The sequence below is a fragment of the Pseudomonas sp. K2I15 genome (assembly GCF_002204795.1).
Classification (GTDB): Bacteria; Pseudomonadota; Gammaproteobacteria; order Pseudomonadales; family Pseudomonadaceae; genus Aquipseudomonas.
This window is the reverse complement of sequence record NZ_NIXO01000001.1, coordinates 286,758-399,662: the sequence shown is the minus strand read 5'-3', so window position 1 is coordinate 399,662 and position 112,905 is coordinate 286,758. Positions and strand designations below refer to the sequence as shown.

The window sequence follows — 112,905 nt, the reverse complement described above, 5'->3', positions numbered from 1 at the left end:
GTGGACGGCGCCAACGCAGCAGCGGACTTCCTCAAGCCTTACGGGTTGAGTGACGACGATATCGAGCAGGTGTGGCTGTCCATCGCCCTGCACACCACGCCGGGCGTGCCCAAGCATCTGCGTCCGACCGTGGCGCTGGTGACTGCGGGTGTCGAGATGGACGTATTGGGCATGGAGTACGCAGCCTTTAGCAGCGTGCAGCGCGAAGCAGTGGTGCACGCGCATCCACGGGGTGAAGGGTTCAAGGAATGCATCATCTGCGCGTTTGCCGACGGCCTGCGCCATCGTCCGCAGACCACGTTTGGCAACGTGAAGACGGATGTGCTGGTGGATCAGGAGCCGGGGTTCAAGCCGATGAACTTTGTCGAGGTGATTCGCAAGTCGCCTTGGGTGGCTTAACCGGCCTGGAATGCAATCAAATGTGGGAGCGGGCTTGCTCGCGAAGGCGCAGTGTCAGTCACTGGATATGTCGACTGATCCAGCGCTTTCGCGAGCAAGCCCGCTCCCACATTTTGATTCGGTTTCTTCAGGTAGACCTGATTAGACCGGCGCTGGAGCCCGACGCGCGTCCGGCTTCTCCCAGCCATCCGCCGCAGCTTCTTCAATCGCCTGCTGGATCGCTTTCTTGCGGAGCTCTTCGGCACGACGGCTGAAGAACCACACCAGGAACGTCACGATCGACACCGCCAACAGAATCAAGCTGGCCACGGCGTTGATCTCAGGCTTAACCCCCAGGCGCACCGCCGAGAACACTTCCATCGGCAACGTGGTAGACCCCGGCCCCGACACAAAGCTCGCCAACACCAGGTCATCCAGCGACAGCGCGAACGACATCATGCCGCCCGCCGCCAGCGAAGGCGCGATCATCGGGATGGTGATCAGGAAGAACACCTTCCATGGCCGCGCACCCAAATCCATCGCAGCCTCTTCAATCGACAGGTCCAGCTCACGCAAGCGCGCCGACACCACCACCGCCACATACGCCGAACAGAACGTGGTGTGAGCGATCCAGATGGTGACCAGGCCACGTTCCTGCGGCCAACCGATCATCTGCGCCATGGCCACGAACAGCAGCAACAGCGACAGACCGGTGATCACTTCCGGCATGACCAGCGGCGCCGTCACCAGGCCGCCGAACAGCGTGCGGCCCTTGAACTGGCTGATACGCGTCAGCACAAACGCCGCCAACGTACCCAGCGCCACCGCCGCAATCGCCGTGTAGCAGGCGATTTCCAGGGAGCGACCGACCGAGCCCATCAACTGGGTGTTGTCCAAAAGGCCGACGTACCACTTGATCGACCAACCGCCCCACACCGTCACCAGTTTGGATTCGTTAAACGAGTAGATCACCAGGATCAGCATCGGCAGGTAGATGAACAACAACCCCGCCACCAGCATGAAGCTTGAGAAACTGACGCGCTTCATATCTTGCCCTCCATCTCTTTGGCTTGGCTGCGGTTGAACAGGATGATTGGCACAATCAGGATCGCCAGCATCACCACCGCCAGGGCAGACGCCACCGGCCAGTCACGGTTGTTGAAGAACTCTTGCCACAACACTTTACCGATCATCAGGGTTTCCGGGCCGCCCAGCAGTTCCGGGATCACGAACTCGCCCACCACCGGGATAAACACCAGCATGCAGCCGGCGATGATGCCGTTCTTGGACAGCGGCACGGTGATTTTCCAGAAGCTGTTGAAGGTGCTCGAACCGAGGTCCGATGCGGCTTCCAGCAGGCTCTGATCGTGTTTCACCAGGTTGGCGTACAGCGGCAGGATCATGAACGGCAGGTAGGAATACACCACGCCGATATACACCGCGATGTTGGTGTTGAGGATCTGCAGCGGCTCGTTGATCAGCCCCATGGACATCAAAAAGCCGTTGAGCAAACCGTTGTTGCTGAGGATGCCCATCCACGCATACACGCGGATCAGGATCGCGGTCCAGGTCGGCATCATGATCAGCAGCACCAGCACGGTCTGCATTTCCTTGCGCGCACTGGCAATGGCATAGGCCATCGGGTAGCCGATCAGCAGGCACAACAGCGTGCTGAAAAACGCCATCTTCAGCGAGCCCAGGTACGCCGCAATGTACAAATCATCGCCTGCCAGCAGGCTGTAGTTGGCCAGGTTCAGCACCAGTTGCAGCTTCTGTTCAACGAAGGTGTAGATCTCGGTATACGGCGGGATCGCCACGTCGGCTTCGGCAAAGCTGATCTTCAAGACGATGAAGAACGGCAGCATGAAGAACAGGAACAACCAGAGGAAAGGGATCCCGATGACCACATGCCGGCCACCGGGGGTTATTCGTTGCAGCTGGCGTTTGAACTTCTTCATGTTCATGAGCGAAGTACCACGCCGCTGTCGTCTTCCCACCACACGTACACCTGGTCACCCCAAGTTGGGCGCTGGCCACGGCGCTCGGCGTTGGCGACAAACGACTGCACCAGCTTGCCGCTCGGCAATTCAACGTAGAACACCGAGTGGCCGCCGAGGTAGGCGATGTCGTGCACCTTGCCGCTGGACCAGTTGTGCTCGCAGGTCGGCATTTCGGTGGTCACCAGCAGCTTTTCAGGGCGGATGGCGTAGGTCACCGACTTGTCTTCCACCGACGTGGCGATGCCGTAACCAACGTAGATGTCACGGTCCAGGTCCGGGCACTTGAGTACCGCGTGACCTTCGGCGTCGTCCACCACCTGGGTATCGAAGATGTTGACGTTGCCGATGAACTCGCACACCAGGCGGCTGGTAGGCGTTTCATAGATGTCGATCGGGCTGCCGATCTGGGCAATCCAGCCCAGGTGCATGATCGCGATGCGCTCGGCCATGGTCATGGCCTCTTCCTGGTCGTGGGTCACCATCACGCAGGTCACGCCTACGCGCTCGATGATCTCCACCAGCTCCAGTTGCATTTGCGAACGCAGCTTCTTGTCCAGTGCGCCCATCGGCTCATCGAGCAACAGCAGTTTCGGACGCTTGGCCAGGGAACGCGCCAGTGCCACCCGCTGACGTTGACCGCCAGACAGTTGGTGCGGCTTGCGCTTGGCGTACTGGCTCATCTGTACCAGCTTGAGCATCTCGGCCACGCGGGCGTCGACTTCAGACTTGGGGATCTTGTCCTGTTGCAGGCCAAACGCGATGTTCTGGGCCACGGTCATGTGGGGGAACAAGGCGTAGGACTGGAACATCATGTTGATCGGCCGCTCGTACGGCGGCATGTCGGTGATGTCCACACCGTCGAGGTAAATGCGTCCTTCCGTTGGGCGCTCGAAGCCTGCGAGCATGCGCAGCAAGGTGGATTTACCCGAACCCGATCCGCCGAGCAAGGCGAAGATCTCGCCTTTCTTGATTTCCAGGGACACATCGTCCACGGCGATCGTCTCGTCGAATTTCTTCGTGACCCGGTCGATTTTGACCAGCACCTTTTTCGGTGTCTGGTCGCCCTCGAGGGCTTTCTTATAGGCGCCGGAGGCAACTGCCATTTACGAAACTCCCAGAATAAAAAGAGTGCAGTTCACCCAATACGGGCAAACCCAGGATAGTTTGAGCTTTATTTGCCCGTTTTGACCTTGGTCCAGCTACGGGTCATCAAACGTTGCACTTTCGGGGGTAGCTCGAAGTTGACAAAAGTCCGGTCGAGAACCGCCTGCGGTGGGTAAACCGCTTCGTCGGTGCGTATCGATTGCTCCATCAGTTTGTCCGCCCCTGGGTTAGGGTTGGCGTAACCGACGTAATCACTGACCTGAGCGATCACCTCAGGTTTCAGTAAATAGTTGATGAAGGCGAGGGCCTCTTTGACGTTGGTGGCATCCGCCGGGATGGCCAGCACGTCGAACCACAGGTTGCCGCCTTCTTTGGGAATCACGTAGGCGATGTTCACGCCCTTGCCTGCCTCGGCCGCGCGGGCCTTGGCCTGGAACACATCACCGGAGAACCCGGCCGCCACGCAGATGTTGCCGTTGGCCAGGTCGGAGATGTATTTGGAAGAGTGGAAGTAGGTCACGTAAGGACGCACTTTCAGGAGTTTCTCTTCGGCCTTCTTGTAGTCGTCCGGGTTAGTACTGTTGGGATTGAGGCCCATGTAGTTGAGCACCGCCGGCAACATTTCATCCGCCGAGTCCATGAATGACACGCCGCACGTGGCGAGCTTTTTCATGTTTTCCGGCTCGAACAGCACGGCCCAGGAGTCGATATGGTCGACGCCCAGTACTTCTTTGACTTTATCAACGTTGTAACCAATGCCGTTGGTGCCCCACAGGTACGGCACCGCGTACTGGTTCCCCGGGTCGTTCTTTTCCAGACGCTTGAGCAGCGCCGGGTCGAGGTTGGCGTAGTTGGTCAGTTGCGACTTGTCGAGCTTCTGGAACGCCCCGGCTTTGATCTGCTTGCCGAGGAAGTGGTTGGACGGCACCACCACGTCATACCCGGTACGCCCGGCGAGCAACTTGCCTTCCAGGGTTTCGTTGGAGTCGAACACGTCGTAGACCGGCTTGATGCCGGTGGCCTTTTCGAAGTTGGCCAGGGTGTCCGGGCCGATGTAGTCAGACCAGTTATAAATATGCACAGTTGGCGCGGCCTGCACGCTGACAGCCAGCGTGATACCTGCACCCACCAGCAAGGCTTTGCGAAATAAAGAAATTGGCAAGTGGAGGTCCTCTTAAATAGTTGGGCCCAAAGTTGTTGCCCGGCAACAAAACCGGCGCGCAACTTACCCTCGATAAACCGATCCGGCAAAACTTTGTGTCATTTAATTGGTGGGAGCGGGCTTGCTCGCGAAGGCGGCGTGTCAGCCAGCATATGTATCAACTGATACACCGCTTTCGCGAGCAATCCCGCTCCCACAGGTTTTAAGGCTTACTTACCCGATTTGATTTTGGTCCAGCTGCGAGTCATTTCCCGCTGAGTAGCGGCAGGCAAGTCAGCAATTGCATAAAGCTTGGCTTGCACGTCCGCTGGCGGGTAGATGCCCGGGTCGCTGGTGATGTCTTTGTCGACCAACGCGGTAGCTTTCTCGTTACCGTTCGGGAAACGGACGCTGTTGGTAATGCTGGCCATGACTTCCGGCTTGAGCAGGTAGTTCATGAACTTGTAGGAGGCGTCGACGTTTTCGGCATCTTTAGGGATGGCGACCATGTCATAGAAGCTGCCGGCACCTTCTTTCGGAATGTCGTAAGCCACTTTGACCTTGCCACCGGCTTCAGCCGCGCGGGACTTGGCCTGTTGCACGTCACCCGAGTAACCCACGGCTACGCAGATGTTGCCGTTGGCCAGGTCCGAGATGTACTTGGACGAATGGAAATAGCCGATCGAAGGGCGCAGCTTGAGGAACAGGGCCTCGGCTTGCTTGAGGTCTTCTTTCTTCTGGGTGTCGGTCGGCAGGCCAAGGTAATGCAGTGCCACCGGCAGCATTTCGGTTGGCGAGTCGAGGAAGCTCACACCGCAGCCTTTCAGCTTGGCGAGGTTTTCCGGCTTGAGGATGACATCCCACGAGTCGATCTTGTCGATACCCAGTGCAGCCTTGACCTTCTCGGGGTTGTAGCCGATGCCGATGGAGCCCCACATGTACGGGAAGGCGTGCTTGTTGTCCGGGTCGCTGACAGACACGGCTTTAAGCAGCGACTTGTTCAGGTTGCCGTAGTTGGTCAGCTTGGACTTGTCCAGCTCCTGGTAAACACCGGCCTTGATCTGCTTGGCGAGGAAGTTGTTCGACGGCACGACGATGTCGTAGCCGGACTTGCCTGCCAGCAACTTGGCTTCCAGGGTTTCGTTGGAGTCAAACACGTCATAGACCACCTTGATCCCGGACTCTTTTTCAAAGTTCGCGATGGTGTCCGGTGCGATGTAGTCGGACCAGTTATAAACGTGCAGCACTTTATCGTCGGCGTGCGCCGCGCCTGCCATGGCCCCCATCAGGGACAAGGCCAGGAGGGTCTTGCCAGCGTTCTTCAAACCTAATGCCTTCATTCGGTCATGCTCCAATTTTTTCTTTTTTGGGCCACGTTCGTTCTTTAAGTACAACGTGTTTCGCAGCCCGTCTAAGGGGCAACAAAACAGGGCGACAGTCTGGCAAGTTCAAGGGCCGGCTTTCAACCAAAGCGCTCTTTTTATAAATGCCTTTTTAAAACATCCCAGACGCAGCACCCAAAAGGCACTGCGCACTGAGCCTAGCACTTAGCCCTGCAAAGCCGCCAAAGTCAGGTCCAGGCAATGCCGCGCCTTGGTCACCAACTCGTCAATCTCGGCCTTGCTGATCACCAGCGGTGGCGAAATGATCATGGTGTCGCCCACGGCGCGCATGATCAGGCCATTCTCGAAGCAGAACGTGCGGCAGATCATGCCAACGCCACGACCTTCGTAACGCTTGCGCGTTGCCTTGTCTTTCACCAGCTCGATTGCACCGAGCATGCCCACACCGCGAACTTCACCCACCAACGGGTGATCAGCCAGCTCCCTCAGACGCTTTTGCAAATAGGGTGCCGTTTCGTCATGAACGCGCTTAACAATTTGTTCATCGCGCATGATGCGGATGTTTTCCAGGGCTACCGCCGCCGCAACCGGGTGACCGGAATAGGTGAAGCCGTGGTTGAAATCGCCGCCTTCATTCAGCACGGCGACCACTTCGTCGCGCACGATCAGGCCGCCCATCGGGATGTAGCCCGAGGTCAGGCCCTTGGCGATGGTCATCATGTCGGGCTTGAGGTCGTAGAAATCGCTACCGAACCACTCACCGGTACGGCCAAAGCCGCAGATCACTTCATCGGCCACGAACAGGATGTCGTACTTGGCGAGGATTTCCTTGATGCGCGGCCAGTAGCTGGCGGGCGGAACGATCACGCCACCGGCACCCTGGATCGGCTCGGCAATAAAGGCACCGACGTTGTCCACGCCCAGCTCCAGAATCTTCTCTTCCAGCTGGTTGGCCGCCCACACGCCGAATTCTTCCGGGCTCATGTCGCCGCCTTCGCCGAACCAGTACGGCTGGGCGATGTGGACGATACCCGGGATCGGCAAGTCGCCCTGTTCATGCATATAGGTCATGCCGCCCAGGCTCGCGCCGGCTACGGTGGAACCGTGGTAGCCATTCTTGCGGCTGATGATGGTTTTCTTGTTCGGCTGGCCTTTGATCGCCCAATAGTGGCGGACCATACGCAGCATGGTGTCGTTGCCTTCGGAGCCGGAACCGGTGAAGAACACGTGGTTCATGCCTTGTGGGGCGATATCGGAGATGGCTTTGGCCAGTTCCAGCACCGGCGGGTGGGCGGTCTGGAAGAACAGGTTGTAGTAAGGCAGCTCTTTCATCTGCTTGGCGGCGGCGTCAGCCAGTTCATCACGACCGTAACCGATCGCTACGCACCACAGGCCGGCCATGCCGTCGAGAATCTTGTTGCCTTCGCTGTCCCACAGGTAAACGCCGTGGGCTTTGGTGATGATCCGTGGGCCTTTCTCTTTCAATTGCTTGAAGTCGCTGAACGGCGCCAGGTGGTGATCGCTGCTCAAAGCTTGCCATTCACGGGTTTGCGGGTTGTTGCTGGACATACCAATCTCCTAGATGTTTCAGGTGAGGACGCGCCGTTTGAAGGGCGCGCCCGGCGCATCAGACGGCGAAGAGCAGGAATTCCCGCTCCCACGAACTGATCACGCGCTTGAAGTTTTCATGCTCGGCCCGCTTGACCGCGACGTAGCCTGTGATGAATTTCTTACCCAGGTATTTCTCGATGGTCTTGCTGTTTTCCATGCGTTCCAGGGCGTCTTCGATGGTCAGCGGCAGGCGCAGGTTGCGTCGCTCGTAACCACGGCCAACCACCGGCGCGCTTGGGCTGATGCCTTCGACCATGCCGATGTAGCCACACAATAAGCTGGCGGCAATCGCCAGGTACGGGTTGGCGTCGGCGCCCGGCAGACGGTTTTCCACCCGGCGGTTTTGTGGGCCGGCATCCGGAACCCGCAGGCCAACCGTGCGGTTTTCTTCGCCCCACTCCACGTTTACCGGCGCCGACGTATCAGGCAGGAAGCGGCGGAACGAATTGACGTTAGGCGCGAACAGCGGCAACAGTTCGGGGATGAATTTCTGCAGGCCGCCGATGTGGTGCAGGAACAGCTCGCTCTTGCTCCCGTCTTCATTGGAGAAAACGTTCTTGCCGGTGGCGATGTCGATGATGCTCTGGTGCAGGTGCATCGCGCTGCCGGGCTCGCCGGTCATGGGCTTGGCCATAAAGGTGGCCGCCACGTTGTGCTTGAGCGCCGCTTCGCGCATGGTGCGTTTGAACACCAGGATCTGGTCGGCCAGGGACAACGCGTCGCCGTGACGGAAGTTGATTTCCATCTGCGCCGTGCCGTCTTCATGGATCAGCGTGTCGAGGTCCAGTTCCTGCAGCTCGCACCAGTCGTAGACGTCTTCGAACAACGGGTCGAATTCGTTGGCCGCTTCTATAGAGAAGGACTGGCGACCGGTTTCCGGGCGACCAGAACGGCCAATCGGCGGTTGCAGCGGGAAGTCCGGGTCTTCGCAGCGTTTGGTCAGGTAGAACTCCATCTCCGGCGCCACGATAGGCTGCCAGCCTTTATCGGCGTAGAGCTTGAGGACTTTCTTGAGCACGTTACGCGGCGACAGCTCGATCGGGTTGCCTTGCTTGTCGTAGGTGTCGTGGATCACCTGGGCGGTAGGCTCTATGGCCCAGGGCACCAGGAATACCGCGTTCTCGTCCGGGCGGCAGATCATGTCGATGTCGGCCGGGTCGAGCAATTCGTAATAGATGTCGTCTTCGACATAGTCGCCGGTCACGGTCTGTAATAGAACGCTCTCGGGCAGGCGCATGCCTTTTTCGGCGATGAACTTGTTGGTCGGCGAGATCTTGCCCCGGGTGATGCCGGTGAGGTCGCCAATCATGCATTCGACTTCTGTGATCTTGTGGTCTTTCAACCAATCGGTGAGCTGGTCGAGGTTGTTACTCATAAATGCCTCTGGGCTGTGTTTCCTGACATCCATTAAAGGTCAGGCGTAAGTTGACGCAGCATCCGCGTCGCGTTGCATCACCCGCTTTCGACAGGCATTGCCAAATGCCTGGAAGATCGCGAGGTAGTGCGGGTTAGAGCTTACCTGCCATTCGGGGTGCCATTGCACTCCTAAAGCAAAAGCCTTGCCCGCGGGCACTGAAAAGCCTTCGATCAGGCCATCCGGCGCGGTTGCCTCGACCTGAAAACCGGCCGCCAGGCGATCAATGCCCTGTGAATGAATCGAGTTGACCTGGATCGTGTGCGGCAAGCCCAGGCTTGCCAATACCCCATTCGGGGAGATGGTTACCGGATGTGCCGGCCCGTACTGGATTTCCAGCGGCTGGGTGTCATCTTCGCGGTGATCCATCATGCCCGGCACTTCGTGAACCTTCTGGTGCAGGCTGCCGCCAAATGCCACGTTCATTTCCTGGAAGCCACGGCAAATCCCCAGCACCGGAACGCCTGCCAAAAGGGCGGCACGCAGCAGCGGCAGGGTGGTTTGGTCCCGTGCAGAATCATGAGCGGTCCCGGGCGCGCTGGCCGGACCGTCATAGTGAAAGGGTTCGATGTTGGAAGGTGAGCCGGTAAAAAGAATGCCGTCCAGGCCGTCAAGAATATTGGCCGGGTCGAGCAAATCCGCCAGGGACGGAATAATCAATGGCAAGCCCTTGGCAGCGGTGGCCACTGCACGGACGTATTTGTCGCCACTGATGTGATAAGCATGCAGACCGACCTGTTTGGAGCAGGCGGTGACGCCGATTAACGGCAGGCGAGACATGAAGCACCCCGGTATTATTGCTGTTATGGGTTTGAATCGAGCTTAGCCTTGTTCATTTTTTTACACAACACCCCCGTAAAAAATACAACACGGCCCGCTCAAACGTGCTGGTTCCAAGCGCCCCAAACCCAAAAAATTGCCCCAAAAAGCCCCAAAAAAGCCCTCAGGGCGCTTTTTTAGGGCAAAAAAGGCCTCGCTTGACTTCGGCATGCCGTTCGGGTTGACTGAAACCCGAAGAGATCAATGATTGATATTTTTAACAACAAAGGTGTTGCATCATGTCGGTACCCCCGCGTGCCGTTCAGCTTAACGAAGCGAACGCGTTCCTTAAGGATCATCCTGAGGTTCTGTACGTAGACCTTCTAATTGCGGATATGAATGGTGTGGTGCGCGGCAAGCGCATCGAACGCACCAGCCTCCACAAGGTTTACGAGAAGGGCATTAACCTGCCTGCCTCTCTATTTGCCCTGGATATCAATGGCTCAACGGTGGAAAGCACCGGCCTGGGCCTGGACATCGGTGATGCTGACCGAATCTGTTATCCAATCCCCGACACCCTGTGCAACGAGCCGTGGCAAAAGCGCCCAACCGCGCAATTGTTGATGACCATGCACGAACTCGAAGGTGAACCTTTCTTCGCCGATCCTCGCGAAGTACTCCGCCAAGTTGTAAGCAAATTTGACGACCTCGGTCTGACCATCTGCGCCGCATTTGAGCTTGAGTTCTACCTGATTGACCAGGAGAACGTGAATGGCCGGCCACAACCGCCCCGCTCGCCGATCTCCGGCAAACGCCCGCACTCGACACAGGTCTACCTGATCGACGACCTCGACGAATACGTCGACTGCCTCCAGGACATTCTGGAAGGTGCAAAAGAGCAAGGCATCCCTGCCGACGCCATCGTCAAGGAAAGTGCCCCGGCGCAGTTCGAAGTGAACCTGCACCACGTTGCCGACCCTATAAAGGCCTGCGACTACGCGGTACTGCTCAAGCGTCTGATCAAGAACATTGCCTACGACCATGAGATGGACACCACCTTCATGGCCAAGCCTTACCCAGGCCAGGCAGGCAACGGCTTACACGTGCACATTTCGATCCTGGACAAGGACGGCAAGAACATCTTTGCCAGCGAGGATCCCGAGCAGAACGCCGCATTGCGTCACGCGATCGGCGGTGTGCTGGAGACCCTACCCGCCCAAATGGCGTTCCTGTGCCCTAACGTCAACTCCTACCGCCGTTTCGGCGCACAGTTCTACGTGCCGAACTCGCCGTGCTGGGGCCTGGACAACCGCACCGTGGCGATTCGCGTACCGACCGGCTCGTCCGACGCCGTACGTATCGAACACCGTGTGGCCGGCGCCGACGCCAACCCTTACCTGCTGATGGCTTCGGTTCTGGCAGGCGTGCATCACGGCCTGACCAACAAGATCGAGCCTGGCGCACCGGTGGAAGGCAACAGCTACGAGCAGAACGAACAGAGCCTGCCGAACAACCTGCGTGATGCCCTGCGCGAGTTGGACGACAGCGAGGTGATGGCCAAGTACATCGATCCTAAATACATCGATATCTTCGTCGCCTGTAAGGAAAGTGAGCTGGAAGAGTTTGAACACTCCATCTCCGACCTTGAGTACAACTGGTACCTGCATACCGTGTAAGCGGTTGCTTGATTAAAGGAACGCCGCTGGCTTTTGGCCTGCGGCGTTTTTTTATGGGCTCTTCCGGGAGACCGATCTGGCCTCTTCGCGAGCAAGCCCGCTCCCACATTTGACCGGGTTCCAACAGGGGGAATGCAGTTGAATGTGGGAGCGGGCTTGCTCGCGAAGGCGGCTTGGCAGACAACACACCTTCCTGCTCATACAATGCCCGCTGCCCTGTAGGAGACTTCAATGAATCGCCCCGCCGCCCCTCGCAAACCCCGCGCCCGCAGCCGGGCCCGGATCGACGCGATCCTCGATGCCGCCCGCACCTTGCTGGCCGCCGAAGGCGTGGCCAGCCTGTCGATCTACAGCGTGGCCGAACGGGCGCAGATTCCGCCGTCATCGGTGTACCACTTCTTCGCCAGCGTGCCGGCTTTGCTCGAAGCATTGACCGCCGATGTGCATGCAGCCTTTCGCGCGGCCATTCAAGCACCCATCGACCACGAGTCACTCAAGCACTGGCGCGACCTGTCGGGCGTGGTGGAGCAGCGCATGCTCACTATCTACAGCAACGACGCCGCCGCCCGGCAATTGATTCTCGCCCAGCACGGGTTGACCGAAGTGACACAGGCCGACCGCCAGCATGACCTGGAGCTGGGAAACCTGATGTATGAAGTGTTCAACCGGCACTTCGAAGTGCCGAGCCTGCCTGCCGATGTCGACGTGTTTGCCCTGGCCCTGGAGCTGAGCGACCGCGTCTATGCGCGCTCGGTGCATCAGTACGGACAGATCACCCCGCGTATGGCCGAGGAAGGCATGCGGGTGTTTGATGCGTATGTGGGGCTTTATTTGCCGGCGTTTTTACCCAAGCGGGTGGCTTCGCTCTAATTTTTTGTTGCCTGTGTCGGCCTCTTCGCGAGCAAGCCCGCTCCCACATTCGACTGCATTCCAACGGTAGAACTCGGTCGAATGTGGGAGCAGGCTTGCTCGCGAAAGCGATCTCAAGAACGACGAAAACCCCGACAGGCTTTCACCTTCGGGGTTTTGTGGGAAACATCGATCACAACTTGGCGATCGACACCTCGGTGGATTTAACGAAGGCAATCACTTCACTGCCAATCACCAGCTCCAGCTCTTTGACCGAGCGAGTGGTAATCACCGAGGTCACGATGCCGGACGCGGTCTGCACGTCGATTTCCGACAGTACGTCGCCTTCGACGATTTCCTTGATGGTGCCTTTGAACTGGTTACGCACGTTGATGGCTTTAATAGTCATGGTCGTTCTTCCTGTGTAAGACAAGTGAGTTATTGAGCCCAACGCAATTGCGTAGGCAGCGGTGAAACAGGTTCGGGTTCCGGCGGCGTGCCGGGCAGCGACAACACACGGTTAAGCACTTCGGTTTCCAGCGCCGCCAGGCGGTGGGAGCCACGCACCCGCGGGCGTGGGAGTTCCACGTGCAGGTCGAGGCCGATTTCGCCTTCTTCGATCAGGATCACCCGGTCGGCAATGGCCACGGCTTCGCTGACGTCGTGGGTCACCAGCAACACGGTAAAGCCGTGTTTGCGCCAGAGGTTCTCGATCAGTTGCTGCATCTCGATCCGGGTCAGGGCATCCAGGGCCCCCAGCGGCTCGTCCAGTAGCAACAGGCGTGGTTGGTGGATCAGGGCGCGGGCCAGGGCCACGCGTTGCTTCTGGCCACCGGACAACGCCGCAGGCCACTCATTGGCGCGCTCGGCCAGGCCGACCGCTTCCAACGCTTCCAATGCCTTGGGGCGCCAGTTGCCCTTGAGACCCAGGCCCACGTTGTCGATGATCTTTTTCCACGGCAGCAGGCGCGCTTCCTGGAACATCAACCGTGTGTCTTCAATCGCATCACTCAGCGGCGCTGAACCGGCGAGCAACTCGCCGCCACTGGCTTTGTCCAGCCCGGCCAGCAGACGCAGCAAGGTGCTTTTGCCGCAGCCACTACGGCCCACGACCGCAACAAACTGACCGGCCGGAATATGCAGGTCGATTTCCTTCAGCACTTCCCGCGAGCCAAAAGACTTGCGCAACTTGCGCACTGCCAGGGGAATGCCCTGCAGCAGGCGTGGAGGTTGTTGAGCGGTCATGCCGCACCTCCTTTATTCACTTGATAAGCCGGGTGCCAGCGCAGCCAGACGCGTTCCAGGCCACGCGCCGCCAGGTCTGCCAGCTTGCCGAGCACGGCGTACAGCACGATCGCCAATACCACCACGTCGGTTTGCAGGAACTCCCGGGCGTTCATCGCCAGGTAGCCAATGCCGGAACTGGCAGAGATGGTTTCTGCAACGATCAGCGTCAGCCACATAAAGCCCAACGCAAAGCGCACGCCGACAAGAATCGAAGGCAAGGCGCCCGGCAAGATCACCTGGCGAAACAGGCTGAAACCGGACAGGCCATAACTGCGGGCCATCTCCACCAGCGCCGGGTCGACGTTGCGGATGCCGTGGTAAGTATTGAGGTAGATCGGGAACAGCGTGCCGAGGGCGACCAGGAATATCTTCGCCGTCTCATCAATGCCGAACCACAGGATCACCAGTGGGATCAGCGCCAGGTGCGGCACGTTGCGGATCATCTGCACCGAGCTGTCCAGCAGGCGTTCACCCCAGGTCGACAGGCCGGTGATAAAGCCCAGGGCCAGGCCGATGCTGCCGCCGATCACAAAGCCCAGGCCCGCACGCCAGCCACTAATGGCCAGATGGGTCCAGATTTCGCCGCTGCGGACCAGGCTGACACCCGCCTCGATCACAGCGCTGGGCGCCGGCAGAATGCGCGTCGACAACCAACCGGCCGACACAGACAACTGCCATACCGCCAGCAACAGAATCGGCAGCGCCCAAGGCGCCAATCGATGACTTAATTTTTCAAGGTTCATGGCGACGCCTCAGCTCTGGGACGCAGCTTTGGGAAGAATGTCGTTGGCGACCATTTCGCCGAACGGGCTGACGTAACCGGCGCCTTTGGGCAGCTCGGGACGTTCGATATCCAGGTGCGGGAACAGCAACTCAGCCACGCGATACGACTCTTCCAGGTGTGGATAACCGGAGAAGATAAAGGTATCGATGCCAAGGTCGGCGTATTCCTTCACTCGCGCCGCCACGGTTGGGCCATCGCCTACCAAGGCGGTGCCGGCGCCGCCACGTACCAGGCCTACACCTGCCCACAGGTTGGGGCTGACTTCCAGGTTGTCGCGGCTGCCGCCGTGCAAGGCGGCCATGCGTTGCTGGCCTACGGAATCAAAACGCGACAACGAGGCCTGGGCGCGGGCGATGGTTTCATCGTCCACGTGGGAGATCAGTTTGTCGGCGGCCTGCCAGGCTTCGGCGTTGGTTTCACGCACGATCACATGCAGGCGAATGCCGAAGCGCAAGGTACGCCCGAGCTTGGCGGCCTTGGCGCGAACCTGTGCGATCTTTTCCGCCACTGCGGCCGGCGGCTCGCCCCAGGTCAGGACCATTTCCACTTGTTCGGCTGCCAGGTCCTGGGCCGCTTCGGAGGAGCCACCGAAATACAGCGGCGGACGCGGTTGCTGGATCGGTGGGTAGAGCAATTTGGCGCCTTTGACACTGATGTGCTGGCCATCGTAATCGACGGTTTCGCCTTCCAGCACGCGGCGCCAGATGCGGGTGAATTCCACAGACGCCTGATAACGCTCTTCATGGGTCAGGAACAAACCGTCGCCGGCCAATTCTTCCGGGTCGCCACCGGTTACCAGGTTGAACAACGCCCGGCCACCGGACAAACGATCCAGGGTTGCCGCCTGACGCGCAGCCACCGTCGGGGAAATGATCCCGGGGCGCAGCGCGACAAGGAATTTCAAGCGTTGGGTCACCGGGATCAGCGACGCCGCTACCAGCCACGAATCTTCGCAGGAGCGACCGGTGGGGATCAGCACCCCGCCGAAACCAAGGCGGTCTGCCGCCTGGGCCACTTGCTGCAAGTAACCGTGATCAACGGCGCGAGCGCCTTCGGCGGTGCCAAGGTAATGGCCGTCGCCGTGGGTAGGCAGGAACCAGAAAATATTGAGGCTCATGGAGTTGTCTCCTGAAGAAATCGGATTACGGCGCTTTGGCAACGGCGGCGGGCGGCGTCCAGATCACGTCCTTGATGTTCAAGGGTTTGGGGATCAATTTGAGTTGGTAGAAGCTGTCGGCAATCTTCTGCTGCGCGGCGACCACTTCAGGCGTCAGGAACAGCGCGCCGTAGCCCTGGCGTTTCACCGAGGTCAGGGTGATGTCGGCGGGCAGGCCCAGCAGCGGTGCGACTTGTTCGGTGACCTGCTCCGGGTTGGCCTTGGACCATTCGCCCACGGCGCGTACTTCTTCCACCAATGCCTTGATCACTTCAGGGTGCTTTTCGGCGTAGGGCTTGGTGGCCAGGTAGAACTGATGGTTGTCGGCGATGCCAGTGCCGTCACGCAGGGTGCGGGCTTGCAGCTGTTTCTCGGCGGCGGCCTGGTACGGGTCCCAGATCACCCAGGCATCGACGCTGCCACGCTCGAACGCGGCGCGGGCGTCGGCGGGCGGCAGGAACACGGTCTGCACGTCGGTGTATTTCAGGCCGGCATCTTCCAGGGCACGTACCAGCAGGTAGTGCACATTGGAGCCTTTATTGAGGACGACTTTCTTGCCCTTGAGGTCTTGCACCGATTTGATCGGCGAATCTTTCGGCACCAGGATCGCTTCACTGGTCGGTGCCGGTGGCTCGTAGGCGACGTAAAGCAGATCGGCACCGGCGGCCTGGGCGAACACGGGCGGGGTTTCGCCGGTGACGCCGAAGTCGATGGAGCCGACGTTCAATCCTTCCAGCAACTGCGGGCCGCCGGGAAACTCAGTCCATTGCACCTGCACGCCCTGCTCCGCCAGGCGCTTTTCCAGCGAGCCCTTGGCCTTGAGCAGCACCAGCGTGCCGTACTTTTGATAGCCGATCCGCAGGGTCTCGGCGGCTTGAGCTTGAACAATGGCGCCGAAGGACACAGCCGCAGCAAACAGTGCGACCAGACCACGACGCAAGATGACAGTGCGCATGGCGCTCTCTCCACATATACGATTAGGGGGTTGGCTGCACCTGCTTGGCCGTTGGCGGCTGAGTAAGGTGAGTACTACTTGTTGAATTCAGGTAAAGCTGGGTGAGGCTTAAATGCTCCAGCGAGCACTCAACAAACGTTCATTCAACACATGGGGATCAAGGGGTTTCGGGCGGCGGGCCATGGCGCTGTAGAACGTCTCCAGGGCCTCGCTCAAACGTTGTTCCAGCACCGGCACCAGTTGCGCCTGAGCACTGCCTTCGCCGTAAGCGATCTGGCTGTCTTCGGCGAAAATCCCGTGGAGCAATTCCTGGGCTTTCAGGGCCGACAGCACCGGCTTCAGCGCGTAGTCCACCGCCAGCATGTGAGCGATGCTGCCGCCGGTGGCCATCGGCAATACGATTTTGTGGGCCAGGGCGCGTTCGGGCAGCAGGTCGAGGACGGTTTTCAGGGCGCCGGAAAACGAGGCCTTGTACACCGGCGTGGCGATCACCAGGCCATCGGCATTCGCCACTTGCTCCAGCAGGTCGATGATCTTCGGGCTGTCGAACCGTGCGTGCAGCAAGTCTTCGGCCGGGAAGTCCCGTATCTGATAACTCACCACTTCCACGCCTTGTTGCTGCAACCAGTTGCGGCTGTGATCCAGCAAGACCCCGGACCGGGAACGTTGGCTGGGGCTACCACCAAGTGTTACGACCAGCATGTAGGAAATTCCTTTGGAAAGTGTCGGCGGTTCGCTATGTGGCGATGGCGCCAAGATGGGACAGACCATATCAGCCAATTTATATATCTATAAATCTTATTTTTTCATTTGTTTATTCTTTAAATGCATATGTCATTCACTAAACACCAGTCATAAAAAAAGGCCGTCGAAACGGCCTTAAAACCCCTGCTTTGTGAGACGGTTTGCAGCTTGAAACTCGGTCAAAATGTGTGTGCGGGCTTGCTCGCGAATGCGGACTGTCAGCTGACGCATCTTTGAATGACACACCGCTTTCGCGAGCAAGCCCGCTCCCACATTTGGTTCAGTGTCAGCGATTCGGTTGGGGAGTGAGTCGCAGGTACGGCTTCACCGCCCGGTAACCCTTCGGAAAGCGTTTCTTGATCTCTTCCTCGTCCTTGAGCGACGGCACGATCACCACTTCGTCACCGTCCTGCCAGTTGGCCGGGGTGGCGACTTTGTGGCTGTCGGTCAGCTGCAGCGAGTCGATCACCCGCAGGATTTCGTGGAAGTTGCGGCCGGTGCTGGCCGGGTAGGTAATAGTCAGGCGAATCTTTTTGTTCGGATCAATCACGAACAACGAACGCACGGTGAGGGTGTCGCTGGCGTTCGGGTGAATCAGGTCGTACAGGTCGGAGACTTTGCGGTCAGCGTCGGCCAGGATCGGGAAGTTGACGAGGGTGTTCTGGGTTTCGTTGATGTCTTCGATCCACTTGTGGTGCGAGTCCACCGGGTCGACCGACAGGGCAATGGCCTTGACGCCACGCTTGGCAAATTCGTCTTTCAGCTTGGCGGTAAAACCCAGCTCTGTGGTGCACACCGGGGTGAAGTCCGCCGGGTGAGAAAACAGCACGCCCCAGCTATCGCCCAGCCACTCGTGGAAACGAATCTTGCCGGCGCTGGAATCCTGTTCAAAGTCGGGGGCGATGTCGCCCAGTCTGAGGCTCATGGTGTGGCTCCTGATGAGTGCTTATGGAACCACTGTGCCTGTGTTGGGGATTATTTAAAAAGAATAAATATCGACTTATCTAGACGATAAAGGAATATTAAAAATCTATTCATTGGAAAGTCGAACGGGCGAAGCGCACCATCTCTTCAAGGCTCGAGAAGGCCTTGAGACGCTGTACAAAGAGGGGATTCAGGAAGGGCTTGCGGGGGTTGAGCCCGACTTGAACAGTAAAGCACCCTGCCCGGCATTGCGCCGGGCAAGGTTTTACGCTCTTACAACAGCGGGATCGAGTAGCTGACGATCAGACGGTTTTCGTCCTGGTCGCGGGTAGCCACGTCGGTACGCCACATAGCGTTTTTCCAGGCAACACCGAGGTTTTTCAGCGGGCCTTGTGGAACGACGTATGCCAGAGTGATATCACGTTCCCACTCGGTTTTGTCGCCGGTGGTGGTCTGGATGTTGCTACCTTTGAGGTAAACAACACCGGCGGTCAGGCCAGGTACGCCAACCTTGGCGAAGTCATAGGCGTAGCGAGCTTGCCAGGTACGTTCGCCAGCACGGGCAAACTTCTGGATTTGCATGTCGGTAGTGGTGCTGTTCGACGAGCCATCACCTTGGTTCAACCATGGGAAGTCGCTGTCGCCCTTGGTGTACTGGTAACCGCCACCGAAGGTGTGACCAGCAACCGAGTACAGCGCCAGGTAGCTGTACAGGTCGTTGTCGACCTTGCCCTTGACCTTGGTAGCGTTGGTTGTGTGATCCGAGTAGTAACCGGTGGTGTAGTAACCAGCGGTATCACCGTTTGCACCGTTGTCACGGCTGCGGTAGTAACGCAGGTCGCTTTTCAGGACGCCCGGGCCGATAGCCCAGTTGTGCACCAGACCCAGGAAGTTCTGAGCGTAGAAGTCCTTCAGCTCGCCGTAGTAGTACGAGGCGGTCAGGTCTTTGGTGATTTTGTAGTCAGCACCGGCGTAGTAGAACTTGTTGACGAAGTTACCGGCGTCATAGTTCGAGCTGCCGTTGGCACCAGCGATGGACAAACCTTCGTTGTTGCTGGAGTTACGGCCCTTGCCGTGCTCGATCTGACCAGCAGTCAGGGTCAGGTCCTTGATATCGTTCGAAACGATTTCGCCGCCCTGGAAGGTCTGCGGCAGCAGACGACCATCGTTGGTTTTGATAACCGGGTTGTTTGGCTGCAGGGTGCCGATCTTCAGCACGGTCTGGGAAATTTTGACCTTGCCGGTCAGACCCAGGCTAGCGTAGTCATCAACCGCTTTGTTGCCGTCACTTGGGAATACAGTGCCGCCCGAAGCGGTGCCGCTGTAGTTACCGTGATCTGCGCGGCTGGAATCCAGACGCATGCCGTACAGGCCAATTGCGTCAACACCAAACTGAACAGTACCTTGGGTGAAACCCGAGATGAAACGCAGGTCGAAGCCTTGGCCCCATTCAGCGTTCTTGCTACGGGTGGTTGTGCCTGGCGCGCCATCACGGTTGTCAGTGTTGATGTAGAAGTTACGCAGACCCAGTGTTGCCTTACTGTCTTCGATAAAACCTGCGGCGCCTGCTTGTTGGGCGATTGCCCCCAAAGCTACGGCCAACGCCAATGTTGACTTCTTCATGTACCGCTCCTCTCATTTCTAATTTTTGTATTTCTTAGGTCTCGGGTCTGACGCCCTTGATCCACAGATGCGCGATTAGCGCCAGATAGTGACTGACAAGTCAATCGTAACCTTGTGTGTCTACTACCTTCGTCTAACCACAGTTGATTTGGTCCTTGCAGGGTAATGAGTTTTTCATACACCCAAAAAGAATTGTTTCATCCTTTTTCATACGATTCAGGAATAAGGCCATCCATGGGGCCGTTAGGCCAATGAGGCAGTACCGCTCCATAAAATTATTCCTGAAGAGTATTTCTCTGCGTTTTTTTAGATCGTTTTGTACTCCCCCAGAGGGTCATACGTCACTCACGATCAAAAACGCGACGCCATCATGGCCAAATGCCTATCATCTCGTCAATTTGTTACAGTTTTTGTACTGATGAAATTTTTTTGCCGTCTCATCAAGCTGACTCAGCCTACCCTGGCGATCATGACGGTTATGGTATTGGGATGTTTCAGAGTATCGGGCGCAATGATGTCACTTTAATGGCAGTCGTATCGACAAATCGACAAATCCAGCCGCAAAAACCATCAGCGTAGTCGTAACTGAAAAAAACGCCGAATTGACAGACGAGAGGTTCACCCTCTCGCCCGGTCAAGCTTATAACGCCTTTTCGAAAATCTTCGAATTACGCTGATAGTTGTATAACGAAGCTCGCGCCGACGGTAGGCGGTCGACACTGCTTGGCACAAAACCACGCTCGCGGAACCAATGGGCAGTGCGGGTAGTAAGCACGAACAACGTCTTCAAACCCTGAGCCCGGGCACGGGTCTCGATGCGCTCCAGCAGTTCATCCCCGCGACCACCATGGCGGTACTCCGGGTTCACTGCCAGGCACGCCAGCTCGCCTGCGTCCGAGTCGGCGATCTGATACAGCGCCGCACAGGCGATGATCATGCCTTCACGTTCCACCACGCTGAACTGCTCGATTTCCCGCTCCAGCACTTCCCGGGAACGACGCACCAGAATCCCCTGCTCTTCCAGCGGACTGATCAGGTCCAGCAAGCCGCCGACGTCTTCAATCGCCGCTTCGCGTACCAATTCGAACTGTTCCTGGGCCACCAGCGTACCGCCGCCGTCCCGGGTGAACAGCTCGGTCAGCAAGGCACCATCTTCGGCATAACTGACAATATGGCTGCGCCCCACTCCACCACGGCAAGCCTCGGCTGCCGCGTCCAGCAACTCGGCCTGGTAGTTGTTGCCCAGGCGTTGCAGGTGCGCGGGCACCTGTTGCGGGCGCAGTTCACGTACCAGGCGGCCGTGTTCGTCGATCAAGCCAAGGTCAGCGCCGAACAGCAGCAGCTTGTCCGCGCCCAGGTCGATAGCGGCACGGGTGGCGACGTCTTCGCAGGCTAGGTTGAAGATTTCACCAGTGGGCGAGTAACCCAGCGGCGACAGCAACACGATAGAGCGCTCGTCCAGCAGGCGGTTGATGCCCTTGCGGTCGACCCGGCGCACTTCGCCGGTGTGGTGATAGTCGACACCTTCAAGTACGCCGATCGGGCGCGCTGTCACCAGGTTGCCGCTGGCCACCCGCAGGCGCGAGCCCTGCATCGGCGAGGAGGCCATGTCCATCGACAACCGTGCTTCGATGGCAATACGCAGATGGCCGACCGCATCGATCACACACTCAAGCGTCGCGGCATCGGTGATGCGCAAGCCTTCGTGGTAAGCCGGGGTCAGGCCGCGAGCGGCGAGGCGGGTTTCAATTTGCGGGCGCGAACCGTGCACCAACACCAGACGCACGCCCAGGCTGTGGAGCAGCACCATGTCGTGGACGATATTGCCGAAGTTCGGGTGTGCCACACCATCGCCCGGCAGCATCACAACAAAGGTGCAGTCGCGGTGGGCATTGATGTAAGGCGAAGCGTGACGAAGCCAATTGACGTATTCGGGCATAAAACCTGGGCCTGTAATAAAAAGCAGCCAAAAAAGGATGAATCATGAAAACGCACAGCGGGCTGTTGGTTATCGTCGGAACAGGCTTGGCGACACGCTCGCTCTCCTTCTATGTACGGATGGGCAGGGGTTAATTTATGCAGGCTTCAGGCAGTAATGTTGAATCAGTTCCCGCAATAGACGCACTGTAGGCGTCAAGCGTGACATTTCAAGGTACTCGCCAGGCTGGTGGGCGCAGGCGATGTCGCCAGGGCCGAGCACCAGGGTTTCGCAACCAAGGCGCTGAAGATAAGGCGCTTCGGTGCCGAACGCTACTGCTTCGGCGCGATGACCGGTAAGTCGTTCAGCCACCCGCACCAACTCCGCGTCCTCGGCCTGCTCGAACGGCGGTACTTCCGGGAACAACGGGGCGTAGTCGATCTTCACCTGATGGCGCTCGGCCAAGGGCTCAAGCTTCTGCCGGATGGCGGCGCGCAGCACCTGGGGATCCATGCCCGGCAAGGGCCGAAGGTCAAATTCCAGGGAGCATTGGCCGCAGATGCGGTTGGGGTTATCGCCGCCGTGGATGCAGCCGAAATTCAGGGTGGGTTGCGGCACGCTGAACTGCGGGTTGCGGTATTCGCGCTGCCAGGCCAGGCGCAGGCCGCGCAGTTCACCGATGGCGTCGTGCATGGCTTCGAGGGCGCTGTGGCCCAGGCTTGGATCCGACGAATGGCCGCTGCGCCCGAGAATATCGATGCGCTCCATCATCACGCCTTTGTGCAGGCGGATGGGTTTGAGGCCGGTGGGCTCGCCGATCACTGCCGCGCGGCCTAAAGGACGGCCCGCCTCGGCCAGCGCACGGGCGCCGGCCATGGAGCTTTCTTCATCGCAGGTAGCGAGGATCAACAGCGGCTGCTTGAAGGGTTGGTCCAGCAGCGGCTGCACGGCCTCAATCACCAGGGCGAAAAAGCCCTTCATGTCACAGCTGCCCAGTCCTACCCAGCGTCCGTCGACTTCCGTCAGCTTGAGCGGATCGGTCTGCCACAGCGCGCCGTCGTACGGCACGGTGTCACTGTGCCCTGCCAACACCAGGCCGCCAGGGCCGGTGCCGAAACTGGCCAACAGATTGAATTTGCCCGGGCTGACCTGCTGGATGTCGCAGGCAAAGCCCAGGTCCCCCAGCCAGGTGGCGAGCAAATCGATCACCGGGCGGTTGGATTGGTCGAGAGAGGCCTGGGTGCAACTGACCGAAGGCGCGGCAATCAGCGCGGCGAACTGTTCTTTCATGGACGGCAAAGGCATGCGCGGTCTCTCAACTTCCCGGACGAGCCCCATCATAGAACCATCTGCACGACACAATAAACCGTTGCGGCACGTTGCCGGGCTCAGTCCTGTACACTGCACGACCTTGGCAGCCACACATTTCCCCGGCTGCGCTCCCGATCCTGGATTTTCCGGCCATGCAGAAAGAAACCGAAATCAAGCTCCGCGTCAGCCGCGAAACCCTCGCCGCGCTACGTGAGCACCCGTTACTGAAAAAACGCAACAAAAGTGGCTGGGAACGCCGTGAGTTGATGAACCAGTACTTCGACACCCCGGAACGCGACCTGGCCCAGGCCAAAGTGGCCCTGCGCCTGCGCAAAGACGGCGACGAAGTGATCCAGACCCTCAAGACCCGTGGCCAGAGTGTCGCCGGCTTGTCGGAACGCAATGAGTACAATTGGGACCTGGCCAAAGCCAAGCTCGACGTGAAGAAACTCGACGGCGAATGCTGGCCCGAGCAACTGGCCGAGTTGGACAAAAAGACCCTCAAGCCGATCTTCACCACCGACTTCGTGCGCGAGCGCGCCGAAATCGCCTGGGGCCGCGGCAAGGCCAAAGTCGTGATCGAAGCCGCCCTGGACCTGGGCCACGTGGTCGCCGGCAAGCAGAAAGAAGAAATCTGCGAGCTGGAACTGGAACTGCGCGAAGGCGACCCGGCCGCCCTGCTGGAACTGGCCGCCGAGCTGGCCGCCACCCTGGCACTGATGCCGTGCGATATCAGCAAGGCCGAGCGTGGCTATCGCCTGTTCGACGCCAACAGCTATTCCCTGAGCCTGCCGGCGCCGGTGCTGCAAGCCGAAATGCCGCTGGACGACGCCTTCGCCGCCGTCATGTGGCACCTGTTGGGCAGCAGCCAGCGCCTGGCCGAGCAATACCGTTTCAATGGCCACTGGCGCCTGCTGCAAGACTGGGTAGAAAACCTCGGCGAGTTGCGTGCCCTGCTCGGCAGCCTCGGCCAGGCCGCACCACGCCAGTCCACCAGCGAACTGCGCGCTGCACTGGACGCCTTGCTGGAAGACTGGCGCCCGCTGGTCCAGGCCGGTGACGACGACGAAGACATCCGCAAAGCCGCGCCGGAACAGTTCGCCGAAGAACTGGAAGACGTGCGCTGGGGCCTGTTCTCCCTGACCACGTCCCGCTGGCTGCTGGCCCGTACCTGGGCGGCGGAGCGCAACGTGCGTGGCAACCGCCAAGGCGCTGCACAGATCGCCAACTGGCTGCCGCGCCTGCTGGCCGACGACGCCGTCGCCTTGCAACTGCCGCGCTACCAGCAACAGCCGGAAGACCTGGCCGAGCAACTGCCGCGTATCGAACGCATCCTGGCCTGGCTGCACCATGCGCGCCAGGTGCTGGATATCGCCGAGCTGGACCGTTTGTATGGCGAGCTGAACAAGCTGGCGCACCTGGCCAATCAGCCGATTACCGATGAGTCGCTGGATGCGCGGATGCATCAGGCGATCGCGGTTTATCAAAATCGCGCCTGGAAAACCCTACTGCGCCTGTAAGATCGCCATCGCGGGCAAGCCCGGCTCCCACAGGGGAATGCATTCCAATGTGGGAGCCGGGCTTGCCCGCGATGGCGCCGTCACTGTCAGCGCAAAACCGGCAGGCTGGTAGTGGACTTGATCTCCGACAAGGCCACTATCGAGTTGACCTCCTGGATCCCCGGCACCATCGACAGTTTTTCGAAGAAGAACCGCTCATACGCCTCGATGTCCGACGTGACGATCCTCAGTAAAAAGTCCACCGCCCCCATCAGCACATAACACTCCAACACCTCCGGAAAGCCGCGAATCGCCTCGGTGAACTCCGTGAAGTTGGAACGACCGTGGGCGTTGAGTTTCACCTCAGCGAAAATCTGCGTGTTGAGGCCGATTTTCTTGCGATCCAGCAGGGTGACCTGGCCGCGAATCACACCCTCCTCTTTCAGCCGCTGAATCCGCCGCCAGCACGGCGACTGCGACAGGCCGACCTGTTCGGCGATCTGCGCGCTGGAAAGCGAAGCGTCTTCCTGCAACAGCGCCAGGATGCGCCGGTCGTACACGTCCAACTCACTGTGCATAGAAATACCCGTTAAACATGATTTATCGAATTGCTTTATTCTCTTAAAAGCCAATATGGGCTTTTTTAGATAAGAAATCTCCCGCGCCGAATGTAAAAATTTCTGCAGTCGAATCCGGAGAATCATCATGCACGTCGTCGAAGCCGCCAGCCCCGCCCCACGCGTCGATGCCTGGGCGGTCAGCAATGCCCACTGCCAGGCGCACTACCAAATCCTCGCCGAGGCTGAGCCCGATGTGTTGTGCCGGGTGCTCAACTATTTTGCCCTGCAGTTCCTGGTTCCTCTCCACGTAAACGTGCAGCGCGAGGATGACCTGATGGCGATCGATATCGTGATGGATGGCCTGAGCTGGCATCGGGCCCAGGTGATCGGTGAAAAACTTCGTAACCTGATCAGCGTGTGCTCGCTGGAACTGCACCCGGCTGATGCTGCGCGGCCTCCGGCGGTGCAGGCGGCCGGTCGGTAACGGCCTGCAATAAACCCTGGAAGCCGAAACGCACAGGGTGACTAGCCTGAGGACTACGCCTAACCGTTGCCCAGGAATGTCACCATGTCCGTTGCGCCAAATCCCCAGGATCGCTGGCTGGAAATCCATCAATTGTTGCCCGCCCTGATCGACCAGGGTCTGGTGCCTGCCGATCTAACCCTGCCGGCGAACAGCGAGCTGCATCCCCTGGAGTGCATTGCCAGCCATGGGCCGTCCCTGGAAATGCTGACCGAATGGCTCGCCCGTCGCTGCGGCCAGCCCTACCTGCGTATCGACCCGTTGAAAATCGATGTCGCGGCGGTGGTGCCGCTGATGTCCTATGCCTTTGCCCAGCGGCACAGGATCCTCGCCGTTGCGGTGGATGCCCACAGCGTTACAGTCGCCAGCGCCCAACCGTACGTGGGCAGCTGGGAAGCCGGCCTGGCCCAGGTATTGAAACGCTCCATCAGGCGTGTGGTCGCCAATCCCCTGGATATTCAGCGCTGCACCGTGGAGTTTTACCGGTTGGCGAAATCGGTGAGCGGCGCTGTTGATCAAAAAACATCCGGCGCCCCCAACATCGAGCAACTGCTCAACCTCGGCGCCAGCGACCAGGAGCCCGACGCCAATGACGCGCATATCGTCAATATCGTCGACTGGCTGCTGCAATACGCCTTTGGCCAGCGGGCCAGTGATATCCATATCGAACCCGGGCGCGATCAGGGCCGTGTGCGTTTTCGCATCGATGGGCTGCTGCATGATGTCTATCAATTCCCGTCCCAGGTGACGATGGCCGTGGTCAGCCGCCTGAAAAGCCTCGGCCGAATGAACGTGGCGGAAAAACGCAAACCCCAGGACGGCCGGGTGAAAACCAAAAGCCCCACGGGCGGTGAAGTGGAGCTGCGCCTGTCGACCCTGCCCACCGCCTTCGGCGAAAAGCTGGTAATGCGAATTTTCGACCCACAGGTGCTGCACAAGGATTTCCAGCAACTGGGGCTCTCCTGCGACGACCTGCAACGCTGGCAATCGATGACCGGCCAAGCCAACGGCATCATTCTGGTCACCGGCCCCACCGGCTCGGGCAAGACCAGCACCCTGTACACCACGCTCAAACAACTGGCGACCCGGGAGGTCAACCTGTGCACTGTCGAAGACCCGATCGAGATGGTCGAGCCGGCCTTCAACCAGATGCAGGTCCAGCACAATATCGACCTGACCTTCGCCAGCGGCATCCGCGCGCTGATGCGCCAGGACCCGGACATCATCATGATCGGCGAGATTCGCGACCTGGAAACCGCAGAAATGGCGATCCAGGCCGCCCTGACCGGGCACCTGGTGCTGTCGACGCTGCACACCAACGACGCACCGGGAGCTATCAGCCGCTTGCTGGAACTGGGCATTCCCCATTACCTGATCAATGCGACGTTGCTGGGGGTGATGGCCCAGCGTCTGGTGCGGCTGTTGTGCCCGCACTGCAAGTGTCCCGTGGCGCCTGCGCAAGAGGAATGGAATGCCTTGGGGCCTGTTTCGCGCCCCGAGCAGATCTTCCAGGCTGCTGGCTGCCCGGAATGCAGGGAAAGCGGCTACCGGGGACGGGCCGGGGTTTACGAAATCATGCTGATGGATGACGGCATCAAGGCGCTGATCGGCCCGAATACCAACCTGCAGACCCTGCGGCGTGAGGCGCTGAAGAACGGCATGCACAGCTTGCGGCTTTCAGGCGCGCAAAAGGTGGCGCAAGGACTGACCACGATAAAGGAAGTGCTGCGCGTGACGCCGCAGTGATGCGCGGCAACATCAGCACACTTAATAGGCAGGAGGCGCCTAGGCTGAGTGAATGCGCGACGTAGAGGGCATCGGCGGGCCTCAAACGGCGGGAAGCAACGCCAGCCCTTGTTTGTGCGCGGAGTAAACCGTTCTTATCTCTGGCAAGCCCGTTACAATCAGGCAAACCTCGCTTCAATGCCATCACCAGACAAGGAATCGTTATGCAGATCGGAACCGTACTGCTTCTTTTTGTAGGCTTGGCTGTCGCCATCCTCTTCATGGGCTTCAAGGTCGTCCCACAGGGTTACCAGTGGACGGTCGAGCGCTTCGGCCGCTACACCAACACCCTCAAGCCGGGCCTGAACATCATCATCCCGGTGATGGACCGCATCGGTCGCAAGATCAACGTGATGGAAAGCGTGCTGGATATTCCGCCCCAGGAAGTCATCACCGCCGACAACGCCACCGTGCAAATCGACGCCGTGTGCTTCTTCCAGGTGGTCAATACCGCCCAGGCCGCCTACGAGGTGAACAACCTCGAACACGCCATTCGCAACCTGCTGCAAACCAACATCCGTACCGTACTCGGCTCCATGGAGCTGGACGCGATGCTCAGCCAGCGTGACGGTATCAACGAAAAACTGCTGCGCACCGTCGACGAAGCCACCGCGCCGTGGGGCATCAAGATCACCCGCATCGAGATCAAGGACATCAGCCCGCCTGCCGACCTGATGGCCGCCATGTCCGGCCAGATGAAGGCCGAGCGGATCAAGCGTGCGCAAATCCTCGAAGCCGAAGGCCTGCGCGCCTCCGCCATCCTGACTGCCGAAGGCAAGAAGCAGGCGCAGATTCTTGAAGCTGAAGGTGGTCGTCAGGCCGCATTCCTCGAATCCGAAGCCCGTGAACGTCAGGCCGAGGCAGAAGCCCGCGCCACTCAAGTGGTATCGGAGGCGATCGCCACCGGTAACGTGCAGGCCATCAACTACTTTGTCGCCCAAAAATACATCGACGCACTGGGCAAGCTGGCCTCGGCCAACAACAGCAAGGTGATCTTGATGCCGCTGGAAGCCAGCCAGGTAATTGGCGCCGTCGGTGGCATCGGCGAGATCGTCAAGGCAACCTTCGACAACAAGAAAGCCTGAGGCACGCACCATGTGGGAATTCCTGCAGCACCTGTCGTTTTGGGACTGGCTGGCACTGGGCACCGTGCTGCTTATCCTTGAAGTGTTCGGTGCCGGTGGTTATCTGCTGTGGATGGGCATCGCCGCGGCAGCCGTGGGCGTGATCAAGTTCCTGATCCCGAGCCTGGGGCTGGAATGGCAACTGCTGCTGTTTGCGGTGTTATCGATCCTGACGGCCGTGTACTGGTGGCGACGCCAGCGCAGCAGTGCCAAGGTCAGCGACCAGCCGGGGCTGAACATGCGCGGTTCGGAGTTGATCGGGCGCACCTTTGTGGTGCATCAGGCAATTATCGAAGGCCGGGGCAAGATCAAGGTCGGCGACGGCGTGTGGATGGCTTCCGGGCCTGACGCACCGGTCGGGGCACACGTACGTGTCACTGGTCAGGACGGCGTCATTTTAAAGGTTGAAACTGTTTAGTCATCCATGGAACTCGGCCGGGCTATCTACAATCAAACTGTTCAGATAACCCAGTCGGAGTCACCCATCATGCGTCTAAAATATGCTGTCGCAACGCTCGCTGTGCTTTCCCTTCCTGTCGGTTCAGCCATGGCCGACAGCTTCTGGCGTAATGTCATCTCATCGGGTGCCACCACTGGCTCGACGTACCTGACCTTCAAGGACCACAAAATGGTAGTCGCCGCTCAAGACGACGCCGGTAGCTTCGTCGCCAGCGACGGCAGCATCCGTGGTCCATACCTGGAAGCTGCGATGCAGAAGGTCCGCGCCGATAACCCTGGCCTCAAAGCCACGGATATGGACCTGGCCAACGCGATCCTGGCGAAAAACGCCATTGCATCCGAGTAATACCGCAGCGTAAAAAATGCCGCTCTTTGGGAGCGGCATTTTTTTGCCCGGCTTTCCTACAGCCAACACTAGCGATTCGGAATTCGCACAGGAAAAGTCCTATCGAGCTCCCCGCACACCCGGCAACAAGCTGTCGATTCCCTTTAGACCAAGTGAATCGATGACCATGCAAAAACTCTCCTGCGCTCTGTTACTCGCCGCGATTGCCACCCCATATGCCCAGGCAGAAGGCTGGTACGGGTCGGCAAAGCTCAACAGTGCCCGCCAGAATCTCTCCAGCGCCCAACTGACCAGCCCACGGGTAACCGATCGGGTAGAAGCCCCCGATAGCAGCAAGACATTCACCGGTTCATTCGCCGTGGGTTACGCCTTTGCCGAGGGCTGGCGCCTGGAAGGTGAATACACCATGCCCAGCCACTCGAACTTCAAATCCCATTGGGCACCGTTCAATGCCAACGTCAACAGCCTGCGGGCCGACAGCCAGCGCTTGATGCTCAATGGTTATAAAAACATCCCGATCAACGAGTGGCTGTCATTCTACGGGATGGCGGGAGTGGGATTGGCGCAAATCGACGCCGAGGGTTATCAGACCAATGACACTCGTCGCTTCGCCAGCAATCGACAATACAATTTCGCCTACAGCGTGGGCCTGGGGCTGGATGCCAAGGTCAACGAAACCCTTACGCTGGGCACTGGCTGGCGTTACGTGGACATGGGCGGGATTGAAACCGGCTACAACACCTTCGCCAACCGTATCAACGCCCGCGACGAGCAGCTAAAGGGAAAGCTCAAGGAACAGAATGTGTTTCTTGAGGCCCGCGTATCCTTCTGACCAAAGCCTCAGGGATGCCGCTGCCGAGGCGGCATTTTTATCCAGAGGGTGACGATTCATTCACAGATGACAGGCTATATTCAGTCGAGCCGTGCAACCATGCCCGGCATTGATATGCTTTTTTCTCATCGCCTTTCTGAAACGGATGCCTTCAACGTCATGAGCCAACTGCCCTTTCTGCCCTTTTCCAAGCCCACCATTGATGAAGCCACCATCTCGGCGGTGGGCGACGTACTGCGCTCCGGCTGGATCACCAGCGGGCCGAAAGTGCAGGCGTTCGAAGCGCAGCTGTCGGAATACTTTGGCGGGCGCCCGGTGCGCACCTTCAACTCGGGCACCTGCACCATGGAGATTGCCTTGCGCATCGCCGGTATCGGGCCTGGGGATGAAGTCATCACCACGCCGATTTCGTGGGTTGCCACCGCCAACGTGATTCTGGAAGTCGGCGCCACACCGGTGTTTGCCGATATCGACCCGGTGACCCGCAACATCGATCTGGCCCAGGTGGAAGCCGCGATCACGCCGCGCACCAAGGCGATCATCCCGGTGTACCTGGCCGGCCTGCCTGTGGACATGCCGCTGCTCTACGCACTGGCCAACAAGTACAACCTGCGCATCGTGGAAGATGCCGCGCAGGCGCTGGGTTCCAGCTGGGATGGCGAGCGGATTGGCGCCACAGGCGATTTCGTGTCGTTCAGCTTCCAGGCGAACAAGAACATCACCTCGTCCGAAGGCGGCTGCCTGGTGTTGAACAACGCTGAAGAAGCGCGCCTGGCGGAAAAATATCGCCTGCAAGGCGTGACCCGTACCGGCTTCGACGGCCTGGACGTGGATGTGCTCGGCGGCAAGTTCAACATGACCGATATCGCAGCGGCCATCGGCCTCGGTCAGTTTGCCCATATCGAGAAGATCACCGCCCACCGCCAGGAACTGGCGCAGCACTATTTTGAATGCTTCGGCAGTGATTTTGAAGCGCAGTACGGTGCGCAATTGCCGCCGGCCGACTTCGAAAACAGCAACTGGCACCTGTTCCAGCTGGTACTGCCGGAGCGCCAGGACGGTTTGCCGGCACGCGCCACGTTCATGGAGCAGATGCAGGCCCATGGCGTCGGCATTGGCTATCACTACCCGCCGATCCACCTGCTGAGCTTGTACAAGGCGCAGGGATTCAAGGAAGGCATGTTCCCGGTAGCGGAAAAAGTGGGGCGTTTGATTGTGTCGCTGCCAATGTTCACAGCGATGACGAAAGCGGATGTAGAGCGTTCGGTAGCGGCGGTAAAAGCGGTATTGAAGCGCTGATAAAACCTTTGCGGGAGCCGGTTGCCGGCTCCCGCAGCGGGATCACTCGCCGATGGCAGCCTTGTAACCGGCAGCGTCCAGCAGTTTTTCCAGGTCAGCCGGGTTGCTTGGCTTGAGCTTGAAGATCCAGGCGCCGTAAGGGTCGGAGTTCAACAACTCTGGCTCGCCGCCCAAGGCGTCGTTCACTGCGATCACTTCGCCAGCAATTGGCGAGTAGATATCCGACGCAGCCTTCACCGATTCAACCACACCCGCCTGCTGAGTCGCCTCAAACACGTTGCCGACTTCGGTCAACTCGACGAACACCACATCCCCCAATGCTTCCTGGGCATGGTCCGAGATCCCGACGGTCACGGTGCCGTCAGCTTCCAGACGGGCCCATTCGTGACTTTCGGCAAAACGCAGGTCGGCAGGGATATCGCTCATAGTCTGTGTCCTCAAGAAAAAATGTCAGCGGCCATTGGCCCGCCGGAAAAGTTAAATCAATGTTTTGCCATGGCGCACGAAGGTCGGCTTTACCACCCGAACCGGGTACCACTTGCCGCGGATTTCCACCTCGGCCCGGTCAGCAGTCGCCGACGGCACGCGCGCCAGGGCAATGGATTTGCTTAGCGTAGGAGAGAAACTACCACTGGTGATCTCTCCTTCGCCAACATTGGCGATACGAACCACCTGATGAGCGCGTAAAACCCCGCGTTCTTCCAGCACCAGGCCGACCAATTTGGACTTCACTCCCGCAGCTTTTTCGGCCTCAAGGGCCGTGCGGCCGATGAAATTGCGCGCGGCCGGCTCCCAGGCGATGCTCCAGGCCATGTTGGCCGCCAAGGGCGATACGTCCTGGTGAATATCCTGACCGTAGAGATTCATGCCAGCTTCAAGGCGCAGCGTGTCGCGGGCGCCGAGGCCGATGGGCGAGATGCCTGCACCGACCAGATCGTTGAAGAACGCCGGGGCCTGATCGGCCGGCAGGACAATTTCCAGGCCGTCTTCACCGGTGTAACCGGTGCGCGCAATAAACCAGTCGCCGTCAGCCAGGCCTTCAAAGGGCTTGAGCTGATGAATCAAGGTGCCGCGAGATTGGGTCACCAGTTCGGCGATCTTCTGCCGGGCATGCGGGCCTTGAATCGCGAGCATGGCCAACTCGGGCCGCTCGTGAAGTTGGGCCTGATAGCTGCCAAGTTGCGCCTGCATCCAGGCCATGTCCTGGTCGCGGGTGGCGGCATTGACCACCAGCCGGTAACCGGTCTCGGTGCGGTACACGATCATGTCGTCCACCACGCCACCCTGCTCGTTGAGCATGGCGCTGTACAACGCGCGGCCGCAGTCGTGCAGACGGTCAACATCATTGGCCAGCAAATGCTGGAGCCATTCCTTGGCCTGGGGGCCTGTGATATCGATCACGGTCATATGGGATACATCAAACACCCCGCAGTCGCGTCGCACCTGATGGTGCTCCTCAACTTGCGAGCCGTAGTGCAAAGGCATATCCCAACCGCCAAAATCGACCATTTTCGCGCCAAGGGCGAGATGCAGGTCATACAGAGGCGTGCGCTGTCCCATGGGTTTCTCCTTCCGGGCGTGGCGAAGGTGCGGACGGTTGCCGAGCGGGCCACACGCCTTGAAATACAAGGCCTGTAGCCGCGTTCAGCGACCCGATCTGAAAGATCGACCGCACCGAATGCCGCGCATTGTAGCCTCAAGGCGTAGGACTGGCACCTAACCGATTCGTCTCGCCGAACGTCGGATCAGCCCGATGACCGGTAACAGGCCCACCAGCACCAGGGTCAGGGCCGGCAGAGAAGCCCGCGCCCACTCGCCTTCGCTGGTCATTTCGAAAATCCGCACTGCCAGCGTGTCCCAGCCGAACGGGCGCATCAGCAGGGTGGCCGGCATTTCCTTGAGCACATCGACAAACACCAGCAACGCCGCACTCAGGGTGCCCGGCAGCAAAAGTGGCAGATACACTTTGCAAAACAGTCGCGGCCCGCTGACTCCCAGACTGCGAGCCGCTTCGGGCAAGGACGGGCGGATTCGCGCCAGGCTGTTTTCCAGCGGCCCGTAGGCCACCGCAATGAAGCGCACCAGATAAGCCAGCAGCAAGGCCGACAAACTGCCCAGTAGCAGCGGCTTGCCTGCACCACCCAGCCAGCCTGACATTGGAATCACCAATTCCCGATCGAGGTAGCTGAACGCCAACATGATCGACACCGCCAGCACCGAGCCCGGCAGCGCGTAGCCCACGTTGGCGAGGCTGATACCTGAGCGGATGGCGCGGGTGGGTGCCAAGCGATGGGCGAACGCCAGCACCAGGGCCACGCTGACGGTGATCAGGGCAGCCATACCGCCCAGGTAAAGGGTGTGGACGATCAAACCGGTGTAGCGCTCATCCAGATCGAAGCGGCCACGCTGCCAGAACCAGGCCACCAGTTGCATCATCGGAATCACGAACGCGCAGGCAAACACCAAACCGCACCAGCCGCTGGCCGCCGCCGCCTTGAACCCGTGCAGGTGATACAGCGCCTTGCCGCGCGGCCGCTCATTGCTCGGCCGGCTGGCGCCGCGGGCACGGCGTTCGCCGTACAGCACCAGCATCACCACCAGCAGTAACAGGCTGGCAAGCTGAGCAGCACTGGAAAGGCTGAAAAAGCCGTACCAGGTCTTGTAGATGGCGGTAGTAAAGGTGTCGAAGTTGAACACCGAGACGGCGCCGAAATCCGCCAGGGTTTCCATCAGCGCCAGGGCCACGCCCGCACCGATGGCGGGACGTGCCATGGGCAGGGCCACGCGCCAGAACGCTTGCCACGGTGATTGGCCCAGTACCCGCGCCGCTTCCATCAGGCCTTTGCCTTGGGCGAGAAACGCGGTACGCGCCAGCAGATAAACGTAGGGGTAGAACACCAGCACCAGCACGATGATCACACCGCTGGTGGAGCGCACGCGCGGCAGGCGCAAGCCCGTGCCGAACCATTCGCGTAGCAGGGTTTGTACCGGGCCGGAGAAATCCAGCAGGCCGACGAAGACGAAGGCGAGGACATAAGCGGGAATCGCGAAAGGCAGCATCAACGCCCAGTCCAGCCAGCGCCGGCCGGGGAATTCGCAGAGGCTGGTCAGCCACGCCAGGCTGACGCCCAGCAGAGTGACGCCCACACCAACGCCCAGCACCAGGGTCAAGGTGTTGCCCAGCAGGCGCGGCATCTGGGTTTCCCAAAGATGGGACCAGATCTGTTGGTCGATGGTCTGCCACGACAGCAACAGGACGCTCAGCGGCAGCAGCACCAGGGCGGCGACGGTGAAGACCGGCAGGTACCAGCGGCGTTGGGCGGGATGGGCCAAGGAAAAACTCTCGGTCGTGGTAGGAATACGGAACACGCCGCAACGCTACTGTAGGAGCGAGCTTGCTCGCGAAAAACGTCAACGATAACTCGGGCAGCTTGGAAGAACGCGGTGCCCTCAGGTTTTGCGCGAGCAAGCTCGCTCCTACAGGGGACACCCATCAAGCAAAACGCCCCGCAAATGCGGGGCGCAGTATATCGGACGACTTAGTTCCAGCCAGCCCGATCCATCAAGCGGATAGCCTCAGCCTGCCGCTTGCCCGCCACTTCCACCGGCAATGTATCGGCCACGAACTTGCCCCAGGTCGCGACTTCTGCCGACGGCGGCACGGCCGGGTTGGCCGGGAATTCCTGGTTCACGTCCGCAAAGATCTTCTGCGCTTCGGGCGTGGTCATCCACTCAACCAACGCCTTGGCCGCTTCCGGGTGCGGCGCATGCTTGGTCAGGCCAATACCCGACAGGTTAACGTGCACCCCACGGTCGCCCTGGTTCGGCCAGAACAGCTTCACCGCAAGCTCCGGTTTCTGCTTGTGCAAGCGGCCGTAGTAGTATGTGTTCACGATGCCGACGTCGCACTGCCCGGCGTTGATCGCCTCCAGCACGGCGATGTCATCGGAGAACACGTCGGTGGACAGGTTGTTGACCCAGCCCTTGACGATTTCTTCGGTCTTGGCCGCGCCGTGGGTTTCGATCAGGGTGGCAGTCAGCGACTGGTTGTAGACCTTCTTCGCGGTGCGCAGGCACAGCCGGCCTTCCCACTGCTTGTCGGCCAGGGCTTCGTAGGTGGTCAAGTCGCCCGGCTTCACGCGATCAGTCGAGTAGGCGATGGTTCGCGCGCGCAGGCTCAAGCCGGTCCAGGCATGGGCCGAAGAGCGGTATTGAAGGGGAATATTCTTGTCGATCACCGCGGAGGTAAACGGTTGCAGGATGCCCATCTGCTCCGCCTGCCAGAGGTTGCCGGCGTCGACGGTGAGCAGCAGGTCAGCGGTGGCGTTTTCACCTTCGGCCTTGATGCGCTGCATCAGCGGCGCTTCCTTGTCGGTGATGAACTTCACCTGCACGCCGGTCTTTTTGGTGTAGGCGTCGAACACCGGTTTGATCAGTTCGTCGATACGCGAGGAGTAGACCACGACTTCGTCGGCCGCCTGCACGGTGGTGCTGCCGATAAGGGTGAGTGCCAGGGCAGTCAGGAGGCGCTTGGGTGCCAACATGGGTGCGGTCTCTCATTTGCGAAAAGAGGGCAAATGATAAGGACTCACATTTGGTAGCGCTCGACGGAGGCGTTACCAGATGTTGCACAGGGCACTCAGGCCTTGGCCAGCTCCGGCAAATCCCCGGTCAAACCCAACGCCTGGCGCACAAACAGCGCCTTGGCTTCCGGCATTTGCTCAACCACCTTCAGCCCGGCATTACGCAACCAGCGCAACGGCAGTTGATCGGCCTGGAACAACCGCTCAAAGCCTTCCATCGCCGCCATCAGCGCCAGGTTGTGCGGCATGCGCCGGCGCTCGTAACGGCTGAGCACTTTCACATCCGCCAGCCGCTCACCGCGCTCGTTGGCGGCCAACAGCACCTCGGCCAGCACCGCCGCGTCGAGGAAGCCCAGGTTCACGCCCTGCCCCGCCAGCGGGTGAATAACGTGGGCTGCATCGCCAATCAACGCCAGCCCCTCGGCCACGTAACGTTTGGCATGGCGCTGACGCAACGGCACGCACAGCCGTGGATCGGCGCTTAGCACGGTGCCCAAACGGCCTTCGAAGGCCAGCTCCAGTTCACGGCAGAAGCTTTCATCGTCCAGCGCCATCAAGCGCTCGGACTCACTCGGGGTGGTCGACCAGACGATCGAACACCAATCTTCCTGCCCGTCCCGCACCAGCGGCAAAAATGCCAACGGGCCGTTGTCGGTAAAGCGCTGCCAGGCCGTGCGCTGATGCGACTGGCTGCTGCGCACGCTGGTGACGATGGCGTTGTGCAAATAATCCCACTCACGGGTCGCGGTGCCGGTCAGGCGGCGCACCGCCGAGTTGGCACCGTCCGCCGCAACCACCAGCGGCGCGCGCAAGGTGCGGCCGTCGGCCAGGGTCAGCAGCCAGTCGTCGCCGGAGCGGCGCATCTGTTCCAGGCGCGCATTGGCCAGCAGGCCAAGGTCGCAGTCGTGCAGGCGATCGAGCAAGGCGTCCTGGACCACCCGGTTTTCGACGATATGCCCCAGCACCTCGGCATGCACACTGGCCGCCGAGAAGTGGATTTGCCCGGTACCACTGCCGTCCCACACCTGCATCTCGCCGTAAGGGCTGGCACGTCGCTCAACGATGCCGTCCCACACGCCAAGGCGCTCGAGAATGCGCTGGCTGGCCGCCGACAAGGCGCTCACCCGCGGCTCGAACGCGGCTTGCGGGTCGAACGGTTTGACGCTCAGCGGGCTGCCGTCGAGCAGCAGCACCTGCAGGCCACTGTCTTGCAATGCCAGCGCCAGGGCGCTTCCGACCATTCCGGCCCCGACAATCAGCACATCTGCGCGCATGTCCATGCTTTAAGCCTGTCTCGATTGCGGCTTGCGCCGCACGTAAAGGGTTTTGTCGACCCGCGCCACCAGGGTGCCGGAGCCGTCATGAATCTGCACCTGGAGCTGCGGCAAGTACTTGTCGCCGCTGGCGGTGTGCTGGCGGATCTCGTCCAGCAACGCTTGGTCGATGGAAAATTCGGCAAACACCGGGCCTTTGCCCGGCGAGATAAAGTCGATGGCAGCCGCTTTGTCCCAGACGATGTAGTCGCGCCCCAGGTTCTCCATCAGCATCAGCATGTAGAACGGGTCGACCATCGAATACAGGCTGCCACCAAACTGCGTGCCGACGTAATTACGGTTGTACCAGCCCAGGCCCATGCGCACCTTGACCGCGCGAAAATCGCTGCTGATGTGCAACACCCGGACCCCGGCACCGAGGTACGGCGGGTACAGGGTCATGATCCAGCGCAACAGCCGTGCCTTGCCCAGGCGTTGGGTCAGCCACTCACGCATCGGGACGGGTGCCCAGGCCCATGGCTTGGCGCGCGAACCAGCGCTTGGCCGGCGGCAGCAAGTCCAGGCCCAGCAAGCCCATGTTGCGGCCCAGCGCGACCAGCGGTTGCGCACTGCCAAACAACCGGGTGACTTGATCGGAGAAGCCGACGGTGAGCTTCTGGTCCATGCGCTGACGCTCGCGGTACGCCTGCAAGGTCGCCAGGTCTCCCGGTATTTGCGGGCCGGCCAGCAAGGCCTCGGCCAAGGCGTACGCATCGCGCAGCGACAGGTTGAAACCCTGCCCGGCAATCGGGTGCAGGCTGTGGGCCGCATTCCCGAGCACGGCCAGATGAGACCGCACTTGTTCTTCCGCTTCCACCAGGGTCAACGGGTACAAGTGACGGGCGCCAACCTGCTTCAAGGTGCCAAGGCGGTAGCCGAACACACCCTGCAATTCGCTGAGAAAACTACGCTCGTCCAACTCAGCCAGGCGCTGGGCATCCATGCCGATGCGTGTCCACACCAGCGCGCAACGGTTGTCCGGCAACGGCAGCAAGGCCATCGGCCCTTCGTCGGTGAAACGCTCGAAAGCCTCGCCGTTGTGGGCTTCGCTCGGGGTGATATTGGCGATCAGCGCGCTCTGGTTGTAGGGCCGCTTTTTAACGCCGATACCCAGTTGTTCGCGCAAGCCGGAGCGGCCGCCATCGGCCAGCACCGCGAGGTCGCATTCCAGCACGGTTTCATCATTGAGGGTCAGGCGGTAGCCATCGGCAAGCGGCTCCATGCGGGTGACTTCTGCCGGGCAACGCCAGCTGACCACTTCCTTGTCCAGGCCTTGCCACAGGCATTGGCCCAACCAGGCGTTTTCCACCACATAGCCAAGCGCCGGCACGCCTTCTTCCATGGCCGACAGGCGCGCAGTGGAGAAGCGGCCACGGTCCGAGACATGAATCTGTTTGATCGGCTCAGCTCGGCGGGAGATGTCCTGCCACACGCCCAGCCGTTGATAAATTTGCCGAGCACCAAACGAAAGCGCCGAAGAACGCGCGTCATAGCTCGGCTGGTAACTGTCGCCAGGGGCAAACGGCTCGATCAGCACAATCTTCCAGCCACGGGCCTTTGCCCCGGCCTGCAACGCCAACGCGAGGCTGGCGCCCACCAGGCCGCCACCGATAATCGCCAGATTGACCCGGCTCATCGGGCGCCCGCCATCAGTGCTTCGATCTCGGCGACGGCCTTGGGCACGCCACCGGTCAGAATTTCACAGCCTTGCTTGGTCACCACCACGTCGTCCTCGATGCGTACGCCAATGCCACGCCATTTCTTCGCCACGTTCTGGTTGTCGGGCGAGATGTAGATCCCCGGCTCCACGGTCAGTGCCATGCCGACTTCCAGCACCCGCCACTCGCCGCCTACCTTGTATTCGCCCACATCGTGCACATCCATCCCCAGCCAGTGGCCGGCGCGGTGCATGTAGAAGGCTTTATAGGCTTCGCTGGCGATCAGCTCGTCGACGTCGCCCTGCAAAAGCCCAAGCTTCACCAGCCCGGCGGTGATGACTTGCACCGTCGCCTCGTGGGCCTGGTTCCAATGCTTGTTGGGGGCGATTTCGGCAAAGGCAGCTTCCTGGGAAGCCAGCACGATTTCATAAATCGCCTTCTGCTCGGCGGAAAACTTGCCGCTCACCGGCCAGGTGCGGGTGATGTCGCTGGCGTAGCAGTCGATCTCGCAACCGGCGTCGATCAGCACCAGGTCGCCGTCCTTGAGCACCGCGTCATTCTGCTGGTAATGCAGGATGCAACTGTTGCGCCCCGAGGCGACGATGGAGCCATAGGCCGGCATCTTCGCCCCGCCCTTGCGAAACTCGTAATCCAGCTCCGCTTCGAGACTGAACTCATACAGCCCGGCACGGCTGGCCTGCATCGCCCGCACATGGGCCGCGCAGGAAATCCGCGCCGCCTCGCGCATCACCTTCACTTCTGCCGCCGATTTATACAGGCGCATGTCGTGAAGCAGATGATCCAGGGCAACAAATTCGTTGGGTGGCTGGGCGCCGAGGTGTGCTTTAGAGCGGATCACATTGATCCACTCCATCAGGTGCCGGTCGAATTCGGCATTGCTGCCCATGGCCGAATACACCCGGTCGCGGCCTTCGATCAGGCCGGGCAGGATGTCGTCGATATCGGTAATCGGGAACGCATCGTCGGCGCCGAATTCGCGGATCGCACCTTCGGTGCCAGCCCGCAGGCCGTCCCACAGTTCGCGCTCGGCGTTGCGTTCGCGGCAGAACAGCACGTACTCGCCGTGCTGGCGGCCAGGCATCAGCACAATCACCGCTTCCGGTTCAGGGAAGCCGCTCAGGTACTGGAAGTCGCTGTCCTGGCGGTAGACGTGCTCGACGTCACGGTTGCGGATAGCGACCGCAGCCGCCGGCAGGATGGCGATGCTGTTGGGTTCCATCTGCGCCATGAGCGCCTTGCGGCGCCGGGTGTATTCCGCTTTGGGGATATGGATCATGGGCAGATGGGCTTCCTTTCTTAGTGCAGCGACGGCTTGGGGGCAGCAGGCTCAGCCGACTTACGGGTCTCGGTGAACAGCAGCAGCGGCGCGACGCGCAGGTATTCCATCACCTCCATGTAGTCGCTTTCGCCGTCTTCGGACTCTTCCAGGGCGTCTTGCACCTGGGAGATCGCGGCCAGGTCTTGCAGCACTTCCTGGGCATCGGTGCTCAGGTCCAGGCCGCCGGCGTTCACGCCGAAGCCGTGAAGGAAGCCTTGGCACCATTGGCCCAGTGCTGCGGCGCGCTCAGTGAGCGGCGCGTCATCGGTCGGCAGCAGCAAAACGACGGTGACGTCATCACCGGTCAGCTCGCCTTTAACCATCTCTTGCAGGCCGATGAGGGCGTTGCGCACGTTTTCGGTAGGCTCGGTTTCCAGCAGCTCGGCGACGTCGGCCAGCCAGTTGTCGGCATCAAAGCCGACACCGGTGCAACTGCGACCCAGCAGCACGCCGTGCAGCTCGGCAGGCGAGCAAGGATGACCGCTGGAACTCAGCAGTTTGGAAAAAGCATCGTACGGGGAATTCTGAATGGGCATGGTGAGCTAGGCGCCAGGCGGCGCAATGTCTAGAATGAAGCGCTGTATCCTAGCATCGGCAGACGTACCAAGACTATCGAGGGCGTCAGATCGTTTATCCAGCAGTTGCCATTCATCAGACAAATCCAGTGGAACCCAATGGAAGACACCGACCTGCAAGCGCTGATGGCCAGACTCGAGCTGCTAATTAACCGGGTCGAGCAACTTAAGAGCCAAAACGGACTCCTATTAGCTCAGGAAAAGACCTGGCGCGAGGAACGCGCTCACCTCATTGAAAAAAACGAAATCGCCCGGCGTAAGGTCGAATCGATGATTTCGCGCCTGAAGGCCCTGGAGCAAGACTCATGAGTTCAAGCAATAGCGTCACCGTGCAGATTCTCGACAAAGAATATTCGATCATCTGCCCACAGGAAGAGCGCAGCAATCTGGTGAGCGCTGCCCGCTACCTGGACGGCAAGATGCGTGAAATCCGCAGCAGCGGCAAAGTCATCGGCGCCGACCGCATTGCGGTGATGGCCGCACTGAACATTACCCACGATTTACTGCATAAGCAGGAACGGCCTGACGTGCAGGCCAGCGGCTCGACGCGCGAGCAGGTGCGCGACCTGCTGGAGCGCGTCGATCTGGTACTTTCTACCGATCCAGAGCCACCCAAGGGCTGATTGCGGCGTCGGTTTCGGGTATACTCGCCCCACTCCCTGGCGTGCTTGCCAGTCGGCGATGTCCCGGAGCCGATTCGCACTACCCTGGAAGTTGCACGTTGGGCTGGTGTGCATGTCCGCTAGACGGAAAGCCTTAAAGCCTACTGCTTCTTCCACCTTGAACTTTCGGGTTCAAGGGCTTAGTCGACAGCGGTTCTGTCGGGGAGCCTGATTCCAAAATCCAATGCCAGTCCCAGGACTGGCATTGTTTTATGAGCCGAAAACCATGACCGAACCTGCGCCGCTTTCCCGCCCGCAACTTCGACGCATGCTGCGCAAAGCCCGCCGCGCCCTGACGCCCAGCGAGCAGCGCCAGGCCGCCCTGGGCCTGTATCGGCAACTGGCACAGCACCCGCTGTTTCGCCGGGCCAAACACATCTCTTTATACCTACCGACGGACGGTGAAATCGATCCGCGCCTGCTGCTGCGCGCGGCACAGCGCCGGGGCAAGGCGACTTACCTGCCGGTGCTCAGCGCGTGGCCGCGAACCAAGATGGTGTTCCAGCGTGTGCGGCCCGGCGAGAAGCTCGGCCCCAACCGTTTTCGCATCCTTGAGCCACAGGTGAACGTCAGCCGCCAACGCAAGGTCTGGGCGCTGGACCTGGTGCTGCTGCCACTGGTTGGCTTCGATGATGTAGGCGGACGGCTGGGCATGGGCGGCGGCTTTTATGACCGCAGCCTGGCCTACCTGGCCCGCCGGAAATCCTGGCGCAAGCCGACGCTGTTGGGCCTGGCCCATGAATGCCAGAAGGTCGAAAGATTGGCGCAGGCAAGCTGGGATGTACCGCTTGAGGGCACAGTCACCGATAAGGATTGGTATATAGCAGAAACGCCACTGGAGTCAGCGGCGCCTTAAGTCACTTTAGCGCTTGAACGGCTGAGCCTGTTGCTGTGCGAGTTCAATCGGTGCGTCAGTCTTGTTCGACCACAAGCTCTGCGCATAGCCGGTGGTCACGACGCCCAGGCCGAACAAAATAACCAATATCCATAGTAAATCCGGTTTGCGTTTCATCGATTGCCCCCCTTCAGGCATCTTGCACACGATGACAGCAACGTTCCATTAGTAGTCCGTGCCAGCTGCGTCAAGCTCAAAACCCCGGCATTCTGCGGTAACGTGAACCAACACGCAAACCTTGACGCCAACCGACTGTCGGTTTGTCATAAAATTGCAGGACAACTTTCCCAATCGCCTTTTGAGGAGCGAAAACATGGCCTATTGGCTGATGAAATCCGAGCCCGATGAACTGTCCATCAAGGGCCTGGAAACGCTCGCAGAAGCCAGGTGGGACGGGGTGCGCAACTATCAGGCGCGTAATTTCCTGAGGGCGATGGCGGTGGGTGACCAGTTCTTCTTTTACCACTCCAGCTGCCCGGAGCCAGGGATTGCCGGCGTCGGTAAAATCATCGAGGCGGCCTACCCGGACCCAACCGCGCTGGAGCCCGACAGCCATTATTTCGACGCCAAGGCCAGCCCTGAGAAAAACCCGTGGAGCGCAATTAATGTCGGCCACGTCGAGACCTTTCCGAAGGTGCTGGGGCTAGGCTATCTGAAACAGCAAACCGCCCTCGCCGAGTTGCCTCTGGTACAAAAAGGCAGCCGTCTTTCGGTGATGCCAGTCACCGCCGAGCAGTGGGCCGCCGTACTCGGCCTGCGCTAAACAGCAGAACCCTGCGGTCACGCCCATGGCGCATGCATCTGCTCGACAACCGGCGTAGTCTGGCCCCTTCATTTGACCCGCATCAAGTCGCCCCGGCACTCGATCAGTCAAACTAGGACGCTAACGCCGCAGGATGCACCCATGTCGACGAACCACCGCACCTCCCATTTTTTCGCCATCCCGTTGATTCTCCTGCTGCTGGCCGCCGGTGGCTTCGGCTACTGGAAGTCCACCCAGGACCGTCTGCCAGAAGGGTTGAGCATGGGCAATGGCCGGCTGGAATCGACTGAAGTACAGATCGCCGCCAAAATCCCCGGCCGCCTGGCCGAAGTGCGGGTGAACGAAGGCGACAAGGTGCTCAAGGGCCAACTGCTGGCGCGCATGGACACCCGCACACTGGAAGCCCAGCGCGCCCAGGCCGAAGCCGAAGTGCTAAGGGCCAGGGAGAATTTCGCGGCCGCCGAAGCCAACGTGCAACTGCGCCAAAGCGAACAACTGCTGGCCAGCCAGGAACTCAGGCGCACCCAAGAGCTGTACAAGCGCGGCTTCGCCAGCGGCCAGTTGATCGACCAGCAGCAAGCCAAGCAGAACACCGGCAACGCCGCCGTGATCGCCGCCCAAGCCCAGGTCAATTCGGTGAAGGCCGCCATCGGCGCCGCCCAGGCCCAGGTCGCGCAACTCACCAGCGAAATCGAAGACAGCAGCCTGCGGGCGCCCATCGACGGCATCATCCAGCTGCGCCTGGCCGAACCCGGCGAAGTGCTCGGTGCCGGTGGCCGAGTGCTGCTGCTGATCGACCCCAACGACCAGTACATGAACCTGTACCTGCCCGCGTCGGTAACCGGCGCCCTGACCGTCGGCAGCGAGGCGCGGATTGTCCTGGACGCCCTGCCGAACCAACCGCTGCCGGCGAAAATCAGCTTTGTCGCGGCCAAATCGCAGTTCACACCCAAGGAAGTGGAAACCCGCGACGAGCGCCAGAAGCTGGTGTTCCGGGTCAAACTGCGCCTGACCCAACCGAGCGCCGTGCCGCAAGCCAAACCCGGCATGCCCGGCGCAGGTTATGTGCGCACCGCTGACCTGGACTGGCCGGCCAACCTGCAATGAGCGGCCTGGCGCTGCACGCCACGGGCATCAACCATCGCTACGGCAAGCAACAGGCACTGATCGACATCGCCTTCAGCTTGCCCGCCGGCACTCGCTGCGGGCTGATCGGCCCGGACGGCGCCGGCAAATCGAGCCTGCTGGGATTGATTGCCGGGGTTAAAAAGCTTCAACAAGGCCAACTGGAAGTCCTCGGCGGTTCCATCGAAGACCGCCGCCATCGCAATAGCCTGTACCCGCGCATCGCCTTTATGCCGCAAGGCCTGGGCGGCAACCTGTACCCCGAACTGTCCATCAGCGAGAACATCCGGTTCTTCGCCACGCTGTTCGGCCTGTCGAAAGCCGATTGCGACCAGCGCATGCACAACCTGCTGCTGGCCACCGACCTCGAGCGCTTTGCCGAGCGCCCCGCCGGCAAACTCTCTGGCGGAATGAAGCAAAAACTCGGCCTGTGCTGTGCGCTGATCCACGACCCTGATTTGCTGATCCTCGACGAACCCACCACCGGCGTCGACCCGCTGTCCCGCCGACGCTTCTGGGAGCTGGTAGAAACCGTACGCAGCGAACGTCCGCAACTGACGCTACTGGTAGCCACTGCCTACATGGAAGAGGCCGAGCAATTCGAACATTGCCTGATGCTTGACCGCGGCAAGCTGATCGCCGACGGCTTGAGCCGCGAACTGGCCGCCGCAACGCCCAGCGGCAAACTGGATGAAGCCTTCACCCATTTCCAGGGTGACAGCGCCCACAACAATGAGCCGTTGGTGATCCCGTCCAGAGAAAACGCCAACACCGACATCGCCATCGAAGCCCACGACCTGACCCTGCGTTTCGGTGATTTCACGGCGGTGGACAAAGTGAGCTTCGCCATTGGCCGGGGCGAGATCTTTGGCTTCCTCGGCTCCAACGGCTGCGGCAAGACCACTACCATGAAAGTCCTCACCGGGCTGATGCCGGCCACCGAGGGCACTGCGACGCTGCTGGGCAACCCGGTAAACGCCAAGGATTTGGCCACCCGCAAGCGTGTGGGTTTCATGTCGCAAAGCTTCTCGCTGTACGGCGAACTCAGCGTGCGCCAGAACCTGGTGCTGCATGCGCAATTGTTCGACCTGCCCAAGGCCGAGAGCGGCCAGCGCATCGACGAGTTGATCAAGCGCTTTGACCTGGGCGACATCGCCGACCAGCCTTCCGGCGAATTGCCGTTGGGTTTGCGCCAGCGCTTGTCCTTGGCCGTGGCGGTGCTGCATCGCCCGGAAGTGCTGATCCTGGATGAGCCGACCTCGGGCGTTGACCCGGCCGCGCGAGATGACTTCTGGCGACTGTTGATCGAACTGTCGCGCAAAGAGGGCGTGACCATTTTTCTTTCCACCCACTTTATGAATGAAGCCCAACGCTGCGACCGAATTTCACTGATGCACGCAGGCAAGGTACTGGCCTGCGACACACCCGACGCCCTGCAAAAACAATTCCACGGCGACACCTTGGAGGCGGCCTTCGTCACGTGCCTGGAGCAAGCTCAGGGCGCGCCCGAAACCGCGGAAGCACCCACCAAAACCGTCAGCGAACCCACGGCCCCGCCCGTCAGCAAACGCGGGTTCAGCGTCGCTCGCCTGTTGGCCGTCGCCAGCCGCGAAGGCAAGGAGCTGCTGCGGGACAAGGTGCGCATGGCCTTCGCCTTGCTGGGTGCGATTTTCATGATGGTGATCTTCGGCTACGGCATTTCCCTGGACGTGGAAAAGCTTGCCTTCGCCGTCTACGACCAGGATCAAACCCCGCAAAGCCGCGCCTATCTGGAGGCCTTTCGCAGTTCGCGTTACTTCGCCGAACAGCCGCCAATCACCGATTCCAATGAACTGCATAAACGCCTGCAACGCTCGGAAATCAAACTGGCGCTGGAGATCCCGCCGGGATTTGGCCGCGATCTCTACGCCGGCCGCCAACCCGCCGTAGCCGCCTGGCTCGATGGCGGCATGCCGTTCCGTGCGGAAACCAGCCGCAATTATGTAGAAGCGGTGCATCAGGCCAATCTCCAGCAACTGGCCGAACTGAACAGCACGCCACTGAACCCGCAAGCCGCCGCCAAACTGGAAACCCGCTTTCGCTACAACCAGGACGTGGTCAGCGTAAACGCCATCGGCCCCGGCGTGATGGCACTGATCCTCGCGTTTATCCCTGCGATGCTCACCGCCCTGGGCATCGTGCGGGAGAAAGAACTGGGCTCAATCACCAACTTCTACGCCACACCGCTGACCCGCCTGGAATTCCTGCTGGGCAAGCAGGCGCCGTACCTGGCCGTAAGTCTGATCAACCTGGGGCTGCTGGTGGCGATGAACCGCTGGCTGTTCGGCGTGCCCTTCAAAGGCAGCGGCGTGACCCTGGCCTTTGGCGGCCTGCTGTATGTGCTGGCCACCACCAGCATGGGCCTGCTGATTTCCGCGTTCACCCGCACCCAGATCGCGGCGATCCTCGGCACCATGATCATCACCAGCCTGCCGACCATCCAGTTCTCCGGGCTGATCGTGCCGCGCTCGTCCCTGGAAGGTGCCGCCGCCTTGATGGGCATGCTGTTCCCGGCGGGGTACTTCCTCGATATTGCGGTGGGCACCTTTACCAAAGCCCTGGACCTGCGCCAGTTGTGGCCGCAGTGCCTGGCACTGTTCGGGTTCTTCCTGGGGTTCACCGGGCTTAGCCTGATCATGCTCAAGAAGCAGGAGGCCTGAGATGCACAAGTTCGCCCATATCCTGCGCCTGGGCATCAAGGAACTGACCAGCCTGCGCCATGACAGTGTGTTGCTGCTGTTCCTGTTCTACGCCTTCACCGTCGCCATCTATATGCCCGCCGCCGGCTCGGTGATCGGCGTGCACAACGCCAGCGTGGCCTTCGTGGATGAGGACCACAGCGCGCTTTCCCGGCAACTGGCCGAGGCGCTGCAACCGCCGGAATTCCAGGCGGCAGTACCGTTGCCGTATGACCAGTTGGACAAGGTGATGGACAGCGGCCAGTACACCTTTGTGATCAACGTGCCGGCGAATTTCCAGGCCGACCTGTTAGCCGGGCGCCAGCCGGGCGTGCAGGTCAACGTCGACGCCACGGCCATGAGCCAGGCGTTCATGGGCGCCGGTTATATTGGGCGGATCTTCCAGCAAGAACTGCTGACTTACAGCGGCCAGAGCGACGACGCCAGCAAAGCCCCGGCGCTACTGACCACCCGAGCGCTGTTCAATACCAACCTGGAAGGCGGCTGGTTTTTAGCGGTGATTCAGATCGTCAACAACATCACCATTCTCGCCATTGTGCTGACCGGCACAGCGCTGCTGCGTGAGCGTGAACACGGCACCCTCGACCATCTGCTGGTGCTGCCGCTGACGGCGCTGGAAATCATGCTGGCGAAAATCTGGAGCAACATGCTGGTGGTGGTGCTGTGCACGTGGCTGTCGCTGGAAGTGGTGGTGAAAGGTTTGCTCGGCGTGCCCCTGGCCGGGTCGCTGACTTTGTTTTTGCTGGTGACGGCGCTGTACCTGTTTGCCAGTACTGCGCTCGGCATCTTCCTCGCCACCCTCGCCCGCTCGACGCCGCAGTTCGGCTTGCTGGCGATCCCGGTGATTATCCCGATGCTGTTGTTGTCTGGCGGCAGCACACCGCTGGACAGCATGCCCGAGTGGTTGCAATGGGTGATGCAGGGCTCGCCGTCGACGCACTTTGTGAGCCTGAGCGCGGCGATTCTGTTCAGGGATGCAGGCGTGAGCGTGGTGTGGCCGGACTTGCTGGCGCTGGCGGGGATTGGGCTGTTGTTCTTTGCCGTGGCGTTGGCGCGGTTCAGGAAGAGCCTTGCCTCTTGAGGTGCCTGTCAGGGCCTCTTCGCGAGCAAGCCCGCCACACATTCAACCGCATTCTCATGTGAGAACTCGGTCAAGTGTGGGAGCGGGCTTGCTCGCGAAGGGCGCGAAGCGACCGCTTTACTGGATGATCAGGTTGTTGAACAGCAAATCTTCAACCATCGGCTTGCCGGTCTCGTCGTTCATCACTTGCTGGGTTTGCTTCAGGGCTTCCTGGCGCAGTTTTTCCTTCCCATCGACGCTGCTCATTGCGTCGTTGGTCTGCTGGGTAAACAGCGCCACCAACTGATTGCGAATCAACGCATCGTTGGCTTTGACGGCGGCCGCCGCCTCGGGGCCGGTCACGCGCAGGGCGATGTCCGCCTTGAACACCCGCAGTTTTGCGGTGCCATCCAGGCCGTAGTTACCGACAAACGGCGGGCTCAGGCTGATATAGCTGACCTTCGGCGCTGCGCCTTCTTTGGCTTCTTCGGCCAGGGCTGCCGTCGGCAGTGTCAGGGCCAGCATCAACAGGATCCACGCTTTCACAGTTCATTCCTCAATTCGGTTGCCCAGTAGCATAACGCTAGTAGCCCTGAGCACAAGCTTATGGCGACTTATCAGGCCGGGGCATGCTCGTTGACCCGTCGCCCTGCCCACCTACACTTATCGGCCAACACGCCAAAAGGAATAGTCCGATGAAAGCTGTGCTGTGCAAAGCCTTCGGCCCCGCCGAAACCCTGGTGCTGGAAGACGTCGAAAGCCCGGCGATCAAGAAGAACGAAATCCTGTTGGATGTGCATGCGGCCGGGGTGAATTTCCCGGACACCCTGATCATCGAGGGCAAGTACCAGTTCAAGCCGCCCTTCCCGTTTTCGCCAGGCGGTGAGGCGGCGGGCGTGGTCAGCGAAGTCGGTGAGAAGGTCACCCACCTGAAGGTCGGTGATCGCGTGATGGCATTGACTGGCTGGGGCAGCTTTGCCGAGCAGGTCGCGGTACCGGGCTACAACGTGCTGCCGATCCCGCCGAGCATGGACTTCAACACCGCCGCCGCCTTCAGCATGACCTACGGCACATCGATGCACGCCCTCAAGCAGCGGGCCAACCTGCAACCCGGTGAAACCCTGCTGGTGCTCGGTGCCTCCGGCGGTGTCGGCCTGGCCGCGGTGGAAATCGGCAAGGCCATGGGCGCCCGGGTGATCGCCGCGGCCAGCAGCGCCGACAAGCTTGCGGTGGCCAAGGCCGCTGGCGCCGATGAGTTGATCAACTACAGCGAAGCCAGCCTCAAGGACGAAATCAAACGCCTCACCGGCGGCAACGGTGTGGATGTGATCTACGACCCGGTCGGCGGCGACCTGTTTGACCAGGCCATCCGTGGCATCGGCTGGAATGGCCGGTTGTTGGTGGTGGGTTTTGCCAGCGGGCGCATTCCGGAGCTGCCGGTCAACCTGGCGCTGCTCAAGGGCGCGGCGGTGGTCGGGGTGTTCTGGGGCTCGTTTGCCCAGCGCCAGCCGCAGGACAACGCGGCCAACTTCCAGCAACTGTTCGGCTGGTTTGCCGAGGGCAAGCTGAAACCGTTGGTGTCCCAGGTGTACCCGCTGGAGCAGGCGGCGCAGGCGATTAATGACCTCGGCCAGCGCAAGGCCGTCGGCAAAGTCGTGGTGCAGCTACGCTGACTATTGTTTCATTTTGCCCGCGAGGTGCCTGGGCCCATGATCGGCCGAGGCACTCATTCATTGGCAGGAAGAATAATGGTCACACGGTTGCGCGTGCTATTGGTGGGGTTGTTGATGGTGGTGTCGGCTCAGGCCTTTGCCCATAAAGAGGACAAGGATATACGTGGGCTAAGCAACGTGACGGTGCTGATTGTGCGCCACGCGGAAAAACCTGATGAGGGCCCGTTGCTGAGCCCCAAAGGTGAACAACGGGCGGCGGCCTATGCCAGTTATTTCGACCCGCTGCTGTTGAATGGCATTTCCGTGGTGCCGCAGCGACTGATCGCTACCCGCGATAGCAACGAAAGCTCCCGCCCGCGCCTGACGCTGACGCCGTTGGCCCAGCGCCTGCAACTCCCGCTTGAAACGCCCTACGCCGACAATGAAGTCGGCAAGCTGGTGAGATCCCTGCGCAAGTCCAACCAGGCGCAAACCGTGCTGATCGCCTGGCACCACGGGCATATCGACAAGTTGATCGAAGCCTTTGGCGGCGACGGCCCGGCGCTGACCGGCATGAAAAAATGGCCAGAACGTGTGTATGACTGGCTGATCGTGTTGCGCTTCGACGAACAAGGCCAACTGGTGGAGTCCCGCAGTCAGAAGGTCCAGGAGCACCTGCTTGCGGGCGATATTGCAGCCACCAACGGCGGCTGATCCAAATCGCTTTCTGTGGCGAGGGAGCTTGCTCGCGCTGGGTCGCGAAGCGGCCCCCAAAGATGGGCCTGCTGCGCAGTCCAGCGGGAGCAAGCTCCCTCGCCACAGGTTCTTGGCATTCTCTCCTGAAAACGTCCTTCACTTGCCTCTAAGCGACATGTTCGTAAAAGAACATGCAATTGCACTCAATTCCTATGCCCGCAGATAAGAGGCGATGCTATTTTCGGTAACGAAACTGTAACATTCGCATCCGCAGTCAAAACAAGAAATCTGGAGCTCTTGAATGTTTGCTTTCTTCCGTCCTGCCGCACATCAGGCGCCCCTGCCTGAAGAAAAAATAGACAGCACTTATCGACGCCTGCGCTGGCAGATCTTCGCCGGTATTTTCTTCGGTTACGCCGGGTACTACCTGCTGCGCAAAAACTTCTCCCTGGCCATGCCGTACCTGATCGACGAGGGTTACACCCGTGGCCAACTGGGCCTGGCGATGTCGGCGATTGCAATTGCCTACGGCCTGTCCAAGTTCCTCATGGGCCTGGTGTCCGACCGCTCCAACCCGCGCTACTTCCTGCCCTTCGGCCTGCTGGTGTCCGCCGGGGTAATGTTCATTTTCGGTTTCGCACCTTGGGCAACGTCCAGTGTGACCATGATGTTCATTTTGCTGTTCATCAACGGCTGGGCCCAGGGCATGGGCTGGCCGCCAAGTGGGCGGACCATGGTGCACTGGTGGTCGCAGAAGGAACGCGGCGGCGTCGTTTCCGTATGGAACGTGGCGCACAACGTCGGCGGTGGCTTGATCGGCCCGCTGTTCCTGCTGGGCATGGCCTGGTTCAACGACTGGCACGCGGCGTTCTACGTCCCGGCCACCGTGGCCCTGCTGGTGGCGGCGTTTGCCTTCATCACCATGCGCGACACCCCGCAATCGGTGGGCCTGCCGCCTATCGAGCAATACAAGAACGACTACCCGGAAGGCTACGACGCCAGCCACGAAGACGAATTCAGCGCCAAGGAAATCTTCGTCAAGTACGTGCTGCGCAACAAAATGCTCTGGTACATCGCCTTCGCCAACGTCTTCGTCTACCTGCTGCGCTACGGCGTGCTGGACTGGGCACCGACGTACCTCAAGGAAGCCAAACACTTCGACGTGGATAAAACCTCGTGGGCGTACTTCTTCTACGAGTGGGCGGGCATTCCGGGCACGCTGCTGTGCGGCTGGATGTCGGACAAGATCTTCCGTGGCAACCGTGGCCTGACCGGCATTGTGTTCATGGCATTGGTGACCGTCGCGACCCTGGTTTACTGGCTCAACCCGCCGGGCAACCCGATGGTCGACATGATCGCGCTGTTCTCCATCGGCTTCCTGATCTACGGCCCGGTGATGCTGATCGGCCTGCAGGCGCTGGAGCTGGCACCGAAGAAAGCCGCCGGCACCGCAGCGGGCTTTACGGGGCTGTTCGGTTACCTGGGCGGTTCGGTGGCGGCGAGTGCGGCCATGGGCTACACGGTTGACCATTTCGGCTGGGACGGTGGTTTTGTGCTGCTGATCGGCGCGTGCCTGCTGGCGATCGCGTTCCTGATCCCCACCTTGTGGCACACCAATAGCGTCAGTACCGCACGTTAATCGTCGGAACAGCCTTTGGAACACCGCTTGAGCCGCGCCTCCAGATTCTTGTCTGGCATGGCGTGGCTACGCAGGGCGTTGACGGTCTGCTCGACATAATCGCGAGTGGTACCGTAACGCCCGCAAGCGCTTTGCAACACGTGATTGAGCACGATGTCGGGCAAATTGCCGGCATAACTGGGCAGGTGCCGTTCCAGGACAAATCCCAATGCCTGCACCTGGCTGCCATCTTCAAGACGGCAGGTGAGCCAGTGTGGCCGGTAGGAGGGATAAGGCATCTCGCGCTGCCACAGGGCATAAAGCGAGGCCTCCAGTTGATCTTCCGGCAAGCGGTAAGCAAACCCGCTGCACGAGCCACCGCGATCCAGGCCAAACACCAACCCCGGTATTTCCGGCGTGCCCCGGTGCTCATGGGACCACAGGTACAAGCCCCGGTGATAACCGTGGACCCGCGCCCGCATCCGTTGTGTCGACGAACATTCAGGCCGCCAGATCAGCGAACCGTAAGCGAATAGCCAGACCGGCCCACCCTTATGCCGAGCCATGGTGGCCTGCATCGAGCTCATCAACTGTTCGTGAGTGAGTTGCGGCCCCAGATCGAGCCGCGGAGGGTAAGCCAATTGCAGAAGATCAGATTCAATGACGGTCATGGCAAATCGCTTAGGTCTCCTTTGCTGTGACGAGAAGCTGTTACCAGTTGTAAGCAACTTTACCGTAATAGAACGCGCCGCTGTAACCGTACGGCGAAAAAGTGCTATAGGCCAAGTTGCCACCACTGCTGGCGTAGGCATTGAGCTTTTCCGGGTACTTGTCGGTGACGTTGTCGCCGCCAACGGTGAAGGTCCAGTTTTTCAGCTTGTAGTCCGCTGACAGGTCCAGCAGCCAGGCAGCCTTGAAACTCTGGTCGTTGGCCGGGTCTGCCTGATAGCTGGTGAATGAACCATAGCGCACCCAATTACTGTGCAGCGCCCAATTGCCGAAACTCAGGTCGTTGCCCAGGCTCAGCTTGTGCTGGGGCGTGGTGTCGCCCAACAGGCCGATGCGCTCGCGACGGTCCACCCGCAACAGGTTCACGCCGAGGCTATCGAGAATCGCCGGGTTGGCTTTTACGTCGGTGACCTTGGTGTGGTTGTAGTTGTAGCCCACGGTGCTGCTCCAGCGCACACCGTTATCCAGTTGGTAGCGATAGTTGGCCACCAGGTCGACGCCATCAGTGGTGGTGTTGGTGGCGTTGGTGAAGTAGCGGGCGGTGGTGTAGTTGATGTCGCCGACGCCGTTGGCTTTCAGGTAGTCGATGGCGGCCGGGTTCAGCGACAGGTTGGACGACAGGCTGATGCGGTCGCGAATGTCGATGCGGTAGACATCGGCGGTCACGGTCAGGCTGTCGGCGGGCTCCAATACCAGGCCAAGGCTGTAGTTACGCGACTTCTCGGCCTTGAGGTCCTCAGCACCGAGCAAACGCGCCACCTGGCTGTTGGCCGGGAAGGTGCCGGCTTCCTGGATGGTGTTGCCGATCAGTTGCGACGAGGTGTAGGCAAAGTTCTGCTGCGCCAGGGACGGCGCACGGAAACCGTTGGAAATACTGCCGCGCAAGGCCACCTGTGGGGTGAAGTCGTATCGGGCCGAGAGCGAGCCGCTGACGTTGGAGCCAAAATCACTGTAGTCCTCGTGACGCACGGCGGCCGAGGCGCTGAGTTTTTCGGTGAAGTTGGTTTCCAGGTCCAGGTACTGCGCCCAGTTGTGGCGCGAGGAACTGCCAGCATCGGCTTCGCGGAAGCCGCCCAGGCCCGAACTGCCGGTCTGGTAGTAGGACGCCGGGTCACCGGCCTTGATTTGATAACCCTGGTCCAGGTATTCGCCACCAAACGCTACCGACACCGGGTACGGCAACCAGCCCAGGCTGAATTCGCGCGACAGGTCCAGGCTGAGTTGCTTCTGGTCATTGACCAACGTGCCGTTGTCGAACTTGCGCGGGGTAGCCAGGCCCAGCGAGGTGTTGATGGTTTCGGTACCGATCTGGTACTGGTTCTTGCCGTAGTTGACCGACACATCGTAGTGCCAGTCATAGGCCAACAACCCCCGCAGCCCAACCGCCAGGGACGTGTCTTCCACGTCACCGCGAATCAGCGGCAAATAACCGTTGGGGTTGAGCGCAGCAATGTTGTTGCTCGCATTGCTTGCCCGGTAGAACGCCGCCGTCTCGCCGCGCGTCTTGCTGTAGCCGCCAAACGCGTAGACCTCAGCCGCTTCGCTGAAGGAATAGGCCGAGTTGAGAAACAGCTTGCCCTGATCGGTCGCCGGTTCGCCCTGGCGGAACACCCGCTGGCCGTAGGTCGTCGAACCGACGCTGCCTGGCCGGAAGTCCCTGCCGGCGCGGTTGGTGTAGTCGTTGTCGGCACCCTCGGCCGAGATGTTGATAAAACCGTTATCCCCCAGCGCCACACCCGTGTTGCCGCTGAGATTGCGCTGGATACCGTCGCCCTTCTTGTACTCGCCGAACTTGCTGGTGATCGAGCCGCCGTGGTCGTCATGCTTGAGGATCACGTTGATCACCCCGGCAATCGCATCGGAGCCGTAGCGGGCGGATGCGCCGTCACGCAGCACTTCAATATGGTCCACCGCCGACAACGGGATCGCATTCAGGTCCGCCGGTGCCGAGCCGCGCCCCACGGCGCCGCCGAGGTTGACGAAGGCGCTGGTGTGGCGGCGCTTGCCGTTGACCAGTACCAATACCTGGTCCGGTGACAGGCCGCGCAGTTGCGCCGGGCGCACCAGTTCGGCGCCGTCTACAAGGCTTGGGCGGGGGAAGTTGATGGAAGGAATCAAGCGGGCCAATACCGCGCCCAATTCATCAGAGCCGGTGCTGCGCAAGGTGTCGCCGGAAATCACATCGATGGGTGACAGCGAGGCACTGGCGGTGCGCTCTTGGGCGCGGGTGCCGGTGACGATGACTGTATCAAGCTTTGGTACATCGGCAGTGGCCGTTTCGGCGGCCGCCACTGGACTGAGTCCTACGGCGGTCAGCAAATTAGCCGACAAAATCGCCGTGTACAGCAGGTGCTGCTTGTTGCTCCCCATACCGCTCCCCTTGGAATCAAAAGCCAGAACGTCATGCTCTGAGCTCATACGATCGATCCGTGTGGCGGACGGTGGCGGTCATTTATTGGTTATTGGCAGAAAGTCGGTAGTCCGTTGTCATATAGCTTAATGATATTTATGTAACAAATTAAATACCTTTAAAGAATAAGCGAATGCATAAGCACCGCCCGTCCGCTCATCAGGATTGAGCGGCGCAAGCCCAGTACCTTCAGGGCCCGTTCAGCCTTTATAGGGCTTGAGCCTTCAAAATGGACATCTGTCACGACCCACTTAGCCGCCAATCAAACCGACTATCGAGGTCGCACCATGAAATACCGACTTTCCAGCCTGCTGCTCCTGGCCCAGGCCACCACCGCCCTGGGGGCGGAAGCACCGAACCAAGACGACAAAGGCTTCTGGTACGCGCAGACGAGCGTCTACACCCGGCATTTTTCTCCGGACAAGGACCACAACAATAATCAGGACCTGATCGGCCTGGAGCGCAATGAAGCGTCAGGCCTGGTGTATGGCGGGGCAACGTTTCGCAACTCGTTCAGCCAGCGTTCGTACTACGCCTACGCCGGCAAGCGCTATGACATGACCGATTACCCGGTGTATTTGAAGCTGACGGGCGGCCTGATCCAGGGCTATCGCGGCAAGTACCGCGACAAGATTCCACTGAATGGGCTGGGCGTGGCCCCGGTAATCATCCCGTCGGTGGGCACTCACTATGGGCCGGTCGCTGCCGAGCTGCTGCTGCTCGGGTTTAATGCGGCGATGGTGACGACGGGCGTGCGGTTCTGATTGAACCGCCGAATGGCCTTTGTGGCGAGGGAGCTTACTCCCGTTGGGTCGCGAAGCGGCCCAAAAGCTCATGCGGTCCTTCAGACAGGACCCGGTAACTGTCTTGGGGCTGCTACGCAGCCCAGCGGGAGCAAGCTCCCTCGCCACACGTTACGGGCGAGGCGCGTAGGCAAATACGTCAGCACGCATCTGGTGCGCATCCATGCCGGCCTCGACCAAGGCATCCAGCGTGCCATAGATCATCGCCGGTGAACCGCTGGCGTAGACGTGCACGGCCTTGAGGTCGCGGATGTCTTCGCACACCGCTTCGTGCAACAACCCGCAGCGCCCTTCCCAGCCGCACAGGTCGCTGACCACTTTGTGCAGGAACAGGTTGGGCAGTTGCAGCCACTGGTCCCAGTGCTCTATCTCGTAGAAATCTTCAGGCCTACGCACGCCCCAGTACAGATGCACGGGGTGCTTGAAGCCGTTGGCGCGGCAATGCTCGATCAGGCTGTGCATCTGCGCCATGCCGGTACCGGCGGCGATCAGCACCAGCGGCCCATCGGGCAGTTCTGCCAAGTGGGTGTCGCCGAATGGCAGCTCGATGCGTGCCATCTGGTTGCGCTGCAACTGCTCCAGCAGGCTGCGGGCACTGTCTTCCCGGGCCAGTACGTGCAGTTCCAGCTCGCGCCCGGCGTGGGGCGCAGACGCCAGGGAGAACGCCGACTTCTCGCCGTTTTCCCGCTCGATCATCAGGTATTGCCCGGCGTGGTAGCGCACCGCCTTGCCGGCCGGAGCCCGCAGGCGCACACGCCACACGTCACCGCCCACCTCGACGCACTCACTCAGTTGGCAAGACAATTTGCGCACTGGCAACTCTCCCGGCGCCAGCACGCCATCCCACAACACAATGCAATCTTCCAGCGGTTCGGCAATGCAGGTATAGAACTCGCCATGGTCGCGCACCTCACCGGCTTGCTGCACCCGGCCTTCCACCAACAGCGCCGCGCAAACGTGGCACACGCCGTTGCGGCAAGCCTGAGGGCAATCGTAGCCCAGGCGTCGCGCGCCCTCGAGGATCCGCTCGCCGGGCGTCAGTTCAAGTACCGCACCGGAAGGCTGCAGGGTTACACGCATCAATCTATTCCTAATTCTTTCCAAAGCGCATCGACACGGGCAGTGACCGCTTCGTCCTTGACGATCACGCGGCCCCATTCGCGGGTGGTTTCACCCGGCCATTTATGGGTGGCATCCAGGCCCATTTTCGAGCCGAGGCCCGATACCGGCGAGGCAAAGTCGAGGTAGTCGATCGGCGTATTGTCGATCATCACCGTGTCGCGCTTGGGGTCCATGCGCGTGGTGATGGCCCAGATCACGTCGTTCCAGTCCCGGGCGTTGATGTCGTCGTCGGTGACAATAACGAACTTGGTGTACATGAACTGTCGCAAAAACGACCACACACCGAGCATTACCCGCTTGGCATGGCCCGGGTACGACTTCTTCATGGTCACGATGGCCATGCGGTACGAGCAGCCTTCGGGCGGCAGGTAGAAGTCGGTGATTTCCGGAAACTGCTTTTGCAGGATCGGCACAAATACTTCGTTGAGTGCCACACCGAGGATCGCCGGCTCATCCGGCGGACGGCCGGTATAGGTGCTGTGGTAGATCGGCTTGATCCGGTGGGTGATGCGCTCGACGGTGAACACCGGGAAGCTGTCCACTTCGTTGTAGTAACCGGTGTGGTCGCCGTACGGGCCTTCATCGGCCACCTCGCCCGGATGAATCACCCCTTCGAGGATGATTTCGGCGGTGGCCGGCACTTGCAGGTCGTTGCCACGGCATTTCACCAATTCGGTACGGTTGCCGCGCAACAGGCCGGCGAAAGCGTACTCGGAGAGGCTGTCAGGCACTGGCGTCACGGCACCGAGGATGGTCGCAGGGTCGGCGCCAAGGGCCACGGAAACAGGGAATGGCTTACCGGGATGCTTTTCGCACCACTCACGGAAATCCAGCGCGCCGCCACGGTGGCTCAGCCAACGCATGATGACCTTGTTGCGTCCAATCACTTGCTGACGGTAGATGCCGAGGTTCTGGCGGTCTTTGTTCGGGCCCTTGGTGACGGTCAGGCCCCAGGTGATCAGCGGGCCGACGTCTCCGGGCCAGCAGGTCTGCACGGGGAGCATGCCGAGGTCGACGTCATCGCCTTCGATGACCACTTCCTGGCATACCGCATCCTTGACGACCTTGGGGGCCATGGCAATGATCTTGCGGAAAATCGGCAGCTTCGACCAAGCGTCCTTCAAGCCCTTGGGTGGCTCGGGCTCCTTGAGGAAGGCCAGCAGCTTGCCGATTTCGCGCAGTTCGCTGACCGACTCGGCGCCCATGCCAAACGCTACACGGTCGGGGGTGCCAAACAGGTTGCCGAGCACCGGGATATCAAAGCCCACCGGGTTTTCGAACAGCAGCGCCGGGCCCTTGTTGCGCAAGGTGCGGTCGCAAATCTCAGTCATCTCCAGCACCGGGGAAATCGGCACCTGGATACGTTTCAACTCTCCGCGCTGCTCAAGTTGCTGCACGAAATCCCGAAGATCCTTGAATTTCATTAACCATGCCACCCGTAAAATAGGCGTACATCCTACCTGCTCTTACGGTCGCTGGCAGCTTATTGAGCAGCATTGCCGACGACACAGACTCAAAGAGACGAGGCCTGGGTTTGATTGCGCAAGGCCTGGAACAACGGCTCAAGGAACCCTTCGACATACCGCGAACCGACCACAGACAGGTGATTGTCGTCGGTGTACAGCGATCGACCGTCCAGCTCCACGCGGCACCAACCACCCACACTGCATAGCTTCGGCGCTGGATCCAGTACCTTCACTCCGGGATCGGCAGCAGCAATTTGCTCGAATACGCTGCTGATATAGGCCTGGCGCTGGAGATGGTCAGCCAGGGGCATTCCCTCTTTATCGGTAGGCCGGCCGAGCATTGCCAAGCGGCTGAGGCGATAAGGCACACTGAAGTCCTGCAGGGGTATTTCCTTGACCAGCCACACCCGATGGCCGCCGGCGCGCAATTGCTGCACAAGCGCGCGCACTCTTTCGGCGAAAAGCTGCTCGGCGAAGGCACGGTCATAGGTTCCGGTCGCAGGGTTCAGCAGCGAAGCCTCGGTGTCACCATCGCGCTGCCCATAAACATAAAGGCTCCAGCGCGCCACCAGCACCACGTCGCTAAAGGTTTCCTGACCCAGCATCTGGGTAACCCGCTGGTTAAAACTCAAGCAACCCGGAACGCTTTCTTTGCGGTTAAACGGCAGGCAGCCGGCATAACCCGCCTGGGTGACGCTGATACCATACTTGCTCACGCCGTCTTTCAAGGCCGGAACCAAGGCGGTGGCATGGCTATCGCCCCAAACCAACGCGCGTGTCGGCCCCGACTGAGGGCCAAAATGACAAAACCCGTGGTGGCGATTTTTCTTCCCGTCCGCCAGGCAGGCCATCAGGTCTGGACTCCACGTGCGCGCCTGGGCAAATTGCAGGGCCTCGGGGGACAGGCGCCAAGGCAGGCCATTTGTCCAGACCAGGCTTTTGCCGAGCAGTCCCAGCCCAAGAAGCGCGATACCCGCCACCGCCAGGATTTGCCTGCGCCCTGCCAACAACCGACGCTCGCGGAACGGCGCCTCGACAAACCGCCAGGACCCATAACCCAAGACCAGGCTCAGTAGAAACAGCGAACCAAGCTCCCAAGGGGCAAGCCCTTCGACGCTGGCGTACTTGCCAAACACGTATACCGGCCAATGCCACAGGTACCAGGAGTACGAAATCAGGCCAATGCCCACCAGCAAACGGCTACCCAGCAGCCTGCCCGCCAGGGTTGTTTGCTGGCCGTTCGCCCAAATCAGACACACCACGCCCATCACCGGCAACAACGCCGCCGCGCCGGGAAATGGAGTGCTCGGGTCATAGGTGAAGACGGCCAGCAAGATCAGCCCCACGCCGGCAAGGCTGACAACCTGCGCCAATGCGAGGCTCGGGCGGTAATCCCGCGCGGGGATTACCGCCAGCATTGCACCCGCCAACAGCTCCCAGGCCCGCATCGGTAACAGGAAAAAAGCTTTTTCCGGAGAGTGGGCCACCGCCCACACGCTCATCCCGAAAGACACCAGCAACAATCCGAACAGCGCCGTGCGCCAGTGTTTGAGCCGGCTCGACAGCAGCGTCAGCAGCAGAGGGAAAATGATGTAGAACTGCTCTTCAACCGACAACGACCAGGTATGCAGCAACGGCTTGAGGTCGGAAGCCACATCAAAATAGCCGTCCTGGCGCATGAAAAACAGGTTGGAGATAAACACCACTTGGTTGTGCACCGAGCGCCCCAACTCGCTGTAGTCCTTGGGCGCCAGCAGAAACCATCCCACCAGCAACGTGCCGAGCATCATTACGAAGAGTGCCGGCAGAATGCGCCGGGCGCGCCGGGCCCAGAAGTCGACGAAACTGAAGCGACCGGCCTCACGCTCGCGCCAGATGATCGAGGTGATCAAATAACCGGAGATCACGAAAAAAATGTCGACACCGACAAAACCGCCGGTGAATCCCGGCACGCCAAAATGAAACAGTACAACAGCAATAACAGCTATGGCGCGCAGGCCATCGATGTCTCTTCGGTAAACAAGGGTGGTCATAAATCAGTAGGCCGGTCAGGTCAAAAGCACGGCAACCGGCATGGCGGTCGCCTTTTTGTTTCTTAACTGACACGCGCGGAACTCAAACCTCCCTTTTTTGACACAAAAAAAATGGCGCCCCGAGGGGCGCCATTCTTTTGGACCTGAAGCGTCGTGTTACTTGCGCTTCATCGACAAGAAGAACTCGTCGTTGGTCTTGGTGGTTTTCAGCTTGTCGATCAGGAACTCGATGGCCGCAACTTCGTCCATCGGGTGCAGCAGCTTGCGCAGGATCCACATGCGCTGCAGTTCGTCGTCGGCGGTCAGCAACTCTTCGCGGCGCGTGCCGGAACGGTTGATGTTGATGGCCGGGAACACACGCTTCTCAGCGATACGACGGTCCAAAGGCAGTTCCATGTTGCCGGTACCTTTGAATTCCTCGTAGATCACTTCATCCATCTTCGAGCCGGTTTCAACCAGCGCGGTGGCGATGATGGTCAGCGAGCCGCCTTCTTCGATGTTCCGCGCAGCGCCGAAGAAACGTTTCGGTTTCTCTAGGGCGTGGGCATCGACACCACCGGTGAGTACTTTGCCGGAGCTCGGGATCACGGTGTTGTAGGCACGAGCCAGACGGGTGATGGAGTCGAGCAAAATCACCACGTCTTTCTTGTGTTCGACCAGGCGCTTGGCCTTCTCGATCACCATTTCGGCAACCTGCACGTGGCGGGTTGGCGGCTCATCGAACGTCGAGGCAACCACTTCGCCGCGCACGGTGCGCTGCATTTCGGTTACTTCTTCCGGACGTTCATCGATCAGCAACACGATCAGGTGAACTTCAGGATTGTTACGGGCGATGTTCGCTGCAATGTTCTGCAGCATGATGGTCTTACCGGCTTTCGGCGGTGCAACGATCAGGCCGCGCTGGCCCTTACCGATCGGGGCGCATAGGTCGATAACACGACCGGTCAAGTCTTCGGTGGAACCGTTACCGGCTTCCATCTTCATGCGCACGGTCGGGAACAGCGGGGTCAGGTTCTCGAAGAGAATCTTGTTTTTCGCGTTCTCGGGACGATCGTAGTTGATCGTGTCGACCTTGAGCAGGGCGAAATAACGCTCGCCTTCCTTTGGTGGGCGGATCTTGCCAACGATGGTGTCACCGGTGCGCAAGTTGAAGCGACGGATCTGGCTCGGCGAGACGTAGATATCGTCTGGGCCGGCGAGATAGGAGGCGTCTGCAGAGCGGAGGAAGCCGAAGCCGTCCTGGAGAATCTCCAGCACGCCATCACCGGAGATTTCCTCGCCGCTTTTCGCGTGCTTTTTCAGCAGGGAGAAAATCACGTCCTGCTTGCGCGAACGGGCCATATTTTCTATGCCCATCTGTTCGGCCAATTCGAGCAGTTCGGTAATCGGCTTTTGCTTGAGTTCAGTCAGATTCATATAGGAATGACGTAATCATTTATGGAGGGGGGGAAATTAAGCTTTTGGCTTAATGAGGCCGCGCCGCAGAGAAGGCGACAGGATCGCGTACTAATCGAAAAGGAGAGCGTCGGCGACGGCTTGCAGGGGGCAGTGGAGAAACCAGTGCGGGGCCGAATGTACCACCTGAGTTTGGGAGCGTCTAGCCCTGTTTTACGAAAAAGCCCCGCTATTTGCGGGGCTTTTTTTGACGACGCTTAGATGTTCGCGTCGAGGAAAGCTTGCAGCTGGGACTTCGACAGCGCGCCAACCTTGGTGGCCTCGACATTGCCGTCCTTGAACAGCATCAGCGTAGGAATACCGCGCACGCCGTGCTTGGCCGGAGTTTCCTGGTTGTCGTCGATGTTCAGCTTGGCAATGGTCAGCTTGCCTTCGTAGGTGGTTGCAATGTCGTCCAGGACCGGAGCGATCATTTTGCATGGGCCACACCATTCAGCCCAGTAGTCAACCAGCACCGGGCCAGAAGCCTTGAGTACTTCGGCCTCAAAGGTCGCGTCGGTGACGTGCTTGATAAGATCGTTGCTCATGGATGTCTCCGGATTGTAAGCAAAAAAAACGTTGCCCATCATAGCCGCCCTTCCCCCGTTCAGGAAGCCGCAGCTGATTGACTCTTGCTATGGTGGTGCATGAGTTTGGGTATAGCCCAACTCAAGGGGTCACGGGAGTGATGAACGCAATGCCGGTACGCAGTGCCGCGTTACGTACGTGTTCCTGCATGCTTTTCTGCGCCGCCCCACTGGCGCGCCGGGCCAGTGCACGGAGGATCTTGCGGTGCTCCTGCCAGGTCTCCATGGCCCGCTCCGGCCGGATGAACGGTAGCTTCTGGCTCTCCAGAAACACCTCGGCACTGGCACTGAGGATGCTCACCATCGCCTGATTGCCGCTGGCCAGCAGGATGCGCCGGTGGAATTCGAAGTCCAGCCGGGCCGCTGCTTCAAAGTCGCCGGCCTTTAACTCCTTGCGCATCGCCTCGACATTATCTTCCAGGATGTCCAGCTCATCGGTGGTCAGCGTCACCGCTGCCAACCCCGCCGCAAAACCCTCCAGGGCGTAGCGCAGTTGAAAGATATCCAGCGGCGTTGCCTGCGCCGTAAACGGCCAGGCCAACCCCGGGAGTTCTTCGGCAGCCTGCACGAACACGCCTTTGCCCGGCTGCACACTCACCACGCCCAATGCACTGAGCGATGATAAAGCTTCACGCAATGAGGCCCGGCTCACGCCCAATTGCAGCGCCAAATCACGCTGGGAGGGCAATGCATCGCCCGGCCCGAAGCCCTCGTCAGCGATCAATTTGCGAATGGCTTGTAGCGCCACTTCCGGTACGGCTTGGGCGATGGAATTCATAAAAACTCAAGTTTCCAGTCAACTGAGCGGCTAGTTGTAAAGCTATTCGCGGCGCCCGGCAAGCCACGCCCCAAAGGGGCTCGCGAGGTTTTGTCGACGCTCGAAAAGGGTGCAAAAAGCTTATCAACTGTTCAGACCAGTAAGACCGCGGAAACTCAACGGCCACTGGCCTCCCAGCTAATAAGGGCAGTGCTGGCATGGGCTGTGCACTGGCAACACTCAGAAAATCCTTTCGTCCTTTTCGGAGAGTTGCCATGACCAAGCGTTGCAGCGCCCTGCTCACTGCCCTGTTTGCCAGCCTGATGCTGAGCCAGGCGCCCGCCCAGGCCAACGGTCTGGACGATATCGTCGCCCGTGGCACCCTCAAGGTGGCCGTGCCTCAGGACTTCCCGCCGTTCGGTTCGGTGGGCCCGGACATGAAACCCCGCGGCCTGGACATCGACACCGCAAAACTGCTGGCCGACCAGCTCAAGGTCAAGCTTGAACTGACCCCGGTCAACAGCACCAACCGCATCCCGTTCCTCACGACCGGCAAGGTCGACCTGGTGATTTCCAGCCTGGGCAAGAACGCCGAGCGCGAGAAGGTCATCGACTTCTCCAGGGCCTACGCGCCGTTCTACCTCGCCGTGTTCGGCCCGCCGGATGCACCGATCAGCACGGTTGACGACCTCAAGGGCAAAACCATCAGCGTGACCCGTGGCGCCATCGAGGACATCGAGTTGACTGCCGTTGCGCCTAAAGAAGCCACAATCAAACGCTTTGAAGACAACAACTCGACCATCGCCGCCTACCTGGCCGGCCAGGTGGACCTGATCGCCAGCGGCAACGTGGTGATGGTGGCCATCAGCGAGCGCAACCCCAAGCGCGTGCCGGCACTGAAAGTGAAGCTCAAGGACTCGCCGGTGTACGTGGGCGTGAACAAGAACGAGCCGGCGCTGCTGGACAAGGTCAACCAGATCCTGGTCGCGGCCAAGGCCGACGGCAGCCTGGGAAAAAATGCAATGCAGTGGCTCAAAGAGCCGCTGCCGGCTGATCTCTGATCGCGGTAACGAGGGTTAGATATGGCCTATCAATTCGACTTTGTGCCGGTCCTGGCCAATACCGATCTGTTGCTGCGCGGCGCGCTGTTCACCCTTGAGCTGACCGCCATCGGCGCAGTGCTGGGTGTAGCGCTGGGAATCGTCGGCGCGGTGGTGCGGGCGTGGAAGATCCAGCCGTTCAGCTGGATCTTCGGGGTGTATGTCGAGTTGATCCGCAACACACCATTCCTGGTGCAGTTGTTTTTCATCTTCTTCGGCCTGCCGTCCCTCGGCCTGAAAATCACCGAATGGCAGGCAGCGGTACTGGCGATGGTGATCAACCTGGGGGCGTACTCCACCGAGATCATCCGCGCCGGGATCCAGGCGATCCCTCGCGGGCAACTGGAAGCGGCGGCAGCACTGGCGATGACGCGTTTCGAGGCGTTCCGCCATGTGGTGCTGCTGCCGGCACTGGGCAAGGTCTGGCCGGCCCTGAGCAGCCAGATCATCATCGTGATGCTCGGCTCGGCGGTCTGCTCGCAGATCGCCACCGAGGAGCTGAGCTTCGCCGCCAACTTTATCCAGTCGCGCAACTTCCGTGCCTTTGAAACCTATGCGCTGACCACTCTGGTCTACCTGTGCATGGCACTGATGATCCGCCAACTGCTGAACTGGATCGGCCGGCGCTATGTGATGAGGAATGCCCGATGAGTGATTTTTCCTTCTGGGACATCGTGCGCAACCTGCTCACCGGCTTGCAGTGGACCCTGCTGCTGTCGCTGGTGGCGTTTATCGGCGGCGGCGTGATCGGCTTGCTGGTGATGACCATGCGTATCAGCACCAAGGCCTTCACGCGCAACGTCGCGCGTACCTACATCGAACTGTTCCAGGGCACGCCGCTGTTGATGCAGCTGTTCCTGGTGTTCTTCGGCGTTGCCTTGCTCGGCGTGGATATTTCGCCCTGGCTGGCGGCAGCGATTGCCTTGACCCTGTTTACCAGCGCCTACCTGGCCGAGATCTGGCGTGGCTGCGTCGACTCCATCGCCCACGGGCAATGGGAGGCGTCCGCGAGCCTGGCCCTCAACCCACTGGAGCAATTGCGCTACGTGATCCTGCCCCAGGCGCTGCGCATTGCCGTGGCGCCGACCGTGGGTTTCTCGGTGCAAGTGGTCAAAGGCACCGCCGTAACCTCGATTATCGGCTTTACCGAACTGACCAAGACCGGCGGCATGCTCGCCAACGCAACCTTCGAACCCTTCATGGTCTACGGCCTGGTAGCGCTCGGTTACTTCCTGCTCTGCTACCCCTTGTCCCTCAGTGCGCGCTACCTGGAAAGGAGACTGCATGCCTCTGCTTAGAATTTCCGCCCTGCATAAGTATTACGGCGATCACCATGTACTCAAGGGCATCGACCTGACGGTAGAAGAAGGCCAGGTGGTCGCGATCATCGGCCGCAGCGGCTCGGGTAAATCCACCTTGCTGCGCACCCTCAATGGCCTGGAGTCGATCAACGACGGGGTGATTGAGGTCGACGGCGAATACCTCGACGCCGCCCGCGCCGACCTGCGTACCTTGCGCCAGAAAGTCGGCATGGTGTTCCAGCAGTTCAACCTGTTCCCGCACCTGACCGTGGGGGAAAACGTCATGCTCGCCCCGCAAGTCGTGCAAAAAGTGCCTAAAGCCAAGGCCGCGCAACTGGCGCGACAAATGCTCGAGCGGGTGGGGTTGGGGGAGAAGTTTGACGCCTTTCCCGATCGTTTGTCCGGCGGCCAACAGCAGCGGGTAGCGATCGCCCGGGCACTGGCCATGTCGCCCAAGGTGTTGCTGTGCGATGAGATCACCTCGGCCCTGGACCCGGAACTGGTCAACGAAGTGCTCAGCGTTGTGCGCCAGCTGGCCAAGGATGGGATGACACTGATCATGGTCACCCATGAGATGCGTTTTGCTCGGGAAGTGGGTGACAAGCTGGTGTTCATGCACCAAGGCAAGGTGCACGAAGTCGGCGACCCGAAAATCCTGTTTGCCAACCCGCAGACCGCCGAGCTGGCCAATTTCATCGGTTCGGTGGAACAGCCAGGCTGACCAGCTCAAGGTTTCCCAGGCCCTCCAGCAGCGTCTCGCTGCGTACCCCGAGGGCGGCGGAAGGCAGGCGGGCATCAACATCCACCTGGGCCGTCAACCGACGGCCTGCCACTGGCACTCCTGCCGCTCGCGCAACCAGCGTCTGGCCAGGCAAAAGGCGCCCGGTGGCAGGTTCGCCGGGCAAGTGGGCGACTGCCCATTCAACAGCCTGGCCATCGACCTGGGCGTGCTTGAGGTTCAGGGTGAATTGCCCCTGGCGACCAAAGCGGAATCCCTGGCCATCCGCTGGCACGCCGCTAAATCGCAACGCCATCACCGACGCATCAGCACAGACAACGTTCAGGTGCAGGGTACGCGTGCCCAAGGACACCGATTGGCTATCCTGCTGCCCATGCCGAACAGGACCATAGTCAATCCGCGGCTGACTCAAGGACAGTCGACACGTATCAGCACGCGCCTCGTTCGCCATGGCGATTACAAAGAGCAAGAGGTACAGCATAAGCCCCAGCCGCAGGCTTCCAGGCTCAGCGGGCAACACACACCGCCCCAGCCGTTTCGTAGAGTTTGTCATCGTTGATCTCTTGCTCAGGGTTCAGGTGCAACAGGCAGATGCTTGAGTCTGGCAGTGAGACATGCAGGGTTTGCTGCTCACTGAGATTGTTCAGGAAGATCATTCCCTCCCCCACGACGCTGGTCAGGAAGGTATTGTCCTTGCTGAACACCGAGGCGCCTTGAGGCAGAGGACGCCCCTGTTCGTCTTGCGCTTCAAGCAGTACGCGGCGAACTTTCACCACATCGAAATCCACAGTATTGAAGGACCCGCGACCGGCGGCGAGGACCTTGGTACCGTTCTTCAGATCGACGCGCTTGGGCAGGGATTGGGTCTGTACCTCAATGCGACTGCTGGTATAGGCCGGCAGGCCGGCAATCACCGCATGCCCTCGGTAGTCCGTCCAGACCGGCCCCTGAGGGGTCGCGACCCTGGCGGCGCCAATATCACCCACAGAGAGGATGCCGAAGGTGTCTTGAACGCTGTAGGGCGAGAACGTCAGCCCGCGCTCATGGGCCACAACGCCACCGTGCAGTTGCCCGGTATAACTGGTGCCCAACGGGTCGCGGCTCACGCCGAGCCCGACACGGGTATAGCGCGGCATCACGTCCACATGGCCGCGAACCGTTTGCTCACGCTCGGCAACATCCCGCTCCGCACCCACCTCATAGTTCACATACTCATTGACCCGTTCACTGAGCGCGGTGCCCACATCGAACCTGTCGCCACGACGGCTGGCGTAGGATCTCAGGCGACGGTCTTCTCCCAGGGGGACGCTGACCTGAAGCCGCATCGACACGCCTCCCGGCCCCTGCTCCTCACGGCGACTCCTGACAAAACCGTTTTGATTGCGCGACTGCGATCCGCCGACCTGCGAATCGGCAATCAACGAAACATCGGCGCCACTGAACGTTTTGTTCCACGAGGCAAACAGATGCCCGGTTGCTTGTCCGTCAAATTGTGAGCTGCGGGTATAGCTGATTGAGAAGCCACCCAGTGACGGCTCGGCCCAACTCAAACCCGCCGTGTACTGATTCTTGAAGCGGGCATCCAGATCATCGACCCTTGATGACTGTCCCGCTTCCAGTACCTCGCGGTAACCCCGGGTCTGTGTGGTGGCGCTCAGGCTGATGTCGATACCGGCGACCAACGGACTGCTAAGGGACAGCGTGCTGCGTGCTCCGGATAATTCGTCCAGCCCGTCACGGGAAAGATTGTGGCGCAGGCCCACGGAAACCCGCTGGAAAAAGACGCTGCTCAGGGTGCCGCCTGCGGCTTGATAGTCATCGGTACTGAGCAATCCGAAACCCACCGATGCACCCCGCCCAACACCCCAGGTCCCGCTGCCCATGGCAACTACCGGCTGCTCAATGTCGTCGGTTGAGCGCTCGCGCACTTTGCCAAGGGAGAAGTAATAACCAGGCGTTACCGGGGCCATCCCTCGAAAGGACGCTGCCGGCACCACGAAACTGCGCTTTGCATCCCGGACGTCAATCACGGTTACGTCAAGGTCGCTGGTGCCATTAAGCAACGGCAAGCCAGTCAGCCTGAATGGCCCATCCGGCACCAGCGTGGTGTGAATCAACACACCTGCCTGGCGCACTTCGATACGCGACTGGCCCTGGGCCAGACCTTCGACCACCACGGCGTTGCCAGCAGAGGGCGTTCGAGACTGTCCGTCTGGGGAAAACTGCACGCCCGACAGCTGAATTCCGCCAAATACCGGATTGTTGCTGGAAATTTGACCTACCTGGAACGTCGACCGCAACGCGGCAATATCGCGCTGGGCATAAGCATGCACATGCTCGGTGCTGGTCTTGCCATTGTCGGAAACATAGAACTGACGACTACGGACAACCCAGTTACCCAGGTTGAACCCCGCCTCGGTATAAGCAGATACATAACGGCTGGGCGCCCCGCGCGAGCGGGTATCGAACGCCAATACATCATAGTTGAACAAGGCCGCGGCCCCACCCTGGGAAAAACTCCCGGGCTCCCATTCTGGCTCGCGCAAGGACTGGGTCGGCACCACCAGCGAGACCTCATCGCTGCCAGGGCGCAGTCTCACCATCGTCGCGGGATACTGGCCGAGAAAGTCATGACAAGCCTGATCCGGCGCAATCCCCTGGCGAATCACTGCAGTGGGCACCCACAAACCAGCCTTTTCCAGCAGCCCGCGGGTAAAGCACAGTTGCCCCTGGTAATCGAAGCGCGCATCCACCAGCCCCAGCGGGGCTCCGTTGACTCGCAGGCCCACCACATGGACCCCCTCACGAAACCGCGCGGCACTGCGAAAGTAATCAGAGACCTTCGGGTCAATCCCATGACTGGTCAAGGCGGCAAGATCAAAGCCCTCCCCCAACTCAATCGCCGGGGCGTAGCCGGGCAGGCCCCATAGCGTTGCAAGCCCCATGAAAATCTTCGTACGGCAAACCCAGAAAACCGGGGAGCTGACAACTGGTTGGCGCGAGGGCCGCAGCCCTGCGATATTCATTGTTCTCATGGCACGCTCAACCTGCATCAGCAACAAGAGCGGCGCGGTAGCTGTCGACCATATACCCGTAGACCGTGGCCGGATGAAACTCGACCGAAGCCACGCCCGTTAATGATCCGTCAACCTGGGCGATCAGTACTTCCCCGGGCAAAATATAGGTCCGCGGCAAGATGGCCAGGTGCTTTTGCGGGTGCAGTTGTACTTCCAGTCCCAGGCGAACTACGTAGGCACTGTCGTTATGAACGGTCAGTTGCTCGCCTTCCCGCTTCCATTTGAGCAACTCCCACGGCGATTGATGCCGGGGCAACCCCTTCGGGTGCAGGATCAGCGGCAGGTTCTGTCGTAGGGTAATTCCGATGGTGGTGCCCCCCGGTGCACGCGCCTGGGGAATCCCCTCGAACGAAATACGCTTCAACCGCTGGGTCTTGAGGGGCTCTTTAAGAGTACCGATAAAACGCACAAGCTGCGTTTCGCCGCTTTCTACGCGGGTAATGGGCGGCGTGACAATCAACAGTGGTTCCTGGTCCTCGGGGATATTCTCAATGACCGAATGAAGTAGCGCAGGGCCGGCATCCGTGTTTCTTATGTTGATCGTCGCCTCTCCATCCTCTTCATAAAGAACGACAACCGTTGTTTCGGGCTGCATACCGTCTGCTACTGCCATGCAGGAAAAAAATAAAGCACAACTTGCACACCACAGCAGCGCCATAGTGCCCCTTGAAAGACTACTCACCGAGTTCTCCCGCACATTAAAAGTAACAGTTACCCAACAAATAAACCGATGAGCGCAGCCGATAGGAAACGGAAAACTTCTAGAAACTTCCGTTTCAATACCGGCTGTTTCAGGCGTTTAGATGTAATTCAATACGAGAGTAGTGCGCCCATCGAGCGTAATATCCTGGGTAAGGTTTAAGTCTTGCCCCCGGTTGATAACCGCCTTTACTGCGAGTGTCCCTGTCAGTTGCGCAATACGGGCCGGTACAATAGTCACCCCGTTGCGCCACGAATATTGACTGGGGGTTTGGGCCACTTTGCCATCACTGTTCTGCCAAGCCCCGCCGCCGACCCGCATGATCGGATTCAGAACTACACCCGCAGCCCTGAGGTCCCGGAGAGTGACCGAGTAACCACCGGTACGCCGTGAGCCTTCGGCGCCCAAGCCATAATTTTGCGCCTCAGTGTAACCAGCGCCCAAGATGCCCGGGACTTTGGTGTGGGCTTGCAGGTCGGTAAGGGTCAATCCGAACTGCGCTGGGGTGGTACCGCAATTGACGACCAGCGAGGTGATCTTTTCTTCGCGGGTGTTAAAGGCCGTCGGCGACAACTCACCAGAGAGAATCGGGCCGTAATCAATAATTCCGCCAGCGCCCAGGCTGAGATTGCAGGCGCCGGGAATAATCGTGCCCCTGACAATCAACTGTGCATTTGTCGTCGCTTGAGCACCAATACTTGCAGCCAGGCAAACAACGCCCATCGTCAAACCCAATATTTTCTTCATGTTCAACCTGTCACTAAAAGTTATCAGGCGCCTTTTATTATCGCCAGGGCCGCTCCACTGCCCTACCGCACTTCATCCTTGAAATACAAAACCATAAATAAATAGCACCACGGCCGAATTGCCGAGTGACAGTCTCGCTCTTTAATACCCAGAGAAAGAATAAGACAAACCCTTAACTACTGTCAGAGCAGTAAAAAGTGATTGTCATTCCAAACCGATCTGCCGGTAGTCCTGAGCAACATATCGACCGGACAAGTAATACGCCAACGTAGGCAAATTCAGTAAACACATCTAAATCGAGGAAATTAATTATTTCCTATATACCCTTCGGACTTAACGTCAGACGCAAAAGTAATCGCCCTACATTTCCTACAAATCTTGCTCCCGGACAGCTATAGGAGAATTCGCGGAGCACTACGCGTTGGCGTCAGCGGTTGATCGTGGCACGATGGCGAGGTTATCGACCGAGACCCCTTACCCATGCCGCAATCCCAAGCCAAGAATCTGTCCCTGATCGCCGCCATCGACCTGGGCTCCAACAGCTTTCACATGGTCGTGGCCAAGGCCCAGAACGGCGAAATCCGCATCCTTGAGCGGCTCGGCGAGAAAGTGCAACTGGCTGCCGGGATCGACGACGAGCGTCAGCTCAATGAAGAATCCATGCAGCGCGGGCTCGATTGCCTGAAGCGCTTCGCCCAACTGATCAACGGCATGCCCCCGGGTGCCGTGCGGATCGTCGGCACCAACGCCCTGCGTGAAGCCCGCAACCGTGGCGAATTTATCCGCCGTGCCGAGGAGATCCTCGGGCACCCGGTAGAGGTCATCTCCGGCCGTGAAGAAGCGCGCCTGATCTACCTCGGCGTGTCCCACACCCTGGCCGATACACCGGGCAAGCGCCTGGTGGCCGACATCGGCGGTGGCAGTACCGAGTTCATCATTGGCCAGCGCTTCGAACCGCTGCTGCGCGAAAGCCTGCAGATGGGTTGCGTCAGCTACACCCAACGCTATTTCAAGGACGGCAAGATCACCCCGGCCCGCTACGCCCAGGCTTATACGGCGGCGCGGCTGGAGATCATGAGCATCGAGCACGCCCTGCACCGCCTGACGTGGGATGAGGCCATCGGCTCGTCCGGCACTATCCGCGCCATCGGCCTGGCGCTCAAGGCTGGCGGCCACGGCACCGGCGAGGTCAATGCCGAAGGCCTGGCCTGGCTCAAGCGCAAGCTGTTCAAGCTGGGGGATGCCGAGAAGATCGACTTCGAAGGCATCAAGCCTGACCGTCGCACGATTTTCCCGGCGGGCCTGGCGATTCTCGAAGCGATTTTCGATGCCCTCGAACTGCAACGCATGGACCACTGTGACGGCGCCCTGCGTGAGGGCGTGCTGTACGACCTGCTGGGCCGCCATCATCATGAAGACGTCCGTGAACGCACCCTCAGCTCGTTGATGGAGCGTTACCACGTCGACCTGGAACAAGCGGCGCGGGTTGAGCGCAAGGCGCTGCATGCCTTCGATCAGGTCGCAGCGGATTGGGACCTGGAAGACGGCGTCTGGCGTGAACTGCTGGGCTGGGCGGCCAAGGTCCATGAAGTGGGGCTGGACATCGCCCACTACCATTACCACAAGCACGGCGCCTACCTGATCGAACACTCGGACCTGGCGGGCTTCTCCCGTGAAGACCAGCAGATGCTCGCACTGCTGGTACGCGGCCACCGCCGCAATATCCCCCGGGACAAGTTTGCCGAGTTCGGTGCCGAGGGCATCAAGCTGATTCGCCTGTGTGCACTGCTGCGCTTTGCGATCCTGTTCCACCACATCCGTGGTACCCAGGAAATGCCGCAAGTGGTGCTGCGCGCCAATGCCGACAGCCTGGATGTGGTGTTCCCGAAAAACTGGCTGGATGAAAACCAGCTGACCCAGGCGGATTTCGCTCAAGAAGCCGAGTGGCTGACGCGGGTTGGGTTTACGCTGAACGTGCGCTGATACGATCTATATAACGCCACAAAACAAATGTGGGAGCGGGCTTGCTCGCGAAAGCGGTGGATCAGTCGATGAATCTGTTGACTGACACTCCGCCTTCGCGAGCAAGCCCGCTCCCACATGGGCCCGCGTATACCTTGATTAATTCACCGTCAGAATCGGGCTGCCCAACTTCTCCAGCAACGTCGCCTGGGCGCTGCGCGGGTTCTGGTTGCCGGTCGGCGTGTTGCGCACGTAGCGCCCGTCCGACTGCAGGCTCCAGCTGTGGGTGTTGTCGGTGAGGTAACTCTCCAGCTCCTTCTTGACCCGCATGATCAGTTTCTTGCCTTCCACCGGGAAGCAAGTCTCCACACGCTTGTCGAGGTTGCGCTCCATCCAGTCGGCACTGGAGAGGAACATCTGCTCCTCGCCGCCATTGAGGAAGTAGAACACCCGCGTGTGCTCCAGGAAGCGCCCGATGATCGAACGTACGTGGATGTTATGCGAAACCCCGACGATACCCGGACGCAAGCAGCACATGCCACGCACCACCAGGTCGATACGCACGCCCGACTGGCTGGCCTTGTACAGCGCGCGGATGATCTTCGGATCGGTCAGCGAGTTGAACTTGGCGATGATGTGCGCCGGCTTGCCTTCGAGGGCGAACTGGGTCTCGCGGGCAATCATGTCGAGCATGCCCTTTTTGAGGGTGAACGGCGCGTGCAGCAGCTTCTTCATGCGCAATGTCTTGCCCATGCCGATCAACTGGCTGAACAGCTTGCCGACGTCTTCACACAAGGCGTCGTCGGAGGTCAGCAGGCTGTAGTCGGTGTAGAGCTTGGCGTTACCGGCGTGGTAGTTGCCGGTGCCCAAGTGGGCGTAACGCACGATCTCACCGGCTTCGCGGCGCAGGATCAGCATCATCTTGGCGTGGGTCTTGAAGCCGACCACGCCGTAGATCACCACCGCGCCGGCCGCTTGCAGGCGGCTGGCCAGTTGCAGGTTGGATTCTTCGTCGAACCGCGCGCGCAGTTCGATAACCACTGTCACTTCCTTGCCGTTACGCGCGGCGTCCACCAGCGCATCGACGATTTCCGAGTTGGCGCCGGAGCGGTACAGCGTTTGGCGTACGGCCAATACGTGTGGGTCTTTGGCGGCCTGGCGCAGCAGGTCGACCACCGGGGTGAAGGACTCGAACGGGTGCAGCAGCAAAATGTCCTGCTTGCTCACCACGCTGAAGATGTTCTCGCTGTTTTGCAGCAGTTTCGGGATCTGCGGGGTGAACGGCGTGTATTGCAGCTCCGGGTGACTGTCCAGGCCGGTAATGCTGAACAGGCGCGTCAGGTTCACCGGGCCATTGACCTGATACAGCTCGGTCTCGCTCAGGTTGAACTGCTTGAGCAGGTAGTCGGACAGGTGTTTCGGGCAGGTGTCGGCCACTTCCAGCCGCACCGCATCACCATAGCGACGGGAGAACAGCTCGCCGCGCAGGGCGCGAGCCAAGTCTTCGACGTCTTCGGAGTCCAGCGCCAGGTCGGCGTTACGCGTCAGGCGGAACTGGTAGCAGCCCTTGACCTTCATGCCCTGGAACAGGTCATCGGCGTGGGCGTGGATCATCGACGAAAGGAATACATAGTTATCGCCAGCGCCCCCCACCTCTTCCGGTACCTTGATGATCCGTGGCAGCAAGCGCGGTGCCGGGATGATCGCAAGGCCCGAGTCGCGACCGAAGGCGTCGATACCTTCCAGCTCGACAATGAAGTTCAAGCTCTTGTTCACCAGCAACGGGAACGGGTGCGTCGGGTCGAGGCCGATCGGCGTGATGATCGGCGAGATCTCGTCGCGGAAGTAACGGCGCACCCAGGTTTTGAGCTTGGCAGTCCAATAGCGGCGACGGATGAAGCGGACCTTATGTTTTTCCAGCTCCGGCAACAGGATGTCATTGAGGATCGCGTATTGGCGGTCCACATGGCCGTGCACCAGCTCGCTGATGCGGGCCAGGGCCTGATGCGGTTGCAGGCCGTCGGCGCCGGCTTGTTCACGGGCGAAGGTGATCTGCTTTTTAAGGCCGGCGACACGAATCTCGAAGAACTCGTCCAGGTTGCTGGAGAAGATCAGCAGAAACTTCAGCCGCTCCAGCAAGGGGTAGGACTCATCCAGCGCCTGTTCCAGCACGCGGATGTTGAATTGCAGTTGTGACAGCTCGCGGTGGATGTACAGGCTGCTGTCATCCAGGTTGGTGATCGCGATCGCCGGGGCCGGCGCTGGCGTTTCAGCCACTGCGGCAGGCGGTGCCGGCTCCAGCTCCGGCGGAGTCTCGGTGGCTTGTTCAACCACCGGGTGAGCGTCTTTTACGGCAACTTCTGTGAGTCCTTCGGTATTCATCGAGTGTTCCTGTGAGGGCTATTGTTGCTCTCTAAGCAATTGGGCGGCGCGGGCGGCGAAGTAAGTCAGGATGCCATCGGCACCCGCGCGTTTAAAGGCAGTCAGGGATTCAAGGATCACCCCTTCACTCAACCAACCATTCTGGATCGCGGCCATGTGCATCGCGTATTCACCGCTGACCTGATAGACAAAGGTCGGTACCTTGAATTCCTCTTTGACCCGATAAAGGATGTCGAGGTACGGCATCCCGGGCTTGACCATGACCATGTCGGCCCCTTCAGCCAGGTCCGCTGCCACTTCGTGCAAGGCTTCGTGGCTGTTGGCCGGGTCCATCTGGTACGAGGCCTTGTTGGCCTTGCCCAGGTTAAGCGCCGAGCCCACCGCATCGCGGAACGGGCCGTAGTAGGCGCTGGCGTACTTGGCCGAGTAAGCCATGATGCGTACGTTGACGTGGTCGGCCAGCTCCAGGGCTTCGCGAATCGCCTGGATGCGGCCGTCCATCATGTCTGACGGTGCCACCACCTGGGCGCCCGCTGCGGCGTGGGACAAGGCCTGCTTGACCAGCGCATCAACGGTGATGTCGTTCTGAACATAGCCTTCTTCGTCGAGAATGCCATCCTGGCCGTGGGTGGTGAACGGGTCCAGGGCCACGTCAGTGATCACCCCAAGCTCCGGAAAGCGTTCGCGCAGGGCGCGGGTGGCGCGCTGGGCGATGCCGTCCGGGTTCCAGGCTTCGGCGGCGTCCAGGGACTTGAGTTCAGAAGGTGTGACCGGAAACAACGCCAGCGCCGGAATCCCCAGCTCGACCCAGTTCGCCGCCTCTTCGAGCAGCAAATCAATGGTCAAGCGCTCCACACCCGGCATCGACGCTACCGCTTCCCGACGATTCTCACCGTCCAGCACAAACACCGGCAGGATCAGATCATTCACCGTCAGGACGTTTTCACGCACCAGGCGACGTGAAAAATCATCACGGCGATTGCGACGCAAACGGGTGGCGGGAAAGAGGCGGTTGGCGGGGGTAAAGCTCACGGCAGACTCCTGAGCCCGGCTTGACGGGCGAGCGTGACAGTTATAAGCGACCATTATGACGAAGGAATTACAGTTGTGGTTAGCTCATACACCGTAAGGCAACCGCCATGTGACCTGTAGTCGCATTCGTCGTTTATGTAGGAATTGTTCACTTCGTGACACATCTCGATACTTTCATGAATGTTCACGAAGGCGTAGGCTGCGCGTTCATTTCGCCAGCACCCAGACCATGCTTCAACAATTTCTGCATGACTTCGGCTACTTTGCGCTGTTCCTAGGCACCTTCTTCGAAGGCGAAACCATTCTGGTTCTCGCAGGCTTCCTGGCGTTCCGTGGATACATGGATATCAACCTGGTGGTGGTCGTTGCCTTTTGCGGCAGCTACGCCGGCGACCAGCTGTGGTACTTCCTGGGACGCAAGCACGGCCGCAAGCTGCTGGCACGCAAGCCGCGCTGGCAACTGCTGGGCGATCGCGCGCTGGAACATATCCGCAAGCACCCGGACATCTGGGTGCTGAGCTTCCGTTTTGTCTACGGTTTGCGCACGGTGATGCCGGTGGCCATCGGTTTGTCGGGCTACCCGCCGGGTCGCTACCTGCTGCTGAACGGGATTGGCGCCGCCGTATGGGCCGCTGCGCTGGGAGCTGCGGCTTACCATTTCGGTGCGGTATTGGAAGGCATGCTGGGCAGCGTTAAAAAGTACGAGCTGTGGGTGCTGGGCGCACTGCTGGTGCTGGGCCTTGGCTTGTGGATACGCCGGCGCATCAAGAACGCCCGCCTGACCCGCGAAGCCTGCGCCGCGGAAAAGGTTCGCCTGGCTGCTGGCGAACCTGAAAAAGCCGAAAAGCCTACGACGCCAGTCGAGTAAGCCGGTCTCTGCAACAGTAAAGGCCGATGCCGCTGAGCAAGCTGTAACTGACCAGGCCCAGCCAGCCCAACGAGCTGGCCGGCCACAGCCCCACCAGCGGCGCCAGCCACACCAGTGGCACATTCAGTGCCAGGCGCACCAGCTCAGCCTTCAACGCCCACGGGCGATTCTCCAACGCCACCCCCAGGGTGAACAACCCCAACGCCATCGCGCTCCAGCCCAACACCAGGGCAGCAGTCGGCAAGCCCTCGCCGAAATTCATCAAATAGCTGCCAAAACCCACGTAAGCAGCAAACTGCAGGGCGACGTAAATCTGCTGGCGCCCGTCCAGCGGCACCTCAAATTTGCGGAACTGGCTCAAGTCCGGCTTGGCCATCGGGTACTTCGCCGCCACGTCCGCCGGGCGCCAGCCGGTGCGCATAAACCAAATACGCAGCTTGTCCCACCCACTCTCGGTACGCCGCGCGTCACTCCACAACTGCGCATAAAACTGCAGGTTGGCCCACAGCGGGTTCCAACTGGCCAATGGGGTGGTCACGCCAAAGATCACTGGCTCGTTATCGTCTTCTTCCTGGAAGGAGCCGAACAGGCGGTCCCAAATAATGAACACCCCGCCGTAGTTGCGATCCATGTAGAGAGCGTTCTGTGCATGGTGGGCCCGATGATTGGACGGCGTGACGAAGAACCACTCGTACCAGCCGAGCTTGGGCACATGGCGCGTATGCACCCAGAATTGATACAGCAGGTTGAGGGACGCCACGCTGATAAACACCACCAGCGGCACGCCGAGCACGGCCAACGGCAGGTAGAAGATCCAGCTCAACAGGAAGCCGGTGCTGGTCTGGCGTAAGGCGGTGCTGAGGTTGTAGTCCTCGCTCTGGTGATGCACCGAGTGGGCCGCCCAGAGGATGTTGCGCTCATGGCCACAGCGATGCAGCCAGTAGTAACAGAAGTCATAGAACACAAAGGCGAACACCCAGGTCCAGACGCTCTGTGCCGAAAGCTCGATGATTGCCAGGTGTTTGAGGGCGAAGGCGTAGGTGAGGATGCCCACACCCTTGGTCAAAAGCCCCGTGGTGGTGGACAGTACGCCGGTGCTGAGGCTGTTGATGGCGTCGGCCACCCGGTAATTGCGTTGGCCGCGCCGGTAGTCGGCCAGCAGCTCGACCACGATCAAGGCAATGAAAAACGGTACCGCGTAAGGGACGAAGTCCATGGGCAAGTCCGGTCAATTATTGTTACATCTAGAGTAGGTGTAGCGGCTGGATATCCCATTGGCAATGAGTGACAAATGAGTAGACATTTAACGCCATGAATCAGGAGAAATGCCCATGAGCAAAAAGATTGCAGTGATCCTTTCCGGCTGTGGCGTGTATGACGGTGCTGAGGTTCATGAAAGCGTGATCACCCTGCTGCGCCTGGACCAGCGCGGCGCCGAGGTGCAGTGTTTTGCACCCAACATTGCCCAACTGCATGTGATCAACCACCTGACGGGCGAAGAAATGCCCGAGTCGCGCAACGTGCTGGTGGAGTCGGCGCGCATTGCCCGTGGCGAGGTGAAGGACATTCGTGATGCCAACGCCGAGGATTTCGATGCGCTGATCGTGCCCGGTGGGTTTGGCGCGGCGAAAAACCTGTCGAACTTTGCCGTGGAAGGCGCCGGGTGCAGCGTCAACCCGCAGGTGCTGGAACTGGCCGAAGCGTTTGCCGAGGCGGGTAAGCCAGTCGGGCTGATCTGCATCTCGCCGGCATTGGCGGCGAAGATCTATGGCCCGGGCGTGACCTGCACCATCGGCAACGACGCCGACACTGCAGCCGCGATGGACAAGATGGGTGCCACCCACCAGGAATGCGCGGTCGACGACATCGTCGAAGACAAGGCACGCAAACTGGTGAGCACGCCGGCCTACATGCTCGGCAAGCGCATCAGCGAAGTGGCGTCAGGCATCAACAAGCTGGTGGACCGGGTGCTGGAGCTGACCCACGAGAACGATTAGGCCTTCATCAGCCGGGTCAGAATCCGATCCAGTGAGTTGGCAAACGCCTGCTTGTCCTTGTCCCCATGGGGCGGCGGGCCGCCGCCCATCTGCCCCTGCTCGCGCAGATCGGTGAACAGGTTACGCACCGCCAGCCGCTCACTCATGTTCTGCGGGCTGAACTCCTTGCCGCGCGGGTCCAGCGCCGTCACACCGTTCTTCACCAAGCGGTCGGCCAGCGGCACATCGCTGCAGATCACCAACTCGCCGGGCACCGCGTGTTCCACCAGGTAGTCATCGGCCGCGTCCGGGCCGCTGGGCACCACGATCAGCTTCACACACGAGAAGCTCGGCTTGATCTGGCTCTGCCCGGCCACCAGCACCACTTCAAACTGGCGTTTGAGGGAGAACTTCACCACCTGATCCTTGGCCGCCCGTGGGCAGGCGTCTGCATCGATCCACACGCGCATGGCTAGGCCACCACGCGGCGTTTTTCAGCCAACCGGCTGCGGCCGTAGAGCACTACAATCGCCAGGATTGCCACGGCCTGGGCGCTCAACGAATAGGCATCGGCGTGAATGCCCAGCCAGTCGAAGTCAAAGAACGCCACCGGCCGGGTGCCGAAGATCCCGGCTTCCTGCAACGCCTTGACGCCATGCCCGGCGAACACCACCGACAGCGCACACAGCAGCGCGGCGTTGATGCCGAAGAACAGCGCCAGCGGCAGTTTCGCCGAGCCCCGCAGAATCACCCAGGCCAGTCCCACCAACAGCACCAGCGCTGTGGCGCCGCCGGCCAATACCGCGTTGTGCCCGGCGGGGCCAGCTTGGAGCCACAGGGTTTCGTAGAACAGGATCACTTCGAACAGCTCGCGGTACACCGAGAAGAAAGCCAGCATTGCAAAGCCGAAACGCCCGCCACCGCCTACCAGGCTGCTCTTGATGTAGTCCTGCCAGGCGGCCGCGTGGCGACGGTCGTGCATCCACACCCCGAGCCACAGCACCATCACGCTGGCAAACAGCGCCGTGCAGCCTTCCAGCAATTCGCGCTGGGCGCCGCTGACGTCAATCACATACGCCGCCAGGGCCCAGGTGGCCAAGCCGGCCAACAGCGCCAGGCCCCAGCCGACGTTGACGCTGCGCACCGCCGATTGCTGGCCGGTGTTACGCAGGAACGCGAGGATCGCCGCCAGCACCAGGATCGCTTCCAGGCCTTCGCGCAGCAGGATCAACAACCCGGAGATGTAGCTCAGGGACCAGCTCAAGCCATCGCTGCCCAACAAGCCGGCTGACTCAGTGAGCTTGCCCTTGGCCACGTCCAGCCGCTGCTGGACCTGCTCGATCGGCAGGCCGTCCTGCAACGACTGCCGGTACGCCATCAGGGCCTTTTCGGTGTCTTTGCGCACGTTGGCGTCGACGTTGTCGAGGGAGCTTTCAACCAGCTCGAAACCTTCCAGATAAGCCGCTACCGACAGGTCGTAGGCCTGCTCGTGCTCACCGTTGCGGAAAGCGGCGAGGCTTTTGTCGAGGGTGGCGGCGGTGTAATCGAGCAACTGCGCCGGGCCACGCTTGACCTGCGGCGGTTGGGCGCGCTGGGCACGGAAAGTAGCGACTGCGCCCGGGCCTTCGGCGGCCAGCACTTCATTGGGGGTCTGGCGCGCGAGGTCGGCGAGGTTGAAGGACTTTTCGCTTTTCGCCGCAGCCGGGTCGGCGGTGAAGCCGGCGATATAGGTGGCCAGGTCCCAGCGCTGGCGGTCGTCCAGTTGGTCGGCGAAAGACGGCATGTCGGTGCCTTCCACACCCAGCCCAAGGGTGTTGTAGATCGCGTAGAGGCTCAAGCGGTCGAGGCGCGCAGCGTCCCGCAGGTTGGCGGGCGGCGGGGTCATGCCAACGCCTGCGGGGCCATCGCCAGCGCCGGTGGCGCCGTGGCACACCGAGCAGTTCTGGGCGTAGAGCGGCGCGCCACGGGTCGGGTCGGGGGTAATGGCCGGGGCCTGGCTGACCTCATACGCCACCGCCAGCTTGGCACCCAATTGCCGGGCCTGGTGGGCAACCGCCGCACCGTCCTGATGGGCGGTGACGGCTGCCAGCAGTTCATCCACGCCTTTTATCAGCTCGGCGCGCTCGGGCTTTTCTGGCAATTGCGCCACCAAACCCTGCAACACCCCGAGAAACTCTACCTGCTCGCGGTATTCCGAATCATCGATGACCTTGCCCGCCTCCACCGTCGGCGGGTAGTCCGCGCCGATGTAGTCCAGTAAATGCAGGGCTTGTGGGGCACCCTCGGCCGTGGCGGCCAGCAGGTTGAAGCTGCACGACATCAACGCTGGCAGCATCAGCCAGGCAAAAAAACGGAAGGGGGCAATCATGAATGAATCTCAAAGGGAAATACGAAGTAACACATTGTCAAACCTTAAGGGGTTTGACTCAAGGCGTTAGTGATTTGACGTGGCGCTTGGTAGGTGCAGTAGTGGCATTTCAGCCGAAAAATGGATCCAAAAGGCCATTGTTTTGCCAGCAATGCAGCTTATAATGCTGCGCCTTCGTTATTGCGAAATGGCATTTTCGCTCCTCTTTTTATGAGGAATTGGCAGGATCGCGCCGCGTTCCTGTCATTGGTGATTCGGCCCAACCAGCACATTCGGCCGATTACGTTCAGGGAAGAAGCTCTTCGATGGCATCTCGCGCCTTTACTTCGCTCGCGCTCGCAGCGGTCACGTTGCTGTCCGGTTGTTCGATGTTTCGCAGCTACGACACCGAGCTGCAAGCCACTAATCAGCAGTTGGCCACCGGCAATGTCGACGGCGCGCTTACCCTGCTTGAGAAGAACAACACCGGCGACGACAAGGACCTTCTCTACTACTTCGAAAAGGGCGAGTTGCTGCGTGCCAAGGGCGACCTGACCGGCAGCCAGACCGCCTGGCGCAGCGCCGACCTGCAAGTGTACAAGTGGGAAGAGTCGGTCAAGTTCGACACCGACAAGTACCTCGCGCAGTTCGGCGCCTTCCTGGTCAATGACAAGGTCCGCCGCTACGAAGGCTACGACTACGAAAAAGTCATGCTCACCACCCAGATGGCCCTGAACCTGCTGGCGCTGAATGACTTCGACGGTGCACGCACCGAGATCAAGAAGACCCACGAACGCGAAGCGGTGATTGCGGACCTTCGGGACAAGGAATACCTCAAGAGCGAAAACGAAGCCGAGCGCCAGGGCATCGCGACCCAATTCAAGGACCTGCGCGGCTACCCGGTGGAAAGCCTCAACGCCCCGGAAGTGGTCGGCCTGAAGAACAGCTACCAGAGTGCGTTCAGCCATTACCTGGCCGGTTTCGTCTACGAAGCCCTGGGCGAAAAAGACCTGGCCGCACCGGGTTATCGCAAGGCCGCCGAACTGCGCCCCAACACACCGCTGCTGGAACAGGCCCTGCTCGACCTGGATAAATCCAAGGTCGGCGCCGACGAGACCGACGTGCTGATCGTGGTGCAAAGCGGCCTGGCACCGGCCCGCGACTCGATTCGCCTGCCACTGCCGATCCCTATCGACGGCCACCTGGTGATCACCCCGCTGTCGTTCCCGGTGATCAAGCCCGACACCTCCACCGCGACCTTCGCGCAGATCGGTGTCGACGGCCAGCAGCAGAACCTCACCGCCCTCAACAGCACCACCGCCATGTCCCGCCGCGCCCTGCGCGATGACATGCCGGGCATCATCCTGCGCACCACCGTACGCGCCGTCACCCGCGGTGTGGCACAAAACAACCTGAACAAGACCAACCCGATGGCGGGCCTGGTTCTGGGTATCGCTTCGGCCGTCACCGAAGGCGCCGACACCCGCACCTGGCGCACCCTGCCAGACATGACCCAAGTAACACGCCTGCGCCTCAAGCACGGCGAGCACCAGGTCAGCCTGCCCAACGCCCTGGGCGGCACGCTGGTGACGGTCAAGGCCGACCAGCGCTACCAGGTGATCACCCTGCGCGTGGTCGGCAACCAGGTATTCGCCGGCGGCCTTGCGGCTCATGTGGTGCAGAGCAATCCGCCGCAAGCCGTCGCCACTCTCAAACAACCTTAAGGAGCACGCTATGCGTCATTTTATCCTCGGCGCCCTGGCGCTGATCCTTCTGGCCGGTTGCGCCACCCCGCCACCACCGGAACCCGGCAGCGCCGCGAGCAAAATCGTGGTGATGGGCAAGTTCAAGGGCATCGCCGTGGGCGCCATTCGCGTCGCCCGCGAGAACGGCTTCCTGACCGCCAAGGTGCAGTTGAGCAACATCACCAGCAGCAACCAGATGATGTATTACCGCTTCGCCTGGCTGGGCGCCGACGGCTTCCCGGTGGGCGATGAAGAGACGTGGAAGGTGCTGAACCTCTACGCGAACCAGGCGACCTTCTTGCCGGCCATCGCCAACCTGCCACAGGCCGCCGACTTCCGCCTTGAAGTGAAAACGCCTTGATCCGCCCACTCATTCAGTTTCAGAGAGACATCCCCATGTTTGCACGCTTCTCGTTCCTCGCCGTGGTTGCCGTTTTGGCCAGCGGCTGCGCCAACACCTCGCCGGTACTGGGCGGTAAAAACATCAGCTACGGCGACACCAAGGCCGTGGAACTGGTGACCAACGAGTTCGGTTCCACCGACCTGCAGATGATCGCCGAAAGCATGACCCGCTCCCTGGCCCAGTCCGGCATCCTCCAGGGCCGCCCGGTAGTGCAGGTGTATGACGTGAAGAACAAGACCAGCGAGTACATCGATACCCGCGAGATCACCACGTCGATCAAGACCCAGCTGATGAAGACCGGTACCGCCCGCTTCGCCAGCGACAACACCGACATGCAAAGCCAGGTGGACCAGTTGAAGCTGCAGAACCAGAGCGGTCTGTACAAGAAATCGACCGTCAGCAAGACCGGTAACATGGTCGCCGCCAAGTACCGTCTGGAAGGCTCCATCAGCTCCATCGTCAAGCGCAGCTCGGACTACAAGGACGTGTTCTACAAGTTCAGCCTGCAACTGATCGACGTCGAAAGCGGCCTGGCTGAATGGATGGACGAAAAAGAAATCCGCAAAACCACGGAGCGCTAAGCAATGCGTGCATGGATCGGCATGATCGGCCTGCTGTGCGCCTTTGGCGCCTCGGCCGCACCGAAGATCGCGGTGACCGACCTGGCCTACGAGGCCCGGGTGGAGGAATACATTCACCAGGTCGCGGCCAGCAACAACTTCCAGGCCAGTGGCTACAGCGCCAGCGGCGGGTCGAGCTACAGCGAGTACGAAAGCCGCACCAGCTACATCGAGCAGGCCGAACTGCGCAAGTTCAGCGGCGACATCAAGGGCGAAATCCTCAAGTCGCGGCAGTTCCAGTTGGTACAGGGCACGCCTTACACCGCTGACGCCAAGGGCGATGTGTATGACGTTATCAAGCGCATCAAGGCCGGTAACTTCAAGGGCGCAGACTACGTGCTGTTCGGCACCTTGTCGGATATCGACTTTACCCAGGATGTGAATGCGCTGGACCACACCAACAGCTACTCGGCGGTGCTGGGCCTGACGCTGGTCGCGGATTTCAGCCTGATCAACACCCGCACCTTTGAAATCACCTCGGCGTTTACTGCCATGGGCGAAGGCCAGGACACCAAGCTTGTGAACAACCGTGACGTGCGCGTGAGCCTGAACCGGCCGCGTGTGGTGCGGGAAGTGTCGAAGGCGTTGGGCGAGGATGTTGCGCGGCAGTTGGCCGAACAACTCGGCGGTGGTTATCAGGAACAGCCTGGGCAGCCTGCATTGCGCAATAACCTGCCACGGGATGAAGCGCCGAAGATCTTGCGCTGATCACTGGAAGTACAAGCAACACAAATCAAATGTGGGAGCGGGCTTGCTCGCGAATGCGGTAGATCAGTCAATACATCTGGTGACTGACACTACGCACTCGCGAGCAAGCCCGCTCCCACATTTTTGTTCCGGTTTCGTCAGCTACGCCGTTGCGCGATGCAAGCTGGCCAGGAACCCCGCCGCGCCGACGAACAAGCCGGCAAACGTGCGGTTCATGCGTTTCTGCTGCTTCGGTGTGCGCAACAAGCGCAACACTTTCGATGCCAGCCCGGTGTAGCCGGCCATCACGATCATGTCCACGCAGATCATTGTCGCGCCCAGGATCAGGTATTGGTTCAGCAGCGGCGCCTGCGGGTTCACGAACTGCGGCAATACCGCCAGCATGAACACCAGGGCCTTGGGGTTGCTGGCGTTGACCAGGAACCCGCGGAACATCATCGCCATCGGCTTGCCGATCGGGCGAATCGCCGCGTCATCGCTAAGGTCGGTAGGCAGCGCGCGCCATTGCTTGATGGCGAGGTACACCAGGTACGCCACACCAAACCATTTAATCGCATAGAACGCCGTGGAGGATGCCGCGAGAATCGCCCCCAGGCCGCCAGCAACCACGGCGATTTGCATCGCCAGGCCCAGTTGCAGGCCCAGCGCATTCCAGTAACCGCGCAGGAAACCGTATTGCAGGCCGCTGGACATCGACGCAATGGCGCCGGCGCCAGGAGAGAGACTGATGATCCAACTGGCCAGGAAAAAGGCCAGCCATGTGTCGAGTGCCATTACACACCTCAGAGCTGAGTTTTTTGAATGTTTCTAAACTAACGCTGCTGGCCGAGAAATGGCTACAAAAATTTTGGGCTGGGCCTTTGTGGCGAGGGAGCTTGCTCCCGCTGGGCTGCGTAGCGGCCCCAAAAAAGCCGGGAGCGCTGCGCACTCCAGCGGGAGCAAGCTCCCTCGCCACAGGTTAAGGCAGCACATCACTGCCGCGCCAACGGCGCACCGAGCGCTGGAAGAACAGGCTGTTGGGCACTTGCACCATGACACTGCCCGTCCCGGCCTCTTCCACTTCGATCAGCGTGGTGTAGAGCAGGTTGATCGCCACCACTCGGCCTTTGACGCCAGGCTTGTCGACGGTGTCCACCAACTCGACCACATCGCCAAGGCGGAACGGTCCCACGGTGAAAATCAGAATGGCGCACAGCAGGTTGGACAACACCGACCACATGGCGAAGAACGCCACCGCTGCCACTGCGACAAAGCCCGACAGCGCCGTCCACAGCACCGTGGCGGACACGCCCAGGCGCTCCAGCACAAAGATCAGCGCACTGCCCATAATCAGCCACCGCAGGCCGCCGCGCAGCGGCATCAGCAACTGCGGGGGGAACGGATAACGTTCCCCCAGCCGGTTCAGGCACTTGGCGACGAAACGCTGGGCGACATAGCCGGCCAACAGGATCAGCAGAATTTGTACGGCCACCCAGATCGGTGCGATCCATTGGGCCGGCAGCGACAGTTGCAGCGCTTCCATCAGGACAGCGCCTCCAGCTCCGCTTGCAAGGATTCCAGCAGTTCAAGGGCTTCCATCCAGGTCTCCTCCAACTGCGCTTCACGCACCTTGAGCTTGGCCTGTTCAGCCAGCAGGTCGCGCAATTCATCCTTGCGGGCCGGCTCGTAAACGGCGCTGTCGCCGAGGCTGGTTTCGATCTTCGCCAGCTTCTCGTGGATTTTGCCCAATTCAGCTTCCAGCTTGTCGGCTTCACGCTTGTGCGGGGCCAGTTGCTGACGCAATGCAGCAGCGGCCTGGCGCTGGGCTTTCTTGTCGGTCTTGTCCGGGTTGACCGGCGTGTTGCTGACCGGCGCGTTGCGCAGGCGGTAGTCCGACAGCCAACGCGCGTAGTCTTCCAGGTCGCCGTCGAATTCCTCGACCTTGCCATCAGCCACCAACAGGAAGTTATCGGTGGTGCTCTTGAGCAAGTGCCGATCGTGAGACACCACCAACACCGCGCCGCTGAATTCCTGCAGGGCCATGGTCAGCGCCAGGCGCATTTCCAGGTCCAGGTGGTTGGTCGGTTCGTCGAGCAGCAATAGGTTTGGCCGGTCCCAGGCGATCAACGCCAGGGCCAGGCGGGCCTTTTCGCCACCGGAGAAGTTCAACACCGGCTCGTCGATGCGTGCGCCACGGAAGTCGAAACCGCCGAGGAAGTCCCGCAGGGTCTGCTCGCGTTCGGTCGGCGCCAGGCGCTGCAAGTGCAGCAGCGGGCTCGCCTTGGCGTCGAGGGAGTCCAACTGGTGCTGGGCGAAGTAGCCCACTACCAGGTTCTCACCGCGCACCAGGCGGCCGGCCAAAGGCTGCAGTTCGCCCGAGAGGTTTTTGATCAGTGTCGACTTGCCCGCGCCGTTGGGCCCGAGCAGGCCGATCCGCGCGCCAGGGGTGAGCTGCAACTTGACCTTCTCAAGGATGGTCTTGTCGCCATAACCCAGGCGGGCGTCGGACAGGTCGAGCAGCGGGCTGGAGATTTTCACCGACTCGCGAAATACAAAGTCGAACGGTGAATCGACGTGGGCCGCCGACAGCTCTTCCATGCGTTCCAGGGCCTTGATCCGGCTCTGGGCCTGGCGGGCCTTGGTGGCCTGGGCCTTGAACCGGGCAATGTAGCTTTCCATGTGCGCGCGTTGCGCCTGCTGCTTCTCGTAGGCCTGCTGTTGCTGGGCCATACGCTCGGCACGGGCGCGTTCGAAGGCGCTGTAGCCACCGCGGTACAGGGTAATTTTCTTCTGGTCGACGTGGGCGATGTTGTCCACCACGGCGTCGAGGAAATCCCGGTCGTGGGAAATCAGCAACAAGGTGCCCGGGTAGCTTTTCAGGAAGTCTTCCAGCCACAGGATCGCATCGAGGTCCAAGTGGTTGGTCGGTTCATCGAGCAGCAACAGGTCCGACGGGCACATCAGCGCCTGAGCCAGGTTCAGGCGCATGCGCCAGCCACCGGAGAAGTCGGCGACCGGGCGGTCCATCTGTTCGTTGGTAAAGCCAAGGCCGGCGAGCATTTTGCGGGCGCGGGCGTCGGCGGTGTAGCCGTCGGCACTGTCCAGTTCCGAGTGCAGGCGGGCCTGTGCGGCGCCGTCCTGGGCTTTCTCGGCCTCGGCGAGGTCGTGTTGCACCTGGCGCAGGCGCAGGTCGCCATCGAGCACGTAGTCGATCGCGATGCGGTCGAGGGTGTCGATCTCCTGGCGCATATGGGCGATGCGCCAGTCGGCCGGCAGCAGACAATTCCCGGAATCGGGAGTCAGCTCACCCAGCAGCAAGGCGAACAACGTGGATTTGCCGGCGCCGTTGGCACCGATCAGGCCGGCTTTGTGACCGGCGTGCAGGGTCAGCTCGGCGTCTTCGAGAAGACGTTGCGGGCCACGCTGTAATGTTAGGCTTTGAAGTCGGATCATAATGGCGGCGGAGTCTACCAGCTTCGTTGGCCGCTGGCTTGGGTGTGAATATGTGCGCTGACCTGTGGAGCTTTGCCCTCTCGACTTACGCCCGCCCGGGCGCTGAGGACGCTTGCCTGCGCTTGCAGGCGCAAGGGGCTGATGTGTGCCTGGTGTTGTGCGGGCTGTGGCTGGAACAGCGCAGTGTGGCGCCGCAGCCGTGGCGTTTGCAGGCATTGCGGCAGGTCGCCGGGCCGTGGCGGACCGAAGTGGTCGAACCGCTGCGGCAAGTACGCACGCAATGGCGGGCCATGGCGCAGCACGATGCTGAGCTGGGAGCCTTACGGGAACGGGTCAAGGCACTGGAGCTGGAAGCCGAACGGCTGCTGTTATCGCGCCTGGAAGGCGTGGCGCAGGGTTGGCCGGTGGCCGAGGTGAAAGGTCAAGCATGGCTTGAAGGACTGGCGGCCGAAGCCGCCAACCTTGACCACGACGCACTGCATCAGCTGCGCGCCGCGGTCACCGGCACTTAGGAAGCGCTGGTTGGGGTGACGCTTGGCGCTGCCGGTGCAGGCGTGCTGCTGGCCGAAGCGGTTGGCGCTGCGGTGCTGGCAGCAGGTGCGGCTGGGGTCGCAGGCTTTGCAGCTGGAGTAGCTGCCTTGGCCGGTGCAGGCTTGGCGGCGGCTGGTTTTGCGGCTGGCTTGGCAGCTGGTTTGGCAGCAGCAGGTTTAACGGCTGGCTTGGCGGCCGGTTTCGCAGCAGCAGTTTTAGCAACTGGCTTGGCGGCCGGTTTCGCAGCAGCGGTTTTAGCAGCTGGCTTGGCGGCCGGTTTCGCAGCAGCAGTTTTAGCAGCTGGCTTGGCGGCCGGTTTCGCAGCAGCAGTTTTAGCAACTGGCTTGGCGGCCGGTTTCGCAGCAGCAGTTTTAGCGGCTGGCTTGGCGGCTGGTTTCGCAGCAGCAGTTTTAGCAGCTGGCTTGGCCGCTGGTTTCGCAGCAGCAGTTTTAGCAGCTGGCTTGGCCGCTGGTTTCGCAGCAGCAGTTTTAGCAGCTGGCTTGGCCGCTGGTTTCGCAGCAGCAGTTTTAGCGGCTGGCTTGGCAGCAGGTTTTGCAGCAGCGGTTTTAGCGGCAGGCTTGGCGGCTGGTTTCGCAGCAGCAGTTTTAGCGGCTGGCTTGGCAGCAGGTTTTGCAGCAGCAGTTTTAGTCGCTGGTTTGGCAGCCGGTTTAGCCGGTGCTTTTACAGCAGGCTTGGCCGCAGCCTTTGCAGGTGCCTTGGCGGCGACTGCTTTGCTGGCTGGCTTTTTCGCAGCGCTCGCTGCAGCGGCTTTAGCCGGAGCACGGGTGCTCAGCACTTTGCCGACAGCTTCCTTCACACGACCAACGCCCTGAGCCAGTTTCAGGCTCTCGGAAGCATCACGCTTGAGTTGGGAAATGTAGGTGCGGGTTTCGGATTGACGATCCTTGAGGGCGTCGAGCAAGTCCTCAAGTTCTTTGACGGCGTCCTTGGCTTTGGCTTGTGCCTTGGCTTTGCCAGCGGTCGCTGCGCCTTGCAGTTTGGTACGGGATTTGTGCAGTTTTTCCTGAGCTTTGCCGCGTTGTTTTTCAAGCTTGGCGAGCAACTTCTCAGCCTCAGCCAAGGCTTGTGAACAAGCGCTTTCCAAATGTTCGAGCAGGCTGCCCGAAAGTTGTTGGAGCAAATGCAACGGGGTATTTACAGGCTTCTGTTTGGCCGACATGGTTTACCTCCTGGCTGACGTGGGTGCGGCTCATACTAGCCCTCTGCTCTTACCGCCGCTAGGGCATGTTGACAGTATCGATTGGCTTGCGTTGCACCGCACGAAAATTCTTATCGATATAACGAAAAACCACGCCACTTTTTAAGCATTCACACTGGCATAATCCATCGCACTTTCGGCTGGAGAACGCCCATGTCGCGTTACCTTTTTTTAGTGTTGAGCGTTGCGCTTTCGGTGGCCAATGCGAGCGAGAAATCCCCGTCCAAAGATGACCACGACCTGGCCTACAGCCTGGGCGCGAGCTTGGGTGAACGCCTGCGCCAAGAGATGCCGGGCCTGCAAGTCGAGGCGCTGATCGACGGCCTCAAACAGGCCTACCAAGGCAAGCCACTGGCCCTGGACGACACACGCATCGAACAGATCCTTGCCCAGCACGAAGCGCAAAACGCGCCAGACAATCGAGCACCACAAAGTGAAAAGGCACTCGCAGCCGAGCAACAATTTTTAGCCAGTGAGAAATCCAAAAGTGGTGTGCACGAATTGGCAGACGGCATCCTGATGACCGAACTGTCCCCTGGCAGCGGGAAAAAGCCTGCCGCCGATGATCGCGTGCAAGTGAACTACGTTGGGCGGTTACCCGACGGGACAGTCTTCGACAAGAGCACACAGCCCCAGTGGTTTCGTCTGGACAGCGTGATCAGCGGCTGGCGAAGCGCGTTGCAACAGATGCCGGTGGGCGCGAAATGGCGCCTGGTGATTCCATCCGACCAAGCCTATGGCGCTGATGGTGCCGGCGAGTTGATCCCGCCTTATACGCCGCTGGTATTCGAAATCGAATTGCTCGGCGCGGGCGCCTGAACCCAAACGAAAAACGGTGCGCAATGCGCACCGTTTTTTTGTGTTGTGGCGAGTCAGGCTTTGGCCGTCAACTCTTCCTTGTGGGCGTTGTGCAGCACCTCGATCAGGCAATCTTCCAGCTCGAAACGCTCATGAAGCAAACCGCCCAACTCTTTGAATTTTTCTGCAACACACTTGCCGGCATCACACAGGTCGTTGAAGGCCAGCAGCTTCTCGGTGATGACGTCGATGCGCGGGTAAATCGTTTCTGCCAAGTCCAGGCCACGTTGATCGTCGAAGGCTTCGGCCTCTTTGGTCAACTGCTCGTAGACACCGAAGTGCCCCGCCGAGACGTAGTCCACCAATACGCCGCAGAATTCCTGCAATGGCTTGCGGTTCTCGCTTATCGCTTCGGGCTTGGCACCGAGAGCATCAAAGGCCCGAACCAGTTCGTGACGCGCTTTCAACCAACCATCGATCAGTTTGTGCACCCCACCCCAGCGTTCCTGAGCATTCTGACAACTTTCCAGCATGATGATCTCTCTTCCCTATAGGGGCGCCGCCTGCTGCCCGCGCAACACTTCAAGGTTAAAGCGGCAACCGGGCAAAGGTGCTTCGAACAGTCTGTTTCAATAACACGTGCGGGCCAGATTATGCCCGCATGACTATGGCATCAAGGTACGCAGGAGAGAAAGTTCATACAAGTGTTTAATCCCTTCCTACAACCTGCGGGCACCTGTCAGTGCCGTGCAAGGCCAAAACGCTGGCTCAGCAACAACCGCGAGAACTGCGCTGCGCCAAGGATCAGCATGGCCACGAAGAACAGCAAGCTCCACTCCGGAATACTCAAGTCGAACAGCGTCCAGTTGATTTCCACACAGTCGACGGTGCCCTTGAAGATCAGGGTCAACGCCTCCCGGAGCGACAGATTCTCGATCATGTATTGGAGGCCGGGCCAACAGGTAGGCAGCTGTTCCGGCGGCGTATTTTGCAGCAATACCTGGCGTATCGCCGTGATGGCGCCCAGCACTGCGCAGCCCATGCTCGCCAGCCAATACAGGTAGATCCCGGACCGCTTGGGTCCATGAATCACCGCCACCAGGTTGATCAGCGTGAAGGCAGCCACAAGCACTCGTTGTACCTGACACAGGAAACAAGGGCGCAAAAGCGCGGCGTATTCCAGGTAAAAGGATGCGCCCAGCGTCAGCGCACCAGCCAAAAACGCCAGGAGGAACAGGGAGCGTGAGGGGGCCAAAGACATTGTTTATCCGCAACGCAAGAGATAGGTAGTTACGGTAGAGGAAAGGCCTTACCCCTTTCAATACGCACCGGAGCAGACGATTCCGCGAGAGCGTAGGGATATCCCGTCAGAAGATGAGCGATTAAACGCGCGTCTGCGTAGGAGTTTACTACAAGCCGTATTGACTACAGCTATTAGGCGATATTGAAGGGTTGGCCGCCAGACAATTCTCAGCCAACCCTTATGCTGATTCCTACGTCAAACCCGCGCCGGAACCGGCAGCGGTGACGCCAGCAAACGCTTGTCCAGCAGGCCCAGGCCTTCCTGGAACAACTGGTTGCTGCGCTCGGTGTCGCCCAACTGCGCCAGCAGGCGCGCCAGTTCGGCGCAGGCTTCAGGGTTGCGCTGCACTTGCAGGCTGCTTTCCAGGTAGTCCCGTGCCTTGCCCCACAAGCTGTTTTGCAGGCATAGGCGCCCAAGGGTCAGCAACAGGCTGGCATCGCCCGGATGGTCCTTGAGCCAGCCCTCGGCAAACTTCAACTGCTTCGCCGGATCGCTGCCACGCAGCAAGCCGTAGAGCCTGATCAGATGGCTGTCGTATTCACGTTTGAGCGCACCGCGCAGCACTTCCTCGGCTTTGGCATCCGCGCCCAATTGACGCAGCTGTTCGGCGTACGCCAGCACCAGTTGCGGTTCCTGGCGCTGGGGCGAAGTCAGTTGCTGCCAGGCGCGCTCAAGGGATTGCTGGCCGGCCTCGCCTTGCTCTTCACGCTGGGCGGCCAGGGTCAGGTTCTCGCCCCAGGCGCGACGCTCCAGGTCGGCCAGCTCGGCAGGTGGCAGCGCCTTGTCCTTGCGCAGTTCAGGCAACAGCCGGATCACCGAAGACCAATCACCGCGCTGCTGATACAGCCGCTGTAATTGACGCAATACCTGGACGTTATGCGGATGACGCTCATGCATGGCCTGCAAGGTGACCAGGGCACCCTCGCTGTCGCCACGGTCCATCTGCAACTGCGCATGACTCAAGGCCACCGCCAGTTCGGCCTGGGGCTGGCGCTCAAGCGCGCGTTCCAGCAGGCCGTCCGCCTCCTCATAACGCCCTTGCTCGTTGGCCGCCCGGGCCGCGCCGAGGTAGTAAAGCAATGGCTGACGCTCTGCTTCGGCAGCACGGTGCAAGTGACGCTCGGCGCTGGCCCAACGCCCTTCGGCGAGGTCCATCTGGCCTTGTTCAATGGCGACCTGCACCCGACGGCTGCGATTGCGCCGCGACCAGGGGTTGACCACGCCACCCGAGGTCAACACCAGGCCCAGCAGCGCCCGGACCAGGTAGATCGCAAGGCCGATGACAAACAACGCCACCAGTGTCGACCACAGCCCGGACTCGTAATGCAGCACATGGGGATAGGTAATCAGCACGTAACCGGTGTGTTTCGAAATGCCCACAGCCAGCGCCAAGGCGATCGCAATCGCCAGCACCAGGATCACATAGAAACGCTTCATCGGCTTTACTCCTGGGTCGCCGGCTTGCCAGCGGAAGCCTTGGCTTCTTCGGCAGACAGATGGCGACGGTCAAGGTAGGCCTGCACGGCGGCCAGACTCGCGGCCAGGTCCGGCGTCACCACCGAGACGGCCTTGGGCTCGAGCTCGGCAATACGCGCCAGCATGTTTTTGCTTTGCGGGTTGTCTTGATTAAAGTTGTCCTGCAGGACGCTTCGGGCCTCGCCCAGGGATCGGCTGTACACCGCCGGTTCGCCGTTGAGCGCCGCCCACTGCGCTTGCTCCAGTGCCAAGCTCAGGGCCAGTCGCACCTGGTTCAGGCCTTGCCCTGCCAAGAGCGGGCGAATGTTGTCATCCGGGTTGAAGTCGATGCGGAAATACCGCGAGATCTGCTCCCACCACTGGCTCCAGCGGTTGTCCGTATCCGTAGTCTGACGGCCTTCATTAGCGGCTTCCGGGAGTTGGTATTCCGGAGCGATGGCCGCCAGTTGCACGACCTGATCACGCAGTGCAGCCAGTTGCAGGTACAGCCCGGTGCGGTCCGGCTGTTCGACGCTGCGCAAGGCGGCGAGGCTCTTGGCTAACTGCTCACGGGCGGCGTACGAGCCCGGGTCGCTCTGTTCACGGAGGATTTCGTCAGCGCCCTGGACCAGCGCCTGAGCGCTGTTGATGTCCTGCAGGGCAGAAAGACGCAGGCTGGCCAGGCGGATCAGGTGTTCGGCCTCGGCCAGTCGCCAGTCCTGGCGGCTGGCACCCAGCACGGTTTCCAGCCGCTGGCTCAAGCGCTGTTGATCGCCCTGCAATTGCGCCACCAGCCGGCGGCGCTCTTCCAGTTCATCAGCGCCCGGCAGTTGCCCCAGGCGGGCCGACAGTTGCTGCTGGCCCTGCTTGAGGCTCTGGGATTGGTCGTCCAGGGTTTGCACTTGGCCCAGCTGTTGCTGGCTGCTCGCCTGCAGTGCGCGGACCTGCCAGACCCCCCAACCGCCGGCGGCAACGCCAGCGGCACCGAGCAACAAGGCCACGATGGCCAGGCCGTTGCCACGGCGCGGGGCGGTGACCGGTGTCTCAACAGGCGCATCAAGCGCGGGCTGAGCTTCATCTTTAGGCAAGGCTGTTTCGCTCACGTATCCATCCTTTGCGTATTAGAGAGTGGGAACGGAAAGGCTCCGTAACGCCACTAACAAAGCCGCGGCACTGGCGCCACGACAATCCACAACTTCTTGCGCGCCAGCAGCACGCGCCATCTCGGCGACTCGCGGGCTGGGCACGAACAACGGCAGCTGTGCCACCAGGGGCCAATCTGTGCCGGCCACGGCTTGCAGGTGTAAAAAACCCTGCCCACTGCTGACCACCACGCCGTTCAAGCGTTCCACGTTTATGCGCTGGGTCAGGGTTGCACTGTCGTAATCCGGCAGGAAACGGCGATACAACTCCAGATAGTCGACACTAGCACCTTGCTCGCGTAAACGCTCAGCCAGCAGCTCGCGCCCGCCCTCGCCCCGCAGGATCAGCACCCTGGCACCAGGCCGTGCGATAGCCTCGCGCAAGGCGGCCAGTTCAAGCAAGGCTTCACTGTCGTCGCCTTCCTGGGGATAGCTGACGTCAAGGCCATGCCCGGCCAACACCTGCGCCGTAGCAGCGCCCACGCTGAACCATGGCAAGGCCGGTGGTTGTGGCCAATGTCGAGCCAGCAACTGCAAGCCCAGGCGCGCCGCCGGCTTGCTCACCACGATCACCGCGCAATAGCGGTCCAGCTCGCGAAAAACCGTCTGTTGTTCAGGCGTGACGGGCAGCGCCTCAATCTCCAGCAACGGCAGGCTGCTGCTGAAGATACCTTCCTCGGATAACGTCGCCGCCAGGGCTGCCGACTCCTCGGCAGGCCGCGTCAGCAACACACGCCATTGCGTCACTGCGGACCGGCCTCGCCGTACACCGCTTGCAGAATGGCACCGGCGCCTTTTTCGAGCAGTTCTTCGGCGACTTTGATGCCAAGGCTGGTCGCCTCGCTTTGCGGCCCGCGAATCTCGGCAGTGAGCAGCAACCCGCCACTCGGGTCGCCCACCAGGCCACGCAGCCAGAGGTTCTCGCCCTCAAGCACGGCGTAGCAGGCGATGGGCACCTGGCAACCACCGTTGAGGTGCTTGTTCAGGGCCCGTTCGGCGGTGACTCGAATTTCAGTGTCGTGGTGATCCAGAGGCTTGAGCAGCGCATGAATTTCGCTGTCGGCGGTGCGGCATTCGATACCCACAGCGCCCTGCCCGCCCGCCGGCAAGCTGTCTTCGACGCTGATGGCCGAGGTGATGCGGTCTTCAAAGCCCAGGCGAATCAGGCCGGCTGCCGCGAGGATGATCGCGTCATATTCACAGGCGTCCAGCTTGGCCAGGCGCGTATTGACGTTGCCCCGCAGGAAGCGGATTTGCAGGTCCGGGCGGCGGGTCAGCAACTGTGCCTGGCGACGCAGGCTGGAGGTGCCGACGACGCTGCCCAGCGGCAGTTCATCAAGGGAGGCGTAGGTATTGGAAACGAAGGCGTCGCGCGGGTCTTCGCGCTCGCAGATGCAAAACAGGCCCAGGCCTTCAGGGAAGTCCATGGGCACGTCTTTCATCGAATGCACGGCGATGTCGGCTTCGTTCTCCAGCAGCGCGGTTTCCAGCTCTTTAACGAACAGGCCCTTGCCGCCGATTTTCGACAGTGGCGAATCAAGCAGCTTGTCGCCGCGACTGACCATGGGCACCAGGGACACCTTGAGGCCGGGATGGGCTTGCTTAAGGCGTGCTTTGACGTACTCGGCCTGCCATAAGGCCAGGGCGCTTTTACGGGTGGCGATGCGGATTTCGCGAGAGGACATGGATCAATCCGTACTGAATAGATACGGCAGATAATAACAGCTCAGGCAAATGCGCTTTGATTTGAATCAGCAAGTGCGGGGCCTCCCTGGCCGCGTCGCACCGGGATATGGGCGGTGAAGCTCGCCTCAGCCCTCAGGCTAAAGCTGCTGCATCATCTTGCGCACACCGGCGACATGGCGCCGGCTGACGATCAAGGCGTCGCCATTGAGGCCCTTCAGGAACAGCTGAAAGTGGCCAAGAGGCGTGCGCTGCAGGCGCTCAATTCGCTCGCGTGCCACCAACGCATTGCGGTGGATGCGCACAAAGCGGTCGCCAAATTCATCTTCCAGGGCCTTGAGCGGCTCATCGAGCAGCACTTCACCGGCTTCGTGACGCAAGGTCACGTACTTGTGATCGGCAATGAAATAGACCACCTGGTCCAGGGGAATCAGCTCGATACCCTTGCGGGTGCGGGCGCTGATATGGCTGCGCGGCCCGTTGCCGCCCAAGGCTGCGGGCTGGGTCAGGGCGGCGAGCTGGACACGATTGGGACGCTCGGCTTTTTTCAAGGCGCGAAGCAACGCATCGGCATTGATCGGCTTGACCAGGAAGCTGACACCGCTGGCATCCAGAGCCTCGGAAGAGAACTCATCCTGGGAGGCGCACAGCACCACCGAAGGCGGCGATTCTCGCTCGCTCAGGCGGGCAGCAACCTGCAAGCCATCAAGGCCCGGCATGCGGATGTCGAGCAAAACGACATCCGGCTTGAGGCTGTCAATAAGGGCCAAGGCTTCCTCGCCACTGGTGGCGCTCGGCTCAAGGACACTGTAACCCTCGAGTTCACTGACCAAACGGCTCAGTCGCTCGCGGGCTTGGGGTTCGTCATCAACGATCAGGACATTCATATTGCGCTGGATTCCTGCGTGAGTCTCGCACAAGGATAGCGTAGACAGGTGCGGTGACTTCCGTCACGGCGATCCACGCTAAGACTAGCGCGAGCGGCAAAAAGTGCCCCGAGAGTGGCACCAATATTTACCCGGACCTGTTCAATCGCGCCCAAAGCCTGCTGCCTTCGGGCATCGTCGTAGGGTTTGCTGATACACAATACGAACACCCCCTCTCTAATGGATAGCCTGGAGTTCGACCTCATCACCTGGCATTGGTGCAGTGCACCTTCTGTCAGCGCAATGCTCTATCAGTGCAACTGTAGACGCTCGCGAAGACGATATTGCTCAATCGTCAAATATCGTTTCAATAAACACGCTTTGTTTAGCCACGGACCGTAAGTTTTAAACCCCCGTTCAGTCCTGGCTCCAGTCTCGTCCTGCGCGAGGCCGGCGGCAAGGCACTTAGCCATCTTGGAAACAAATAAAAATGCCGCGCCCCGGCATCGTCGCCTCCGGGGGCAACCCTGTTATTATCGGCGCCACACTTTCATGCCCTCTTTCCAGCAGATCACGAGCGAATCCATGAGCACCGACAAGACCAACCAGTCCTGGGGCGGCCGCTTCAGTGAACCCGTCGACGCCTTCGTCGCGCGCTTCACCGCCTCCGTCACCTTCGACCAGCGCCTCTACCGCCACGACATCATGGGCTCGATCGCCCACGCCACGATGCTGGCCAAGGTCGGCGTGCTGACCGACGCCGAGCGCGACAGCATCATCGACGGCCTGACCACCATCCGTGGTGAGATCGAAGCCGGCACCTTCGACTGGCGCGTCGACCTGGAAGACGTGCACATGAACATCGAGGCCCGCCTCACCGACCGCATCGGTGTGACCGGCAAGAAGCTGCACACCGGTCGCAGCCGTAACGACCAGGTGGCCACCGATATCCGCCTGTGGCTGCGGGACGAGATCGACCTGATCCTGGCGCAAATCACCCGCCTGCAAAAAGGGCTGCTGGAACAGGCAGAGCGTGAGTCCGGCACCATCATGCCCGGCTTCACCCACCTGCAAACCGCACAGCCTGTGACCTTCGGCCACCACCTGCTGGCCTGGTTCGAAATGCTCAGCCGCGACTACGAGCGCCTGGTGGACTGCCGCAAGCGCGCCAACCGCATGCCACTGGGCAGCGCCGCACTGGCGGGCACCACCTACCCGATCGACCGCGAATACACCGCGCAGCTGCTGGGTTTCGACGCTGTGGGCGGCAACTCCCTGGACGGCGTGTCGGACCGTGACTTCGCCATCGAATTCTGCGCCGCGGCCAGCATCGCGATGATGCACTTGTCGCGTTTCTCGGAAGAGCTGGTGCTGTGGACCAGCGCGCAATTCCAGTTCATCGACCTGCCGGACCGCTTCTGCACCGGCAGCTCGATCATGCCGCAAAAGAAAAACCCTGACGTGCCGGAGCTGGTGCGCGGCAAAAGCGGCCGTGTCTTCGGCGCGCTGATGGGCCTGTTGACCCTGATGAAAGGCCAGCCGCTGGCCTACAACAAGGACAACCAGGAAGACAAAGAGCCGTTGTTCGACGCCGCCGACACCCTGCGCGATTCGCTGCGGGCCTTTGCCGACATGATCCCGGCGATCAAGCCCAAGCACGCCATCATGCGTGAAGCGGCTTTGCGTGGTTTCTCCACCGCGACCGACCTGGCCGACTACCTGGTACGCCGTGGCCTGCCGTTCCGCGACTGCCACGAAATCGTTGGGCATGCCGTGAAATACGGCGTGGACAGCGGCAAGGACCTGGCGGAAATGAGCCTGGAAGAACTGCGCACGTTCAGCGACCAGATCGAGCAGGACGTGTTTGCGGTACTGACCCTGGAAGGCTCGGTGAATGCCCGTAACCATATCGGCGGCACTGCGCCGGCGCAGGTGAAGGCTGCCGTGGTTCGCGGCCAGGAACTGCTCGCCAGCCGCTAACCCAAAGGTAAGTGCCCCGGCAAATAAGGGCGAACACTGAACCTGTGGTGAGGGAGCTTGCTCCCTCGCCACAAAAGCAGTCTTTATTTCTTGGCAGCAATCATCGCCATAAACGCCGGCATCGCCGCTTCCTTGTCCGCCGCGACCCGCTGGGCATTCGGCAGCGCCTGCAGCCGCGCAAGCAACGCCTTGGCCTTCGGCAACTCAGCCAACAGGTCCAACCCGAACAGCTTCCCGGCCACGCTACAAGCCAGGTCCACGCTGTACACAAAATACAAATCTGCAATCGTGAAACTATCCCCCGCCACATACGGCGCGAACTTCCCGTGCCGCCCCAGCGATGCGATTCCCAGCAGCAACTCAGCCCTGGATTTTTCCTTGATCGCCTCCGACACCGGCATCCCGAAAAACGCCTCGGCAAAACACGCGCGGGCCGGCAGCTCAATGTACAGCTCGATTTCCCTGCACAACGCCAGCACCTGGGCACGCTGAAACGGATCGCTCGGCAGCAGCGAACGCCCGCCCTGGGTCTGCTCGATGTATTCGAGAATCACGCTGGTTTCGTTGATAAACCCTTGCTCTACACCCAGTACTGGCACCTTGCTCCGCGGGCTCACGGCCAATGCTTCGGGGGTCTGGCCCGCATAGAAAGGCACCTCTTCAAAGGGCAGCCCTTTCTCCAGCAGCGCCAGTTTGACCATGTTGTAGTAGTTGCTGACCGAAAATCCATAAAGCTTGAGCATCACAAAGCCTCCAGGCCGTGTACGGGGTTGGCAGCAGTGGTTATAGGTCGGGATGCCGCGCCTGACCAGCAGCATCACCCGAGTGAATGGAGGTAGACTGGCGCCCTTTCCTCCAGGAGCCTGCCATGAGCGAGCCAACCGATATCGACAACGACGAAGAAGAGTTCGCCGAGACCACCTTGATTGAAGCGATCGAAAACCAGATCGAAAGCGACAACCCGCCCGCCGCCAAAGCCACGTTCAACAAGTTGACCCTGGTGGGCTACGAGCGCGAAGACATCCTGCAAATGATGGCCCACGTACTCGCCATCGAAATCGACGCGCTGCTCGAAGAAGACCGCGCCTTCAATACCGAATGGTATGAAACTACCTTGCGCGCACTGCCAGAGCTGCCGCCCGAGAAGCAATAGCACCGCCCTTTGTAGGAGCGAGCTTGCTCGCGAAAAACGCCATTACACCGCGCGTATTCAGGATGCCAGCGTTATCGTTAACGCCCTTCGCGAGCAAGCTCGCTCCTACACACTGGACAGCTCGACAAAGTGCGTTCACCTTATGGCTGCTAACGTCTAAAAATTCCTAGAAAGTCTGGAGTCCTTATGTCGTATACCCCTGAGTTGGTTGCCGAACTGGAAATCCTTGCACTCTTTAACCTGGGCAGCTCCCAGGAAGGTCTGAAAGTTCATCAGACTGCCGCTCCCACTGCCATTGCCGCTGCCCGGCGCCTTTACGAAAAAGACCTGATCGACCAGCCAGACGGTGGCTACCTCACCAGCCTTGGCCGGGACGCTGCCGAACATGCACAAGGTCTGCTGACTATCCTGACGACCAGCAAAGAAGCCGCCTGACACCTCGTATCGCCCACGGGATCCTCTTTTCACGGATTCCGCGGGCATTCCTGCGCCCGGGATAAAATTCCGGCGTCAAAAACAAATTCCCGCTAAACCTCCTACGCTACTGGCTGTAAACTCCTACACGGCCGCCCATGTCGGGCCCTGCGAGCCACCGAGTTCGACATGACCCGCACCCATGAAATCCGCCCCGACCTGGACGAAGGCATCGACCGCAAGGTGCTGGCCCAGTTGCGCGCGCGGTTTCTGGCCCTGAACGAAGGCCGCATGGCCCGGGCCATTGAAGGGCTGACGCCACGCCAGCAAAGCGTACTGACGCTGTTGCCGCTGTTTTTTCACGTCAATCACCCGCTGCTGCCAGGCTATGTGTCGGGCAGCACGCCGGCCGGCCTGTCGAATTTTGAACCCGACGCGCAAGCCTTGGCCGAGGCCCAGCGGCTGACCCGCACGTTTTCCTACAAGCCCCGGCACGGCAACCCGCCGCGCCCGATTCATGGCCTGTTCCTGATGGGCAGCCTGGGCACGCTGGCCCAGGCCGATCAAAGTGATATGGACGTGTGGGTCTGCCACGCGGCCGATCTCAGCGAGAACGAGCTGGCCGAGCTGCGCAAAAAATGCCAATTGCTGGAAACCTGGGCCCTGAGCATGGGCGCCGAGGCGCATTTTTTCCTGATCGAGCCGACGCGGTTTATCCAGGGCGAGCGCGACACTCAACTGAGTTCCGAAGACTGCGGCACCAGCCAGCATTACCTGCTGTTGGACGAGTTCTACCGCACCGCCATCTGGCTGGCAGGGCGCACGCCGATCTGGTGGCTGGTGCCGGTGTACGAAGAAACCCGCTACGCCGAATTCACCCATGCGCTGATCTCCAAGCGCTTTATCCGCGCCGATGAAACCCTCGACCTGGGCCACCTGGCCCACATCCCGCCCGGTGAGTTTATCGGTGCCGGCCTGTGGCAGTTGTTCAAGGGCATCGAATCGCCCTACAAGTCGGTACTCAAACTCCTGCTGACCGAGGTCTACGCCAGCGAGCACCCGAGGGTGCAGTGCCTGAGCCTGCGCTTCAAGCGTGCGGTGTTTGCCAACCAGATGGACCTGGACGAGCTGGACCCGTACATCGTGGTCTATCGTCGCATCGAGGAATACCTCAAGGCCCGCAACGAGCCGGAGCGCCTGGAACTGGTGCGACGCAGCCTGTACCTGAAGGTCAACCGCAAGCTCAGCGTCGGCCAGCGCACCGGCTGGCAGCGTTTGCTGCTGGAACGCCTGGCCAATGAGTGGGGTTGGGACCAGCGCCAACTGGCCCTGCTGGACAGCCGCAGCCAATGGAAAGTCCGCCAGGTGGCCTCCGAACGCCGCGCACTGGTCAACGAGCTTAACTACAGCTATCGCTTCCTGACCCAGTTTGCCCGCACCGAACAGAGCGTCAGCCTGATCAACAAGCGCGACATCAATGTACTGGGCAGGCGCTTGTATGCGGCGTTCGAGCGCAAGGCCGGCAAGGTCGAGTTCATCAACCCCGGTATCGCCCCGGACCTGGCCGAAGACACCCTGACACTGGTGCAGTCGCCCAACCGCAAAGAGCCCGGCCAGCACCATTGGGGCCTGTACAACGGCAGCCTGACCGCCCTGGAATGGGAGCATTTTGCGCCGATCAAACGCAGCCGCGACCTGTTGGAAATGCTCACCTGGTGCCACCGCAACGGCGTGATCGACAGCAGCACCCGCCTGGCCTTGCATCCCGGCACCAGTGACATGACCGAGTTCGAGCTGTTCAACCTGCTGGGCAGCCTGCAACAGACCGTCGTCCTGCCGTTGGCCAGCGTCGATGAAGAACGCCTGCTGCGCTCGGCGGTGCCCGAGGAAGTGCTGCTGCTGATCAACGTCGGCGTCGACCCGCTCAAACACCACCGCGACCTGAACATCCTGATGACCACCGAGCGCACCGACTCCCTGAGTTACGCGGGCGTGCGCGAAAACCTGGTGCTGACCCTGGACCAGGTCACCGTCAACAGCTGGAACGAGGTGATGGTCAGCCGCTACGACGGCCCCCACGCGTTGCTCGACTGCCTGCGCGACTACCTCAATCAACTGCCGGCCAATCATTTGCCGCGATTGCGGGTGCGCTGCTTCTGCCACAACCGCGCGCAATTCATTGCCCAGCGCGTGGAAGAAATCTTCGACACTGCGCAAAACCTGCTGCTGGGCCAGGAAAACCATCGCTACCTGGTGCAGGTGCAACAGCACTACCACGTGATGGAGCTGACGCCCGGCCAAGCCAACCATGTGTCACTGGCGACCCAGGACGCGCTGATCACCTACCTCAGCGAAGAGCTGGCCAGCTACAGCCCGTTGCACCTGGACACCATGGCCCTGGAAGACCACGACCTGGCGCTGTTGCTGCCCATGGGCCTGCCCGACTGCGTGCAAGTGTTCTACCGGATCAACGACGGGATTGCCGAGCTGTACGTGCTGGATGAATTCAACGCGCTCTGGCAGCAGCGCCTGCCGTTTCACGACGAGCAAAGCCTGTTGGTGCCGTTGCAGCGCTTCCTGCAGTCGATTATTTATCGCCGCGACGCGCTGCTGCCGCTGGACCCGCAACAGCCTCTCGGTGCGGTACAAATCCAGTATTACCAACTGTTACCGTCAGGCACCGGCCGCGCACGCCGGGCCGAACCGCGCCCTGCGCCGCAAACCCCGGCCAACAAACCGTTCTACGATGTGCAGGCGATTATCGGCAAGGCAGCACCGGGCCAGGTGGGGATCACCTTGTACTGCAATCAACGGGAGTTTTCCGAGCTGGAATTTGGCGACCAACTGTTTGCGGTGGTCGCCCAGGAAATCGTCGGGCAACGCCGGGAGGCCGAACGTTACCGCTGCTACATCACCGATCTGGACTTGTCCGGCCTGCTCGGTGATGTTCAAAGCCCGAGCAATCTGTACCTGCGCTACAAGGCTGATCTGGAACTGGCGCTCAATGAAGCGCTGAACCAGGTTTAAAGCCGGCCCGCTTAAAGAGAGAACGCGCCGCCGTCTTTGGGCTGGCCTTCAACACTGAGCAATTCAAGCTTGAGGGTCTTGCCACCCGGCGCTGGCCAGTCGATATGCTGACCGACTTGCAGGCCCAGCAACGCGCTGCCCACCGGCGCCAGGACCGAGATTTTGCCTTCGTCGGCGTTCGCGTCCTTGGGGTAGACCAGGGTCAGGTGATAGTCCTTGCCACTGCCTTGTTCACGGCAATGCACGCTGGAGTTCATGGTCACGACAGTAGCAGGCACTTCATCGTGGCCAACCACTTCTTCGGCGCGGTCGAGTTCGTGCTGCAGGGCTTCAACGCCCGGCGACGCCTCGCCTACACGGTCGATCAGTTGCTCAAGACGCTGCACGTCAAGACGGGTGAGGATGATGGAAGGTGCGGTCATGATTCAGGCAGACTCCTTTTTTCTGCACAAAAAAGCAAAACCCCGCCAGGAAAAGGCGGGGTTCTCACGGACCTCGATGAGTTGAGGTGTATCCGGACACTACCACAGCACAATAAATAAACAAGACGGCCTCAGGTGGAGGCCTTGCGCTGCTCGGCCTGGGCGACGATCACACGGCGGCGCGCATCATCGGCAGCGCGCCATTCACGGATGTCTTCCACGTGGCGGAAGCATCCGAGGCAGACTTTGTGCTCATCCAGCCGACATAAACTGATACAAGGTGACGGCACCGCCGGGCTGACATTGCTGAACAGCGGCTTGGGCGGGCGTACGGGTGCGGGCTGCGTCACGATCAAATCTCGTCGAAGTCCAGCTCGACGCCGGCTTGTTCCTGGGTGAGGCGCGCGAGCATTTCGCTCAGCAGCTCATCGGTGGTGTCGTGGGTCCAGCGATTTTCTTCTTCATCGTAGTCGAAGTGAAAACCACCGGAACGCGCCGCCAGCCAGAGCTGACGCAGAGGTTCCTGGCGGCTGAAAATCAGCTGGGTGCCGTTCTCAAACTTGACGGTCAGCACACCGGCCGAGTTCTCCAGGTCCACATCCAGACCGCTGTCGTCGAAAATATCCTCCAGCGCTTGCTGGGTCGAATCCACCAGGTCGTGAAAACGGGCTTCGGTCAAACTCATTGTGGGAACCTCGAAAAGTGTCTGGTCTCGCTCAAGCGCCGCACAATACGGACGCGCCATCATGATTGCAAAGGATACCGATTTCATTACCCGAAGCCGTGCGAAATATCCTCAAGTGAGGTAAGCACAATCGCGACAAACTCGGCAAAGCCCCGCCGGACGGGTATTTCGGCACATAGGCAATCTGGCAGGTGGTCGGTATACTCGGGCGCAATTAATGCATATTCAAGGATTTCGCCATGAAGCGCCTGATCTCTTCCCTTGCTGCGCTCGTCGCGGTCGCTTGCCTCGTTAGTGCCTGTGGTCAAAAAGGCCCGCTGTATCTGCCCGATGACAGCAAAGACCCGAATGAACAGGCGCAATCGTCGCAAACCAAAGCGCACAAGCACGACACCTACTAAGGGACCATCATGGACGCTTTTAACTACCGTGACGGCGAGCTGTTCGCGGAAGGTGTCGCGCTGTCCGCCATTGCCGAGCGCTTTGGCACCCCGACCTACGTGTACTCCCGTGCCCACATCGAAGCGCAATACCGCTCCTTTGCCGACGCGCTGGAAGGCACGCCAAGCCTGGTGTGCTTCGCCGTAAAAGCCAACTCCAACCTGGGCGTACTGAATGTGCTGGCGCGCCTGGGCGCCGGTTTCGACATCGTGTCCCGTGGCGAGCTTGAGCGTGTGCTGGCCGCTGGCGGCAAGGCTGACAAGATCGTGTTCTCGGGCGTCGGCAAGAGCCGCGAAGACATGCGCCGCGCCCTGGAAGTGGGCGTGCATTGCTTCAACGTCGAATCCACCGACGAGCTGGAGCGCCTGCAAGTGGTGGCCGCCGAGATGGGCGTTCGCGCGCCGATCTCCCTGCGCGTCAACCCGGACGTAGACGCCGGCACCCACCCGTACATTTCCACCGGTCTCAAAGAGAACAAGTTCGGCATCGCCATCGCCGACGCCGAGGACGTGTACATCCGCGCCGCTCAACTGCCGAACCTGGAAGTATTGGGCGTCGACTGTCATATCGGCTCGCAACTGACCAGCCTGCCTCCGTTCCTCGACGCCCTCGACCGCCTGCTGGCGCTGATCGACCGCCTCGGCGAATGCGGCATCTACCTGCACCACATCGACCTCGGTGGAGGCGTGGGCGTGCGCTATCGCGATGAAGAGCCGCCGCTGGTTTCCGATTACATCAAGGCTGTGCGCGAGCGCACCGAAGGCCGCAACCTGACGCTGATGTTCGAGCCGGGCCGCTACATCGTCGCCAACGCGGGCGTGCTGCTGACCCAGGTCGAGTACCTCAAGCACACCGAGCACAAGGATTTCGCCATCGTCGACGCGGCGATGAACGACCTGATCCGCCCGGCGCTGTACCAGGCCTGGATGGACGTGACCGCCGTCCAGCCACGCGCAGGCGTGGGCCGCAGCTACGACATCGTCGGCCCGATCTGCGAGACCGGCGACTTCCTGGCCAAGGAACGTCAACTGGCCCTGGAAGAAGGCGACCTGCTGGCCGTGCATTCGGCCGGTGCCTACGGGTTTGTCATGAGCTCCAACTACAACACCCGCGGGCGTACCGCCGAGGTGCTGGTGGACGGTGATCAAGCGTTTGAAGTGCGTCGCCGCGAGACGGTAGCCGAGTTGTTTGCTGGCGAAAGCCTGCTGCCGGAGTAAGGTCATGTTGCTGCGTTTTACCAAGATGCACGGGCTGGGCAATGACTTCATGGTCCTCGACCTGGTCAGCCAGCACGCGCACATCCTGCCCAAGCACGCAAAGTTGTGGGGCGACCGGCACACCGGTGTCGGTTTCGACCAGTTGCTGCTGGTGGAAGCACCGAGCAACCCGGAAGTGGACTTCCGTTACCGGATCTTCAACTCCGACGGCTCTGAAGTGGAACAGTGCGGCAACGGTGCCCGCTGTTTTGCCCGTTTTGTGCTGGACAAGCGCCTGACCGCCAAGCGGCAGATTCGCGTCGAGACCAAAAGCGGCATCATCGAGCTGGATATTCGCAGTGACGGCCAGATCGGCGTCAACATGGGCGCGCCACGGCTGGTGCCGGCGGACATTCCGTTCCAGGCCACCGAGCAAGCGCTGAGCTACGCCGTGGACGTGGACGGCAAGACCATCAACCTGGCCGCCGTGTCCATGGGCAACCCGCATGCCGTGCTGCGAGTGGATGACATCAACAGTGCTCCGGTTCACGAACTGGGGCCTAAGATCGAAAACCACCCACGCTTTCCGGCGCGGGTTAATGTGGGTTTCCTGCAGGTCATCGACCGTTCCCGTGCGCAGTTGCGCGTCTGGGAGCGTGGTGCCGGTGAAACCCAGGCCTGCGGTACCGGTGCTTGCGCCGCTGCCGTGGCCGCGATCAGCCAAGGGTGGATGGATTCGCCGCTGCTGATCGACCTGCCCGGCGGACGTCTGTCCATCGAATGGGCAGGCCCCGGCCAACCGGTGAAAATGACCGGCCCGGCCACCCGCGTCTACGAAGGACAGGTCCGTCTATGAGTGAGCAAATCTAATGACTGATAAGCCTCAAGTACCCGCGAAAGCATCCCCAAGCGAAAGTCTGGAGGCCGCAGCCGTTGCGGCGTATCTGGAGGCTAATCCGGACTTCTTCGTCGAACACGAAGAACTGCTGCCGGCCCTGCGCATTCCCCACCAGCGCGGCGACACCGTGTCGCTGGTGGAGCGGCAGATGAAGATCCTGCGCGAGCGCAATATCGAGATGCGCCATCGGCTCTCGCAGCTGATGGACGTGGCCCGCGACAACGACCGCCTGTTCGACAAAACCCGCCGCCTGGTCCTGACCCTGATGGACGCCGCCAGCCTGGAAGAGGCGGTGATTGCCGTCGAAGACAGCCTGCGCCAGGACTTCCAGGTGCCCTTTGTGAGCCTGATCCTGTTCAGCGACAACCCGATGCCGGTGGGTCGCTGGGTCAGCGGCAGCGATGCCCAGACCGCCATTGGCGGCCTGCTGTCCGAAGGCAAGACCATCAGCGGCACTCTGCGCGAGCATGAGCTGGACTTCCTGTTTGGCGCCGAGCAGCGCCAGCAGATCGGCTCCACCGCCGTGGTCGCCCTCAGCCATCAAGGTTTGCATGGCGTGTTGGCCATCGCCAGCCGTGATCCGCAGCACTACAAAAGCTCGGTGGGCACGCTGTTCCTGAGCTACATCGCCGAAGTGCTGGGCCGCGTACTGCCACGCTTTACCAGCGCATTGCGCGCGGTGCGCTAGCCATGGAACGACAACTGGACGCCTACTGCGCTCACCTGCGCAGCGAGCGTCAGGTGTCGCCGCATACCCTGGAAGCCTATTGGCGGGACTTGAACAAGGTCCTGGCATTCTGCGAGAAGCAACACATCAGCAGTTGGAAGGCCCTGGATATCCAGGGCCTGCGCAGCCTGATCGCCCGCCTGCACCAGCAAGGCCAATCCTCCCGCAGCCTGGCGCGCCTGCTGTCGGCGGTGCGCGGCCTCTATCACTACCTGAACCGCGAAGGCCTGTGCGACCACGACCCGGCCAACGGCCTGGCGCCGCCCAAGGGCGAACGACGCCTGCCCAAGACCCTCGACACGGATCGCGCCCTGCAACTATTGGATGGCGCCGTGGAAGATGACTTCCTGGCCCATCGCGATCAGGCAATCCTTGAGCTGTTCTATTCCTCGGGCCTGCGCCTGTCGGAGCTGACCGGGCTTAACCTCGATCAACTGGACCTGGCGGATGGCCTGGTGCAGGTGCTCGGCAAAGGCAGCAAAACCCGCGTATTGCCAGTGGGCAAAAAGGCCCGCGAAGCCTTGCTGCTGTGGCTGCCACTGCGCGCCCTGGCCAACCCGGCGGATGACGCGGTGTTTATCAGCCAGCAAGGCCGCCGCCTCGGGCCCCGGGCCATTCAGGTTCGGGTCAAGGCCGCCGGCGAGCGCGAACTGGGGCAGAACCTGCACCCGCACATGCTCAGGCATTCCTTTGCGAGCCACTTGCTGGAGTCCTCTCAGGACCTGCGCGCGGTGCAGGAACTGCTTGGCCACTCCGACATCAAGACCACTCAGATCTACACCCACCTGGACTTCCAGCACCTGGCAACGGTGTACGACAGCGCCCATCCACGGGCCAAACGCATTAAGGGCAGTGACTCATGAGCATCAAGCTGATCACCTTCGACCTGGACGATACGCTCTGGGATAACGTGCCGGTCATCATCAGCGCTGAGGCGTCGATGCGCGAGTGGCTGGCGACGCATGCCACCAAGGTGGGCGACTTGCCCCTGGAGAAGTTCGCCAGCCTTCGCCAGCAGGTGCTGGAGCGGCATCCCGAGCTTAAATATCGCATCAGCGTGTTGCGCCACAAGGTGCTGCAATATGCCTTCGAAGAGGCCGGATACCCGCTGCCGGAAGCGGCGCAGATGGCAGATGTGTGCTTTGAAGCGTTCATCCACGCGCGCCACCAGCTCACGGTGTTTCCCGAGGCCGAGCCGATGTTGCAAGCGTTGCGCCGTGACTATCTGCTGGGCGTGATCACCAACGGCAACGCCGATGTGCAGCGTGTGGGGCTGGCGGACTACTTTCACTTTGCATTGCGGGCTGAAGACATCGGTATCGCCAAGCCGGATGCGCGATTGTTCCAGGAAGCGTTGCAGCGCGGTGGCGTAGAGCCGGGCGCGGCAGTGCACGTCGGGGATCATCCCGGGGATGACATTGCCGGTGCGCAGCAGGCGGGGCTGCGGGCGGTGTGGTTTAACCCGGCGGGCAAGGCCTGGGAGGCAGAAAAACGCCCGGATGCCGAGATTCGCAGCCTGACCGAATTGCCCGACGTGCTTGCCCGCTGGAACGCATAATCTGATGATGAAGCGCTTTTGTGGCGAGGGAGCTTGCTCCCGCTGGGCTGCGAAGCGGCCCCAAAACCAGCCATGACGTTCTTTCTGGAAAACCGCGCCGGGGCATAATCAGGGCCGCTTCGCGCCCCAACGGGAGCAAGCTCCCTCGCCACACAAACGCTTCATCCTTAGATGGGTGTTGGGCCTGACCCTTTTGATTCGCCCATGAAAAAGCCCGCAGCGACGGCGGGCTTTTTCAGCAAGCAAACAGCAGGCCTTAGATAGGCCGGCTGCCGTACTTGTTATCCGGCTTCTTCGGTGGATCTGCCACCACGTTAGCCTCGACTTCCTGCACTTTGCCGCCTTTAGCGAGGAATTCTTCCATCGCACGGGCCAGCGCATCGCGCTCTTTGTTCTTGGCTTCTACGCTCGGCAGTTCGTCAACCGACACCGCAGCCTTGGCCTTGCCCTTGGCTGCCGGGGCCGGTGCATCGTCGCCACCGTCGTCGTCAGCCACGTCTTCGGCAGCCGCCTCAAGACCTTCTTCGGTTTCGTCGTCGTCGCCTACTTCGAGGTCGTCGTTTTCCAGATCATCGTCGCTCATGTTCTACCTCATGACTTGCGAAAAGCAGATTAGTTATAGCCCAGCTTCGCCACCTGTCGACGGCCGCCGGAAAAAAATCAACATCCACAGGATTTCCAGTGGCTTATGCCCCATCACCGTGCAAGGTGGCGAGGACTTTACGAGCACCGCCATGATCACGGTGCTCGCCCAGATAAACACCTTGCCAGGTCCCCATCGCCAAGCGGCCGGCCCTTACCGGCAAACTCAGCTGGCAGCCCAGGAGACTGGCCTTGAAGTGCGCCGGCAGATCATCCGGACCTTCGTCGTTGTGTTCATATCCCGCCATGCCTTGCGGCACCAGCGCATTGAAGAAACGCTCGAAGTCACGGCGAACCGCCGGGTCGGCATTCTCGTTGACCGTCAACGAAGCCGAGGTGTGCTGCAGCCACAAATGCAACAGTCCCACCCGACAGGCCTTCAATTCAGGCAGGCCGGCGAGCAACTCGTCCGTCACCAGATGAAAGCCCCGGGGCTTGGCCCGCAGGGTTATCAGGGTCTGTTGCCACATACAGTTCTCCGCACATCGGCGCGCATTCTAGCGCGCTCAGGGAAAAAACAAAGTGCCGAATACGCCTACATGCCTGTAAGACATTCGCACACTGAAAAGTGCGGTGTGGATACCATCACAAAGTCACCACAAAACCCATACACCTTTAGCCACAGACAAACCCCAGGCAAAAAAATGCCCGGCAAGCCGGGCATCTTTTTTTCGCGTACTTACAAGTTGTAGCCGCGTTCGTTGTGTTGCGCCAAGTCGAGGCCAACAGCCTCTTCCTCTTCGGTCACCCGCAGGCCCATCACCACGTCCAGCACCTTGAGGATGATGTACGTCACGACAGCGGTGTAGATGACGGTGAAGCCGACGCCTTTGCACTGGATCCAGACTTGTGCAGCGATATCAGTGGTGGTGGCGTTGAAGCCGCCCATCGCTGGTGCCGCGAACACGCCGGTCAGGATCGCGCCGAGGATACCGCCGATGCCGTGCACGCCGAAGGCGTCCAGGGAGTCGTCGTAGCCCAGTTTGCGTTTCAGGGTAGTGGCGCAGAAGAAGCACACTACGCCGGCAGCCAGGCCGATCACCAGGGCGCCCATCGGGCCCACGGTGCCAGCGGCTGGAGTGATTGCCACAAGGCCTGCAACCACACCCGAGGCGATGCCCAGAGCGCTTGGCTTGCCGTGGGTGACCCACTCGGCGAACATCCAGCCCAGCGCCGCAGCAGCGGTAGCGATCTGGGTAACCAGCATCGCCATGCCGGCAGTGCCGTTGGCCGCAGCAGCGGAGCCGGCGTTGAAGCCGAACCAGCCGACCCACAGCATGGCCGCGCCCACCAGGGTGTAACCGAGGTTGTGCGGGGCCATTGGGGTGGTTGGGAAGCCTTTACGCTTGCCGAGTACCAGGCACGCTACCAGGCCGGCAACACCGGCGTTGATGTGCACCACGGTGCCGCCTGCGAAGTCCAAAACGCCCCAGTCGCCCAGCAACGAACCCGGACCGCCCCACACCATGTGGGCAATCGGTGCGTAGACCAGGGTGAACCACACGCCCATGAAGATCAGCATCGCGGAGAACTTCATACGTTCAGCGAACGCACCGACGATCAGCGCCGGGGTGATGATCGCGAAGGTCATCTGGAAGGTCACAAACACGGCCTCTGGGAACAGCGCCGCCGGGCCGGTGATGCTGGCCGGGGTCACACCCGAGAGGAACAGTTTGGACAAGCCACCCACAAACGAGTTGAGGTTGACGACGCCTGCTTCCATACCGGTGGTATCGAACGCCATGCTGTAGCCGTACACGAACCACAAGATGGTGATCAGACCGGTGATGGCGAAGCACTGCATCATCACGGAAAGAATGTTTTTGGAGCGAACCATGCCGCCGTAGAACAGCGCGAGGCCTGGAATGGTCATGAACAGCACCAGCGCGGTGGACGTGAGCATCCACGCAGTGTCGCCGGAATTGAGGACTGGAGCAGGTACTGGGTCCGCCGCCATGGCCAGGGCCGGCATTACGAGGGACAACAGGGCTCCTAGCCCTGCGAATTTACGCAGAGTCATATTGTTTTCTCCTGGGGCGTTGGGGTTTGGCGGCTTAGATTGCGTCGGTATCGGTTTCGCCGGTACGGATGCGAATAGCCTGTTCCAGATTGACCACGAAGATCTTGCCGTCACCGATCTTGCCGGTGTTGGCGGCCTTGGTTATCGCCTCGATAACCCGGTCAAGATCCTTGTCGTCAATGGC

General features: G+C 60.6%; 111 protein-coding genes and 1 other RNA gene (2 of these 112 running past the window's edge). 46 read left to right on the top strand and 66 right to left on the bottom strand.

Going from position 1 to position 112,905, the window contains the following annotated elements:
* Positions 1–399, top strand: partial view of an HD domain-containing protein gene (locus CEC48_RS01900; protein ID WP_010167840.1) — the 3' portion only. 243 nt of this gene lie to the left of the window's left edge; only the last 399 of its 642 coding nucleotides appear in the window; its start codon lies beyond the left edge, outside the window; the stop codon is at positions 397–399.
* A gap of 141 nt (positions 400–540) precedes the next feature.
* On the opposite strand, the gene CEC48_RS01895 is transcribed toward CEC48_RS01900, so the two are convergent.
* The 8 genes from CEC48_RS01895 to CEC48_RS01860 form a co-directional block, all read right to left on the bottom strand.
* Positions 541–1,425 (bottom strand): ABC transporter permease subunit, encoded by an 885-nt coding sequence (locus tag CEC48_RS01895; protein ID WP_088422176.1) that lies wholly within the window; start codon positions 1,423–1,425, stop codon positions 541–543.
* Entirely contained in the window at positions 1,422–2,342 is a 921-nt protein-coding gene (locus CEC48_RS01890; protein ID WP_088422175.1) for an ABC transporter permease subunit, read from the bottom strand. The genes CEC48_RS01895 and CEC48_RS01890 overlap by 4 nt, the downstream gene beginning before the upstream one ends.
* Positions 2,339–3,481, bottom strand: a complete 1,143-nt coding sequence (locus CEC48_RS01885) for an ABC transporter ATP-binding protein (protein ID WP_088422174.1) — start codon at positions 3,479–3,481, stop codon at positions 2,339–2,341. Before CEC48_RS01885 ends, CEC48_RS01890 begins: the two co-directional genes overlap by 4 nt.
* 68 nt (positions 3,482–3,549) lie before the next feature.
* Positions 3,550–4,644 carry a polyamine ABC transporter substrate-binding protein gene (locus CEC48_RS01880; RefSeq protein WP_088422173.1) on the bottom strand — a complete coding sequence of 365 codons (1,095 nt, stop codon included), beginning with the start codon at positions 4,642–4,644 and terminating at the stop codon, positions 3,550–3,552.
* A 209-nt stretch (positions 4,645–4,853) separates the two neighbouring features.
* Positions 4,854–5,948, bottom strand: a complete 1,095-nt coding sequence (locus CEC48_RS01875; RefSeq protein ID WP_088422228.1) for a polyamine ABC transporter substrate-binding protein — start codon at positions 5,946–5,948, stop codon at positions 4,854–4,856.
* Between the two features lie 222 nt (positions 5,949–6,170).
* Positions 6,171–7,535 carry an aspartate aminotransferase family protein gene (locus CEC48_RS01870; RefSeq protein WP_088422172.1) on the bottom strand — a complete coding sequence of 455 codons (1,365 nt, stop codon included), beginning with the start codon at positions 7,533–7,535 and terminating at the stop codon, positions 6,171–6,173.
* Between the two features lie 58 nt (positions 7,536–7,593).
* Complete coding sequence (locus CEC48_RS01865; protein ID WP_088422171.1) at positions 7,594–8,952, bottom strand: glutamine synthetase family protein; 1,359 nt, start codon at positions 8,950–8,952, stop codon at positions 7,594–7,596.
* Positions 8,953–8,991: 39 nt separating this feature from the next.
* A complete protein-coding gene (locus tag CEC48_RS01860; protein WP_088422170.1) occupies positions 8,992–9,771 on the bottom strand; it encodes a gamma-glutamyl-gamma-aminobutyrate hydrolase family protein in 780 nt (259 codons plus the stop codon).
* A gap of 278 nt (positions 9,772–10,049) precedes the next feature.
* Here CEC48_RS01860 and CEC48_RS01855 point away from each other — a divergent pair, with 278 nt between their 5' ends.
* Both CEC48_RS01855 and CEC48_RS01850 read left to right on the top strand, forming a co-directional pair.
* Complete coding sequence (locus CEC48_RS01855; protein ID WP_003213894.1) at positions 10,050–11,426, top strand: glutamine synthetase family protein; 1,377 nt, start codon at positions 10,050–10,052, stop codon at positions 11,424–11,426.
* 231 nt (positions 11,427–11,657) lie between these two features.
* Positions 11,658–12,296, top strand: coding sequence for a TetR/AcrR family transcriptional regulator (locus tag CEC48_RS01850; protein ID WP_088422169.1), 639 nt, complete (start codon positions 11,658–11,660; stop codon positions 12,294–12,296).
* A gap of 172 nt (positions 12,297–12,468) precedes the next feature.
* On the opposite strand, the gene CEC48_RS01845 is transcribed toward CEC48_RS01850, so the two are convergent.
* The 10 genes from CEC48_RS01845 to argE all read right to left on the bottom strand — a co-directional run bounded on the left by CEC48_RS01845 (position 12,469) and on the right by argE (position 22,971).
* On the bottom strand, positions 12,469–12,684 hold the full coding sequence (locus CEC48_RS01845; RefSeq protein ID WP_003213899.1) for a molybdopterin-binding protein: 216 nt from the start codon (positions 12,682–12,684) through the stop codon (positions 12,469–12,471).
* Positions 12,685–12,713: 29 nt separating this feature from the next.
* Positions 12,714–13,520 (bottom strand): aliphatic sulfonates ABC transporter ATP-binding protein, encoded by an 807-nt coding sequence (ssuB, locus tag CEC48_RS01840; RefSeq protein WP_088422168.1) that lies wholly within the window; start codon positions 13,518–13,520, stop codon positions 12,714–12,716.
* The gene (gene ssuC, locus CEC48_RS01835) at positions 13,517–14,305 is read right to left on the bottom strand and encodes an aliphatic sulfonate ABC transporter permease SsuC (RefSeq protein ID WP_076013059.1); all 789 of its coding nucleotides are present in this window, start codon (positions 14,303–14,305) and stop codon (positions 13,517–13,519) included. The genes ssuB and ssuC overlap by 4 nt, the downstream gene beginning before the upstream one ends.
* 9 nt (positions 14,306–14,314) lie before the next feature.
* Positions 14,315–15,463, bottom strand: a complete 1,149-nt coding sequence (gene ssuD, locus CEC48_RS01830) for an FMNH2-dependent alkanesulfonate monooxygenase (protein ID WP_088422167.1) — start codon at positions 15,461–15,463, stop codon at positions 14,315–14,317.
* A 25-nt stretch (positions 15,464–15,488) separates the two neighbouring features.
* Positions 15,489–16,457 (bottom strand): sulfonate ABC transporter substrate-binding protein, encoded by a 969-nt coding sequence (locus CEC48_RS01825; RefSeq protein ID WP_010167860.1) that lies wholly within the window; start codon positions 16,455–16,457, stop codon positions 15,489–15,491.
* 108 nt (positions 16,458–16,565) lie between these two features.
* A complete protein-coding gene (gene ssuE, locus CEC48_RS01820; protein WP_088422166.1) occupies positions 16,566–17,159 on the bottom strand; it encodes an NADPH-dependent FMN reductase in 594 nt (197 codons plus the stop codon).
* 328 nt (positions 17,160–17,487) lie between these two features.
* Positions 17,488–18,126 carry a peroxiredoxin gene (locus CEC48_RS01815; RefSeq protein ID WP_088422165.1) on the bottom strand — a complete coding sequence of 213 codons (639 nt, stop codon included), beginning with the start codon at positions 18,124–18,126 and terminating at the stop codon, positions 17,488–17,490.
* A 272-nt stretch (positions 18,127–18,398) separates the two neighbouring features.
* Positions 18,399–19,748, bottom strand: coding sequence for an OprD family porin (locus CEC48_RS01810; protein WP_088422164.1), 1,350 nt, complete (start codon positions 19,746–19,748; stop codon positions 18,399–18,401).
* A 640-nt stretch (positions 19,749–20,388) separates the two neighbouring features.
* Positions 20,389–21,687 carry an amino-acid N-acetyltransferase gene (argA, locus tag CEC48_RS01805; RefSeq protein WP_088422163.1) on the bottom strand — a complete coding sequence of 433 codons (1,299 nt, stop codon included), beginning with the start codon at positions 21,685–21,687 and terminating at the stop codon, positions 20,389–20,391.
* A 135-nt stretch (positions 21,688–21,822) separates the two neighbouring features.
* Positions 21,823–22,971, bottom strand: a complete 1,149-nt coding sequence (argE, locus tag CEC48_RS01800; RefSeq protein ID WP_088422162.1) for an acetylornithine deacetylase — start codon at positions 22,969–22,971, stop codon at positions 21,823–21,825.
* A gap of 158 nt (positions 22,972–23,129) precedes the next feature.
* Here argE and CEC48_RS01795 point away from each other — a divergent pair, with 158 nt between their 5' ends.
* The gene (locus tag CEC48_RS01795) at positions 23,130–24,497 is read left to right on the top strand and encodes an inorganic triphosphatase (protein WP_088422161.1); all 1,368 of its coding nucleotides are present in this window, start codon (positions 23,130–23,132) and stop codon (positions 24,495–24,497) included.
* 86 nt (positions 24,498–24,583) lie between these two features.
* Here the strand turns inward: CEC48_RS01795 and CEC48_RS01790 are convergent, their stop codons facing one another.
* On the bottom strand, positions 24,584–25,054 hold the full coding sequence (locus CEC48_RS01790; protein ID WP_010167872.1) for an Lrp/AsnC family transcriptional regulator: 471 nt from the start codon (positions 25,052–25,054) through the stop codon (positions 24,584–24,586).
* A 127-nt stretch (positions 25,055–25,181) separates the two neighbouring features.
* Here CEC48_RS01790 and CEC48_RS01785 point away from each other — a divergent pair, with 127 nt between their 5' ends.
* The 7 genes from CEC48_RS01785 to CEC48_RS01755 all read left to right on the top strand — a co-directional run bounded on the left by CEC48_RS01785 (position 25,182) and on the right by CEC48_RS01755 (position 31,404).
* The gene (locus CEC48_RS01785; protein ID WP_088422160.1) at positions 25,182–25,520 is read left to right on the top strand and encodes a hypothetical protein; all 339 of its coding nucleotides are present in this window, start codon (positions 25,182–25,184) and stop codon (positions 25,518–25,520) included.
* 84 nt (positions 25,521–25,604) lie between these two features.
* Positions 25,605–27,305 (top strand): GspE/PulE family protein, encoded by a 1,701-nt coding sequence (locus CEC48_RS01780; protein ID WP_088422159.1) that lies wholly within the window; start codon positions 25,605–25,607, stop codon positions 27,303–27,305.
* Between the two features lie 203 nt (positions 27,306–27,508).
* Entirely contained in the window at positions 27,509–28,429 is a 921-nt protein-coding gene (locus CEC48_RS01775) for an SPFH domain-containing protein (protein ID WP_003213925.1), read from the top strand.
* Positions 28,430–28,439: 10 nt separating this feature from the next.
* Positions 28,440–28,886 carry an NfeD family protein gene (locus CEC48_RS01770; RefSeq protein WP_088422158.1) on the top strand — a complete coding sequence of 149 codons (447 nt, stop codon included), beginning with the start codon at positions 28,440–28,442 and terminating at the stop codon, positions 28,884–28,886.
* A 69-nt stretch (positions 28,887–28,955) separates the two neighbouring features.
* Positions 28,956–29,273: a DUF2388 domain-containing protein gene (locus CEC48_RS01765; RefSeq protein ID WP_010167882.1), complete on the top strand. Its 318-nt coding sequence runs from the start codon at positions 28,956–28,958 to the stop codon at positions 29,271–29,273.
* Positions 29,274–29,433: 160 nt separating this feature from the next.
* Complete coding sequence (locus CEC48_RS01760; protein WP_088422157.1) at positions 29,434–30,105, top strand: outer membrane protein; 672 nt, start codon at positions 29,434–29,436, stop codon at positions 30,103–30,105.
* Positions 30,106–30,264: 159 nt separating this feature from the next.
* A complete protein-coding gene (locus tag CEC48_RS01755) occupies positions 30,265–31,404 on the top strand; it encodes a DegT/DnrJ/EryC1/StrS aminotransferase family protein (protein ID WP_088422156.1) in 1,140 nt (379 codons plus the stop codon).
* A gap of 42 nt (positions 31,405–31,446) precedes the next feature.
* Here CEC48_RS01755 and gcvH read toward each other — a convergent pair whose 3' ends face one another.
* The 9 genes from gcvH to CEC48_RS01710 form a co-directional block, all read right to left on the bottom strand.
* A complete protein-coding gene (gene gcvH / locus CEC48_RS01750; RefSeq protein WP_088422155.1) occupies positions 31,447–31,830 on the bottom strand; it encodes a glycine cleavage system protein GcvH in 384 nt (127 codons plus the stop codon).
* Between the two features lie 51 nt (positions 31,831–31,881).
* A complete protein-coding gene (gcvT, locus tag CEC48_RS01745) occupies positions 31,882–32,964 on the bottom strand; it encodes a glycine cleavage system aminomethyltransferase GcvT (RefSeq protein ID WP_088422154.1) in 1,083 nt (360 codons plus the stop codon).
* A gap of 156 nt (positions 32,965–33,120) precedes the next feature.
* Positions 33,121–34,737, bottom strand: a complete 1,617-nt coding sequence (locus CEC48_RS01740) for an iron ABC transporter permease (RefSeq protein ID WP_088422153.1) — start codon at positions 34,735–34,737, stop codon at positions 33,121–33,123.
* Positions 34,738–34,943: 206 nt separating this feature from the next.
* Positions 34,944–35,948: an extracellular solute-binding protein gene (locus CEC48_RS01735; protein ID WP_088422152.1), complete on the bottom strand. Its 1,005-nt coding sequence runs from the start codon at positions 35,946–35,948 to the stop codon at positions 34,944–34,946.
* Positions 35,949–36,043: 95 nt separating this feature from the next.
* Positions 36,044–37,261 (bottom strand): 2-octaprenyl-3-methyl-6-methoxy-1,4-benzoquinol hydroxylase, encoded by a 1,218-nt coding sequence (locus CEC48_RS01730; RefSeq protein WP_176438645.1) that lies wholly within the window; start codon positions 37,259–37,261, stop codon positions 36,044–36,046.
* Positions 37,262–37,270: 9 nt separating this feature from the next.
* Positions 37,271–37,756, bottom strand: a complete 486-nt coding sequence (locus tag CEC48_RS01725) for a DUF4442 domain-containing protein (protein WP_088422150.1) — start codon at positions 37,754–37,756, stop codon at positions 37,271–37,273.
* Positions 37,749–38,936, bottom strand: a complete 1,188-nt coding sequence (ubiH, locus tag CEC48_RS01720) for a 2-octaprenyl-6-methoxyphenyl hydroxylase (RefSeq protein WP_088422149.1) — start codon at positions 38,934–38,936, stop codon at positions 37,749–37,751. Before ubiH ends, CEC48_RS01725 begins: the two co-directional genes overlap by 8 nt.
* Positions 38,933–40,255, bottom strand: a complete 1,323-nt coding sequence (gene pepP / locus CEC48_RS01715; protein ID WP_088422148.1) for a Xaa-Pro aminopeptidase — start codon at positions 40,253–40,255, stop codon at positions 38,933–38,935. Before pepP ends, ubiH begins: the two co-directional genes overlap by 4 nt.
* 20 nt (positions 40,256–40,275) lie before the next feature.
* The gene (locus CEC48_RS01710; protein ID WP_003213952.1) at positions 40,276–40,833 is read right to left on the bottom strand and encodes a YecA family protein; all 558 of its coding nucleotides are present in this window, start codon (positions 40,831–40,833) and stop codon (positions 40,276–40,278) included.
* A gap of 138 nt (positions 40,834–40,971) precedes the next feature.
* Between CEC48_RS01710 and CEC48_RS01705 the strand changes: the two genes are divergently transcribed.
* From CEC48_RS01705 to CEC48_RS01690, 4 genes are all read left to right on the top strand, one after another.
* On the top strand, positions 40,972–41,181 hold the full coding sequence (locus CEC48_RS01705) for a TIGR02449 family protein (protein ID WP_003213954.1): 210 nt from the start codon (positions 40,972–40,974) through the stop codon (positions 41,179–41,181).
* A complete protein-coding gene (locus tag CEC48_RS01700) occupies positions 41,178–41,495 on the top strand; it encodes a cell division protein ZapA (protein ID WP_003213956.1) in 318 nt (105 codons plus the stop codon). The genes CEC48_RS01705 and CEC48_RS01700 overlap by 4 nt, the downstream gene beginning before the upstream one ends.
* 30 nt (positions 41,496–41,525) lie before the next feature.
* Positions 41,526–41,704, top strand: a non-coding RNA gene (ssrS, locus tag CEC48_RS01695) — 6S RNA.
* A 56-nt stretch (positions 41,705–41,760) separates the two neighbouring features.
* A complete protein-coding gene (locus tag CEC48_RS01690; RefSeq protein ID WP_088422227.1) occupies positions 41,761–42,390 on the top strand; it encodes a 5-formyltetrahydrofolate cyclo-ligase in 630 nt (209 codons plus the stop codon).
* Between the two features lie 6 nt (positions 42,391–42,396).
* Here the strand turns inward: CEC48_RS01690 and CEC48_RS31465 are convergent, their stop codons facing one another.
* Entirely contained in the window at positions 42,397–42,546 is a 150-nt protein-coding gene (locus CEC48_RS31465; RefSeq protein ID WP_088422147.1) for a hypothetical protein, read from the bottom strand.
* A gap of 196 nt (positions 42,547–42,742) precedes the next feature.
* Between CEC48_RS31465 and CEC48_RS01680 the strand changes: the two genes are divergently transcribed.
* The 4 genes from CEC48_RS01680 (at position 42,743) to CEC48_RS01665 (ending at position 48,136) form a co-directional block, all read left to right on the top strand.
* Complete coding sequence (locus CEC48_RS01680) at positions 42,743–43,192, top strand: EVE domain-containing protein (protein WP_088422146.1); 450 nt, start codon at positions 42,743–42,745, stop codon at positions 43,190–43,192.
* A 141-nt stretch (positions 43,193–43,333) separates the two neighbouring features.
* Positions 43,334–44,299 carry an HlyD family secretion protein gene (locus CEC48_RS01675; RefSeq protein ID WP_088422145.1) on the top strand — a complete coding sequence of 322 codons (966 nt, stop codon included), beginning with the start codon at positions 43,334–43,336 and terminating at the stop codon, positions 44,297–44,299.
* Complete coding sequence (gene rbbA / locus CEC48_RS01670; protein WP_088422144.1) at positions 44,296–47,016, top strand: ribosome-associated ATPase/putative transporter RbbA; 2,721 nt, start codon at positions 44,296–44,298, stop codon at positions 47,014–47,016. Before CEC48_RS01675 ends, rbbA begins: the two co-directional genes overlap by 4 nt.
* 1 nt (position 47,017) lies before the next feature.
* Entirely contained in the window at positions 47,018–48,136 is a 1,119-nt protein-coding gene (locus tag CEC48_RS01665) for an ABC transporter permease (RefSeq protein ID WP_088422143.1), read from the top strand.
* A 117-nt stretch (positions 48,137–48,253) separates the two neighbouring features.
* Here CEC48_RS01665 and CEC48_RS01660 read toward each other — a convergent pair whose 3' ends face one another.
* Positions 48,254–48,661 (bottom strand): flagellar basal body-associated protein FliL, encoded by a 408-nt coding sequence (locus CEC48_RS01660; RefSeq protein ID WP_088422142.1) that lies wholly within the window; start codon positions 48,659–48,661, stop codon positions 48,254–48,256.
* Between the two features lie 149 nt (positions 48,662–48,810).
* On the opposite strand from CEC48_RS01660, the gene CEC48_RS01655 reads away from it, so the two are divergent.
* The 3 genes from CEC48_RS01655 to glpT all read left to right on the top strand — a co-directional run bounded on the left by CEC48_RS01655 (position 48,811) and on the right by glpT (position 52,102).
* Positions 48,811–49,788, top strand: a complete 978-nt coding sequence (locus CEC48_RS01655) for an NADPH:quinone oxidoreductase family protein (protein WP_088422141.1) — start codon at positions 48,811–48,813, stop codon at positions 49,786–49,788.
* 75 nt (positions 49,789–49,863) lie between these two features.
* On the top strand, positions 49,864–50,481 hold the full coding sequence (locus tag CEC48_RS01650; protein WP_088422140.1) for a flagellar basal body-associated protein FliL: 618 nt from the start codon (positions 49,864–49,866) through the stop codon (positions 50,479–50,481).
* 283 nt (positions 50,482–50,764) lie between these two features.
* Positions 50,765–52,102: a glycerol-3-phosphate transporter gene (gene glpT, locus CEC48_RS01645; protein ID WP_088422139.1), complete on the top strand. Its 1,338-nt coding sequence runs from the start codon at positions 50,765–50,767 to the stop codon at positions 52,100–52,102.
* Here the strand turns inward: glpT and CEC48_RS01640 are convergent.
* Together CEC48_RS01640 and CEC48_RS01635 are read right to left on the bottom strand one after the other, a co-directional pair.
* Positions 52,099–52,752 carry a gamma-glutamylcyclotransferase gene (locus CEC48_RS01640; protein WP_088422138.1) on the bottom strand — a complete coding sequence of 218 codons (654 nt, stop codon included), beginning with the start codon at positions 52,750–52,752 and terminating at the stop codon, positions 52,099–52,101. The two genes, glpT and CEC48_RS01640, sit on opposite strands and share 4 nt — an antisense overlap.
* A gap of 40 nt (positions 52,753–52,792) precedes the next feature.
* Positions 52,793–55,180, bottom strand: a complete 2,388-nt coding sequence (locus tag CEC48_RS01635; RefSeq protein WP_088422226.1) for a TonB-dependent siderophore receptor — start codon at positions 55,178–55,180, stop codon at positions 52,793–52,795.
* Between the two features lie 327 nt (positions 55,181–55,507).
* On the opposite strand from CEC48_RS01635, the gene CEC48_RS01630 reads away from it, so the two are divergent.
* Positions 55,508–55,984: a sn-glycerol-3-phosphate transporter gene (locus tag CEC48_RS01630; RefSeq protein WP_088422137.1), complete on the top strand. Its 477-nt coding sequence runs from the start codon at positions 55,508–55,510 to the stop codon at positions 55,982–55,984.
* Positions 55,985–56,134: 150 nt separating this feature from the next.
* On the opposite strand, the gene CEC48_RS01625 is transcribed toward CEC48_RS01630, so the two are convergent.
* The 6 genes from CEC48_RS01625 to CEC48_RS01600 form a co-directional block, all read right to left on the bottom strand.
* Entirely contained in the window at positions 56,135–57,103 is a 969-nt protein-coding gene (locus CEC48_RS01625) for a CDP-6-deoxy-delta-3,4-glucoseen reductase (protein ID WP_088422136.1), read from the bottom strand.
* Positions 57,103–58,569, bottom strand: a complete 1,467-nt coding sequence (ubiD, locus tag CEC48_RS01620) for a 4-hydroxy-3-polyprenylbenzoate decarboxylase (RefSeq protein WP_088422135.1) — start codon at positions 58,567–58,569, stop codon at positions 57,103–57,105. The genes CEC48_RS01625 and ubiD overlap by 1 nt, the downstream gene beginning before the upstream one ends.
* Positions 58,570–58,658: 89 nt before the next feature.
* Positions 58,659–60,644: an acyltransferase family protein gene (locus CEC48_RS01615; RefSeq protein ID WP_088422134.1), complete on the bottom strand. Its 1,986-nt coding sequence runs from the start codon at positions 60,642–60,644 to the stop codon at positions 58,659–58,661.
* A 156-nt stretch (positions 60,645–60,800) separates the two neighbouring features.
* Positions 60,801–62,060: a transcription termination factor Rho gene (gene rho / locus CEC48_RS01610; RefSeq protein ID WP_008438874.1), complete on the bottom strand. Its 1,260-nt coding sequence runs from the start codon at positions 62,058–62,060 to the stop codon at positions 60,801–60,803.
* Between the two features lie 236 nt (positions 62,061–62,296).
* Positions 62,297–62,626, bottom strand: a complete 330-nt coding sequence (gene trxA, locus CEC48_RS01605) for a thioredoxin TrxA (protein WP_088422133.1) — start codon at positions 62,624–62,626, stop codon at positions 62,297–62,299.
* 121 nt (positions 62,627–62,747) lie between these two features.
* Positions 62,748–63,443, bottom strand: a complete 696-nt coding sequence (locus CEC48_RS01600) for a FadR/GntR family transcriptional regulator (protein WP_088422132.1) — start codon at positions 63,441–63,443, stop codon at positions 62,748–62,750.
* A 254-nt stretch (positions 63,444–63,697) separates the two neighbouring features.
* Between CEC48_RS01600 and CEC48_RS01595 the strand changes: the two genes are divergently transcribed.
* From CEC48_RS01595 to CEC48_RS01580, 4 genes are read left to right on the top strand one after another with little or no spacing between them, the layout of a single operon-like run.
* Complete coding sequence (locus CEC48_RS01595) at positions 63,698–64,483, top strand: transporter substrate-binding domain-containing protein (RefSeq protein WP_088422131.1); 786 nt, start codon at positions 63,698–63,700, stop codon at positions 64,481–64,483.
* A gap of 21 nt (positions 64,484–64,504) precedes the next feature.
* Positions 64,505–65,173, top strand: coding sequence for an amino acid ABC transporter permease (locus CEC48_RS01590; RefSeq protein ID WP_003213995.1), 669 nt, complete (start codon positions 64,505–64,507; stop codon positions 65,171–65,173).
* Positions 65,170–65,820 carry an amino acid ABC transporter permease gene (locus CEC48_RS01585; RefSeq protein WP_088422130.1) on the top strand — a complete coding sequence of 217 codons (651 nt, stop codon included), beginning with the start codon at positions 65,170–65,172 and terminating at the stop codon, positions 65,818–65,820. The genes CEC48_RS01590 and CEC48_RS01585 overlap by 4 nt, the downstream gene beginning before the upstream one ends.
* Positions 65,807–66,544, top strand: a complete 738-nt coding sequence (locus CEC48_RS01580; protein WP_088422129.1) for an amino acid ABC transporter ATP-binding protein — start codon at positions 65,807–65,809, stop codon at positions 66,542–66,544. Before CEC48_RS01585 ends, CEC48_RS01580 begins: the two co-directional genes overlap by 14 nt.
* On the opposite strand, the gene CEC48_RS01575 is transcribed toward CEC48_RS01580, so the two are convergent.
* The 4 genes from CEC48_RS01575 to CEC48_RS01560 form a co-directional block, all read right to left on the bottom strand.
* Positions 66,516–67,043, bottom strand: coding sequence for a hypothetical protein (locus CEC48_RS01575; protein ID WP_088422128.1), 528 nt, complete (start codon positions 67,041–67,043; stop codon positions 66,516–66,518). The two genes, CEC48_RS01580 and CEC48_RS01575, sit on opposite strands and share 29 nt — an antisense overlap.
* A gap of 25 nt (positions 67,044–67,068) precedes the next feature.
* Positions 67,069–69,507, bottom strand: a complete 2,439-nt coding sequence (locus CEC48_RS01570) for a fimbria/pilus outer membrane usher protein (protein WP_088422127.1) — start codon at positions 69,505–69,507, stop codon at positions 67,069–67,071.
* 97 nt (positions 69,508–69,604) lie between these two features.
* Complete coding sequence (locus CEC48_RS01565; RefSeq protein ID WP_256579640.1) at positions 69,605–70,321, bottom strand: fimbria/pilus chaperone family protein; 717 nt, start codon at positions 70,319–70,321, stop codon at positions 69,605–69,607.
* 117 nt (positions 70,322–70,438) lie between these two features.
* Positions 70,439–71,086: a DUF1120 domain-containing protein gene (locus tag CEC48_RS01560; protein ID WP_088422125.1), complete on the bottom strand. Its 648-nt coding sequence runs from the start codon at positions 71,084–71,086 to the stop codon at positions 70,439–70,441.
* Positions 71,087–71,566: 480 nt separating this feature from the next.
* Here CEC48_RS01560 and ppx point away from each other — a divergent pair, with 480 nt between their 5' ends.
* Positions 71,567–73,069 carry an exopolyphosphatase gene (gene ppx, locus CEC48_RS01555; protein WP_003214007.1) on the top strand — a complete coding sequence of 501 codons (1,503 nt, stop codon included), beginning with the start codon at positions 71,567–71,569 and terminating at the stop codon, positions 73,067–73,069.
* Positions 73,070–73,207: 138 nt separating this feature from the next.
* Here ppx and ppk1 read toward each other — a convergent pair whose 3' ends face one another.
* Positions 73,208–75,430 (bottom strand): polyphosphate kinase 1, encoded by a 2,223-nt coding sequence (ppk1, locus tag CEC48_RS01550; protein ID WP_088422124.1) that lies wholly within the window; start codon positions 75,428–75,430, stop codon positions 73,208–73,210.
* 18 nt (positions 75,431–75,448) lie between these two features.
* On the bottom strand, positions 75,449–76,462 hold the full coding sequence (gene hemB / locus CEC48_RS01545) for a porphobilinogen synthase (RefSeq protein ID WP_088422123.1): 1,014 nt from the start codon (positions 76,460–76,462) through the stop codon (positions 75,449–75,451).
* Positions 76,463–76,691: 229 nt separating this feature from the next.
* Between hemB and CEC48_RS01540 the strand changes: the two genes are divergently transcribed.
* Complete coding sequence (locus CEC48_RS01540; protein ID WP_088422122.1) at positions 76,692–77,330, top strand: DedA family protein; 639 nt, start codon at positions 76,692–76,694, stop codon at positions 77,328–77,330.
* Here the strand turns inward: CEC48_RS01540 and CEC48_RS01535 are convergent.
* A complete protein-coding gene (locus CEC48_RS01535; RefSeq protein ID WP_088422121.1) occupies positions 77,311–78,546 on the bottom strand; it encodes a sterol desaturase family protein in 1,236 nt (411 codons plus the stop codon). The two genes, CEC48_RS01540 and CEC48_RS01535, sit on opposite strands and share 20 nt — an antisense overlap.
* A gap of 115 nt (positions 78,547–78,661) precedes the next feature.
* On the opposite strand from CEC48_RS01535, the gene elbB reads away from it, so the two are divergent.
* Positions 78,662–79,327, top strand: a complete 666-nt coding sequence (gene elbB / locus CEC48_RS01530; protein WP_010167972.1) for an isoprenoid biosynthesis glyoxalase ElbB — start codon at positions 78,662–78,664, stop codon at positions 79,325–79,327.
* On the opposite strand, the gene CEC48_RS01525 is transcribed toward elbB, so the two are convergent.
* Entirely contained in the window at positions 79,324–79,776 is a 453-nt protein-coding gene (locus CEC48_RS01525; RefSeq protein WP_088422120.1) for a YaiI/YqxD family protein, read from the bottom strand. The two genes, elbB and CEC48_RS01525, sit on opposite strands and share 4 nt — an antisense overlap.
* Positions 79,777–79,778: 2 nt before the next feature.
* Entirely contained in the window at positions 79,779–81,674 is a 1,896-nt protein-coding gene (locus CEC48_RS01520) for an FTR1 family protein (RefSeq protein WP_088422119.1), read from the bottom strand.
* Between the two features lie 305 nt (positions 81,675–81,979).
* Here CEC48_RS01520 and CEC48_RS01515 point away from each other — a divergent pair, with 305 nt between their 5' ends.
* Genes CEC48_RS01515 through CEC48_RS01500 form a run of 4 tightly spaced genes read left to right on the top strand, consistent with a single transcriptional unit; the run spans position 81,980 to position 85,129 of the window.
* Positions 81,980–83,377, top strand: a complete 1,398-nt coding sequence (locus CEC48_RS01515) for a COG3014 family protein (RefSeq protein ID WP_088422118.1) — start codon at positions 81,980–81,982, stop codon at positions 83,375–83,377.
* A 10-nt stretch (positions 83,378–83,387) separates the two neighbouring features.
* Positions 83,388–83,759, top strand: coding sequence for a YcfL family protein (locus CEC48_RS01510; RefSeq protein ID WP_003214024.1), 372 nt, complete (start codon positions 83,388–83,390; stop codon positions 83,757–83,759).
* A gap of 35 nt (positions 83,760–83,794) precedes the next feature.
* Complete coding sequence (gene lpoB / locus CEC48_RS01505) at positions 83,795–84,382, top strand: penicillin-binding protein activator LpoB (RefSeq protein ID WP_017476649.1); 588 nt, start codon at positions 83,795–83,797, stop codon at positions 84,380–84,382.
* Between the two features lie 3 nt (positions 84,383–84,385).
* A complete protein-coding gene (locus CEC48_RS01500) occupies positions 84,386–85,129 on the top strand; it encodes a penicillin-binding protein activator LpoB (RefSeq protein ID WP_088422117.1) in 744 nt (247 codons plus the stop codon).
* Positions 85,130–85,270: 141 nt separating this feature from the next.
* Here the strand turns inward: CEC48_RS01500 and CEC48_RS01495 are convergent, their stop codons facing one another.
* From CEC48_RS01495 to CEC48_RS01485, 3 genes are all read right to left on the bottom strand, one after another.
* The gene (locus CEC48_RS01495) at positions 85,271–85,903 is read right to left on the bottom strand and encodes a LysE family transporter (RefSeq protein ID WP_003208844.1); all 633 of its coding nucleotides are present in this window, start codon (positions 85,901–85,903) and stop codon (positions 85,271–85,273) included.
* A 184-nt stretch (positions 85,904–86,087) separates the two neighbouring features.
* The gene (locus CEC48_RS01490) at positions 86,088–86,651 is read right to left on the bottom strand and encodes a mechanosensitive ion channel family protein (RefSeq protein ID WP_088422116.1); all 564 of its coding nucleotides are present in this window, start codon (positions 86,649–86,651) and stop codon (positions 86,088–86,090) included.
* A complete protein-coding gene (locus tag CEC48_RS01485; RefSeq protein WP_088422115.1) occupies positions 86,651–88,561 on the bottom strand; it encodes an ATP-binding cassette domain-containing protein in 1,911 nt (636 codons plus the stop codon). The genes CEC48_RS01490 and CEC48_RS01485 overlap by 1 nt, the downstream gene beginning before the upstream one ends.
* 50 nt (positions 88,562–88,611) lie before the next feature.
* Here CEC48_RS01485 and CEC48_RS01480 point away from each other — a divergent pair, with 50 nt between their 5' ends.
* A complete protein-coding gene (locus CEC48_RS01480; RefSeq protein WP_088422114.1) occupies positions 88,612–89,073 on the top strand; it encodes a TIGR02444 family protein in 462 nt (153 codons plus the stop codon).
* Here CEC48_RS01480 and CEC48_RS30800 read toward each other — a convergent pair.
* Positions 89,070–90,272: an AlgP family protein gene (locus CEC48_RS30800; RefSeq protein WP_141099641.1), complete on the bottom strand. Its 1,203-nt coding sequence runs from the start codon at positions 90,270–90,272 to the stop codon at positions 89,070–89,072. The two genes, CEC48_RS01480 and CEC48_RS30800, sit on opposite strands and share 4 nt — an antisense overlap.
* 192 nt (positions 90,273–90,464) lie before the next feature.
* On the opposite strand from CEC48_RS30800, the gene CEC48_RS01465 reads away from it, so the two are divergent.
* Positions 90,465–91,130, top strand: coding sequence for an FKBP-type peptidyl-prolyl cis-trans isomerase (locus CEC48_RS01465; RefSeq protein WP_088422112.1), 666 nt, complete (start codon positions 90,465–90,467; stop codon positions 91,128–91,130).
* 53 nt (positions 91,131–91,183) lie between these two features.
* On the opposite strand, the gene rsd is transcribed toward CEC48_RS01465, so the two are convergent.
* The 7 genes from rsd to CEC48_RS01430 form a co-directional block, all read right to left on the bottom strand.
* The gene (rsd, locus tag CEC48_RS01460; protein WP_088422111.1) at positions 91,184–91,642 is read right to left on the bottom strand and encodes a sigma D regulator; all 459 of its coding nucleotides are present in this window, start codon (positions 91,640–91,642) and stop codon (positions 91,184–91,186) included.
* Positions 91,643–91,848: 206 nt separating this feature from the next.
* Positions 91,849–92,370, bottom strand: coding sequence for a disulfide bond formation protein B (locus CEC48_RS01455; protein ID WP_088422110.1), 522 nt, complete (start codon positions 92,368–92,370; stop codon positions 91,849–91,851).
* 237 nt (positions 92,371–92,607) lie between these two features.
* Positions 92,608–93,849: a heme biosynthesis protein HemY gene (locus CEC48_RS01450; RefSeq protein WP_088422109.1), complete on the bottom strand. Its 1,242-nt coding sequence runs from the start codon at positions 93,847–93,849 to the stop codon at positions 92,608–92,610.
* Positions 93,850–93,854: 5 nt separating this feature from the next.
* The gene (locus CEC48_RS01445) at positions 93,855–94,970 is read right to left on the bottom strand and encodes a uroporphyrinogen-III C-methyltransferase (RefSeq protein ID WP_088422108.1); all 1,116 of its coding nucleotides are present in this window, start codon (positions 94,968–94,970) and stop codon (positions 93,855–93,857) included.
* 18 nt (positions 94,971–94,988) lie between these two features.
* A complete protein-coding gene (locus CEC48_RS01440; RefSeq protein WP_088422107.1) occupies positions 94,989–95,756 on the bottom strand; it encodes a uroporphyrinogen-III synthase in 768 nt (255 codons plus the stop codon).
* Entirely contained in the window at positions 95,753–96,694 is a 942-nt protein-coding gene (gene hemC / locus CEC48_RS01435) for a hydroxymethylbilane synthase (RefSeq protein WP_088422106.1), read from the bottom strand. Before hemC ends, CEC48_RS01440 begins: the two co-directional genes overlap by 4 nt.
* 138 nt (positions 96,695–96,832) lie before the next feature.
* Positions 96,833–97,579 (bottom strand): LytTR family DNA-binding domain-containing protein, encoded by a 747-nt coding sequence (locus CEC48_RS01430; RefSeq protein WP_088422105.1) that lies wholly within the window; start codon positions 97,577–97,579, stop codon positions 96,833–96,835.
* A 564-nt stretch (positions 97,580–98,143) separates the two neighbouring features.
* Here CEC48_RS01430 and argH point away from each other — a divergent pair.
* A complete protein-coding gene (gene argH / locus CEC48_RS01420; RefSeq protein ID WP_088422104.1) occupies positions 98,144–99,538 on the top strand; it encodes an argininosuccinate lyase in 1,395 nt (464 codons plus the stop codon).
* An 83-nt stretch (positions 99,539–99,621) separates the two neighbouring features.
* On the opposite strand, the gene CEC48_RS01415 is transcribed toward argH, so the two are convergent.
* Positions 99,622–100,281, bottom strand: coding sequence for a glutathione S-transferase family protein (locus CEC48_RS01415; RefSeq protein WP_088422103.1), 660 nt, complete (start codon positions 100,279–100,281; stop codon positions 99,622–99,624).
* 125 nt (positions 100,282–100,406) lie between these two features.
* Here CEC48_RS01415 and CEC48_RS01410 point away from each other — a divergent pair, with 125 nt between their 5' ends.
* The 3 genes from CEC48_RS01410 (at position 100,407) to CEC48_RS01395 (ending at position 104,132) form a co-directional block, all read left to right on the top strand.
* Entirely contained in the window at positions 100,407–100,691 is a 285-nt protein-coding gene (locus CEC48_RS01410) for a hypothetical protein (RefSeq protein ID WP_088422102.1), read from the top strand.
* 186 nt (positions 100,692–100,877) lie between these two features.
* Complete coding sequence (locus CEC48_RS01400) at positions 100,878–101,126, top strand: TIGR02647 family protein (protein WP_088422100.1); 249 nt, start codon at positions 100,878–100,880, stop codon at positions 101,124–101,126.
* A gap of 168 nt (positions 101,127–101,294) precedes the next feature.
* Positions 101,295–104,132, top strand: a complete 2,838-nt coding sequence (locus CEC48_RS01395) for a class I adenylate cyclase (protein WP_088422099.1) — start codon at positions 101,295–101,297, stop codon at positions 104,130–104,132.
* A gap of 11 nt (positions 104,133–104,143) precedes the next feature.
* Here CEC48_RS01395 and rnk read toward each other — a convergent pair whose 3' ends face one another.
* The 3 genes from rnk to cyaY all read right to left on the bottom strand — a co-directional run bounded on the left by rnk (position 104,144) and on the right by cyaY (position 105,239).
* Positions 104,144–104,554 carry a nucleoside diphosphate kinase regulator gene (gene rnk / locus CEC48_RS01390; protein WP_088422098.1) on the bottom strand — a complete coding sequence of 137 codons (411 nt, stop codon included), beginning with the start codon at positions 104,552–104,554 and terminating at the stop codon, positions 104,144–104,146.
* Between the two features lie 131 nt (positions 104,555–104,685).
* Positions 104,686–104,904, bottom strand: a complete 219-nt coding sequence (locus tag CEC48_RS01385) for a DUF1289 domain-containing protein (RefSeq protein WP_088422224.1) — start codon at positions 104,902–104,904, stop codon at positions 104,686–104,688.
* Positions 104,905–104,906: 2 nt separating this feature from the next.
* Positions 104,907–105,239 (bottom strand): iron donor protein CyaY, encoded by a 333-nt coding sequence (gene cyaY, locus CEC48_RS01380; protein WP_010168017.1) that lies wholly within the window; start codon positions 105,237–105,239, stop codon positions 104,907–104,909.
* A 239-nt stretch (positions 105,240–105,478) separates the two neighbouring features.
* Here cyaY and CEC48_RS01375 point away from each other — a divergent pair, with 239 nt between their 5' ends.
* Genes CEC48_RS01375 through CEC48_RS01350 form a run of 6 tightly spaced genes read left to right on the top strand, consistent with a single transcriptional unit; the run spans position 105,479 to position 110,059 of the window.
* On the top strand, positions 105,479–105,640 hold the full coding sequence (locus CEC48_RS01375; RefSeq protein WP_003208801.1) for a lipoprotein: 162 nt from the start codon (positions 105,479–105,481) through the stop codon (positions 105,638–105,640).
* A 9-nt stretch (positions 105,641–105,649) separates the two neighbouring features.
* Positions 105,650–106,897, top strand: coding sequence for a diaminopimelate decarboxylase (gene lysA / locus CEC48_RS01370; RefSeq protein ID WP_088422097.1), 1,248 nt, complete (start codon positions 105,650–105,652; stop codon positions 106,895–106,897).
* 4 nt (positions 106,898–106,901) lie between these two features.
* Positions 106,902–107,732, top strand: coding sequence for a diaminopimelate epimerase (gene dapF, locus CEC48_RS01365; RefSeq protein WP_088422096.1), 831 nt, complete (start codon positions 106,902–106,904; stop codon positions 107,730–107,732).
* Positions 107,733–107,745: 13 nt separating this feature from the next.
* Positions 107,746–108,462 (top strand): DUF484 family protein, encoded by a 717-nt coding sequence (locus CEC48_RS01360; protein WP_088422095.1) that lies wholly within the window; start codon positions 107,746–107,748, stop codon positions 108,460–108,462.
* Between the two features lie 2 nt (positions 108,463–108,464).
* On the top strand, positions 108,465–109,364 hold the full coding sequence (gene xerC, locus CEC48_RS01355) for a tyrosine recombinase XerC (protein ID WP_088422094.1): 900 nt from the start codon (positions 108,465–108,467) through the stop codon (positions 109,362–109,364).
* Positions 109,361–110,059, top strand: coding sequence for an HAD family hydrolase (locus CEC48_RS01350; protein WP_088422093.1), 699 nt, complete (start codon positions 109,361–109,363; stop codon positions 110,057–110,059). Before xerC ends, CEC48_RS01350 begins: the two co-directional genes overlap by 4 nt.
* A gap of 256 nt (positions 110,060–110,315) precedes the next feature.
* Here the strand turns inward: CEC48_RS01350 and sutA are convergent, their stop codons facing one another.
* From sutA to glnK, 4 genes are all read right to left on the bottom strand, one after another.
* Positions 110,316–110,642, bottom strand: a complete 327-nt coding sequence (gene sutA / locus CEC48_RS01345) for a transcriptional regulator SutA (RefSeq protein ID WP_064454697.1) — start codon at positions 110,640–110,642, stop codon at positions 110,316–110,318.
* Positions 110,643–110,745: 103 nt separating this feature from the next.
* Positions 110,746–111,171 (bottom strand): secondary thiamine-phosphate synthase enzyme YjbQ, encoded by a 426-nt coding sequence (locus CEC48_RS01340; RefSeq protein WP_017476675.1) that lies wholly within the window; start codon positions 111,169–111,171, stop codon positions 110,746–110,748.
* 209 nt (positions 111,172–111,380) lie between these two features.
* A complete protein-coding gene (locus tag CEC48_RS01335) occupies positions 111,381–112,721 on the bottom strand; it encodes an ammonium transporter (protein WP_088422092.1) in 1,341 nt (446 codons plus the stop codon).
* 34 nt (positions 112,722–112,755) lie between these two features.
* Positions 112,756–112,905, bottom strand: partial view of a P-II family nitrogen regulator gene (gene glnK / locus CEC48_RS01330; RefSeq protein ID WP_002555808.1) — the 3' end only. The gene runs 189 nt beyond the window's last position; only the last 150 of its 339 coding nucleotides appear in the window; the start codon falls outside the window, past its right edge; its stop codon occupies positions 112,756–112,758.

Coding starts and splice junctions, on each gene's coding strand:
- CEC48_RS01895 (WP_088422176.1), bottom strand. CDS start 1,425: ATGAAGCGCGTCAGTTTCTCAAGCTTCATGCTGGTGGCGGGGTTGTTG.
- CEC48_RS01890 (WP_088422175.1), bottom strand. CDS start 2,342: ATGAACATGAAGAAGTTCAAACGCCAGCTGCAACGAATAACCCCCGGT.
- CEC48_RS01885 (WP_088422174.1), bottom strand. CDS start 3,481: ATGGCAGTTGCCTCCGGCGCCTATAAGAAAGCCCTCGAGGGCGACCAG.
- CEC48_RS01870 (WP_088422172.1), bottom strand. CDS start 7,535: ATGTCCAGCAACAACCCGCAAACCCGTGAATGGCAAGCTTTGAGCAGC.
- CEC48_RS01865 (WP_088422171.1), bottom strand. CDS start 8,952: ATGAGTAACAACCTCGACCAGCTCACCGATTGGTTGAAAGACCACAAG.
- CEC48_RS01860 (WP_088422170.1), bottom strand. CDS start 9,771: ATGTCTCGCCTGCCGTTAATCGGCGTCACCGCCTGCTCCAAACAGGTC.
- CEC48_RS01855 (WP_003213894.1), top strand. CDS start 10,050: ATGTCGGTACCCCCGCGTGCCGTTCAGCTTAACGAAGCGAACGCGTTC.
- CEC48_RS01850 (WP_088422169.1), top strand. CDS start 11,658: ATGAATCGCCCCGCCGCCCCTCGCAAACCCCGCGCCCGCAGCCGGGCC.
- CEC48_RS01845 (WP_003213899.1), bottom strand. CDS start 12,684: ATGACTATTAAAGCCATCAACGTGCGTAACCAGTTCAAAGGCACCATC.
- ssuB (WP_088422168.1), bottom strand. CDS start 13,520: ATGACCGCTCAACAACCTCCACGCCTGCTGCAGGGCATTCCCCTGGCA.
- ssuC (WP_076013059.1), bottom strand. CDS start 14,305: ATGAACCTTGAAAAATTAAGTCATCGATTGGCGCCTTGGGCGCTGCCG.
- ssuD (WP_088422167.1), bottom strand. CDS start 15,463: ATGAGCCTCAATATTTTCTGGTTCCTGCCTACCCACGGCGACGGCCAT.
- CEC48_RS01825 (WP_010167860.1), bottom strand. CDS start 16,457: ATGCGCACTGTCATCTTGCGTCGTGGTCTGGTCGCACTGTTTGCTGCG.
- ssuE (WP_088422166.1), bottom strand. CDS start 17,159: ATGCTGGTCGTAACACTTGGTGGTAGCCCCAGCCAACGTTCCCGGTCC.
- CEC48_RS01815 (WP_088422165.1), bottom strand. CDS start 18,126: ATGAGCCTCAGACTGGGCGACATCGCCCCCGACTTTGAACAGGATTCC.
- CEC48_RS01810 (WP_088422164.1), bottom strand. CDS start 19,748: ATGAAGAAGTCAACATTGGCGTTGGCCGTAGCTTTGGGGGCAATCGCC.
- argA (WP_088422163.1), bottom strand. CDS start 21,687: ATGCCCGAATACGTCAATTGGCTTCGTCACGCTTCGCCTTACATCAAT.
- argE (WP_088422162.1), bottom strand. CDS start 22,971: ATGCCTTTGCCGTCCATGAAAGAACAGTTCGCCGCGCTGATTGCCGCG.
- CEC48_RS01795 (WP_088422161.1), top strand. CDS start 23,130: ATGCAGAAAGAAACCGAAATCAAGCTCCGCGTCAGCCGCGAAACCCTC.
- CEC48_RS01790 (WP_010167872.1), bottom strand. CDS start 25,054: ATGCACAGTGAGTTGGACGTGTACGACCGGCGCATCCTGGCGCTGTTG.
- CEC48_RS01785 (WP_088422160.1), top strand. CDS start 25,182: ATGCACGTCGTCGAAGCCGCCAGCCCCGCCCCACGCGTCGATGCCTGG.
- CEC48_RS01780 (WP_088422159.1), top strand. CDS start 25,605: ATGTCCGTTGCGCCAAATCCCCAGGATCGCTGGCTGGAAATCCATCAA.
- CEC48_RS01775 (WP_003213925.1), top strand. CDS start 27,509: ATGCAGATCGGAACCGTACTGCTTCTTTTTGTAGGCTTGGCTGTCGCC.
- CEC48_RS01770 (WP_088422158.1), top strand. CDS start 28,440: ATGTGGGAATTCCTGCAGCACCTGTCGTTTTGGGACTGGCTGGCACTG.
- CEC48_RS01765 (WP_010167882.1), top strand. CDS start 28,956: ATGCGTCTAAAATATGCTGTCGCAACGCTCGCTGTGCTTTCCCTTCCT.
- CEC48_RS01760 (WP_088422157.1), top strand. CDS start 29,434: ATGACCATGCAAAAACTCTCCTGCGCTCTGTTACTCGCCGCGATTGCC.
- CEC48_RS01755 (WP_088422156.1), top strand. CDS start 30,265: ATGAGCCAACTGCCCTTTCTGCCCTTTTCCAAGCCCACCATTGATGAA.
- gcvH (WP_088422155.1), bottom strand. CDS start 31,830: ATGAGCGATATCCCTGCCGACCTGCGTTTTGCCGAAAGTCACGAATGG.
- gcvT (WP_088422154.1), bottom strand. CDS start 32,964: ATGGGACAGCGCACGCCTCTGTATGACCTGCATCTCGCCCTTGGCGCG.
- CEC48_RS01735 (WP_088422152.1), bottom strand. CDS start 35,948: ATGTTGGCACCCAAGCGCCTCCTGACTGCCCTGGCACTCACCCTTATC.
- CEC48_RS01730 (WP_176438645.1), bottom strand. CDS start 37,261: ATGCGCGCAGATGTGCTGATTGTCGGGGCCGGAATGGTCGGAAGCGCC.
- CEC48_RS01725 (WP_088422150.1), bottom strand. CDS start 37,756: ATGCGTGAGTGGCTGACCCAACGCCTGGGCAAGGCACGGCTGTTGCGC.
- ubiH (WP_088422149.1), bottom strand. CDS start 38,936: ATGAGCCGGGTCAATCTGGCGATTATCGGTGGCGGCCTGGTGGGCGCC.
- pepP (WP_088422148.1), bottom strand. CDS start 40,255: ATGATCCATATCCCCAAAGCGGAATACACCCGGCGCCGCAAGGCGCTC.
- CEC48_RS01710 (WP_003213952.1), bottom strand. CDS start 40,833: ATGCCCATTCAGAATTCCCCGTACGATGCTTTTTCCAAACTGCTGAGT.
- CEC48_RS01705 (WP_003213954.1), top strand. CDS start 40,972: ATGGAAGACACCGACCTGCAAGCGCTGATGGCCAGACTCGAGCTGCTA.
- CEC48_RS01700 (WP_003213956.1), top strand. CDS start 41,178: ATGAGTTCAAGCAATAGCGTCACCGTGCAGATTCTCGACAAAGAATAT.
- CEC48_RS01690 (WP_088422227.1), top strand. CDS start 41,761: ATGACCGAACCTGCGCCGCTTTCCCGCCCGCAACTTCGACGCATGCTG.
- CEC48_RS31465 (WP_088422147.1), bottom strand. CDS start 42,546: ATGAAACGCAAACCGGATTTACTATGGATATTGGTTATTTTGTTCGGC.
- CEC48_RS01680 (WP_088422146.1), top strand. CDS start 42,743: ATGGCCTATTGGCTGATGAAATCCGAGCCCGATGAACTGTCCATCAAG.
- CEC48_RS01675 (WP_088422145.1), top strand. CDS start 43,334: ATGTCGACGAACCACCGCACCTCCCATTTTTTCGCCATCCCGTTGATT.
- rbbA (WP_088422144.1), top strand. CDS start 44,296: ATGAGCGGCCTGGCGCTGCACGCCACGGGCATCAACCATCGCTACGGC.
- CEC48_RS01665 (WP_088422143.1), top strand. CDS start 47,018: ATGCACAAGTTCGCCCATATCCTGCGCCTGGGCATCAAGGAACTGACC.
- CEC48_RS01655 (WP_088422141.1), top strand. CDS start 48,811: ATGAAAGCTGTGCTGTGCAAAGCCTTCGGCCCCGCCGAAACCCTGGTG.
- CEC48_RS01650 (WP_088422140.1), top strand. CDS start 49,864: ATGGTCACACGGTTGCGCGTGCTATTGGTGGGGTTGTTGATGGTGGTG.
- glpT (WP_088422139.1), top strand. CDS start 50,765: ATGTTTGCTTTCTTCCGTCCTGCCGCACATCAGGCGCCCCTGCCTGAA.
- CEC48_RS01640 (WP_088422138.1), bottom strand. CDS start 52,752: ATGACCGTCATTGAATCTGATCTTCTGCAATTGGCTTACCCTCCGCGG.
- CEC48_RS01635 (WP_088422226.1), bottom strand. CDS start 55,180: ATGGGGAGCAACAAGCAGCACCTGCTGTACACGGCGATTTTGTCGGCT.
- CEC48_RS01630 (WP_088422137.1), top strand. CDS start 55,508: ATGAAATACCGACTTTCCAGCCTGCTGCTCCTGGCCCAGGCCACCACC.
- CEC48_RS01625 (WP_088422136.1), bottom strand. CDS start 57,103: ATGCGTGTAACCCTGCAGCCTTCCGGTGCGGTACTTGAACTGACGCCC.
- ubiD (WP_088422135.1), bottom strand. CDS start 58,569: ATGAAATTCAAGGATCTTCGGGATTTCGTGCAGCAACTTGAGCAGCGC.
- CEC48_RS01615 (WP_088422134.1), bottom strand. CDS start 60,644: ATGACCACCCTTGTTTACCGAAGAGACATCGATGGCCTGCGCGCCATA.
- rho (WP_008438874.1), bottom strand. CDS start 62,060: ATGAATCTGACTGAACTCAAGCAAAAGCCGATTACCGAACTGCTCGAA.
- trxA (WP_088422133.1), bottom strand. CDS start 62,626: ATGAGCAACGATCTTATCAAGCACGTCACCGACGCGACCTTTGAGGCC.
- CEC48_RS01600 (WP_088422132.1), bottom strand. CDS start 63,443: ATGAATTCCATCGCCCAAGCCGTACCGGAAGTGGCGCTACAAGCCATT.
- CEC48_RS01595 (WP_088422131.1), top strand. CDS start 63,698: ATGACCAAGCGTTGCAGCGCCCTGCTCACTGCCCTGTTTGCCAGCCTG.
- CEC48_RS01590 (WP_003213995.1), top strand. CDS start 64,505: ATGGCCTATCAATTCGACTTTGTGCCGGTCCTGGCCAATACCGATCTG.
- CEC48_RS01585 (WP_088422130.1), top strand. CDS start 65,170: ATGAGTGATTTTTCCTTCTGGGACATCGTGCGCAACCTGCTCACCGGC.
- CEC48_RS01580 (WP_088422129.1), top strand. CDS start 65,807: ATGCCTCTGCTTAGAATTTCCGCCCTGCATAAGTATTACGGCGATCAC.
- CEC48_RS01575 (WP_088422128.1), bottom strand. CDS start 67,043: ATGCTGTACCTCTTGCTCTTTGTAATCGCCATGGCGAACGAGGCGCGT.
- CEC48_RS01570 (WP_088422127.1), bottom strand. CDS start 69,507: ATGGGGCTTGCAACGCTATGGGGCCTGCCCGGCTACGCCCCGGCGATT.
- CEC48_RS01560 (WP_088422125.1), bottom strand. CDS start 71,086: ATGAAGAAAATATTGGGTTTGACGATGGGCGTTGTTTGCCTGGCTGCA.
- ppx (WP_003214007.1), top strand. CDS start 71,567: ATGCCGCAATCCCAAGCCAAGAATCTGTCCCTGATCGCCGCCATCGAC.
- ppk1 (WP_088422124.1), bottom strand. CDS start 75,430: ATGAATACCGAAGGACTCACAGAAGTTGCCGTAAAAGACGCTCACCCG.
- CEC48_RS01540 (WP_088422122.1), top strand. CDS start 76,692: ATGCTTCAACAATTTCTGCATGACTTCGGCTACTTTGCGCTGTTCCTA.
- CEC48_RS01535 (WP_088422121.1), bottom strand. CDS start 78,546: ATGGACTTCGTCCCTTACGCGGTACCGTTTTTCATTGCCTTGATCGTG.
- elbB (WP_010167972.1), top strand. CDS start 78,662: ATGAGCAAAAAGATTGCAGTGATCCTTTCCGGCTGTGGCGTGTATGAC.
- CEC48_RS01525 (WP_088422120.1), bottom strand. CDS start 79,776: ATGCGCGTGTGGATCGATGCAGACGCCTGCCCACGGGCGGCCAAGGAT.
- CEC48_RS01520 (WP_088422119.1), bottom strand. CDS start 81,674: ATGATTGCCCCCTTCCGTTTTTTTGCCTGGCTGATGCTGCCAGCGTTG.
- CEC48_RS01515 (WP_088422118.1), top strand. CDS start 81,980: ATGGCATCTCGCGCCTTTACTTCGCTCGCGCTCGCAGCGGTCACGTTG.
- CEC48_RS01510 (WP_003214024.1), top strand. CDS start 83,388: ATGCGTCATTTTATCCTCGGCGCCCTGGCGCTGATCCTTCTGGCCGGT.
- lpoB (WP_017476649.1), top strand. CDS start 83,795: ATGTTTGCACGCTTCTCGTTCCTCGCCGTGGTTGCCGTTTTGGCCAGC.
- CEC48_RS01500 (WP_088422117.1), top strand. CDS start 84,386: ATGCGTGCATGGATCGGCATGATCGGCCTGCTGTGCGCCTTTGGCGCC.
- CEC48_RS01495 (WP_003208844.1), bottom strand. CDS start 85,903: ATGGCACTCGACACATGGCTGGCCTTTTTCCTGGCCAGTTGGATCATC.
- CEC48_RS01490 (WP_088422116.1), bottom strand. CDS start 86,651: ATGGAAGCGCTGCAACTGTCGCTGCCGGCCCAATGGATCGCACCGATC.
- CEC48_RS01485 (WP_088422115.1), bottom strand. CDS start 88,561: ATGATCCGACTTCAAAGCCTAACATTACAGCGTGGCCCGCAACGTCTT.
- CEC48_RS01480 (WP_088422114.1), top strand. CDS start 88,612: ATGTGCGCTGACCTGTGGAGCTTTGCCCTCTCGACTTACGCCCGCCCG.
- CEC48_RS30800 (WP_141099641.1), bottom strand. CDS start 90,272: ATGTCGGCCAAACAGAAGCCTGTAAATACCCCGTTGCATTTGCTCCAA.
- CEC48_RS01465 (WP_088422112.1), top strand. CDS start 90,465: ATGTCGCGTTACCTTTTTTTAGTGTTGAGCGTTGCGCTTTCGGTGGCC.
- rsd (WP_088422111.1), bottom strand. CDS start 91,642: ATGCTGGAAAGTTGTCAGAATGCTCAGGAACGCTGGGGTGGGGTGCAC.
- CEC48_RS01455 (WP_088422110.1), bottom strand. CDS start 92,370: ATGTCTTTGGCCCCCTCACGCTCCCTGTTCCTCCTGGCGTTTTTGGCT.
- CEC48_RS01450 (WP_088422109.1), bottom strand. CDS start 93,849: ATGAAGCGTTTCTATGTGATCCTGGTGCTGGCGATTGCGATCGCCTTG.
- hemC (WP_088422106.1), bottom strand. CDS start 96,694: ATGTCCTCTCGCGAAATCCGCATCGCCACCCGTAAAAGCGCCCTGGCC.
- CEC48_RS01430 (WP_088422105.1), bottom strand. CDS start 97,579: ATGAATGTCCTGATCGTTGATGACGAACCCCAAGCCCGCGAGCGACTG.
- argH (WP_088422104.1), top strand. CDS start 98,144: ATGAGCACCGACAAGACCAACCAGTCCTGGGGCGGCCGCTTCAGTGAA.
- CEC48_RS01415 (WP_088422103.1), bottom strand. CDS start 100,281: ATGCTCAAGCTTTATGGATTTTCGGTCAGCAACTACTACAACATGGTC.
- CEC48_RS01410 (WP_088422102.1), top strand. CDS start 100,407: ATGAGCGAGCCAACCGATATCGACAACGACGAAGAAGAGTTCGCCGAG.
- CEC48_RS01400 (WP_088422100.1), top strand. CDS start 100,878: ATGTCGTATACCCCTGAGTTGGTTGCCGAACTGGAAATCCTTGCACTC.
- CEC48_RS01395 (WP_088422099.1), top strand. CDS start 101,295: ATGACCCGCACCCATGAAATCCGCCCCGACCTGGACGAAGGCATCGAC.
- rnk (WP_088422098.1), bottom strand. CDS start 104,554: ATGACCGCACCTTCCATCATCCTCACCCGTCTTGACGTGCAGCGTCTT.
- cyaY (WP_010168017.1), bottom strand. CDS start 105,239: ATGAGTTTGACCGAAGCCCGTTTTCACGACCTGGTGGATTCGACCCAG.
- CEC48_RS01375 (WP_003208801.1), top strand. CDS start 105,479: ATGAAGCGCCTGATCTCTTCCCTTGCTGCGCTCGTCGCGGTCGCTTGC.
- lysA (WP_088422097.1), top strand. CDS start 105,650: ATGGACGCTTTTAACTACCGTGACGGCGAGCTGTTCGCGGAAGGTGTC.
- dapF (WP_088422096.1), top strand. CDS start 106,902: ATGTTGCTGCGTTTTACCAAGATGCACGGGCTGGGCAATGACTTCATG.
- CEC48_RS01360 (WP_088422095.1), top strand. CDS start 107,746: ATGACTGATAAGCCTCAAGTACCCGCGAAAGCATCCCCAAGCGAAAGT.
- xerC (WP_088422094.1), top strand. CDS start 108,465: ATGGAACGACAACTGGACGCCTACTGCGCTCACCTGCGCAGCGAGCGT.
- CEC48_RS01350 (WP_088422093.1), top strand. CDS start 109,361: ATGAGCATCAAGCTGATCACCTTCGACCTGGACGATACGCTCTGGGAT.
- sutA (WP_064454697.1), bottom strand. CDS start 110,642: ATGAGCGACGATGATCTGGAAAACGACGACCTCGAAGTAGGCGACGAC.
- CEC48_RS01340 (WP_017476675.1), bottom strand. CDS start 111,171: ATGTGGCAACAGACCCTGATAACCCTGCGGGCCAAGCCCCGGGGCTTT.
- CEC48_RS01335 (WP_088422092.1), bottom strand. CDS start 112,721: ATGACTCTGCGTAAATTCGCAGGGCTAGGAGCCCTGTTGTCCCTCGTA.